Origin of the sequence: Amycolatopsis sp. lyj-346 (assembly GCF_046548975.1) — a bacterium.
Lineage (GTDB): Bacteria > Actinomycetota > Actinomycetes > Mycobacteriales > Pseudonocardiaceae > Amycolatopsis.
In genome coordinates this window covers 111,910-224,668 of sequence record NZ_JAJPWT010000018.1, presented here as the reverse complement: position 1 = coordinate 224,668, position 112,759 = coordinate 111,910, and the positions used below count along the sequence as shown (strand labels likewise).

Here is a 112,759-nt window from a genome sequence, read left to right as displayed (position 1 = left end):
CAGTCGCTGCCGGTGTTGTAGGTGTGGTTCTTGAAGTTGTAGCGGCTGGAAGCGTTGCCGCCCCAGCGCGCCACCGACTGGCCGATCTCGGCGTTGAACGCCGGATCACCGCCGTTCAGGCCGTAGACGTCGGGGCTGATCGCGTGCCGGGCGGCGGACACGTCCACCGACAGCGCGGGCCCGGTGTCCGCCGCCGCGGCAGCCGGGCCGGTGAGCACCATCGCCGTCAGGCACGCCGTCAGGCCGAACGCCGTGACCGGCCGCCGTTTCCGCCATCGCCGAAACGCCACCGACGCCTCCACCCGGTCCCGTGCACGGACGAGTTCCGTTGCCGTCACGATGCTGGCGGGGCGGGTGACGACCCGTCAAGTTTCGCCGCGTTCCGGGTCCGATTACCGCTCACGCTACGAAATCCCGGCAGGTCCGGGCGGGTGCGGACCGTGAAACTTTCACTGTTGGAACGACTGCTCGAATCGTGGCACTACGAACGCCGTGCCGTCGATGATGCCACCGTCGACGTGATGATCACCGACTACCAGCGAAGGTTTCGTCCACATTGGACTGTTACAGGGACGGTTACCCGCTCTGGCAGCCCGCATCCGACATCTCCAGCGCGCCACACTGCGGCCTGCCCGGAGTCGAAGACCGGATCGGCTTCAGTTACCCGTTCCACCCGGAATTGATGCAGCTGGTCCGCGCCGAGTCATCCGAGTACCAGGCCGGACGGTGTCGCCGTCGGCCGGCCTGCACCTGCGGTACGGATGGCGACCGCTCTGCGGTGTTACTGGCGCACTGTGCCACCTTCGGCCCCGCGGCCTCGGCTGAGCCGACATCGCCCGGAGTCCTCGAACGGGTCAGGCGCGCGAACGGATCTTGCGGCCGGTCACCTTGTTGTAGATGACCAGGACGATGACCGCACCGATGACCGATCCGATCCACCCGGCCGGCTGGAAGCCACGGATGCCCACGGTGAGCAGGCCGAACAGGAACCCGCCCACGACCGAGCCGACGACGCCCAGCACGATCGTCCGCAGCAGGCCGATGTCGTCCTTGCCCGGTACCAGGGCTCGCGCGATGAAACCGGCGATCAGGCCGAACAGAATCCAGCCCAGGATGGTCCAGAACATCGCTTCCCCTTGTGGTCGATCGGGCGAACAGGCTCACGATACGAAGAACGGCGCTCGGGCGCCAAACGGGAGCGTCAGTCACAGGGCGCCGGCGGGACCAGCTGTTTCCTCACTGCGAGAAATTTGGGTGTTTTGTCCGGAACCATGCGCCGGGCAGTTGCGTTGCCATGAACGTGGACGACACCCCTGCCCCAGCCCCCGCGCCGACCCTGCGGGCGCTGATCGACACCTGACTCCCGGCTTCTGCCGGCGACGCGCCGCAGCCAGCGGCTCGCGCCGGCCTTTCCACGTCCACACGTCGCCACTTTCGGTAGTCAGGTTGTCACAACGTACAGGAGAAGAACTTCGGATGGTGTTCAAGAAGATGCTGCAGAAGATCGGCGTCGGCGGCGTTTCGGTCGACACGGTGCTGACCGACCCGCGATGCCGGCCGGGTGCCCCGCTGCTCGGGGAGGTACGGCTGGCCGGCGGTGAGGCGGATGCCGAGATCGAGCACATCGCGCTGTCGCTGGCCACTCAGGTCCACAATGGCCGGGGCGGCCGGTCGCAGACGGAGTTCCACCGGGTTGTCGTCGCGGGCGCGACCCGGTTGACCGCGAAGGAACAGCGCACCATCCCCTTAACCGTCCCGCTCCCGTGGGAAGCACCGGTGACCGAGGTGTCCGGTCACCAGCTGCCCGGCATGGAACTGGGGTTGCGGACCGAGGTGTCGATCGCCAAAGCGGTGGACAAGGGTGACCTGGACCCGGTGATCGTGGAACCGCTGCCCTCGCAGGATGCCGTGCTGGAGGGCTTCGGACAGCTCGGTTTCACCTTCAAGTCCGCGACGGTCCAGCAGGGGCAGGCCTACGGGGTGCGGCAGGAACTGCCGTTCTTCCAGCAGCTCGACTTCTACCCCTCGGGCCAGTTCGCCGGCCGGGTCCAGGTGGTCACCCTGACGCTGGTCGCCAGTTCCGCCGAGGTCACGGTGCTGCTGGAGGCGGACCGGCACGCGGGTGCGTTCGGCGCGGGTGGCCAGGGGCGGTTCCAGGCCGGGCACGAGGAGGCGGCGGAGCAGGACTGGGCCGCCCGCATCCGCGACTGGCTCACCCAGGTCGTAGAAACCCGGCAAGTCCAGATGATGCACTCCGGCTACGGTCAACCGGGCTACGGCCGGCCCGGTTACGGGGAACACGGGTACGGGCACCGGGAACGGCGCGGGCCCGGTATGGGTGGCGTGGTGGCCGGGGTCGCCGGCGGTGTCGTGGGCGGCATGCTGCTGGGTGAGATGCTCGACGGCGACGACGAAGGCGGGGACGAAGGCTGACCAGCCGGAAACACCGGACGGGGTGGGGCCAGAACCTGGCCCCACCCCGGCTGTCGTGCGGCATCGGGTGGTGATCCCGTGCAGTCAGTGAGCCCGTCTTGACGCCTTCTCTGTGATCCCGATCGCCGAGTGGTGATCTTGACGCGCATCCGCCGTTCGGACTAATCTCGTCTCGAATATTTGATCATGGTACTCGACTATTCGAGAACCGTCGGTCGGCGGTGACACCCCTGCCGTCCGGAGCCGCTCGCTCCCCTCCCCGGACCGCGCGCACGACAACGAAAGGCGAGTGAACAGCAGATGGACGCGAACAAGGCGCAAGCAACTCATCGCGATCGAGGCTCTCAAAGCCCGCTACTTCAGAAGCTTCGACACGAAGGACTGGCCGACGTTGGGCACCGTGCTCGCGGACAACGTCGACGTCGACGAGACCGCCCTGGGCGGTGACCACGTCACCGGCGCGACGAACTACGTCAGCCTGCTGAAACACAGCTACGACAAGACCGTCACCGTCCACCACGGACACATGCCGGAGATCGAGCTCACCGCGCCGGGCACCGCTACCGGAACGTGGGCGGTGCAGGTACTGACGGTGCGGCCCGACGGGAAGCGCCAGCTCGCCTTCGGGCACGACCACGACACTTACACGCTGCGGAACGGCCAGTGGTTGATCACGTCGACCAAAGCGACGCGCCTGCACCTGGACAAGCCATGACCGCGCCGGGCAAGCACACCGGTCCGACGCGGCGGCGGTTCCTGATCGGAACCGGCGCGGCCGTCGCTCTCGGCGTGGCGCAGGCGACTCAGGCCGCGGCGGTTCCGTCGCCGGCACCGGAACCCGGCACCGTGGATCCCGCTCAGTCGGTGGCCGCCATCCAGGAGATCAAGCAGCTCAAAGCGCGTTATTTCCGCGCGATCGACACCAAGAACTGGACCTTGCTCAGGGAGCAGCTGACCGACGACGTCGACGTCGACACGACCGCTTCACTCGGTATCAGGACCCAAGGTGCCGACACGTTCATCGGCTTCCTCAAGCTGACGATCGGTTCGGCCGAAACCGTCCACCACGGACACCTGCCCGAAATCACCGTCACCTCACCGACGACGGCCACCGGGATCTGGGCTCTGCAGGACCTGCTGATCTGGCTGGGCATCGTCCGGGTCATCGGGTTCGGGCACTACCACGAAACCTACCGGCTCGAAGACGGCCGGTGGCGGATCAGCAGCACCAAACTGACCCGGCTGTACCTCGATCCCGTCGGGGAACAACAACTTTTCGGCGTGTGAAAACGATCAGGTGCGGGCACCGCGAGCGGAGGGTGTCCGCGCCTGGTTCCCCGCGGTCGCGCTGATCGACTCTGCCGCACGGACCACGCGCTGCCCGACCGTATCGATCTTCGGGAGAGGGACCTCCCCGAGCGGGTGCACGGCGAGCAGCAGGGAAAGCCGTCCTCGGTGGTCGAACACGGGCGCACTGATCGCGGCCACCGGTCGCGAGCCGGATCCGTCGCCGGGCAGCTCGATCCTGGTGAACTCGACACGCAGCTGGTCGAGCGTGTCCCGGATGTTCGGCGGCAGCGCGATCGCGCCACTGTCGAGCGTCCCGACCAGGCTCGCGGCGCGCGCCACCGCCGGCGAGGTGTAGTCCACGTCGAATCCGCGCTCTCCCGTGCTCTTCACCACGCCCTCGAGGTGCTCAGCGGCCGCCGGGTCGACCCCGGCCTGACGAATCCACGCCCTTCGCTCCTCGTCGGTACCCCAGGCCGCGAATCCCGCGCCGAACGGCGGCGCGAACGGAATGCGATCGCCGGGCCAAGGGCTCTCGCCGCCTTCGAATGCCGTGATGGCCAGCGAGTCCCCGACCTTCTCGCTCACCGAAGCCGCCCACCCGAATTCGGCGGCCAGCTCGGCCGCGGCGGCTCGTGCAGCGTGCGCGAAAGGACGCGCAAGCACCGCGTCGGCAACGAAGGCGAGCCCGGGACCGAGTGCGAAGGTCTTGCCGACCGGGTCCCGCGTCACCCAGCCGCAATCGCTGAGCGTCTTCAGGATCGCGTGCGCAGTGGCCTGCGTCAGGCCGAGTTCGCGCGCGATGTCGGTGTAGCGGAGCGGAACATCGCCTCGACTGGCCAGCAACTCCACGACCTCGACCACACGGGCCGTCGGCGCCGGCGTCGTCGGAATAGACGTTGAAATTGCAGTTGCCGTGCCCTCCCAGAGGTGGCCGGACAGGCCCGAGGCCGCGTTGATGTCGCATGTCCAGCACGTCGACGAGCTACGACGCAGATAGCCGGTGTCCGAAGCCGGCACGGTCCTCGCGGCGGCCGCGGTCCTGGCCGTCCCTGGCGTCATCCGTCCGGGTGTCGTTTCCGTCCTTGTCCACGGTTCACCGGGCAGGGCCGTCGCGCTCAACACCCACGCTGGAATACGAAAAGGGGATTGCAGTAGCTCGGCCGCGAACTGGAGGTCGCTGCCTGCGCAGGCGCGGCAGCCAACCCGAAACCGGCCGCAGCCATGGCCACAGCCGCGACTGCCACCGAAACGAAACGCTTTCTTGCGGGGCGGAGCCGTCGTGCGGAAGTCGGCAAGGTCGGAGAGGAGGCGGCCCGGAGGCGCCTCCGGGTGGCTACCGTCGATCACGTGCGCCTTCTCTTCACGTCGCTGGCCGCCTACGGTCACGTCTACCCGCTGCTGCCGCTCGCCGTCGCCGCGCGCGCGGCCGGGCACGACGTCGTCTTCGCCACCGCCGAAAGCTTCCTGCCGCACCTGCGCGCGGCCGGGGTCGAGCCGGTCGTCGCCGGGCTCGACGTGCGCGTCGCCTTCGACCGGCTCTTCGTCGAGGCCGGCGAGACGCCCGGTCCGGAAATGCCGCTGGAGCGGATGACCGAGGTGACGGGCCAGGTGTTCGGTGACGTGCTGCCCCGCAGCTACTTCGCCGACCTCAGCGAGCTGTTCGCTCGGCACCGGCCCGATCTGGTGGTCTACGAGGCGTCCAACATCGGCGGCTCGTTCGCCGCGCGCGCGGCCGGGATCCCGGCCGTGGGCCACACGTTCGGGCACGTGATGCGGGTGGAGGCCGGCGAGGAGCAGGTGGTGCCCCTGGCCCGGCTCGCGGCCGAGTTCGGCCTCGACTGGCGGGGGCTGGCCGAACTGGGGCACCCCTTCGTCGACATCTGCCCGCCTTCGGTGCAGCACCCGGGTTTCCGCGAGCTGGTGCCGCGGTTGCCGGTCCGCCCGGTCGGCTGGAGCGGGGACGGCGAGCTGCCGGACCTGCCGGACCGCGACCGGCCGCTGGTCTACCTGACGCTCGGCACGGTGATGGGCAGCGCGGACGTCCTGCGCACGGCGATCGCCGGCCTGGCGGTGCTCGACGTGGACGTGCTGGTGGCGTCGGGCCCGACGGTCGCCCCGGCCGCGCTCGGCGAGCTACCGCCGAACGTCCGGAGCGTGGCATGGGTCCCGCAGGCCCGCCTGCTGCCCCGCGTCGACTTCGTCGTCCACCACGGCGGCAACGGCACGATGCTGGGCGCGTTCGCCGCGGGGCTCCCCCAGCTGGTCCTGCCCCAGGGCGGCGACCAGTTCGCCAACAGCGAAGCGGTGGTGGAGTCGGGCGCAGGCGCCCAGTTGCCGGCCGCGGAGGTGACGGCAGAGGCGATCACCGAGCGGGTGGCGGCGTTGTTGAAGGACGCGCCGGCGCGCGAAGCGGCCCGTGCGGTGGCGGCGGAGATCGCGGAGATGCCCTCCCCGGCGAAGGCGGTGCCCGGCCTGCTCGCCTGCGCCTGACGCTCTCCGCGCGTCCCGGCCTGAGACGCACCGGCCACTCGCGGCGACATCCGGCCCGGGAACTGGCAGGCCTTGGCAGCACACGTGCCGAAGACCGAGCAGCGCGATCGGGGGCAGTTCGGCCAGTTGCTCAGCCGCGCAGACTCGTCCGCGCGGATGGCCCTGTTCTCTCGGCGGGGTCGAAGGCGGGGTCATCGACGACCTCATGAACACGCCGGCGCCGACGCTCCTGGCCGCCGATCCGCACTGAACGACGAAGGTGCCGCGATGCCCACCAGCAGCCGCCCGAGCGTCGACTTGCCCACGCCCGAACGGATGCTGGTCGACAGCGCTACCGGGATTGATCCGAGCCAGGCGCCGGGTGATCGTTCCGAGTCGCCCGATCACGCAGGAGTGCGGCGGCCTGCACAGACCAGTCGTGGTGTTCCTGCTCGAACCGCCGACCGCGCAAGCACGTCAGGTAGGGCCCGATCGGAGATCCGTGACGCAGGTAGGTCTCCTCGTCGAGATCCCCGCGGAAACGCCGCAGGATCTTGTCGAGGATCTCCACCTTGGCCGCGGCGGCCGCGGCTCGTTGCTCCAGTTGCGCGATCACCGGTGCCGCGTCGACGTGGTCGACGGCTTGGACCTTGACCAGCAGGTCGTCGCGGATGAACGACGGCTTGCCCACAGCGGCGGCGAAGTGCGCCAGTTCGGCGAGGCCGGCGTCGGTGACCATGAACAGCCGCTTGTTGGGACGGGTTTGCTGGACCACCTCTCGGCCGCTGATCAACCCGTCGTTCTCGAGCTTGGACAGCTCCAGGTAGAGCTGTTGCGGTTGGGCGTACCAGAAGTTGGCGACGCCCACGTCGAACGCCTTGGCCAACTGGTAGCCGCTGTACTCGCCGGACAGCAACGCCGCGAGCACAGCATGCCGCAGACTCACCGGCGCATCTCCTTGTCGTCCGATATCGGGGCAAGTCCATCATAAGCATGGTTATGATTAGTCAACATTATGACTAGGAGGATGGCGTGATCGACCGATGAGGCCCCAGGAGAACTGCACCCAGGAACCCGTTCGGAGCGGCAATTACCTGCGCTACGTCGCCTTGGGTGACAGCCAAACGGAAGGCGTCGGCGACGGTGACGACATCGTGGGCCTTCGGGGTTGGGCTGACCGGCTCGCCGAACACCTCACCATCGACAACCCCGATCTCCAGTACGCCAACCTCGCCGTCCGCGGCCGCCGCGCGGACGAAGTCCGGTCCGAGCAACTGGGGCCGGCTCTTGCACTGCGTCCCGACCTGGCCACCGTTGTCGCCGGAGTCAACGACCTGCTCCGGCTCCGAGTCGAGACCTCCACGGTGGCCGATCACCTGGAAGCGATGTTCGCCGCGCTCACCGACTCCGGAGCCCGCGTGGCGACCGTGACCTTTCCCGACCTCACCAGGATCATCCCCCTCGCCCGACCGGTTCGCTCCCGCATCCTCGACATCAACGATCGGATCCGTGCCGCAGCCGCCCGGCACGGCGTCGCCGTCGCGGAGATCGCTCGACACCCCTCCGTCGCCGACCGTCGGTTCTGGAGCGAGGATCGGTTGCACTGCAGCCCCCTGGGACATCAACTGATCGCCGAGGCGGTCGCGCACGCCCTGCAGGTGCCCGGCAGCAACGATTCGTGGAACGAACCTCCACCCCCGTTGCCCATCCCACCGTCAACGCACTGGCGCGCCACCGCTGAACTGCGTTGGGCAGCCACCTTTCTCGGCCCTTGGCTCGGCAGGCGCCTGCGCGGCCAGTCTTCCGGGGACCAGCGCACAGCCAAACACCCTCAACTCCACCGCATCGAGAGACCGCAGAGCTGAGTGTTGTTGACGTTGAGCGCCGTTGACAGCTCGGCATACCCTGGCTCGTGCGATCGAGATCGGTTCGCGAGCGCACTCACCTGCTCAGCAGGTATCCCGCGGCGAGCAGGACCGGGCCGGCGATGCTCCCGATCAGCAGGCAGCCCCGGCTGGTCCGCAAGCCCCGCTCGATGTCGGCGCTCAGCTGCTCATGGGTGCGGCCGGTGACGAGGTGCCGTCCGGCGCCGAGCACCGGGCGGCCGTCCCAGAACCCGGGCCGGCCCTGGACGTGCAGCGGCTCGCCGATCGGCAGGACGTACTCCCGCACGCTCCAGCCCCGCGAGTCGGACAACCACCCGCGCCGGAACGACTTCTCGCTCAGGACTCCCCGGGCGATCAAGCCTTGGAGGTGGACGCTCTTCTTCGCCGAGCTGACGTCCTCCTCCACGACACGCCGCAACGGCGGGCTGTGGCCGGTCCGGCTCGACCGGTGGTCCGGGTGCACGAGGCGCCCGTCGACGAGCACCGGACCACTTTCGTCCCGCACCTCGAACGCCATGGCGCCACCGGCTTCCCAGACCAGCCGCGTCGAAGGACCGTCGCCGCTGATGTTCTCCTCCACCTGGCTGAAGTACCACGCGCACGGCTGGCCGGACAGCGGTGCGACCAGCGGTCCCGCGGGGCCCGGACCGGCCCGGCCCTCCACCGCGCACAGCCGCTTCCCCGGCCCGGTCACGTCGGCGCACCGGGAGACCGGCAACCGCGCGATCCGCCTGCGCTCGCGGTGCGAACCCCAAGTCAGCAACGCCCACACAGGCATCAGGACGGTCAACGCGAAACCGATCGCGACGAGTACGACCGCCAGCGCCGTCATCCCCGACCTCCCTGCCGCGACCTGGGGAAAAGCGTACGGGGAGCGACGCCGCCGGCGGACCGGAACGACGGAAGTCGTCCTCAGGGCCGTCGCGTAACGCGGCGTCGGGCCGGCGAGGTCGGTAGTCGATCATGCTGTCGTGGTGCGGGTGGTCACAGCGTCGCAGCCGGAGTGGATTGCCCCGTTCACCGGCTTGGAGCGTGGGGCAGCAGGGTGCCGCTCCCGGGGAGGACTCAACCGAAAGCGCCTGCCGGGCGTGGAGGGAGCGGCCGGTCGCGTCGACCGGCCGAGGTAACCGCAGGAAAGGAACCTTCATGCGCATTCTCCGGTCACTCGCGGCCACCGCCGCGGTCGTCGGCGCCCTCTTGGGTGCGACCGCGACGGCCGAAGCGGCGAGCACCACCAACTGGCGGATCGAGTACGGCGCGAGCGTGACGGCGGGCACCATCTCGTGGACCGACGGGCGGTCGGCCTCCGTCAACGGCAACGTCCACGCGGTCAGCGGTTACCGCGAGACCTGCGTCTGGGGCGTCAACGGCAGCACCACCACCGAGATCGCCTGCTACGGCGCCAATCCCGGGAAGGACCACCCGTTCTACCACGGGCTGACCATCGACAAGGTCGGCGGCGTGCAGCTCATCCACATCAGCTTCTACGACGCGTACAACCACAAGCTGGGACAGCGTGGCTGCACCCGGAACGGCTGCGTCGTCGAGTGATCCGGCGGTCGGGCCCTCAACGATCTCGGGGGCCCGGTTCCGCCGGTGGGCGGCGGGGCGGGCGTAGGTCGTGAGCGCGGAACAAGCCGTGTAGGCCTCGTGTAGCGCCACTCGATACGGTGAGGCGGTTCGCCGATATCACCCGAAAAGGTGATGGCGAGGACCCCCTGCCGCGCTACCGAAGGAACGCATGAAGAGCCGCACGCAATGCGCTGGATTCGCCCTCGCCCTGATCCTCACCGGGATCGGCGGCACACCGGCCGGCGCGAGCCCGGCCGAGGGCCCCCAGGACTTCGGTCCGGTCGTCGTCACCGGGGTGCCCAAGTCAGCCACGCCGCCCGCGAGGCCCACGCAGAAGGTGGTGCAGCTGGCCACCATCGACACCGCGATCTCCGCCGGGGCGACCGCCTACGTCTACTCGGAGCTGCGGGCCTACAACGCCGACCAGCCGAACCTGATCGACAACGAGATCCGGTGCACCGGCGCGGGCAGGTCCAACGTGGTCATGGGTGAGAACGTGCTCCCCGCGACGCACCCGAACCCGGCGCTGCGGGACATCACGATCGTCAACCGGTTCCTCGTCACGGCGACGAGCAGCGGCAAGCTGACCTGCGTACTGTACCTGCGCACGAACTCGACCTCGGCGTTCGAGGCCCGCGAGACGGTGGCGGGGACGCTGAGGTTCGCCTCGACGGCGGTCGGCGGGGACGCGAACGGGACGGCCATGCAGCGCTCGCTCCCGGTCGGCAACCTCCCGGTCACGACCACCGTGGTCGCGCCGGTCGTCACCGCGACGCTGCCCGCCGGGTACCGGCAACTGGCCGTGATCGCGGACGTGGAGTTCCACCGCGGCCCCGAGCCGACCCCGGACAGCCCGATCCACTATTCGACGGCCCGCTTCACTCTCACCGCAACCACCTCGGGCGGCCCGGCCTGCGCGAGCGCGCCGGTCGCCCAGACGGAGGAGACGGTGGTGCGCACGGTCAACCACGCCGCCATCCCGCTGTACACCAAGGTCGCGGTCAACCCGGGCTGCACACAGGTGAGCGCCAAGGTGACGACGACGTACATCGCGGGCAACCCGGGGACAGTCGGCGGCGCGGCGCCCGGCCTCACCGACGAAACGGGCGAAATCGGAACGACCCCCAACCACACCTCGGCGATGACTCACCTGTTCGTGGTGCCGAGCTGACCACGTGGCCGGCGGCGGTTCCGGTGCGTCCGCTCGTCGTCCATTCCTTGAGCAGCACGCCGAGCGCTGCCTTCCCTCCGGTGGCCTCGACCACGCAGCGCAGGCCGAAGAGTGCCCGGCCGGTCGTGGCCGCGCTCTGGGTGTCCGGGCGACCGCGAACCTCGCCGGCGCAGCCCCGTAAGCGGTCACCGTGCCATTCCGGCTGTCTCCGACGCCTACGTTGCCCGACGGACGACCGTGATTGGATCCCACGTGGAAGCAGACCTGCTCGTCCAGCGCCTGCGCGGCGCCGGCCTAACCCCCGAGGCGGTCGTCCCGGCAACCGGTGGGGTCGTCGCGCTGGCAGCTCTCGTCACCGTCGAGGACGGCCGCCGGCTCTTCGCCAAAACCCTGACCACGCCCCGGCCGGACCTGTTCGCCGTCGAAGCCGCCGGCCTGCGCGCCCTCACCGAACTCGGCGCCGCACCGACTCCCCGAATCATCGTCAGCACACCCGAACTGCTGGTCCTCGAAGCAGTCGAACCCCGCCCGGACGACACCCGGTTCTGGGAACGAGCCGGACGCACCCTCGCCCACGTCCACACCACCGCCACCGGCACCCGATTCGGCTGGCGCCACGACGGCTGGCTCGGCCGGCTCCGCCAGGACAACACCTGGACCGACGACGGGCACCGCTTCTTCGCCGAGCGACGCATCCTGCGCTGGCTGTCCGAGCCACTGGTGGACGCCGCGTTCGACGCCGCGGACCGCGACGCCCTGGAGCGGCTGTGCGCGGCGCTTCCCGACATCGTGCCGCCGCAACCGCCGGTGCTCAACCACGGCGACCTGTGGACCGAGAACATCCTCGCCACACCGGCCGGTGACCCCGTGTTCATCGATCCCGCAGTGTCCTACACCTGGGCCGAATCCGACCTGTCGATGGTCTGGTCGGCGAACCGGCCACCCGAATCCGACCGGTTCTTCCCCGCCTACGCCGAAATCGCCCCCTTGGCCGACGGCTGGCGCGCCCGGATGCCGCTGCTGCACCTGCGGGAGTTGCTCAGCATCATCGCCCACGACGACGACGATTGGGGCGCCGCCACCGCGGTGCGCGAAATCATCGCGCCGTTCGCCCGCCGGCGACCAGGCAAAACCGGACCTACCTGACGATCGGCCCGCCCGCGCGGATCACCTCGCACACCATCGGCGCGACCGCCGGCCGATCCCCCGATCGAACAGGGCGATTTCGCCGGGGGACGTGCACCGGGCGGTCGGTGCAGGTTCTCAAGATGGACGGCCCGCTAGCCGCCGTAGCGCTTGGCCACCTCGTGGAAGGCCACCTTCGGGGTCCAGGTGGTCGGGTCGTCGGCCGGGACCTTCACGATGCCGAACCCGGCCTTGTCCAGGTCGCGGCGCGGGTCGTCGTGGTGCGGGTAGTCGGGCATGGCGAAGGTGAAGACGAAGCAGCCGTGCACGCCGGCCTCGTTGTAGAGATCGATCAGCTCGCCCAGATAGCGGGCCTGGGTTTGTTCGTCCCTCGGGTGATCGCCCTTGATCACGGGTTCCTCGGCGAACCAGTCGACGATCCGGAACGAGGCCGGTCCCCTGCGGTCGGCGCCCTCGTAGGCACCGCAGCCGAACTCGGTTATGATCACCGGCTTGTCGTTGTCCCGCACCAGATCTGTCACGCGGCGGGCGTATGCAGCATCGTCGGTTCCCGTCCGGTAAAGGCTGATGGCCACCGAGTCGAACCGAGACCAGTCGACCTCCTCCCAGCTCGCCGCCCCGTAGCCGACCGGGCCGCCGAACACCCGCCGGGCCGTCTCGGCGGCCCGGCCGAGCAGGACGTCGAGTCGCCGGTTGATTCGCCGTCGCACGAGCAGGCGTGCCTTGAAGATGACCCGCAGCCGCAGGAAGGACCACCGGCCGGGCACGATCCCGCGAATGGTGTGGGAGAACTCGCTGCCGACGAACAACGTCACCCGGCCCGGATGACGTGCGCGCAGTTCTTCGGCCGCTACGCCAATTCTCTCCAGGTGTGCCAGCACCTCAGGTTCGCGGCAGTCCTCCAGGTTCGGTCGGATCCACACGTCCAGCCCGGCTTCCAGTGCGTACTCGGCCGCCGCGACGAGCTGGTCACCGTCAGGACCGATCACCGACACGGTCGTGCAGTGCAGTTCGTCGTGGATGGCCTGGAGGTCCCGCCGAACGACGTGCTCTGGAGCGTCGTCCACCAGGTAGGTCATGCCCCGAAGGGTCAGCATGCGATCACACCCCCTTTCGGCCGCCGGCGATTGCCACGACGTGCCCCCCTTGATTCCGTATCGTGCCATGCTCGATGTCCCCCACGAAGTCGCCCACTCACCCAGGTGGACTGACCAGCGCACCGAAACGTCTTGTTGACATCCCCGTAACCGCCGGAGAGGCTGTTAGCGCTCACATCGCACCTGCTCGTGCGCCAGAACCCCCTGGCTCGCCAGCGCGGTCCCTCCTTCCCCCAAGGAGCCCCCTATGGCAACGTTCATCCGCCTCCGGCAGAGATTGGCGGTCGCGCTCGGCGTGATCATCGTGCTGCTGGCAGCGTTCGCCCCGCCGGCCGGCGCGCAGTTCATCACGGTCAACAACCCGGTCATCCAGCAGCGCGCCGACACCGCGATCTACAAGCACACCGACGGCTACTACTACATGACGGCCTCGGTCCCCGACTACAAGCGGGTCGAACTGCGACGCGCCACGACACTGCAGGGCCTCGGCAGCGCCGCGACGGTCAACGCGTTCACCGCGCCGTCGAGCGGCGCGCTGAGCGGTTGGATCTGGGCGCCGGACATCCAGTTCATCGACGGCGCCTGGTACATGTACTTCTCGGCCTCGCCCAGCACCGCGCAGTTCAACCAGCGGCTCTACTGGATCCGCAACACCTGCGCCAATCCGATGACCTGCGCGTGGAGCGCGCCCCAGCGCTTCAACACCGGCTGGGATTCCTTCCAGCTCGACGCGGCCTCGTTCGTCAATCGCGGGGTGCGCTACTTCACCTGGGCCCAGGACAGCCCGTCCACCAACTTCAACAGCCACATGTACATCGCCCGGATGAACGGGCCCACCGGCATCACCGGCACGGTCACCGAGATCGCGCGCCCGACGTACGCCTGGGAGATGGAAGGCGTCGCCGGCGTGGTGGAAGGGCCGTCGCCGCTGGTCAAGAACGGCCACGTGTTCATCGCCTACTCGGCCTCGGCGACCGACTCCCGGTACAAGCTGGGCCTGCTGTCGGCCGGCGACACCGCGGACCTGCTGGACCCCGCCTCCTGGCGCAAGAGCCCGAACCCGGTGTTCCAGACCGCGAACGGGGTCTACGGCCCGGGCCACGGCAGCTTCACCGTGGCCGAGGACAACCGCACGGACGTGCTGGTCTACCACGCCCGTGACTACGCCAACCCGACGCCGGACGCGCTCACCGACCCGAACCGGCACACCCGCTTCCAGCAGCTCTACTTCAGCGACAAGGGCGCCCCGTTCTTCGGCCAGCCGCTGCCGAACGGAATGACCGCGCCCGGCATCCGGGGCCAGCACAGCAACCGCTGCGTCGACAACTACGACTTCGACACCACGCCCGGCGCGCTCATTCGGTTGTACAGCTGCAACGGCAACGCCGCGCAGGAGTGGGAATTCAACTACAAGGGCGTCAGCTGGTACGAGATCCGCAACCGCAACACCGGTACCTGCCTGACCGACATCAACGCCAGCACGGCGCTGAACGCCGACGTCGGGCTGGTCGCCTGCAACAACTCGACGGCCCAGCAGTGGCAGATCATCGACCAGGGCAACGGCTGGTTCTCGCTGCGCAACGTCGCCGGCAACATGTGCCTGGACAACTACGATTGGAAGGCCGAGAACGGTGCCCGGCTCTCGCTCTACACCTGCAACGGCTTCGCCGTCCAGCTGTGGCGGCGTGGCTAGAGCAAGAACGGTGGCGTAAAGCAGGGCTGCGGCCCGGATCGATCCGCGCTTGCGTGAGATCGGTCCGGGCCGCTCCCTGCTACGGCGTTGACCTGTTGAGGTGCTCGGTCACCGGTCGCGGGAACCACGCCAGTAACGCAGGGCCTGGTCGGCAGCGACTGTGAGGGAGATGGTCGCCGCCAGCGCGCGCAGCCCCACGGTGACTGCGGGAAGCACGTCGACGACATGCCGGATGAAAAGGATCATGGTGGTTGCTCCTGTCCGTCGTGGTCGGTATCCACGGTCGGACCTGAACCGTCTATTCGGGTGCATCGGTGGAACTGGACGAAACTGGACGAGCGGGAACGGCGGGTCTCCCCGCAGCGGCTGCGGTCCTAGCCGAGTTGAGAGAGCTGGCGGGCGATCCGGGCCACGAGGACCTGATGGCGTTCGCAGCGAGGTCGGCGTCCCCGCACCGGTTCTCGAGGAGCACGTTCTACAACTGGTTGTCCGGGAAGGCGCAACCCGAGCGGCACAATCTGAACGGGTTCGTCTCGCTCTGCCTGGGCTACGCCGACGCCCACCCGGCGGTCTCCAGCCTCGGCGACGGGCAACGCAGCATCAGCCACTGGGTGAAGCGCTACCAGGAGGCACTCGCCCCCGCCGAGCTGGTCCCCGGCACGGCGGGGGTCGTCGGATCGGCACCGAACGACGAAATCGCCGCAGATCGCGCCGCCGCGGTGACGGCCATCCTCGATCAGGGGTTCACCGGCCGGCGCTGGGTGATCGACGAGATCGACCGGCTGCTGCGGAACCGGACGAGCGGGTACGTCTGGGTGGAAGCCCCAGCCGGGATGGGGAAGTCGGCCTTGGCGGCCTACCTCGTGCACTCCCGCGGCTGGATCGGGCACTTCTCCCGGATGCGGCGCGGAAGGACCGTGGCGGTGGCGTTGCGGAACCTCGCCACGCAGCTGGTCGACCGACATGGGCTGGGAGGGGAGGTCGCGCCGGCGGAGCAGGCGTGGACGCCGGAAGCGTTCGACCGCATCCTGGCCGGCGTAGGCCGGCAGCCGGGTGCGCCGGTTGTGCTGGTGGTCGACGGCGCCGACGAGGCGGGCACCGACGCCACTTTCGACGATGAGCCGCAACCGTGGGGGCTGCCCGCGCAGCTTCCCGACGGGGTGGTGCTCCTGGGGACGTACCGCACCGGGCACGCGCCGCCCAGCGTCGACCCCACCGCGGTGGTGCGCATCCGGCCTGACGCCGAGGAGAACCAGCGCGATCTCGTCGAGCACCTGCACGCCGTCACCCGGAGCGGTGCCCTGTCCCGCAGCGTGGCCGCGGCGGGCCTCGATGCCGGCGCGTTCGTCGAGGAGCTGGCCGACCGCAGCGGCGGAGTATGGATCTACCTGAAGTACGTGCTCACCGAGATCGAGAACGGGGACCGGGATCCCCGCGACCTGGCCTCGTTGCCCGTGGGACTGTCGGCCTACTACGCCACCGCAGTGCGACGATGGGCATCGAACCGCCAGTGGCACGATGTCTCGCTGCCCGTGCTGGGCACGCTCGCCGCCGCGGGCGAACCCCTCCCCAGCGCTCGTCTCGCCGCGCTGGCCGGCGTGGACGAACAGGACGTCCTCCGCTGCTGCCACGGATGGCTGCGACCGTTCCTGTCCGTGGCGCCGCCTCCCACCCGCCGGTCCGGGCCGGGGGAAGCTACGCGTCGCGAGTTCGCGATCTACCACGACAGCTTCCGCGAGCTTCTCACCGGCACCGGCGACCTCGCTGGTGGCACCGCGCCTGGGCTGTCGGATGCCCTCGCCACGGCTACGACGACGGCGCACAGCCGGATCGCCGCCCACTACCTGGGCCGGTTCGGCGGACTGGCTGCGCACCTGCCCGTGCCGGCCGCGGATCCCACGGCGGTGGCCGCGATGGACGACGGTTACCCGCTGCGGCACCTCGCTCGGCACCTCGCCGCCGCCGGCCGTGCGGCCGACCTGCATCAGCTCCTCCGCACGGAAGGCACCGGGGGTGCAGAACGAACGGGCAACGTCTGGTTCGCCGCGCACGACCACGCGGACACCATCGACGACTACCTCACCGACGTCGCCCTGGCCCGCGCGGAGGCCGAACACCGCACAGACCTCGCGCTCGACCGGCACCGCCCTGCCCCGAGCCTCGCCGAGGAAATCCGCTACCACCTCGTCGCGGCCTCCGTCGCGAGCCTCACCACCACCGTCCCGACACCTCTGCTCGTTGCCCTGCTCGATCACGGCCGGTGGACTCCGCAGCGCGTGCTCGCCCATGTCCGGCGCCTCGCTGACCCGCTCGACCGGGCACGCGCGCTGACCACGGTCGCGCCGCATCTCCCGGCACCGCAGCGGAGGGTCGCGTTGTCGGCAGCGCTGACCGCGGCCGGCGCCGTTTCGTTCGCACACACGCAGGCCCGGGCGTTCCTCGACCTGATCCCTCATCTGCCACCCGTGCAACGGCCGGTGGCCGTCGAGCGGGCCCTGGCCGCGGCCCTACTCGTCTCGAACAAGCACGACCGGGCACAACTGTTCGCGGAGCTCGCACAACACCTGGACCACGACCAGCTCGAGACGGTGTTGGAACTCGTCACCGGCCCCGAGATCGATCTTTCCGGTGCCGTGGTCTTGACCCAGCTGGCGCCGTACCTGTCCGCCGCGCAGCTCGAGACCGCGCTGGCCGCCGCCCAGACCATCGTCGACGAGTACGCGCAGGTCAGAGCACTGACCAGGCTGATGGGCCAGCTGCCGCCAGAAGGGCGGGCGGGGATTCTCGCAGCCACGCTTGACCGTGCCACGGCGCTGACCCGGCCGGACTACCGGGCCCGGCGGCTGGCTGAGCTCGCGCCTGTGGTGCCGCCGGAGCAGCGGCCCGCTGTTCTCGCCACCGCGCTCGCCGCGTGTCACGCCGTCGACGACCGGTACTTCCAGGCAGGTGCCTTGCTCGAACTGCTACCGCACCTCGAAGGGGACCAACGGGACGAGGCTCTCGCGACCGCACTGTCAACCGTTGTCGAGCTACTTCACGGCGAGTATCCGCACACGGGGGTGCCGCTGCTCAAGACGCTGATCTCCGACCTGTCCGCCGCACAGATGAGGACCGTCCAGACCTCGGTCCAGGACATCGCCGGCACGCCGCACCGGGTCGAGGTGCTGGTGGCGTTGGCGTCACGGTTGCCGCCCCCGCAGGCGTCCCAGGCCATCACAACCGCGCAAAACGTGCACTGGGGCCACTTCGACGACCAGGCCAGGGGCGCGGCGTTGCTCAGCCTGGCACCGCACCTGACGCCCGGCGACCTCGGGTCCGCGGTGGCGAACGCGACGACGATTCCCGATCGTGACGCCCGCATCACCGCGCTGGCGGGCCTGGTGCCGTTCCTGCCGCCACCTGAACGGTCTCCCACGCTCGCGCACGCGTTGGCCCTGGCCACGGAGATCGCCGACCACCAGGCACAGGTCACGGCACTCGCGGGTCTGGCGCCGTACCTGTCCGCCGCTGAGCGAGCCGCCACCACGGCCGCCGCATTCGACACCGCGGCTGCCATCACGGACAACCGCTCCCGGGTCAGCGCGCTGCGTGCGCTGATGCCCTACCTCACCCCGGAACAACTCGCGACCACACTGCGTGCGGTGACCAGCTTCGCGGAACCGTTCGAGCGCGTGTGGTTGCTCGCCGCCCTGGCACCGCACTTGGACCACGCGCAGCTCACGGATGCGCTCGCTGCAGGCACCAAGATCTACGATGACCACTACCGGGCCCGCGCGATCGAGGTGCTGGCACCGCACCTCACGCCGGAGCAACTCGACACCGCACTCGCGGCGACCAGCTCCATCGGCAACGAGTACACGCGGGTGAAGGCGTTCGCTGCGCTGGCTCCCCACCTGTCGCGTGCGCAGCTGACCACAGCTCTGACGAGGGTCACGGACTTGGAAGATCCCTCGGCGAGGGTGGAGGCGCTGGCCGGGATGGCACCGCATCTGGCGCCGGAAGAACGCGCCGCGGTGCTCGACACCGCATTGGCCGCCGCAGCGGTCTCCGAGGACGACCTGTTGCGGCTGACGACGCTGGAGCAGCTGGCCCTGCACCTGCTCCCCCGTCACGTGGAGACCGCCCGGGACATCGCGCTTGCCATCGTTCGCCGGGACATCCGGCCCACGGCGCTCGCGGAACTGGCGCCGCACACCGAGCCACCGCACCGAGCCGAGATCCTGGCGACCGCTCTCGCTGATGCCGAATCGGCAGCCGGGATCGGCGGCCGCGTCAAGTTACTGGCGCGGATCGGGCCAGGCCTCCCCCCTGATCAACGCGTGGAACTGTGCCAGTCGCTGCTGGACGAGATCCTCGGCGGGAACCGGGTCGTGTACTGGAATCTGGACGTGTGCCGGCTGGCGCCCTGTCTGACGTCCGGTCAGCTCGACATGGTCCTGCACGAGGTGCACACGCTGGCGAACGAGAACGGCCGCGCCGGATTGCTGGCCGGCCTCGCGCCACACCTGAACACGCGGCAGATCGCAGACGCGCTGGAAGTGGCGTTCCACATCACCGGCTCGCACCAACGCGCCAAGGCGCTGACCGCACTCGTACCACATCTGTCGGCTGATCAACTCGTGGCTGCCGCCGGCGCGGCACACGCCGGCGACACCGGAACCCGGACGGCTTTGTTAGCCCACGCCGCAGAGCTCGGACTCGATCGTGAAGCGCGGGTAACAGTGCTGCGTGCGGTGCTGCGGGGAACGAATCGCGCCACGTGTCTCGCGCTGGTGCCTGAGACTGCCTCGTTGCTCACCGACCTCGCGCCCGACGACCATGCCCGCGCCTTGGTAAAAGCGCTTCATGACGTGACCAGGTGGTGGGCATGACCACGCTCCAGCCGGTAGGCCGCACGGGACGTCGGCCCGGACCATCGACGGCACCTTCCTCGGCGCGTACCGGTAGTGCGTTGTCAACGGTCTGAGCCGACAGCGGTTGTCGAGACTCAGTTACCTGAGTATCAGGAATCCTGTCCTTGATCAGCCAATTACCCGTCAGTAGGTTCTGGGCATGCCCCCAGGTCAGCGCCATCCACGCGGACGAGCCGCAGTCGTTCTTGCCATGTCGGTGTTCCTGCTCATCGTCGTCCCGGCGTCCTCCGGCATGGCGTCACCGACGTTCGGAGACCAGGTCACCGTCACGCAAGGCCAGTTGCAGGGCAAGACCGATTTCGGCAATCGCCAGTTCCTCAACATTCCCTACGCGGCACCGCCGACGGGGGCGTTGCGGTTCCGGCCGCCGCAGCCACCCTCGCCGTGGCCAGGTGTTCGCGACGCCACCCGCCAAGGCAACATCTGCCCGCAGAGCCTGCCACTCGGCAACGTCAGCGAAGACTGCCTGGTGCTCAACGTGACCACACCGCCGGCAGCGAAGTCCACGAACCTCCCGGTGATGGTGTGGCTGCACGGCGGCGCGTACACCCTCGGCTCCGGCGCGGGGTACGACCCGAAACCGCTGGTCACCAAAGGCGACGTCATCGTCGTCACACTGAACTACCGCCTCGGTTCCTTCGGCTACCTCGCCCTGCCCGGCCTGGCCACGGAAGCCGGCACCACGGGCAACTACGGGATCCTCGACCAGCAAGCCGGCCTTCGCTGGATACGTGACAACATCGCCGCCTTCGGCGGGAACCCGCGCAACGTCACGATCTTCGGAGAGTCGGCGGGCGGGCACAGCGTCTGCATGCAGCTGATCTCCCCGACCGCGGCGGACCTGTTCCACAAGGCCATCTCCCAAAGCGGTGGCTGCGTCGGCACCGCCCTCGGCCCGGCGGCGTTGAACACCGCGTACTCCGTCGGCGATTCCTTCGCGAAGAAAGTCGGCTGCCCGGACACCGCCGCACAGGTCACTTGCCTACGCGGCAAGCCGACGGACGAGCTGATCAAAGCCCAAGGCGAGGCACTTCCGCTGCAGGCCGAGCTGAGCTGGACGCCGACGATCGACGGAAAAGTCGTCAAAGAGCCCACCCGGGACGCACTGGCCACCGGCCGGTACAACAAGGTCCCCATGATCAGCGGAACCAACAAGAACGAGGGAAACCTGTTCGTCGCGCTCGGCTGGCACCTCGGCAAGCTACGGCGGCCCACCGCGGCCGAACTCGAGACGGAGATCCGCGCCAGGGCAGGTACGGTCACTCCCGAACTGCTGGCAGCCTACCGGCCTGAAGCGCCGGACAACGCGGACGCGGCCATGTCCGGCGTGATCACCGATGGCGCCTTCGCCTGCCCGAACGAATCGCTGGTACGGACCATGACCTCGCAACCCGGACAAGCCGTCTACCAATACGAGTTCGCCGACCCACAGCCGCCCTACTCGTTCCTCGACCCGCTCATGCCCCTGGAAGACTTCCATTCCGCCGAACTGTTCTACCTGTTCGGCACCGTACAAGGACTCCCCTCCCTACTGGACCTCCGGCAGCACCGGCTGTCACAGCAAATGATCGGATACTGGACACATTTCGCCACCACCGGCAACCCGAACGGCCCCGGACACCCCGCCTGGCCGGCAGCCACCACGGCCACACCCTCCCCCGTCCAGAACCTGACCTCGGAAGGCACCAGTCCCCGCACGACGTTCCCCGCCGACCACCACTGCAATCTCTGGTAAAGGTCGACCGCTGCTCAGCTTCCGAGGATCTCCGCCGCGGGTTGTTGCGGATCGTATGCGGCCCAGCCCGGATTCCCGGTGCCGGCGAACGCGATCCAGGCGGTGTGCACCCGGGCCGCGAGGCCGTCCGGGGCGGGGTCGGGGCCGAGCAGGCCGGTGTCGCCGTGCAGCCAAGGCTTGTCGGCGATGTCGAAGACGAAGGGCAGTTCGACGGTGTGGGTAGCGCCGAGCCGTCCGTTCAGGGCCGTCGAGCGATACCCGAACGAGTAGACGTGTGTGCGGCCGCCCGAGATCTGTGCGTGGGCTTGGGCCATGCGGGCCGTGCCGGCGCCGAAGAGTGCCTCCCCCAGCACCGCGGAGCGCAGCTCGCCCGGTGTCGCGTTCGGCCGTGCCGCGCGGTGCGCGGCGACCTCGGTCTCCGGGTCCGCACCCACCCTGGCGGCGAGAGCGAGCACGTCTGCCGTCGTGGAGGACTCGAGATTGCCTTGCGGTACCAGGTAAAGGTGTCCCTCTTCGGTGTTGGTGCCGATCAGCAGGTCGACGTCGCGGGCCGGCCCGTCCGTGAGACTGCCGGCGGGCTGGACCGCGAGGACGAGGCTGAACGGGCTGAGGCCGGCCAGCGGGTCCGTGGCGGTGCCGGTGCGCAGGTCGAGTCCGGCCAGCGCGGGCAGGATCTCCAGGAAACGCTCGTCCGGGATCGCGGCGAAGGCTTCGGCGGTCGGTTCGGCGCCCAGCGCGGCGGCCGCCGTGGCGGTGACTCGGTGCGCCTGTTCCGGGGTGAAGGCGCCGGTGCCGCTGCCGCTCTGGACGATCGCCCGCCGGAACAGGCCCTTGGCCTCCGGTGTCGCGAGTAGCGCTCCGACGAGTGTGGCGCCCGCGGACTGGCCGAAGATCGTGACGTTGTCCGGGTCGCCGCCGAACGCGGCGATCGTGGCGCGCACCCAGTTGAGTGCGGCGAGCACGTCGAGCAGGCCGCGGTTGGGCGGCGCGCCCTCCAGGTCGAGGAAACCGGGGATGCCGAGGCGGTAGTTCACCGTGACGAGGACGATGCCGTCGCGGGCGAACGCGCTGCCGTCGTAGAGCGCGGCGCGGGTCGAGCCGGTGACGAAGCCGCCGCCGTGCACGAAGACCATGACGGGTCGCCTGCCGCCGTCGGCGGCGGGCGTGCGGACGTCGACGGTCAGGTACTCCTCGCCCCGGACCCAGCCCGGCCCGAAGTAGGGGGTCATGTCGAGCCTGCCGAAGTCGCGGACCGGCTGGGGAGCCGTGGGCGAAGGTTGCGTGCCGTCGCGGACGCCGGACCAGCCCGGGTGCGGCTCGGGCGGCGCGAAACGGCGGGCGCCGATCGGTGCTGCCGCGTACGGGATGGCACGGTAGAACTCGCCGGAGTCGTCGCGGGCGCCGCGAACGACGCCCACCGGGGTTTCGACGACCGGGTTTGCGCACTGGGTCATGGGAAGCGCTTCCTTTCGGGGAGTCTCAGGAGAGGCGGGAGAACGCCGCCCACTCCTTGATCGCGAACTTCGACCCGGTGCGCTCGACCTCGGCGGCGCCCTGTCCGCCGAAGTGCGCGGGGAAGACGAGCGCGTTGTTCTCGGCGGCGTGGCCGAGCAGCTTGTGCCGGGTGGCCCGGGACTCGGCCGGGTCCTCGCAGAAGCAGGAGTTGGTCTCCGGCTCCACGATCTGCAGCGCGGTGTGCACCAGGTCCCCGACAAACAGGGCCCGCTCCCCGCCGGACTCCAGGGCGAGCACGGACGAGCCGGGGGTGTGCCCGGGAGCGAGATCGAGCCGCAGGTTCTTGTCGATCCGGTACGACCCCTCCCACAGGTGGGTCAGGCCGGCCTGGTGGACCGGCGTGACGCTGTCCTCGAAGACGTTCTGGTTGCCGCGGCCCAGCACGGACTTGTGCTCGTTGGCGGGGTCCCAGAACTCGAAGTCCCGCTGCGTCATCAGGTACGTCGCATTCGGGAACGTCGGGACCCAGGTACGGCCGTCGAGCCGGGTGTTCCAGCCGACGTGGTCGACGTGCAGGTGCGTGTTGACCACGATGTCGACGTCCTCCGGCCGCACTCCGGCGGCGGCGAGGTTGCCGAGGTAGTCCGTGTCCAGACGGCTCCACACGGGCGAGTACGGCCGGTCCTTGTGGTTGCCGACGCCGGTGTCGACGAGGATCGTGCGCCCCTCGCTGCGCAGCAGCCAGGACTGGATCGCCGACTGGCACTCGTCCGTCCGAGGGTTCCAGAAGTCGGGCGCCAGCCGGGCGCGATGCTCGTCCCACGAGCCGTCCGGGCTCTCCGGGAAGAACTCGCCCGGGGTCATTTCGACCGAGCCGTAGAACTCCTTGATGCGGGTGACCGTGACATCGCCCAAGATGATCTGCTCCATGGCACCGAGCCTGGACACGCGGGCACGCACGAACCACTCCCGCGTTGTCCTACCCCTCGCGGGGTGTGGCTGGGGTCGGACCGGACCCGGATACTGGGAGCATGGACGGACCTGGCCCCCTCGGCGATTTCCTGCAGGCCAGACGGGCGCTGCTGCGACCGGAAGACGTCGGCCTGCGCGATTTCGGGCCCCGCAGGCGGGTGACCGGGCTCCGGCGTGAGGAGCTGGCCCAGCTGGCGGGCGTCAGCGTTTCGTACTACACGAGGTTGGAGCAGGGGCTGTCCCGCGGCGCCTCGGCCGAGGTGCTCGACGCGATCGCCCGCGCCCTGCTGCTCGACGACCACGAGCGCGAGCACCTCAACCGGCTCGCCGGGGCCGCCCGCCACACCCCCCGCGCGCGCCGTCCCCGGCCCGAGAAGCTCGCCGACGAGACGCGCGACCTCCTGCGCGCCGTGGACGGCGTCCCGGCGCTGGTGCTCGGCCGGCGCACCGACGTGCTGGCGTGGAACACGCTCGGGCACGCCCTGCTGGCCGGCCACCTGGACTTCGGCAGCCCGGACAACCCGGCGGGGCGGCCGAACACGAGCCGGATGCTGTTCCTGGACCCACACTGCCGGGAGCTGTACACGGACTGGAAGAGCAAGGCCCGCGCGGTAGTCGGCAACCTGCGGATCACCGTCGGCAAACACCCGCAGGACCCACTGCTCGCAGAGCTGATCGGCGAGCTGACGATGAAGAGCCCGGAGTTCGTCGCACTCTGGGGCGACCACCGCGTGGCACCCTGCGACGCCGCGTCCTACGAACTGCACCACCCCGTCGTCGGCACGGTGACCGTCACACAGCAGACACTGTCGATCGCCCGCTCACCGGAACAGGTGCTGATCGTGTGCACGACCCCCACCGGCTCCCCCTCCGAGGAGGCTCTCGCACTACTCCGGCAAACAAGCAGCGGCCAGGCGCCTCACGCGGGCAACGTCGGTGCTCCCATGCGGACAATCCGCTAGGTGACGAACGTCAGCTGAGCGCTCGGGGATCGGAGGGACCATGCCGATCCCCTACAGCCTCCCGATCCCGGGGATGATCAGCCGCGGAAGGCGGAGGCGTTGTCGCGGGCACAGTCGGCGAAGGTGAGCGCGGGCCGACCTGTCGTCCCACGACGCCGTTGGCTCCGGCGATCAGGATCATGATGGTTGTCCTCTGTTTTCTGTGTGTTGCCGGGTGCCGGTTACGGTTTGCGGTTACCAGCCAACGGGGCCGAGGCGATCGATGAAGATCCCGGTCGGTCCATCGGCGTCGAGCGTCGCGAGTTCGATGATCGGGTCGGTGCCCTCGGTGACCGTCAGCTGGCCGGTGTGGTTGTTCATGTCGGTGGCGGTGAACTTGCGGTTGACGACCTCGCCGGGGGTGATGGCGTTGAACTTGATGTTCGGGAGCGCCTGGGCGTACCGGACGGTGATCATGTTCAGCGCCGCTTTCGACGAGCTGTAGGCGAGCTCGTGCATTTTCGAGACGGGCTGCGTCGGATCGGCCATGACCGCAAAGGAACCGCCACCGCTCGACACCATCACCACCCGTGCGTGGTCCGCCGCAGCCAGCAGGGGAAGGAACGCGTGCGTGACCCTGACCGGCCCATACACGTTGGTGTCGTAGACGGAATGAATCTCCTCGGCCGTCGCGTCCGCGGGCGGGACAGCCTTTCCCGGCGCGCCGGCGTTGTTGATCAACACGTCCAGCCGGTCGGTGTGCTTTCGCACGAGCTGTACGGCGTCGGCCACCGACTCGTCCGAGGTCACATCCAGCGGGACCATGACCACGTTCGCGCCACCGGCAGCCAGCTTGTCGGCGGCCGCCTGACCCCGGCCTTCGTCCCGTGAGCCGAGGAAGATCGTCCAGCCCAGCTCACCGAGCCGCCGGGCCGCTTCAAAACCGAGTCCCTTGTTGCCTCCGGTGATCAGCACCGAGGTCTGCTCTTTGTTCGTCATGGCCACCAGACACCGCTTTCCGCTCGGCTGTGACCACCTGTGAACGACCTCACATGGCTCCCCTCTGTGTCAAGCAGACGGGGAAGCCGTTGTCCTATCCTTGTGGGCGGCAGGCTCGGGAAGTGACTGTTCCGAAGTGTTGACCACGGGGTTCAAGTCAGCCGCGCTGGAGTCAGGAGCCGCCCCCGAATGTCCTCCCGGGCCTGCCGCTGCGCGCTCGGCGTCGCGGGCCATCCGGCGGTAGACGACATCGGACAGGCGGCGTCTCAGACACCGCATCGCTTCCATACTCGTCTTGCCCTCAGCCAACCTCCGCCGGTAGTAGACACGACCGGGGGTGTCGTGACGGAGCTGGACAATGGCCATCACGTGCAGCACCCGGTTGATCCGGCGGTTTCCCGCCCGCGACAGCCGATGCCGGCGACGATCACCAGAGGACGCCTCCAACGGCGCCGTGCCGTTCCAGGACGCGAACCGACCCTTGTCGGCGAACCGGCCGATATCACCGATGTCGCCGAGCAGGCGAGCGGCGCCCGACGGGCCGATCCCGAACAGCTCCAGCAGCGTGCTGCCAGTGGCCGCGACCAGCTCACCCAGTTCGGTGTCTGCGGCCTTGATCCGCTTGTCGATGCGGTCCAGCTCGGCGACCAGGTCCGCGGCCAGCCGCCGACGGGTCCTGCCCACGACATCACGCGGCCGCACCGACACCAGCAGCGCGCGGGCCTGGGTGGCGGACAGGAACTTCTTCGCCCCGCCGGGCAGCAGCTCCAACAGCAGGCGATGCAACCGGTTGACGACCTGGGCGCGAGCATGGCCCAGTTCGTCCCGATGATCCACCAGCAAACGCAGCGCCACGGTCGCGTCATCGACCTGAACCTGCCGCAAACCCCTTGTGCGCAAGGCAACCACCGCGACCGAGTGCGCGTCGACCGGGTCGGTCTTACGGCCCTGGCCGGTGGCGAACACCCGCACCCGCGCCGAGAGTTTCGCCGGCACATCGACTACGGTCTCACCGTCGGCGACCAAGCGCTGCGCGAGGTGGCGGCCGATACCCTGACAGCCCTCGACCGCCCACACCCGCTGCGGATGCCGACGACCAGCGGCCAGCATGCGGCAATAGCCGTCCTGATCGGTGCCGAACCGCCCGGTGTACAGCACATGCTCACGCTCGTCGATGATCTCGATGGTGGCAGACCGCTTGTGCGGATCCACGCCGATGATCATTGGTGTCACGCTGTTCTCCTCGCCGTACCCGGGTTGGTATCAGGCGAGGTGGGCAGCGCTACTTCGAGCTGAGCAGACCCCTCTTGAGCCACACCCCGCCACGGTGCTCGACGAGGGCACGCCATGTGAGAGCCACACCCGAAAAGCGTGGTGGGCAGCCGATGAGAGAGCCACCCGTCGAACACCTCGACCAAGCCTGGCCCGGCTTCAGTCGTACCGCCATTCAACAAGTAGCCGATGAGCGGAGGCGGCAGCTTGACGCACGAGACGACTTCCAGGATCAGCCGACCTCGTCGCGGACGGCGTGTCGAGGTCGGTGGCGGTCAGGCGGAAGGCGTCGGCCGTCTCGGTCGCGTCCATGACGAACGGCGCGTACCACTGGTAGTCCATCTCGCGGCAGGCGGCCCCTGTGCCCGAAGGGGTTCTGGTCCGCAACGGCCAGTCGTTCGACGCTGTGGGTGGTGCTCGGTTTGGGATGGGTCTCGGCGGGCCGAGTGACTCGCCTCGCGGGCAGTGCCGGGCGGACGGAACGATCCTGGGAGGGCCGAAATGATCTCGGCCCTCCCAGGACAGTTCGGCACGAGGATCAGATCTTGCCCGCGGCCACGTCGGCGAGGGTCACGCGGGAGGACTTGTAGTTCACCACATAGCGCTTGGCCGAGTCCGCCGAGGTGATCTCCTCACGGATCGGCAGGCCGTTGTCGGCGTTGATGGTGAGGACGTCCGCACCGCCGCCCAGGATGGCGGGTGGCACCGTGAGGGTCAGCGCGGCCTGGCCGTCGACGTTGGTCTTGCCGACGATCATGTCCGGGATGGTTGCGTACAGCTTCAGCACTCCCGCGCGGACCTCCGAGTCGGCGGCGTTGGCGAACAGCGCATGTTCGGCGTTGCTCCACAAGTGGTTGTTGATCAGGTTTTCCAGGTCCTTGCCCGTCGGACGCGGTTTGGGGGCGGGAACCGGCTTGCCGTGCTTGCGGAACATCTCCGCGGTCTCCGCTTGGGCTGCCGCCCAGGCCTTGTCCGCCTCGGCGGGGCTCAGGCCGACTCCCAGAGCATTGTTGGACGCGGTGATCATCGCGATCCTGGCCTTGTCGACGTCGCCGTTCGCGGCGAGACGGGCCGCCGCCATCACCTTCCCGTCGTACGGCGTAGCAGGCTCGGCATGGCCCTTGGCGACTGCGTCCGCCAGGGTCTTCGCCGAGTCGCCCGTGAACTGCCGGCCCTTGTCGGTGTAGAGGGTGTAGTAGAGGTCCGGCTTGTTGTCCGGCCCGAACTTCGTGTTGATGATCAGCGACGCGTCCCCTGGCTGCGTGCCGGCCGCCTTGACCGCGGAGGCCAGCTTCACCAGCGGTGCCTCGACCGCCTGCGGGGCCGCGTCGGACGGGCCGGCCGGGACGCTGCCGCCCGACGTACCCATCACCACAGCCGCCGCGACGGCCGCCGCGCCCACGGCGGCGACGCTGACCTTGGGCCAGGAGAACCAGCGCTTCGGTGCCGCGACCGTGGCCACGGGTTCCTCCATCGCCGTCTGCAGTGCCGCGCGGGCACGGTCATAGGCCTCGGGACCGGGAGACGGCACGTCACGCAGATTCTTCATGAGGTCCATTTCATCCATGGGTCGTCTTTCAGGTTGTCGGGACTTGCAGCAGCGCGACCACTTCGGGGGCTTCACGCAATGCCTTGCGCGCCTGGTGCAACAGGCGGCGGGCCGTGCCGGCCGGGATGTCGAGCACCCGCCCGGCCTCGGCGACGGTCAGGTCCTCCCAGGCGACCAGGCCCAGCACTTCCCGCTCTTCCGGTTTGAGCCGAGCCAGTGCCCTGCCCAGCAGTGCCTGCGTGTCCACGCGGGTATCCACCGCCGGCCAGGGATCCCAGTCACTCGCCACGCCGGTCAGGTCCGACGCCGGCTCCTCGGCAGGTGCAGACCGCCAGTGCCGGCGCAGCCTGTTCAGCGCGACGCCGTACAACCAAGGCCTGGCTTCGGGATACGAACGGTCGTAGTTCGCACGGGACTCGTAAGCCGCCACCCACACATCGCCGAGCACGTCCTCGGCGGCCTGCCGCCCCACTCTGCGCGCCAGATAGTTCCCGAGCGCGGTCTCGTGCCGGCTGATCACTTCCACGAAGGCATCGGTGTCTCCGCGCAGCGACCTGCCGATTAGTTCCGCGTCTGACGACATGAAGCTCCCAGGGTTTCGCTTCGCCCTAACACCCCGTCTTTGCCAACGCGCGCCCAAAGCGTTCAGGTTACGTCACCCCATGACGAACATCGCTGGTCAGGCGACGTGTGCGAGGTCGAGGTCCCTTGCCTTCGTCACCTTGCTGTTGCGCCTCAGGAAGTGGACGGCGTCGCCGATCACGGGGGTGACGCTGGCCGGCGGCCTTCTGCTCATCGGCCCTGCGGGCACCGCATCAGCCGCCGGGCGGCCGCCGCTTCCGGCGCCGCAGCCGGTGGTCCTGGAAGGCTTCGACCTCACCGTCCCGCTGCGGCCGGCTGCCTGCCTGGACGACAGCAGGGACTTCGGAGCGCGTACCTTCCAATGCAACAGGCGCAACTACCAGAACTGGAACGTCCACGTCTGGGGCGACGGCACCCGCCAGCTGCGCAACATCGACACCGGCAGATGCCTGGGCGCCGAGAACTACGGCAGCGGCGCCCGGCACCGCCGAACAGCGGATTGGCCTTGACCGAATCCCTTGCTGGGATGGCACACGGAACCGAGGGACGGAGACGATGTGACGATTTCGCGGCGAGGCGTGTTGCGGTGGGCGGGCGCGGCGGTGGCCTCGGGTGCGGTGGGTGTGGGCGGGGCGGGGGTCGCGGACGCGCTCCCGTCGCGGTGGGAGCGGTTGCGCGCTCGCCTGGACGGTGAGCTCCTGTTGCCCGGTGATAACGGCTATGACACCGCACGGCTGCCGTTCAACTCGCTGTTCGACCATCATCGGCCTGCCGCGATCGCCCGGTGCGTGCGGCCACATGACGTGCAGCGCTGCCTGGAGGAAGCACGCCTATCCCGCGTCCGTGTGGCTGCGCGCGGCGGCGGGCACAGCTACGCCGCCTACTCCACCCCGCACAACGGCCTGGTGGTCGACCTCACGCGGATGTCCGCGGTAGAGGTGCGGTCCGACGGCACTGCCGTGGTCGGCGCGGGTGCACGCCTCGGCCAGGTCTACTCGGCGCTCACCGCCGCCGGCAGGTGCCTGCCGCTGGGCAACTGCCAGTCCGTCGGCATCGCCGGGTTCACCCTCGGCGGCGGACTCGGCTGGACGCAGCGCACGTACGGCCTCGTCTGCGACAGGCTGCGTGCCGCCAGGATGGTCACGGTGGACAGCCGGGTGGTCACCGCGTCGGAAGACTGCGAGTCCGAACTGTTCTGGGCGTTGCGCGGCGGTGGCGGCGGCAACTTCGGAGTGGTCACCTCGTTCGAGTTCGCCACCGCGCCGATGCCCGAGGTGCTGACCGTGTTCCGCGTCCGGTTCCCGGCCGGGTCGGCGGCAGACGTCCTCGGCGGCTGGCAGCCGTGGAGCGTGGCGCTGCCCGACGAGGTGTCCACCTCCTGCGTGGCCACGCCGAACGGCGCGGTGGACGTGTTCGGCTGCGGCGTCGGACGCGAGGGCGTGGTGCTCGCGGAACTCGCCCGCCTGCTCGACGCGACCGGCGTGGACGCACCGATCGAACACGCCGAGGTCGACTACCCGACCGCGACGGCGATCATGACCGGTGGTCAGCCGACCCGCAACGCATTCCGCGCGTCGTCACGGATCGTGGACAGGTGGCACGACCCACAGGCGGTGGCGGACACGGTGCGCGGCATGGACAGCGCGCTGTTGATCCTGGGCGCGCTCGGCGGAGCGATCGACCGGCAGACGCCGACGGACACGGCCTATCCGCACCGCGGCGCACCGACGTCCATCGAGCCCTTCGGCTCCGTCGGCACCCTGCCGCCCGACCAGGTCACACGGGAGGTGGACCAGGTGCAGAAGGCGTTGGCGCGCCTGGTCGGCACCGGCACGTACATCAACTACCTGGACCCTCTGCAGCAAGACTGGGCGCAGACGTCCTACCGGCAAAACCTGCGCCGGCTGCGTGCCGTGGCGCGCCGCTACGACCCGGACCTCGTGCTGCGGTTCCCCCAGTCGGTGCACTGAGCGGTGACGGCACCCTCATCTCGGCGACCGAGGGTGCCGTAACCGTCGATCACAGCTCACGGATGGCGATGTCCCGAACGCCGTTCCGGTACCACCCCGCCGTCTCGAAGGTTACGACGCGACGACCAACCGCCTCGATCCCAATGGCACGTGGATCCACATCGACCAGATCGAGTCCGAGCCTGGCCCTCGGCCCATGACGGCGGGCATCCCCGACAGCCTGAGCGTGGCGCTGGACGACTGGATCTCCTCGTGGGGCACACCCGACGAAGAGATCGCGGATTCCATCGGGTGGTCGGTGGAAAGGGCCGCGACCAAAGGTGAGCTAGACTCAATGACGTGCGGCTCCGCGCTATGACGCCGTCGGACGCTGCTTCGCCTCGCTCTCTCACGCGAGAATTCCGGGAACAGTTATGTCACGCCATCGGGAACGTCGAGCTGGCGAAGGCCCAATGCCTATCGCCGCCGATGCGGCCACCGCGGTTCCGTGCTCGACATCGGAGGGAGCGGGCAACAGGATCGTCGCGTCGCTGCTCCTACCGGCGCGGAGACACAGCGCCGAACCCGTGGTTCCCCTGCCGGTTGCCGAACTGGGCCCGCTGGTGGACGGTAGGTCGGTCACGTTCAGCCTGGTCCGGGTCGGCACGAACGGCGTGGTGGCGGCGCGGTCCCGTTGGAGCCGGAGAACCAGCCGCGCGATCCGCATCATGCCGAACTCACCCCTCCGCGCAATCCAGAGATGATCATCGGAGGGCCAGTCGGTGGCTCGCCTCGACGTCAGGCCCTACAGGTTGCAGCCAGAGACGAGACCGGCAAGCCATCGGGTGCTCCGCTGACCTCCTCGTCGAGGACGTGCAGTTCGAATCGGGCCGTGTCGTAACCGCCGGCTTCCCATGCGAGGTCGCTGTCGCCGAAGCGCCACTCCTCGCCGGTTTTCCGCTCCCTCAGCAACCACGCCACAGCGACCTCCGGCTCCGGCGATCCCGACTTCGGCGTGGCCGAACCTACCAGACGAATAGAACATGCGTTCGAGGCGTGGCGCAACGAGGTCGTCCTGCGATTGCTCGATCGGGGCCGACCTGCTGGTCACGGCAGGTGACCTGCTCGCCAACCTCACCCAGCTCGGACCGCTGGAGCTGGTCATGGCCGAGGGCTGACCATAGCCGCTCCGACGGGGTGACAGACTCGGGCGCGTCAACTACCCCGACGGGAAGGAAGCGCCATGCCGGTGCGGGCGGTTGTTCTCGACATCGGAGAGACCGTGCTCGACGACACGCGCGAGTGGAACGCCTGGGCCGACTGGATCGGCGTCAGCCGACACACGTTCTCCACTGTGCTCGGCGCCGTTACCGCGGCCGGCCGGGACAACGCCGAGACGTTCCGCTACTTCAAGCCGGACTTCGACGTGGCGACCGAGCGCACGCGCCGCGAAGAGACCGGGCACGGGGAGCACATCGACGAAACCGACCTCTACCCCGACGTCCGCACCTCGCTCGCCGAGCTGAAGCGGATGGGCCTGTGGGTCGGTCTCGCCGGCAACCAGACCGCGAAGGCCGGCGATCTCCTCCGCAAGCTCGACCTCCCCGTCGACCAGATCGCAACGTCGACGGACTGGGGTGTGGCGAAGCCTGACCCCGGCTTCTTCGAGCGCGTCGTCGAGATGGCCGGCGTCGCTCGAAACGAGTTGCTCTACGTCGGCGACCACCGTGACAACGACATCGTCGCCGGTCACGCTGCCGGGCTCTGGACTGCGCTGATCCGTCGCGGTCCGTGGGGACACCTCTGGGCGGCGGACCCCGCCGTGCTGGCGAACGCCGACTGGGTCATCGACTCGCTGGCCGAGCTGCCCGGCTTGGTTGCCCGAACCTGATCAAGACACGTCGGCCCACGCCGCGAAGGTCGACAGTTCGTCGCTCACCGTCCGCTGGCCGCGTAGGAGGGACTTCAGCGTCGCCTTGACCCGCGGGTGCTCACGGGTGTGCTGCGGCGCGACGCTCTTGGCCAGCTGGAGCGACGCGAAGGCCTCGTCGAGTCGGCCGACGTCGAGCTGCGCTGGGGCCAGGTCGATGTAGAAGTGAGAACGGCGCTCGGCCGGCAGTTCACGAGGTGGGTGCCAGCCGGTTCCGCGCTGGACCGCCGTCGGGCTGTCCCCCAGCTCCTGCGCGACGGCTACCTCGTGAATCCGGACGGACGCGGGCCCGAACGCCGTGCCGAGGTAGACGCCTTCGGGAACGGCCTCGGCGGCCCGGTATGCCGCCGCGATGTGGTCAGCAGCTTCTTCCGCTTTTCCGTCACGCGCGGAGACAACCGCGGCCCGCATGGCCAACGAGCCAAGGGCGACATCGCTGTCCAGCTTGGATTTCGACCCGGGAATGTGGTCAACGGCGTCGACCAGAGATCGGTGGGCCGCACCCAAGTCCTTGGTGGCGAGGAAGACCTCGGTACGCACATAAGCGACCGCGGCATCGAGAAACGGCCGATCGACCTCGGACGCGGCCAACCGCATGGCGGTGATGATCTGCGCGGAAAGGTCCATGTACCCGTACTTGAAGGCCAGGCCGTCTGCCGCGCGATAAGCCAGGACGAGTAGTTCGGTCGCCTCTCCGCGCTTCCGCTCGTCGGCTGCCGAGTGACGAGCGCGGCCCAGTTCCACCAGAAGATCGGGCAACTCGGCGACCAGCTGCGCGTAACGTGCCTGTAGGCGTTGCTCGGTCGCCTGTGCGACACCCAGCCGCAGGGCGTGCCCCGGCCGAACAGGACCGTCGTCCGGAACGTCACAGGCCGCCAGCGCCCGGCGCAGCGCCGGGACGCCTGCCCGGACAGCGTCGTCCCTGACCTGGCTGACGGGCTGCGGCCGGTTCCCGCGCCGCAACGCCATCTGTTCCTGCCGGGCAGTCTCCAGAAGGAGGCGCAACTGGCCGCCGGTCGCCAACCCGCGGTCCAAGGCGTCGACGAGTTCCCGCGACGGCAGGTTCCGCCCCGACCGCTCGGCCATCGAAACGTAGTTGCGCGTGTAGCCGATCCGCCGAGCCAGCTCGGACTGGCTCAGGCCCACGTCGAGGCGAAGGCGCCGGATCTCCCCCGCGAGGTGGACGGCGGCCGGCCGCCCCTCGCTCCGCTCGTCGTTCACGTCTTCTCCGGTCTGCCGGGACGGGGGTAAATCGTCGTGTTCGTCATTTACCCCCTTCCCGCATCGTAGCTGGTCAGGGTCCCATGGTGATCGATCCGACGCCACAATGCAGGAGGGAAACCGGTGACCACAACCGCCAAGCCGGTGTCCGGCGAAGCAATACCTGATCTGAGGACTGTCGAGGCACCGAGAATCGAACTGACCGTCGGCGCGGCCGAGGGAAGGCACCGATGATGGCGGCTGCGCAGGAGCAGCCGTTGACCATCGGGATCATGGGTCCGCACATGACCGGCAAGAGCACGTTCGTCTCTCGGCTGGCCCTCGAACTCCGGCGCAACGGATACCAGGTCGCCACGATCGCCGCGCTCGTCGAGCGGGCGCAGCGGCTCGGCATGCCAATCCTGCACAACCACACCTGGGCATCCACGATGTGGTTCATCACCCGGGGCATCAGCGATGAACTCGAAGCGTGGGCCCACGCTGACGTCGTGCTGGTGAACGGCGCCGTCCCGGATGCTTTGGCGTACTACCGCGCCGCACTGGAGCATCGTGGTGAGCAGGTTCCGCAGGCAGAGATCGAGCAACTCGAGTGCCTGGTGCGAAACCACAGCGCGAACTACAACCTGCTGTTCCGAACGACGCTCGCGGCCGACGCCTCCATCGACACGACGGAAACGGACGGCGAAGAGAGGCAATTCCGTCACCGCGCGGACCACTGGGTACAGCAGGTAGCGGAAAGCCTTGCAGTCACCATCGTTCCGCTGCCGCCGTCGGATCATGATGCCGCGTTGAATCTCGCGATCAGCTACGTGGGCGAACGCGTGTAGAACCCAGACCGGCGGCGGAGTTGCGTGCCCCGACCCGCAACTCCGCCGCCCTCCAGCCACAGGCAATGAGGACGTCGTGGGCCGCCTTCAGTCCCCGGAAACCAAGCAAGCTGACAAGCCACGATGGCCGACAGCGAATGACTTGGAGCTCGCCGAAGAGCCTCATTACGTCCTCCTCAGCCGCGTTCTTCGTGGCCTGCGCCACCTTCCGAACCTCCAGGAGCAGCCGACCATGAGTACGGCCAGCAACACTCATGCACTGGTCGCGGCGCTCGCCGACATCAGTCCGAACATCGCCGCCGTGAGCGCTCAACTCCGTGATGGCACCGCGCCGGCCGAAGCGTCACGCGCGCTCGCTCAGACGATGACCGATCTGGCGAACTGGCTTGCCTCGCACGCGGACGACGTCTCCGCAGGCATCGTCGCCGACCAGCCGCTCCCCCACAACGCACTCTTCGAGGACGAGATCATGGCACAACCACCCATCCGTCGACCTGCGGCCGTTGCGGTCAGCGCCAGCCTCCGCGATCTCCGCGAGCAGCGGAATATCGGTGTGCGCGCTTTCGCACGCCAGATCGGGGTGCACCCTGGCCAGCTGTCGGGATGGGAACTGGGCAATAACGTGCCACCGGCGACCACTGTGGCGCGGATTCTCGGTTTCCACCGGATCGCAGCGGCAGAGAGCGAGCGAATTCTCAAGCTTGTCGACCTTGCCGCTAACGCGAACATCGTCGACAAGTCGGACTCGCGGATCGTCAATCTCATGTGGGCATACGAGGAGCAGTCAAGCCAGGTTGTGGAGTGGGCACCGACCTACATCCCCGAGTTGCTCCGGACCGCCGACAGTGCGGCTCGGATGTGCGAGAACAGCTTGGCAACACTGGAACACAGGGACCTGGCCACCTTCCACCACAACGTCCGGCAGCAGGCGTTGAAGGAAGGTGCGCGCCGCTACGTCTTCCTTATCGGCGACCAGGTACTGGATCCGCTTCGCGGAGGAGAGCACGAGCAACAAGTCCAACATCTCCGGGCTATGGCACAGCTCCCCTTCGTCACCATCCAGTTCGTCCCCTCACCGATCAGCTCCCAGCTTCCAGCGCCGGGATTCACGGTCTTCGAAGACCTGTCCAAACCGATCGCCGTCGCCCTCAAGCACATCCACTGCGCCTCCTACCTGACCGAAGAGAAGTTGCGGAAGGAGTACCACGCGACGGCAAGAACTCTGCAACGAAGGGCTTTCAGCGCGTCGGAGACCTGCGACATGCTGAACAAATTGCCACAGGTCTGGGCGCGATCATGATCGCGGCCATCTACTTCGACCCGCTTGCGGTACACCCCGTGATCGAAGGCGAGTGGCACCGGATGCGTTCGTCCGAGATTCCCGATCCGGGCCGGACGATCACGATGCTGTGCGGCGCCTCCGGCACCACGAGCTTCAAGCCCATGAGCGAACGCCGCAGCCGCGAAATCCCTCGTCAATGCGTACCTTGCGACACGATTTTCCGCCGGGAGTGCGGAATACCACTACCGAAGGACCGCACCAGCCGCCGCTGAGTGGGCCGAGAGGAACGTTGACATGAGACGTACCGCGTCACCGTGGGCGAGCGGGTGCCACGTCGGCGAATGCCTGCCAGAGAAGGTTCAGCGGATGGTCGTCGGCGTAACGCTGCCGTTCCCCCGCTCGGGCAAAGATGCCCGTGACGATCTCGAGGGCCGGCACGAAGTCGTCGGCGAGATCGATCTTCCGCAGGTGGTCGCCGGAGAGCTTGCCGGCGACGGCAGCGTCGGCCACCCGCTCGCTCTGCGCAGCCGACCGCCATCACCAGCTGACCAGCTGACCAGCGAGATTCTTCCGGCACTGGCCGAGGGCAAGGTCGTGCTCTGCGACCGATACGTGGCATCGTCGCTGGTCCTGCAGGGTCTGGACGACATCCCGCTCGATGTCGTGTGGGCGCTCAACCACGGCGCCTACCGCCCCGACCTCGTGTGTGCGCTCAGCGCTCCTCCCGCGGACATCGAATACCGCCTGCGCGCTCGCGGCGGGCACAGCCGCTTCGAGCGCACGCCCGGGAGCAGCTTCCGGGAGACCTACGGCTATCTGGCGGCCACGACATTCCTCCACGACCAGGGCTGGCCCGTCCGGGTGGTCGACTGCGCCGACGCCCCTCGGACCACGGCTGGCACCATCGTCGACCTGATCCACCGCACACTCACGGAGAGCCTGGCATGCCCCTGACCGTCCTCACCCTCAACGTCGGCAACCCCGCCCTGGAGCGAGCCCGCCGCCAACGCGACTGGCTCGCCCGCCGCGTCGAGGACGTCATCGTCCTCACCGAAACCGGCTCCGGACCCGGCACCCACCTCATCGCCGAGTCCTACCGCGACGCCGGATGGTCGGTCACCTACCCCGAGCACCCCGACAAGGAACGCGGCGTCATGCTGCTGTCCAAGCTCGAGTGCACGATCGACCCCATCGGCGCGGCGATGTCCTATCTGCCCGCCCGAATGTCTGGCATCGCGGTGGACACCGACGAAGGACCCCTGCGCATCCTTGGCGCCTACGTCCCGTCCCGCGACGCCACCGAAGCGAAGACCACCCGCAAACGCGCGTGGATCGAGGCCTTCCACCAGGCCTACGACACCACCAGCGACAACGCCCCCGTCCTCTTCTTGGGTGACCTCAACGTCCTGGAGCCCGGGCACGTGCCGCCTCATCCGGTGCAGTTCGCGCCGTTCGAGACCGCCTTCTACACCGAGCTGACCCACCGGCACGGCCTCACCGACGTCTTCCGCGCGCTGCATCCGACCGCCGTCGAACACAGCTGGGCCCGCCGCACGGAACTCGGCTACCGCTACGACCACGCCCACGCCTCCGCTTCCCCTCCTCGCCCACCTCACCAGCTGCTCCTACGTCCACGACACCCGTTCGGGGAACCCCGCGCTCACAGACCATTCCGGACTCGCCGTCGCGCTGACGCTGACCGCGACCGCGCCGCTGATAGCCTCCGACCCGGCCGCGGACTGCGAGGCAACGCTCTTCTGAACCTGGGTGCTCGTGCCCGGCCGCCACCGAGCTGCCGAGCACGAGGACCTACCGGATGACCGTCGCCAGCGAACCGGCCCTACGGGTCGGCGCCCGCGTCCTGCTCCTCAACAACGCCGATGAGGTTCTGCTCATCCACGCCCGCGACCCCGACCAGCCCGGCCACCACTGGTGGGAGCTGCCCGGCGGCGGCCAGGACCCCGGCGAGAAGCTCGAGGACACCGCCCGCCGCGAGATCGCCGAGGAAACCGGGCTCGTCCTCGACGAGATCGGCCGCAAGCTCTGGACCCGCGAAAGCCGCTTCACCTACCGCGGCCGCGAACACCACCGCCTCGACCACGTCTATCTCGCCCGCACCGACCAAGACGCGCCGCAGGTCGCCCTCCGCCACACCGCCAACGAACGCGCCGGCCTCATCGAACGCCGCTGGTGGCCGACCGCCGCCCTGTCGCAGTGCACAGACAAACTGCTGCCCGCGGAGCTGCCCGACCTACTGCAGGCACTCCTCGACAACCGCTTCCCACTCGCTCCGCTGGCACTCACCGCCTGAGATCGACCGCGCCGGCACACCGGTCCGCCGCGCCAACTCCGAAATCCGATAGGTGTTCACGGCGTCGACGCTGAACCTTCAACACGACTCGAAGGTCAAGCCTCGATCCGCCCAGACGCCACCGGCTGAACCTGGTGCACGGTGCCGGCGGCGTCCGAGACGAACTCCACACCGCGCCCAACCAACCGCTCACGCAGCTCGTCGACGCTCTCGACCAGTAGGTCAGGCAGGGCGTAGTACTCCTCCAGGATGGCGCGGGCGAGGTCGTTGTCGGTCACCGCGGCGTCGTAGCGCACCTCGTCGCCCTCGGTGGTGACATCGAAGGCGAAGAACGCACAGCACGCCTTCTCCCGCGCGGCCAGGTCCCGCACCCACTCCTCGATACCGGGCTCGGCACGGAACCGGAACCGGATCTCCTCCGCAGTCCGTTCCCGGCCGAGGAACGCCGCGTGGGCGAACAGCCACCGGTACTCGGCCAGCCGTTCGACATCGGTGTCCGGGGCATCGGTCATGTCGCACACGATGGGGGTGGCAGCGTCCGGGATCTGCATGGTCGGGCTCGACACCAAGATCGCCGACCTCCAGCGCGCACGTCACCACACACAGCACATCCTCGAAGGCTGCCGAGCGGGCCAATGCCAACTCGCCCTCGGCAGTACCTTGGCTGCGAGCAATCGTTGAGGAACTCGTACAGCTTCCGCTCGACGGTGAGCGCCTCGGCGGCCGAGAGACGCCGTTGGCAACTGTCAAGTGTCGGGCGAGACCACCAGCACCGAGAACGAGGGACGTCATGAACGCCGATGGGTCGAATCCACCGGACTGCGAGCCCGCTCCGGCCGTGCGACCATCGGGTGATGTTCCACAGAGCAGGCAGACATAACGGAGACGTAGTATCGCTGTAACCAATCGTCATTACGGTCCCCGGGACATGTCGATCGGGCAGATGACGGATCCGGCGTCGGTGGCGTTTCCGCGGGGTGAACAGGTGCTTCTGGAAGCGAAGGCGGAGCAGGTCAACGCACGAGGACGATGGCTGCCCGTTTTCGGGGCGGTGCTGGCCGCCGCGCTTTTCTTGGTGGTGCGTGGCAGTCTCACCGACGACGGCTACATCACGCTCGCCTACGCGAAGAACCTCGCCGTGCACGGCGAATGGGGCATCATCCCCGGCTCGCCCGCGAACTCCGCGACGTCACCGCTGAACGTCCTGCTCCTCGCCGCGCTGACCCTGGTGACGCGGGTGGCGGGCAGCCCACACCCGGTCGTGGCGCTCGGGATCCTGACGGTCCTGTGCGGCGGTGCGCTCGGCTGGGCCTGGCAGCGCATCGGGCGGAAGCTGGTGCTGCCGCCCGCGGCCGGGGCGCTCGGCGTCGCGCTGGTGCTGCTCAACCCGTTCGTGCTGTCCGCGATCGGCCTCGAAGTCCTCTTGATCCCCGCTGTCCTGCTGGTCCTCACGGTCTTCGCGCTCGAAGGACGACCGATCCTGTTCGGCGTGACCGCCGGGTTCGCCGTCCTCACCCGGCTCGACCTCATCGTGTTCGTGGTGGTGATCGCGCTCAGCGCACCCGCGATCCGGCGGCGGCTGCTGCGGGCCGCCGGTTTCGCGGTGCTGACGGCCGCGCCGTGGTTCGTCTTCAGCTGGGTCGCCTTCGGCTCGTTCGTGCCGGACACGCTGGCGATCAAGCAGACGCAGGCGGGGCTGTTCGCGCCGTGGACCTACCGGACCGGGCCACTGATGTACTACAACGTTTACCCGGTGACCGTGCTGGTGGCGTTCATCCCGGCGCTGATCGGCGTGGTCGCGCTCGCCGTGTGGGTCGCGGCGCGGTTCTCTCGGCGCCGGCCGGAGTTCCCCGCGCTCGGCGCGGTGGCGGCGCTGGGTGCCGGCGGAATCCTCTACTTCGGCGCCTACTCGTTCATCGGCGTCGGCCCGTTCCATTGGTACTACGTGGCTCCGGCGACGACGCTGGCCAGTTTCGCCGTCGCGGCCTTCGGTGCGTGGTTCGGGCAGGCACGTGAACGGACGGCGCTGCGCACCGTTCCCCCGCTGCTCGCGCTCGGGCTGACCGGGCTGCTGGCCCTGAGCGCGGCGGCCGTCGACGCCGCCCAGGGCATCCCGTGGAAGTCGCCGGTCATCTTCGGGAACTGGGCCAGCGCGCAGGACTACGCGCGGGTCGGCACGGAACTGGGCGCGCGGCTGGCCGGCGCGAGCGTGGCCAGTCCCGGGGAGATCGGCACCCTCGCGTACTACTGCGAGTGCGCCATCATCGACGAGTTCTCCGACCGCGGCCACGCGAAGGAGCTGATCGAGCGGCGGATCGCGACGGCGAGCCCGCTGATGCGCCTTGCGCTGCGGGTGAACTACCACTGGCTGGACCGCTCGATCACCCCGCGCAAACCGGCTTACCGGCTGCACTACGGCTCGGGGCCGGCGACCGGACCGGACAGCTGGCAGGTGCACTCCGCGGCCAGGGGCGTCGGACACTTCACCCTCACCCGCGAACCGTGACCGTGGCACAGCGGCGGGACCAAACGGCACGAGCGATCGCGGCCCCGGAGTCCCGGCCGCGGCGCTCCCGTCGGTGACGCGCGGCAACCACAGCTGCACGAACATCGGGCACGGCGTCTCGCGACCGTGCTCGGATCCGGGGGTTACCGGCCGACCCACGTGCGGTCGACGTAGGCGATGCAGTCCGCGCGGTCGGCGGGGCCGTGCACCACGGTCCAGCCGGCCGGGACCTCGGCGAAGGAGGGCCACAGCGAATGTTGGCCTTCTTCGTTGACCAGCACCTGGTGCTGGATCGTGTCGTCGTCGAACGGGTTCTCGGTCAACGCGTACTCCTCTTCATCGCGCGGAACTTGGCGGCCAGCAGTGAACCGACCTCGGCGAGGGCGGGTGGGCCGGCCATCTCGACGTGACCGAACGGCAGCGTGTGGCACTCCACGCCCCCGTCGGCGCGGGACTTCCACGGCGTGGGGTCGCTCTCGGAGCCGCCGCAGAAGAGCAGCTCGCCGCGGTAGGGACCGGGCGAAAACTCGGCAGCCAGCCGGGCGTTCGTCGCGGCGACCTCGGTGACGGCGGCCAGGCCGGTCTCGCCGAGCTGCTCGAGGATGCCGGGGTAGTGCTGGGTGAGCAGCCCGCGCATTTCGTCGACGGCGAGCGCACGGGGCAGCCGCGCCGGCGGGTCCACCAGCACCAGCAGGGGCACCTCCTCCCCCACGTCCTGCAGCGCTGTCGCCACGGCGTGCGCGATCGGCGCGCCGAACGAGTAGCCGAAGAGGTGGTACGGCCCGTGCGGGCGCAGCCGCCGGATTTCGGTGGTGAACCCGGCCACCAGCTCGGCCAGCGATCCGGGCAGGGCGCCGTCGCCGCGCAGTCCGCGGCACTGCAGCCCGTACACGGGCCGTCCGCCGAGCGTGCGCAACAGGCCGGCGTACCGCCAGGTCAGCCCGGTCAGCGGCGGCAGGCAGAACAACGGATCCCCGCTGCCGTGGGCGCGCAGCGGGAGCACCACGGCGAACGGGTCGCCCGCGGGCGACCCGGCGTCGAGTACCGCCAGCAGGCGGGCCGGGGTGGGGGCTTCGAACAGCTGCCGGATCGACAGGTCTGCCCCCAGCACGGTCCGGATCCGCCCGGCCAGCCGGGTCGCCAGCAGCGAATGCCCGCCCAGGGCGAAGAAGTCGTCGTCCGGGCCGACCTCACCGGTGCCGAGAACCTCGCCGAACAGCTCCGCCAGCAGCCGCTCGCGCGGTCCGGTAGCGGTTCGGGCCGGCGCGGCCCGACCGAGGTCGACCGTGGGGAGCGCGCGGCGGTCGAGCTTGCCGTTGGCCGTCAGCGGCAGCGCCTCCACGGACACGATCGCCGCCGGGACCAGGTACTCGGGCAATCGCGCGGCCAGCAGCTCCTCGAGCCCCTCGGTGCGGCCGACGACGTAGGCGACCAGCCGGGTGCCTTCGTGCACGGTCACCGCCGCCTGCCCGACACCCGGGCAGGCGCGCAGTGCGGCTTCGACCTCGCCGAGTTCGATCCGGAAGCCCCGCACCTTCACCTGGTCGTCAGCGCGGCCGGCGAAGTGCAGGAGGCCGTCATCGGCGCGGCGCACCAGGTCGCCGGTGCGGTACATGCGCGCGCCCGGCGGGCCCGACGGGTCGGCCACGAACCGCTGCGCGGTCAGCCCCGGCCTGCCGCGGTAGCCGCGGGCCAGCCCGGGGCCGGCCAGGTACAGCTCCCCGAGCACGCCCGGCGGCACCGGCTTGAGCGTCCGGTCGAGCACCCGCACCGCGCCGCCGGCGATCGACCGCCCGATCGGTGGCGGCTCTTCCGCCGGGGTGTCCGTGAACCAGGCGGTGGCGTAGACGGTGGCCTCGGTCGGGCCGTACACATTGGCCACCCGGGCGCCGCGGGCGAGCACGTCGGCTGCCACGCTCGCGGGCAGCGCCTCGCCGCAGAACACCACGGTCCGGGTGCGCTCGGGCAGCCCGCGATCGGCGAGCAGGGCGGCCAGCACCGACGGCACTCCGCTGACCAGCTCGATCTCCGGGCTGTCCGGCAGCTCCAGCGGCCCGGGCACCACCTCCAGGCAGCCACCGGACAGCAGCGGGGCGAACAGCTCGAACACCGACACGTCGAAGTTCAGCGACGTCGAGAACCCGACCCGGCTCAGGTCGAACGAGGTCTCGGCCCAGCGGCACAGCGTCACGACGCTGCCGTGGGTGACCTCGACCCCCTTCGGGCGCCCGGTCGAGCCGGAGGTGTAGCTGACGTACGCGGGCTCCGCCGGGTGCGGGTCGCGACCGACGGGACCGTCGGGGTACACCCGGTCGTCCGGCAGGAGCACGGAGGCGTCCGGAGGCAACGCGGCGCGCGTGTCCGGCGTGGCCAGGATCGCCACCGGCTCGGCGTCGTCGACGAGGAACGCGAGCCGCTCAGCCGGATAACCGGGATCGAGCGGCAGGTACGCGGCGCCGGACTTGAGCACCGCGAGCAGGGCCACGACGAGGTCCGCGGTGCGGGGCAGGGCGATGCCGACGACCCGTTCCGGACCGGCGCCGGCCTCGATCAGCCGGTGGGCCAGCCGGTTGGCGGCCGCGTCGAGTGCGGCGTAGCTCAGCTCGGACCGGCCCGACACGACCGCGACGGCCGAAGGCGTCCGGGCCACTTGGTCCTCGAACGCCCGCACCAAGCTCATCGGGACGCCGTCACCGGGCGGCTCTTCGCGGACGCCGAACACGTCGAGCGCGCCGACGAGCACGGAGGGGGAATCGGCGATCGCGGTGAGCACGCGGACCAGCCCGTCGAGCAGCCGCCGGGCCCAGGCCGCGGCGAAGAGGTCGGGCCGGTAGGCGAGCCGGAACCGCATCCGCTCGGCGGGCACGACCACCAGCTGTGCCGGGTAGTTCGTCGCGTCGCGGCCGGTCACGCCGGTGAGCCGCACCTCCCCCGGTGTCTCCGCGCCAGGGGCCAGCGGCTGGTTTTCGAACACCACCAGGGTGTCGAACAGCTCGCCGCCACCCGCCGCGCGCCGGATCTCGGCCAGCCCGAGGTGCTGGTGGTCCAGCAGCGCGGCCCAATCCGCGCGGAGGCGGCGCAGCAGCTCGCCGAGTGGTTCGGCCGGCCCGGTGCGCACCCGCACCGGCACGGTGTTGATGAACAGCCCGATCATCGTCTCGGCACCGGGCAGGTCGGCGGGTCGCCCGGCCACCGTCTGTCCGAAGAGGACGTCGTCGCGGCCGGTCAGCCTGCCGAGCACGATCGCCCACGCGGCCTGCACGGCGGTGTTCACCGGGACACCGAGCTCGCGGGCCCGTGCCGCCAGCCGCTGCCCGACGTCGGACGGCAGTTCGGCCCGCGCCTGCTCCGGCAGGACCCGGCCGGGCGCGGTCTCCGGCGGGGCCAGCAGGGTCGGTCCATCCACATCGGACAGTGCGGCCCGCCACGCGGCGACGGCGGCCACGGTGTCCCGGCGGCCGAGCCAGGCCAGGAAGTCCCGGTACGGCCGTACCGACGGCAGCGGTGTGTTCTCGTACAGCGCAAGCAGTTCGCGCACCAGCAGCGGCATCGACCAGCCATCGAGCAGGATGTGGTGGTGGGTCAGCAGCAGCCGGTGCCGCTGCGGCCCGAGGCGGGCCAGCAGCAGCCGCAGCAGGGGCGGTTTCGCCGGGTCGAACCGGACGGCCCGGTCGGCGTCGAGCAGCCGCGCCCACTCCGCCTCGATGTCCCCCGCCAGGTCCGTTTCGATCCACGGGAGCTCGACGTCGTCAGCCACCACTTGGACCACTCCGCCGTCGCGGCGCTGGCGGAACCCGCAGCGCAGGTTGGCGTGCCGGGCCAGGAGCGCCCCGGCCGCCGCGCGCAGCCGTGCCGGGTCGAGGGGGCCGTCCAGGTCGAGCACGACCTGGACGAGGTAGACGTCCACGCCGTCGTGGTCGAACCGGCTGTGGAAGAACATCCCCTCCTGCAGGGGGGTCGGCGGCAGGATTTCGGTCACTCTTCTTCCCAATCGTCCAGGTCGGCCAGTGCGGCGTCGACCAGCCTGCCGAGTTCGTGGCACCAGGCGCGCGCCAGCTGCGCGACCTCCGCTTCGGCGAGCAGGGCCGACGGCCAGGTCCAGGTGGCGTCCAGCACCGGGCCGTCCGGGGTGTCCCGGACGACGGCGGTGAGGTCGAGGGCGTGCGCCGCGGGCAGACGCGGATCCAGCCCGCCACCGGTGGCCGCGGACTCCGGGGCGAACGTCCAGTCCCCCTCGCCGGGCACGGCGAACCGGCCGAGGTAGTTGACGCTGATCTGCGCGGCGGCCAGCGCCGCCAGCTCCGGACCGGTGTCCGGGTCGAGGTGGCGCAGCAGGCCGTAGCCGAAGCCGTTGGCGGGGCGGACGTGCCGCCCGTCATGGCGCAGGCGGACCGGGTGCACCGCGGTGAACCAGCCGACCGTGCGCGAAAGGTCGATCTCCGGCGCGAACTCCTCGCGCCCGTGGATCTCCAGGTCCACCAGCAGCTCAGCGGTGCCGCGGGCGCGGACCAGCGCGGTGAGCAGCACGTCGGTGACCGTCGTGGTGCCCACGACCGGAACCGTGGTGAGCAGCGGCCCGGTGCGCTCCGGCGGCAGCGTCACGACGAGCGAGGCCGACGCTCCCGCGGTGTCGGCCGCCGGATCCAGGGGCCTGCCACCCAGCGGCGGTTCGGTGAGCGCAGCGACCTCGTGCCACACCGCCGGATCGCCGGTGACCCCGCGATCGCCCGCGCATTCGGTGAGCCGGGTGGCCCAGTGCCGGAACGCCGTGCCGACCGGCGCGAGCGGGCGGCCGTCCCAGGCGCGAGCGAGGTCTTCGGCGAGGATGCGCCACGAGACGCCGTCGACGACCAGGTGGTGCGCGGTCAGCAGCAGCCGGCCCGCCCGGCCCGGGCCGGGGTCGAGCCACACCGCGCGCAGCATGATCCCGGCGGCCGGGTCCAGCGCCGCCCGCGCCTTCTCCGCTTCTTCGGACACTGCCGCCGCCAGGTCACCGGCCTCGCGCCGGGAGAAGATCTCCGCAGCGGGGACCGAACCGGGCGGCGGCACGCGCAGGACCGTGCCGTCGAACCTGGCGCGCAGCATGTCGTGGTGCGCCAGCACCGTGTCGACAGCGGACATCAGACGGCCGGCGTCCGCGTCGGCGGGAACGCGCAGCACCACCGACTGGCTGAACCCCTCGAAGGCGCCACCGCGCTCGATGAGCCAGCGCATGACCGGGGTGAGCGGCACCTCGCCGAGCGCCTCCCCGGTCACCGTCGTGCGCGGGCCCGGCGCCGCCGCCGCGAGCCGGGCGACGGTCTGGTGCTCGAACACCGCCCGCGGGGTGATGTCCAGTCCGGCCTCCCGGGCGAGGCCGACGAGCCGGATGGCGCTGATGCTGTCGCCGCCGCGGGCGAAGAACCCGTCATCGGCGCCGACGCGCGGCAGCCCGAGCACCTGGGCGTAGAGCGAACACAGGAGTTCTTCGGCCGGCGTGACCGCTTCCCGTCCGGCGGTTTCCGGCTCGGGAGCGGGCAACGCGGCCCGGTCGACCTTGCCACCGGGCGTGAGCGGCAACGCGGGCAGCCGCACCACCGTGGCGGGCACCATGTACCCCGGCAGTTCGGCACGCAGCCGGTCCAGGTCCGCCTCGCCCACGACGTAGGCGACCAGCCTGCGCGGCCCGTCTTCGCGCAGGACCACGACGGCCTGGCGCACCGCGGGCTGCCGGGTCAGCGCCGCTTCGACCTCGCCCAGCTCGATCCGGAAGCCGCGCAGCTTGACCTGGTGGTCGCGCCGGCCGCGGTACTCCAGCTGCCCGTCGGGACGCAGGCGGACCAGGTCGCCGGTGCGGTACATCCGGCTCCCCGGCGGGCCGGCCGGGTCGGCGACGAAGTGCGCCGCGGTGAGCCCCGGCCGGCTCGCGTACCCGCGGGCCAGCCCGGCGCCGGCGAGGTACAGCTCGCCCACCACGCCGGGCGGGACGGGCCGCAGGACCCCGTCGAGGATGCGGACCGCCGTGTTGGCGACCGGTCGCCCGATCGGCGGGATCCCGGGCGTCAGCGGGTCGCTGATCGTCGCGCACACCGTCGACTCGGTGGGGCCGTAGGCGTTGAGCATCCGCCGTCCGGGCGCCCAGCGCTCGACGAGCGCGGCCGGACACGCTTCGGCGCCGACGAGCAGCGTCTCCAGGTCCGGGAAGGCCCCCGGCGGCACGGTCGCGAGGGCGCTCGGCGGGATGAGCGTGTGGCTGATCCGGCTTTCGGTGAGCACCCCCGCGAGGTCGTCGCCCAGCAGCGTGCCCTCCGGCGGCACGACCAGCGTCGCCCCGGCGGCGAAGGCCATCAACATCTCCATCACCGAGGCGTCGAAGCCGGGCGCGGAGTACTGCAGGACCCGGGAGTCACCGGTCAGGCCGAAGCGTTCGACCATGGTCACGGCCAGGCTGTTCACCCCGGTGTGCGGCACGACCACGGCCTTGGGCACCCCGGTGGACCCCGAGGTGTGGATCAGGTACGCGGGCTGTCCGGCCCTGGTGCCCCTCGACGGCAGCTCACCATCCGAAAAGGACAGGTCGCGCAGCACGCACACCGGGGCGATGTCGGCCAGCACCCGCTCGACGCGGGCGGGCGGCAGCGCCGGGTCCACGGGGAGGAACGCGGCACCGGTCTTCGCCGCGGCCACCACCGCGACCAGCCGGTCGGCCGACCGCGGCAAGACGACGGCGACCACGGTGTCCGGGCCCGCCCCTTCGGCAGCCAGCCGGATCGCGAGCCGGCTCGCGCGGGTGTCGAGTTCGCGATAGCTCCACTCGCCGCCGGGGAACGCGACGGCGGCGGCGTGCGGACGCGCGGCGGCGTGCTCCTCGACCATGTCCGCGACGGTGCGCACGGGCAGGTTCCGAGCCGTGGACGCGGCGAGCACCCGGCGCTCGGACTCCGTCGTGACGTCCACAGAGGACAACCGGCGGTCCGGGTTCGCGGCCACCGCCTCCAGCAGCAGCCGCAGACGGGTGGCGAGCAGCTCGGCGGTCTCGTGGTCGAACAGGTCGCTGCGGTACTCCAGCACCGCATCCACGCGGGCGCCGTTCTCCCGGAACAGCACCGACAGGTCGAACTTCGCCCGCCCGGTCTCCACCGGCTCCCGGCGCACGGCCAGGCCGGGCAGCGCGGGGTCGGGATCGGGCGTGTTCTGCAGCGCGACCACCACCTGGAACAGCGGGTGGCGGGCCAGCGACCGCTCCGGGTTGAGCGTTTCGACGAGGTGCTCGAACGGGACGTCCGCGTGCTCGTAGGCGGCCAGGTCGAACTCGCGCACCCGCCCCAGCAGTTCCCGGAACGTGGGGTCGCCGCCGGTGTCGGTGCGCAGGACGAGGCTGTTGACGAAGAACCCGACGAGGTCGTCGAGCGCGGCGTCGGCGCGACCCGCGACCGGGGTGCCGAGCGGGATGTCGGTTCCGGCGCCGAGCCGGGTCAGCAGCGCCGCGACCGCCGCCTGCAGCACCATGAACAGCGTCGCGCGCGAATCGGCGGCGAGCTTGGCCAGCGCGCGGCGCAGCTGCGGTTCCAGAACCAGGGCAACGCGCCCGCCGCGGCCGCTGGGCTCGGCGGGCCGGGCGCGGTCGGCCGGCAGGGTCAGCTCCTCGGGCAGGCCGTCGAGTGCCTGGCGCCAGAACGCGGTCTGCGTGGCCAGGAGGCCGTCCGGGTCGAGCAGTTTCCGCTGCCACACCGCGAAGTCCCGGTACTGCACGGCCGACGGCGGCGGCTGCGGAGCGGTGCCGGACAGCCTGGCCGTGTAGGCGGTCCTGAGATCCGCGAGCAACGGGCGCAGCGACCAGCCGTCGGCCGCGATGTGGTGGACGACCAGCAGCAGCACGTGCTCGTCCACAGCCAGGCGGTACAGGACTGCCCGCAACGGCCGTTCCCGCGCCAGGTCGAAGGGTTCGGTGGTCGCCGCCGCCAGCCGCGCGGGCAATTCGTCCTCGGTGGGCTCTTCGAGGGCGAGCCGGACGTGCGGCTCGAGGACCCGCTGGACGGCGACGCCGGCCGTGTCCGGGTAGATCGTGCGCAGGACCTCGTGCCGCCGGGTGACGTCCCGGACGGCCTCCTCCAACGCGGCCGCGTCCACGGGCCCGGAGAGCCGGAGGGCCACCGGGACGGGGTAGTTCGCCGCCGCCCCGTCGAGCCGGTCGAGGAACCACAACCGTTGCTGCGCGGGCGAAAGCGGCACATCGCCGGTGTGCGCGGACGCGGTGAGCGGCGGCCGCGTCCGGCTCTCCCGGCGCAGCACCGCGGCCAGCCCGGCCGGGGTGGGGTGCGCGAAGACGTCCCGGACGCCCAGCTCGGCGTCGAACACCGCGCGCACCCGCGCGACCAGCCGCATGGCGAGCAGCGAATCCCCGCCGAGGGTGAAGAACCCGTCGTCGGCACCCACCGCCGGCACGCCGAGCACTTCGGCGAACAGTCCGCACAGGACCTCCTCCTGCGGAGTCGCGGGAGGACGGCTCTCCGCCCGGAACTCCGGCCGGGGCAACGCAGCGCGGTCGATCTTCCCGTTGGCGCTCAACGGAAGCGCCGGGATCCCCACGACCGCGGCGGGCACCAGGTGCCCGGGCAGCCGTTCCCGCGCGTGGGCGAGCAAGGCGTTCTCGGTGAAATCGCCGGCGACGTGGGCGATCAGCCGCCCGTCCACCAGCGACACCACGGCGGCGGTGACCCCGGCGTGCGCGAGCAGCACGGCTTCCACCTCACCGGGTTCGACGCGGTAGCCGCGCACCTTGACCTGGGCGTCGGCCCTCCCGGCGAACTCGAACGCCCCGTCGGGCCGGCGCACGGCGAGGTCGCCGGTGCGGTACATCCGGTCGCCGGGTCGCCCGAACGGGTCGGCCACGAACCGTTCCGCGGTCGGCCCGGGCCGGCCCAGGTAGCCGCGGGCGAGCCCGGCCCCGGCCAGGTACAGCTCGCCGGTCACCCCCGGCGGCACCGGCCGCAGCCCGGGGTCGAGCAGGTACGCGGTCATCCCGGCGAGGGGTCGTCCGATGGGCACCGTGCCGCCGAGGTCCGCGGCATCGCGCACCGGTCCGGACAAGGCGAACGTGGTGGTCTCGGTGGGGCCGTAGCCGTTGACGACGACCAACCCGGGGCAGGCGGCCAGGACGCTGCGCACCGCGTCCGGCGGCACGACGTCACCGCCCGCCCAGACCTCGCGCAGACCGCGCAGGCAGGCCGGATCCTGCTCGGCGACCAGCCGGAACAGGCCGGCGGTGAGCCAGAGCGCCGTGAGGCCGTGGTGCGCCACCAGCTCGGCCAGCCCGGACGGCTCGATCCGCCCCGGCGGGGCGAGGACGACCCGGCCGCCGGTCAGCAACGGCACCCACAGCTCGTAGGTGGACGCGTCGAAGGTGTGCGGGGAGTGCAGCAGCACGCGGTCGTGCCCGGTGAACGCCGGGTCGGCGGCCAGCGCGGTGACGTCCCGGTGCCGGGTCACCACGCCCTTGGGCCGTCCCGTGGAACCGGAGGTGTACATGACGTACGCCGGGTGATCCGGCGACAACGGTTCGTCCGTTGTGGACACTGTGGACGCTGTGGGCACTTCGGCGAGCGGGTGCACGCCGTCGGGGTCGATCAGCACCACGGGCCGCGCGTCGGCGAAGACGGCTTCACGACGGGCGGGCGGGTCGCCCGCGTCGAGCGGCAGTGCGGCCGCACCGGACCGGGCCACGGCCAGCAGCGTGACGACCAGTTCGGCCGAGCGGGGCAGCTGCACCGCAACGATCCGCTCCGGCCCGGCGCCGTGGGCGCGCAGCTGCTTCGCCAGTGCGGCGGACCGCGCGTCCAGCTCGGCGTAGGTCAGCTCGGTGTCCCCGGCGACCACGGCGACGTCCGAAGGCACGCGCGCGGCTTGGACGGCGAACCGCCGGGGCACGGTTGCGGCCTCGACCGGTTCCGGCGCGGTCACCAGCCGGTCCTGTTCCCCCGGCAGCAGCACGCCGATCCGGGCCAGGGGCTCGTCCTGTGCGAAGGCCGCGAGCACCACCTTCAGCCGGTCCAGCACGTCCCGGGCGGGGAGACCGGGACGGGCCGACAACCTCAGGGCAAGGGTGCGGCCCGGCAGCACGGCGAGGGTGTACGGGTAGTGGGTGGCGTCGTGCCCGCCGGCGACCGTGAGGCCGAGGCCGCTACCGGTGCGGCCGGAGTGCGCGGGGTGGTTCTCGAAGGCCAGCACGGTGTCGAACAGCTCGGTGACCCCGGCGGCGCGGTGGACATCGGCCAGCCCGAGGTACCGGTGGTCCCACAGCTCCGCCTGCTGCAGGCGGATCCGGTCCAGCAGCGCGGCCGGGGTGTCCGTCTCGGTCCAGCGCACGCGTACCGGCACCGTGTTGAGCCAGAAGCCGATGGCTTCCTCCGCGCCCGGCAGCTCCAGGGGACGGATCGACGCGGCCTGCCCGAACACGACGTCCCGGCGGCCGGTGAGCCGCCCGAGCAGCAGTCCCCAGGCCGCCTGCACGAGCGTGCCCAGGGTGACGCCGTGCCGCTGCGCCACGGACTTCAGGGCCTCGGTGACGTCCTCGGCCAGCTCGTCGAACCTCTCCCGCGGCCGGCCGGTCCCGCGGCCGGCCGGGGCGAGCAGCGTCGGCCCGGTCACGCCGGCCAACGCCGACTGCCACACCCGCAGCGTGGCCTCGCGGTCCTGCTTCGCCAGCCAAGCCTGCTGGTCGCGTGGCGAAGCCAGGCGCCCGGGGGCCCGGCCTTCGTAGCGTTCCCGCAGGTGCGCGACCAGCAGCTGCTTGGACCAGCCGTCGAGCAGGATGTGGTGGTTGGTGACGACGAGCCGGTACCGCTGCTCGCCGAGGGTGACCAGCAGCATCCGCAGCAGCGGCGGTTTCGCCGGGTCGAACGGACGCAGCCGGTCTTCGGCGAGCACGGCGGCCAGCCGCTCCGGCTCGGTGCGCAGGTCGAGTTCGGTCCAGGGCAGGGTGAGCCGGTCCGGCACCAGCTGCACCGGACGCCCCGCGGCGCGCACCCGGTAGGCGGCGCGCAGCCCGGGATGGTCGTCGACCAGGGACTGGGCGGCGGCCCGCAGCCGGGCGAGGTCCCACGGCCCGGTGAGGTCGAGCACCAGCTGCGCCGTGTAGACGTCCTCCCCCGGCCCGCCGGACACGGCGTGGAACAGCAGGCCCTCTTGGAGGGGTGAAAGCGGTAGTACGTCCACGGTCAGTGCACCTCCCCGAACTCTTCGGCCCACTCGGCGAGTTCCGCCGAGGACACTTCGATGCCGGGCAGGTCCGGCTCGCCCAGGTGCCCGGCCCAGGCCGCGGCCAGCGCGCGCACCTCGGCGTCGTCGAGCACCTCGGGCAGCCACGACCAGGTGGCGGTCAGCTCGCCGCCGACGATCGCGGCGGTGATTTCCAGAGCGTGGGCGACCGGCATGTCCGGGTCCCCGCCGAGCGCGGGCACCGCGGCGAGCTTGCCCAGGTAGTTGAACCCGATCGTGGCCGTGGCGAGCCCGGCGGGCCACCCTTGCGGCCGCAGGTGGCGCAGCAGGCCGTAGCCGATGCCGTCGTCGGGCAGCGACCGCAGGCGCTCGTGCACGTCCGCGACCGAGCCGGTGTCCAGCCGCAGCGGGTGGACGGCGGTGAACCAGCCGACCGTCCGGGTCAGGTCGGTGCCGCCCAGCTCGACCCGGCCGTGCCGTTCGACGTCGACGAGCACACCGTGCCCGAAGGCGCGTACCAGTGCCGCCAGCAACGCCTCGGTGACGTCCGTGCCCGGCGCCGCCGCGCGGACCGTGTGGTGCCGCATCGCGCCGAGGACATCCCGCGCGGGGTCCGGCGCGCGCCGGCCCAGCGGTGGCGGGGGGTCGCTCAGCATCTCGCGCCACAGGTCTGCTTCGGGCTCCCGGCGGGCGGCCTCGGCCGAGACGGCTTCCGCCCACGCGCGGAACGGGCTGCTCGCCGGGCGCAGCGGGCGGCCGGCGAGGGCGTCGGCCAGGTCCTCGGCGAGGATGCCCCAGGACACGGCGTCGACCGCGAAGTGGTGCACCACCAGCTGCAACCGTCCTCCGGGCAGCAGAGCCGCGCGGACCACCTCGCCACGCTCGGGGCGCAACGAGGATGCCGGCTCGGCGAGCAGGGCCGAGGTGTCCACGGCTCCCCGGGGCAGGATCTCGACCTCGTTCCCGGTGACGCGCATGCGCAGTGCGTCGTGGTGGTCCAGCAGCCGGCGCAGGACGGCGGCGACCTCCTCCGGTCCGGCGGTGACCGGCACCGGCAGCTCCATCGACTGGCTGAACGAGCCGACCGGCACGCCGCGGTCGAGTACGCGGCGCATGGCCGGGGTGAGGGGCACCGGCCCGGTTCCCGGCCGCGAGTCGGCGACCGCGGCGGCCGGGACGGCGATCGCGGCCAGCGCGGCCACGGTCTGGTGCGCGAAGACGTCGCGCGGGGTGATCCGCAGTCCTGCCGCACGGGCCCGGCTCGCCAGCCGCATCGACTGGATGCTGTCTCCGCCGAGGGCGAAGAACCCGTCGTCCGCGCGCACCTCCGGCCGTTCGAGGACCTCGGCGAACAGCCGGGCCAGTAGCCGCTCGGCCTCGGTGCCCGGCGGCCGGCCACCGGATCCGGTGGCCGGCGCCGGGAGTGCCGCGTGGTCCAGCTTTCCGTGCGCGGTCAGGGGAAGCTCGTCGAGCACGACCACCGCGTCGGGAACCAGGTGTGCCGGCAGCGCCTCGGCGAGCCGGGCGCGCAAAGCGGCCGGATCGAGCGGGGACCCCACCGCGTAACCCACCAGCTGCCGGTCGTGCACCACCACCGCGGCCGCGGCGACACCGGGTTCGCGGGCCAGCGCGGCCCGGATTTCGCCGGGCTCGATCCGGAACCCGCGGAGCTTGATCTGGTCGTCGGCCCGGCCGCGGAACTCCAGCAGGCCATCGGCGGTCCAGCGGGCCCGGTCGCCGGTGCGGTACAGCCGTTCCCCGGGGGTGAACGGGTCGGCGACGAACCGGGTGGCGGTCAGGCCGGGGCGGCGCCAGTAGCCCCGGGCAACCTGGGCACCCCCGATGTAGAGCTCCCCGGTCACCCCGGGCGGCACCGGGTTGAGCGCCGCGTCGAGCACGTACGCGCGGGTGTTCCGCATCGGCCGCCCGATCGGGACCGGACCGTCGGGCATCGGCTCCCCCGGAGCGAACCGCAGGTCGGTGCAGCCGACGGTCGTTTCGGTCGGTCCGTAGTGGTGCACGAGCACCGCCTGCGGGAACCGCTCACGCCATTCCCGCACCGTGCTGCCCAGCAGCAGCTCGCCGCCGACCATCAGTTCCTCGGCAGGCCACGTGCCGGGCGACTCCGCCAGCAGCGGCAGATGGCTGGGCGTCACCTTGAGGAACGTGTACCCCTCGCCCTCCAGCTCGCTGTGACAACCGGGGCTTCGCCCCGAGCCGGGGGCTCCGCCACCCGGACCCCCGAAAAGCTCGCTGTGACAACCGGGGCTTCGCCCCGAGCCGGGGGCTCCGCCACCCGGACCCCCGAAAAGCTCGCTGTGACAACCGGGGCTTCGCCCCGAGCCGGGGGCTCCGCCACCCGGACCCCCGAAAAGCTCGCCGATGTGCACGTGACCGCCCGCGGCGAGCGCGCCGTGCAGCGTGGTCACGGTGGCGTCGAAGGACATCGACGCGTGCAGCAGCGTGCGGCCGCGCAGGCCCGGGTAGGCGGCCACGGCGTGGGCGACGTAGCCGGCGAGGTTGCCGTGCCCGACGACCACGCCCTTGGGACGCCCCGTGGTGCCGGAGGTGTAGATGAGGTAGGCGGCATCGGCGGGCGACAGGGGCACGCGAACCGGCGGGGCGGTCGTCCCGTCGAGGGTGAGCACGGTGCCGGGCAGCCGGTGCGCCAGTTCGGGCGTCGTCACCACGCACACCGGCTCGGCGTCGGCCAGGAGGTAGGCAATCCGTTCGGCGGGGTAGTCCGGGTCCACCGGCAGGTAGGCCGCCCCGGCGTGGAGGACGCCCAGCACGGCCACGGCGATGTCGACGGACTTCGGCAGCGCGAACGCGACCACCCGGCCGCGGCCCGCCCCGGCGGCCACGAGCCGGGCCGCAAGCCCGTCCGCCCTGGCCAGGAGTTCCCGGTAAGTCAGCTCGGTGTCCGCGTCGCCGACCGCCGGGGCGTCCGGGTCCTGGCGCGCCACCAGGTCCGTCCACAGTGCTCCGTCCACTGGATGCGCGGTGGCGTTCCAGGTGTGCAGCACCTGCTCGCGCTCGGCCTCGGTGAGCAGGTCGATCGTGCTCAGCGGCCGGTCCGGGTCCGCGACCGCGGCCGCGAGCAGCCGCTCCAGCCGCCGGGCGAACCGTTCGGCCGTGCCGTGGTCGAACAGGCCCGCATCGAAGTCGAGGTCGCCGTCGGCGCCGTCGGGGCGTTCGAAGAGGTTCAGCGACAGCGCGAACCGGGCGTGCCCGGTGACCGCGCGTTCCTGCCGGACCCGCAGCCCCGGCAGGTCCGGCACCTGCAGCGGATCGCTGCTGAAGGCGAGCAGGACCTGGAACAACGGCGTGCGCGTCAGCGACCGGCCGGGGTTGACCGCGTCGACCACGGCGTCGAACGGCACGTCCTGGTGCGCGAACGCGGCCAGGTCGGCTTCCCGGATCCGGGCCAGCAGCGTGCGGAAGCTCGGGTCACCGGAGGTGTCGGCGCGCAGGACGACGGTGTTGACGAACAAGCCGACGAGGTCGTCGCAGGCCTCGTCGGCGCGACCGGCGACCGGCGTGCCGAGGGGGATGTCGGTGCCCGCGCCGAGCCGGGTGAGCAGCGCGGCAAGTGCCGCGTGCACCACCATGAACGGAGTGACCCCGCATTCGGCGGCGACCGCGCGCAGCCCGGCGCGCAGCCGCACCGGCACCGTCCCGCCGTGGCCGGTCTGCGGCCCGGTCCGGTCGGCGGGCAGGTCCAGCTGCTCGGGGGCGCCGGCAAGGGTGTCACGCCAGAACGCCAGCGCCCGCTCGTCCGGTTCGAGCTGGGACAGCGCGTAGTCCGCGTACTGGACCTGCAGGGGTGCCCAGTCCGGCTCGCGCCCGGCGAGGCGGGCACGGTAGGCGGTACCCAGGTCCTTCCACAGTGGACTTATCGACCAGCCGTCGGCGGCGATGTGGTGGAGCACGACGAGCAGTTCGTGTTCCTCGGGGCCGCACTGGTGCAGGAACACGCGCAGCGGCGGTTCAGCGGTCAGGTCGAAGGCGTGGCGGGCGTCGAGTTCGTCCCTTGTGGACACCTGGGTCACCCCGGCCCAGGTGTCGTGGATCCGCTGGCTCGGTTCGCCGTCGTGGTCCGGGTAGCTCGTGCGCAGGATTTCGTGCCGGGCCACGACGTCGTCGAACGCGGTGGCCAGCGCGGCGCGGCCCAGCGGGCCGGACAGCGTGAGCGCGAGGGGGATGTTGTAGGCGGGGTTCGGTCCGTCCAGCCGGTGCAGGAACCACAGCCTGCGCTGGGCGGGCGACAGCGGCAGCCGCGCGGGCCGGTCCCGGGGCACCGAGGGCCGCCGCGGAGCCCGCGAATCGCCGATCAGGGTCGCCAGCGAGGCCGGCGTGCGGCGCTCGAAGACCTCCCGCACCGGCAGCTCGGTACCGGCGACCGCGCGAACCCGGTTGAGCAGCCGCAGTGCGAGCAGGGAATGCCCGCCGAGGGCGAAGAAGTCGTCGCCGGCACCGACCGGCCCGGTGCCGAGCAGTTCCGCGAACAGCTCGCACAGCAGCGTTTCGGCTCCCGTACGCGGGGTCCGGCTCACCGGGCCGCGGGTGACCGGTGCGGGCAGTGCGGCGCGGTCGAGCTTGCCGTTGACGGTCAGCGGAAGGGCCGCGAGCGGGACGAACGCCGCGGGGACCAGGTAGTCCGGGAGCGTCGCGGCGAGCGCCGCCCGGACCGCGCCGAAGTCCACTTCCCCGGCCACGACGTAGGCGACGAGCTGCTGCTCTTCCCGTCGTGCCACCACGGCGGCACCGGTGATCCCCGGCAGCGCCAGCAACGCGGCCTCGACCTCGCCGGGCTCGATCCGGTAGCCGCGGATCTTCACCTGCTGGTCGGCCCGGCCGTGGTGGACCAGCTCGCCGTCTTCGGTCCACCGGGCGAGGTCACCGCTGCGGTAGAGCCGTCCCGGGCCGAACGGGTCGGCCACGAACCGGGTCGCGGTGAGGCCGGGCCGGCCGGCGTAGCCGCGGGCGAGCTGGGCGCCGGAGACGTACAGCTCCCCCACCGATCCCGGCGGCACCGGCCGCAGGTGGTGGTCCAGGACGTGCACGCCGAGTCCGGGCAGCGGCTGCCCGATCACGCTTTCGGTGTCCGGCGGCGACAGGACGCGGAAGGTCACGTGCACGGTCGTCTCGGTGATGCCGTACATGTTGACCAGCCGGGGCCGGTCTTCGCCGTAGCGGGCGAACCACGGCGCCAGCCGGGCGGGATCCAGGGCTTCCCCGCCGAAGACGACGTACCGCAGCGCCGTCAGCCGAGGTGCGGTGCGGTCGGCTTCGAGCAGCGGCTGGAACGCCGACGGGGTCTGGCTGAGCACCGTGACGCCCTCGTCGCGCAAGAGCCGGTGGAACCGCGCGGGGTCCCGGGCCGGCTCTTGTTCGACGACGACGAGCCGGCCGCCGTGCAGCAGGGCGCCCCACAGTTCCCACACCGAGAAGTCGAACGCGAAGGAGTGGAACAGGGTCCACACGTCGTCCGGGCCGATCGTGAAGTGCCGCCCCGCCGCGGCGAACAGAGCCAGCACGTTCCGGTGGGTGACCGTGACGCCCTTGGGCTTGCCGGTGGAGCCCGAGGTGTAGATCACGTAGGCCGCGTGGTCGCCGGTCAGCCCGGCCGGGCTGACCGGTGCCGCGGACCCCGCGGCGAGGTCGAGGACGTCCATCCGCAGTACGGGAATCCCCGGGCCGGCTTCACCGTCGGTGATCAGGCACACCGGTGCGGAGTCGCCGAGGACGTACGCCAGCCGTGCGGCGGGCGCGTCCGGGTCGACGGGCACGTAGCAGCCGCCGGCCTTGAGCACGGCGAGCACCGCGACGACCAGGTCGGGTGTGCGGCGCAGCGAAATCGCCACCCGCGATTCCACGCCGACACCGCGCGCGGTCAGCTCGCGGGCGAGCCGGTTCGCCCGCGCGTCGAGTTCGCCGTAGGTCAGCGTGCGCCCGCCGCAGGACACGGCGACCGCGGCCGGGTCGGCCGGGGTGAACGCCTCGACCAGCGTGTCCGCACCGGTCGTGACCCGCGGCGTGGGTTCCGGGACGAACGTGGTGCGGTCCAGTCGCCCGACCGGCGTGCCGGGCGCCGCTTCCAGGAAGTTTCCCAGCAGGGTACGGAAATCCCGGTAGCAGGAGGCCAGCTCCCCGGCGGAGTAGCGCGCCGCGTTCCCGTCGAATTCCAGGTGGATCGCCTGGCCGTCGGCGCGGTCGTAAGCGTTGAGCGCGAAGTCCTCGACCGGTCCGGTGGACAGGTTCCGGGTGGTCGTCGGGATGCCCGCGAAGTTCAGCCCCGCGCGGAAGCCCATCAGGTTGGCGACCGGCCCGAAGTGGCGGCGCCCCTCCCGGCCGAGTTCCCTGGCCAGCTCCTCCCCGCGGTGACGCTGGTAGGCCAGCAGCTCGGCGGTCACGGCGGCGGTCTGCGCGACCAGCTCGCCGACGCGGGTGTCCGGACGCACCTCGAGCCGCAACGGCAGCACCGTCGAGGCCATGCCCGGGGTCTGCTTCGCGACCGGGGTCGTGCGGGTCGTCACGGCGAGGCCGAGCACGACGTCGCGGGTTCCGGCGGCCCGGCACAGCTGCAGCGCCAGCGCGGCGAGCGCGACGCGGGACCAGCGGGTCCCCGCGGCCGCGGCCATCGCGTGCAGCTGCGTCACCTGGGCCGTGGGCAGCGGGTCACCGACGCGGTGGAACTCCCCCGGCGGAGCGGGCGCCCGCCGCGACAACGTGGGCGGTTCGGGCAGCCCGGCCGCGCGCTCCAGCCAGTGGGCACGATCGGCCTTGTGCTCGTCCAAGGCGATGAGCGCGGCCAAGTCGCCCGATGACGCGGGAACGTCCACGCCGGACGCGAGCGCGGTGTAGGCCCCGGCGACCCTGGCGGCCACCAGCGAGCAGCTGTAACCGTCGATGAGGATGTGGTGGTAGCGCTGGCACCAGACGTAGTGGTCGTCGGCGAGGCGCAGGAGGGCGTAACCGAACAGCGGGCCAGCGTCGACGTCGACGGGACGTGCGAAGTCCGCGTGCATCCAGGCCAGCGCGGCCGCGTGCGGATCCGCCTCGGCGGCCAGGTCGAGCCTGGTCAGCGTCCATTCGGGCGCGGCCCCGAGCAGCTGCACCACCTCGCCGCCGGTCCGCACCAGCCGGACGCCGAGCACCTCGGTGGCCGCGACCACCCGGCGCAGGGCCGTCTCGAACGCGGCGACGTCGAGCGGGCCGTGGATCTCGGTGTACTCGCCGACGGTGTGCACGGCACCGGTCGGGTCGAGCTGGTGGCCGAACCACATCGACCGCTGGGCCGCCGACAGCGGCAGCTCAACCGGTGACGACACGCTCGTCCCCCCGCTCCGTCATGGCGATCGCCCGCAGGACGTCTTCGGTGCTCGGGAAGGCCCGGTTGCGGGGCACGACCAGCCGGACGGCGGGATTGGCAGGCGTCACAACGTGCTCGCGCGCGAAGCGAGCCCGGCCGCCCCCGGTGATGTTGAGCAGGATCCGGGCGCCGGCGGGCACCCGGCCCGCCTCGGCTGCCTGCTGCAACGCGGCCAGCGCGACCCCCGCGGACGGCTCGATGTCGATGCCGAAGACCTCCTCGAAGAGCCGCACGGCACGCGCGGCGTCGTCGTTGCCGACAGCCAGCACGTCCCCGCCGGTCGCGGCGAGACAGTCGGCGACCCCACCCGCGGTCGCGTACGGCGGGTTGGCGTTGGCGAGCTCGGGCGCGATCAGGTCACCGTCCGAACCGGACGCCGGGTGCCCGGTCCAGCGCTGGTGGATCGGCGCGTAGGGCAGGTTCTGGCACATGACGATCTTCGGCGGTGGACCCGCGTCCTCGTGTTCGGCCAGCCGCAGCGCGGCCTCGTGCACGCCGAGCGCCCCGGCACCGCTGCCGACCGCCTGGAAGTACCAGCCGGGCATGCCGCCCATCGCCTCGTACGCCGCCAGCAGGACGGTGCCCAGGCCGTCGCGCCGGGCCACGTTCCGGACCCCGCCCTCCGCCTGGTAGCCAGGCAGCGAACCCAGCGCACCGGCCAGGGCGATCGCATCGCGGTACCGTCCGCCGTCGAGCGCGATCAACCGCACGCAGTCGTCGAGTGGCCCGGCGAACCGCAACCGCGGCAGCGCCGCGGCGGGCACGACCAGCACGCACCGCACCCGGTACCGGCTGCACGCGGCGGCGAAGGCGGCAGCGGTGTTGCCCGCCGACGCCACGACCAGCACCGGCGGCTCGTCCGGCAGCCGGCCGAGCACGGTGTGAGCCTCGAGTTCCTTGAAAGTCCCGGTGGCCAGGCCGGCTCCGGCCTCGGGCCAGTACCCGCTGAAGGAAATCCACAGGCCGGCGAGCCCGAGCCGCCGTCCCAGCTCCCCGGCGGGCAGGACCGCGGGCGCACCGGCGTCCGGCAGCACCCGCCGGACCGGCAGCCAGTCGCGGTACCGGAAAAGACCGCCGGCCCCGGCGGTCTCTCGGCGGGCGGGGTAGGCGGTCTTCAGCAGAGCGTCGGCGTGCGGTTCCGAACAGGCCAGCAGCAGGCCGTCGTCTTCGTACCATTCCTCGCAGAGTGGACAGACCAGCCGGTAAGCGGGTCGGGTCATGAGCTCGAGCTCCCTCTGCCGCGGAGACGGGGACGCCGCAACTCAAGCGGCCACAGACGAGGAGCCGACAACATCCAGATTAATTCCCGAAGAAGGGAGCGCTACCGCAGTCTTTTTCATAAATAGAAGGAAAAGTGTGCGCAAACCGCGGAAACCGCGTTATCGGGTAGCGCTTTCTCACGCGGATCGCCAGCCGCGACGGCTTCTCGGCGTGACCGACGCCGGTGGCGAGTGCCCATCGCCGAGATCAGCTCCCCGCGATGGGGTCGAGATCAGGCCGGTCGGCGTCCGGCGTCTACCTGGAGGGTGAGCCCGGCCCGCCCGTCTTCGCCGTCCGGTGGCACCTGGACAAGGACCTAACGTTGCTATAGATTTTAGTCGTGACTGAAATGTATAGCAACGACTATCGACCAGAGTGGTGGTCGTGACCGTGGAGCCGGAACCCGTGACGTTCACCAGCCTGGGCACCCGCTGCGCAGGCGACCTCTACCTGCCGGACGAGGTGTCCGCGAACTCGCCCGGGCCCGCGCTGGTACTCGGACACAGTGGCGTGATGGTGAAGGAGGCGCTGGCCTACTTCACCCCCTACTTCGTGCAGGCGGGCTTCGTCGTACTGGCCATCGACTACCGCACCGTCGGGTCGAGCGAGGGCGAGCCGCGTGGGCTGGACTACCCGGAACGGCAGGTGGAGGACTTCCGCAGCGCGATCTCCTACCTCCAGACCCGCCCGGAGGTCCAGCCAGAGCGCATCGGCCTGTGGGGCGTCAGCATCGGCGGCTCCGTCGCCGTCCAGGCCGCCGTGCTCGACCGTCGCGCCAAGTGCGTCGTCGTGCAGAGCCCGAGCGTGTGGAACGGGTGGCGCTACCTGGAGCGGCTGCTCGGCCGGAACGGGCTGCACGCACTGCGCGACCGGCTGGACGAGGACTGGCAACGCCGCTACGAGACCGGCGAGAGCGCCCGCGTGCCGCACCTGAACCTGGACCACGAGAACGCCAAGGGCGCCCAGGACCTGTCGAGCGAGCTGTACCCCACCTACCGCAACGAGAAATCCCTCGACTCCGCCGAGCACCTGCTCACCTTTGCGCCGGAGAACCTCATCGGCCGGCTCGCGCCGACGCCGCTGCTGATGATCGCCAACGGCGGCCACGACCCGTACCACATGCTCGACGAAGCACAGACCGCCTTCGCCAAGGCCGGCGAGCCGAAGCGGCTGGAGGTCCTGCCCTACGACGTCCTCGGCCTCTACACCGGCCCCGGCCTGGAGGAGGCGATGGACCTGGCCGTCGAGTGGTTCGATCGCTACCTGCGCCGGACCAGGCCGGCCACCACCACCCCGACACCCACCCACGAGTCCGTCGCCGCTATGAAACGGTGAGCAGCGGACAGAGGGAGTGAGGCGCCATGGGCGACGAACGGCAGGACCAGCTCATGCGGTGGGTGGAACGGGTGGCCACCTTCTGCGTGGAGGAATGGGGGCTGCCACCGATCACCGGGCGCGTCCTCGGCTGGCTGATGATCTGCGACCCACCCGAGCAGTCGGCCGGCGGAATCGCCGACGCCATCCAGGCCAGCCGCGCGTCGCTGACCTCCAACATGCGTCTGCTCACCACCATCGGGCTGGTGCGCAAGGTCCGCCGCCCCGGCGACCGCACCGCCTACTACCGCATCGAGGACGACGCCTGGCACAAGGTCGTCCAACGCAAACTCGACAGCCTCAGCGCGTTCGGGGACATCGCCGAGGAGGGCTTCGCCCTCACCGAAGGCGTAGGTGCCGAACGCATCAAGGCGGCCCAGGAATCCCTGACCTGGCTGCGGGACATCGCCGCCCGCAACCCCCCGAAGCACTAGGAAACCCATGCCATCCCGACAAGTCAGCCTCAGCCCGGTCCAGGAGACGCTGCTGCTCACCCTCTACGCACGAGCACTGGACAGCACGGCACCGAACCCGATCCTCGGCGACACCCTCGCCGCAGCGGTCGCAGACCGGATCGCCGAGGACACCGGCTACGACTTCGCCAAGCTCAACCTCAAACCGAGCCTCGTCGCCGGCACCGCGCTCCGCGCCAGAAAGCTCGACGACATCATCCACCAGTTCATCACCACGCACCCCGACGCGGTCGTCGTCGACCTGGGCTGCGGCCTCGACACCCGATTGGCCCGCTGCACCCCACCCACCGGCGTCGACTGGTACGACGTCGACTTTCCCGAGGTCACCGACCTGCGCCGGCGATACCTCCCGGACGACCGGTCACACCTGGTCGCCACGGACGTCACCGAGCCCCACTGGTCACAAGCCCTGCCGCACGACCGACCCGCCATGATCGTGGCCGATGGCTTACTGCCCTTCCTGCCCGGCGACTCGTTCCAGACCATGATCCGCCAGCTGACCACCCGGCTCCCGGCCGGCGAACTCGCGCTCAACGGCTACACCCGCTTCGCCGCCTGGGCGATGAAGTACCACCCCTCGATCAAGGCCCTCGGCATCGACGCCGCCCAAGGCTTCGACGACCCCCGCAAGCCGGAACACTGGAACGCCGGCCTCACCCTCGTCGCAGAGCAACTGCTCACCCGCGCCCCGGAAGTGGCCGCGTTCCCACAACCCGTGCGGGCACTCACCCGCCTCATGGCCCGCAGCACCGCGATGTCCCGGCAGGGCACACGCGTACTCCACTACCGATTCTGAACCCCGAGGACGGTTCCAGGATCGGTGTTTCCGGTCCGAGAGGCCGGGCTGAGGCCCGGCGGGATGGGCACTGTGAGTGATTGACATCGGACCCGTAGCGGCTTGTGTGCGGCTCCCGAACGTCACCGACTCATGATGTCTGCTATGCCGCCGAGCGGTCGTTCAGGAACTTGGGGTGGCCGTTGACGGGGGTTTCAGTAGTCGAAATCGGCCTTGGCGATGAGGTAGTCGGCGTTGGGAAAGGTCGGCACCCAGTCGCCGTCGGTGGATGGCCTACGACGTCGAGGAGCACGACGCCGCCCGCCGCCTGATCCCGGGCCCCTCCCGGTCGTGCGGGACTACGCCGGGTTCTCCGCGACGGCGAGGTAGTCCGTGTAGATCTGCGGCGAGCCCGAGAACGAGGCCAGCTGCTTCCACTCCTCGTACATCTGCTTGGTGTCGCGGTGGGCGGCCGCGAACTCCGCAGCCTCGCCGGTGGCGATGTCGGGCTCGGGGTAGAAGACGTCCAGCGCGTCCAGGCTCGCGATCTCCATCATCATCACGTACTGGTCGAGGCGGTTGCCCCGCTCGCCCTTGAGCACGTGGAACCGCCAGTCCGGGTAGTCGTCGATCCGGTGGTGGTTCTCGGCGATGAAGCGGTCGAACACCTCCTCGGTCACACCGGCGCGCAACGCCAGGTTGTGGATCCCGACGACCCGGGCGACGGGCTCCTCCCCCGGGCGGTCGCGGTAGCGGGGGCCGGGCGTGACCGTGCTCCGCGGATTGTCGGCCAGCAGCCGGTAGTCGGTGAACAACGTCGGCAGCTCACCGAACGTGCCCAGCCGCCGCCACCGCGCCAGCACCGCCTCCGCCTCCGGGTGCCGCGCCCAGAACAGCCGGGCCAGCTCGGTCTGCTCACCCCGGGCCGTGACGTAGCGGTCGCGCTGCTCGGCGCTCTCGATCTCGTACAACATCAGGTACTGTCCGGCCCGCTCTCCGCGCAACCCGCGCAGCAGAGTCCACCGCCACCCCGGGTACAAGGGCAGGTGAACGCCCTCACCACGCACGAAAGTCTCGAACTCCTCCGGCGTAACACCAGCCTCCGTGTCGATGGCGATGTACTGGAAGGTGAACACCGACGAGCGTCCCATTGCGCGTCCCATCCTCGGGCCGGAAAGGGATCGCGCGTCCGACAAGCACGACTCCCCACCCCACATCCTGCCCGCTCCAGCGCAACAGCGCCCGCGAGCCCTCCCGCCGGACACGATCCGACGGGTCCCACCGTCTGTGAAGATCAACCAGCGTCAGCGCTACCAGGAACAACGTGGTGCGGTTCACCGTCACGCGCCGCTGCGTTCAGGCCGATGAGGAGCGTCCTTTGGCGGCGCGGCTCCACCCGTACCTCTTGCCCACCAGAGCACACCAGTGGCTTCCGCATCGCCTTCTACGGCCGCACCTCAACCACCCGCCACCAAGACCGCATTTCCTCACACGGCGAGCAACGCGACATGGCCGAACATCTCATCACCGGTCACGGCCACATCATCGCCACCTACTTCGACGCGGGCACCTCACGCCGGACCCCGTGGTCGCAGCGCCCCCAAGCCGCGCAACTGCTGGCTTCGACCTGGCGGGCGTAGGACTTGCCCTGCTCGGCCCGCGCCGCGGCGCGCAGCGTCACCAGCCGCAGGCCCTCCAGCTCGATCGCGATGTCGGCGACGGAGAACGCCACCGCCTGCCGGTGGCTGATCGGCTCGCCGAACGCGGTCCGCTCGTTGACGTAGGGGACGACGTAGTCGAGGACGGCCTTCGCGGTGCCACGCAGGCCCATCGCCGGCTCACCCTCGATGGACATCCCGGGCTGTAGGAGATCCCGGGTTCGCGGTCTGACAGCGAACCGGCTCAGTGTGATCAGCGCAGGCTTTCGCAGTGGAAGATGAGAGTGTATGGCCACTGCGAACTGTTGTCCGGACCAGTTACTTTGTGACTTTTCATAATTCCGCCGAGCCCCCTGCAGGTGTTGTCGGCCTTGATCCAGACGTCGGCTTGGCTGGTTCCGCTGACCGACTGGACACCAGGCCCGATAATGGAAGCCTGGGCGGGGATGACGGCGATGCCGCTGATCCCGACGACCGCTGCCGCGGTGACCATCGCCCGTACCACGCGCCTGGGCGGACGTGTCGATGTCCTCATGTTCACGACTCCTTCTTCGAGCGGATTCCCCTGGCGAGGGTATCGCCGTCAGCGGCATCGATTGCGGGATTCAACGAGGTTGATGAGCGAGTTCCGAGATGTGCGAAATATGCCTGACGGTTCGTGAGGGATTCCCTTCGCGGTTGCGTCAGCACATCCACGGCTACCTGATCCTCTACCTCGGCGGGAAAACCTCGTCCTCATCGCCAAGCTCCGGCGCCTCCAGCACCCCGGCAAGATCGCCGACGACCTGCTGGCACGCTTCTCCCTGACCGACGCGGCCACACGGAAGGTGTCGACGTACTCCGGAGGCATGCGCCGCCGCCTCGACATCGCCATGAGCCTCATCGGCGATCCCCCGGTGATCTTCCTGGACGAGGCCGAACAGCTCGCCGACCGGATCGCGATCCTGCACGGGGGCCGCATCATCGTCAACGGCACCCTCGCCGAACTCAAGCTCCCGCCCGCCAAGATCGAATACGTCGAGAAGCAGCCGACCCTCGAAGACGTCTTCTTCGCCGTCGTCGGCGCCCGCACGGAAAAGTGAGAAACGATGACCACGCACGTCCTCGGTGACACCACCGTTCTCTTGGGACGTTCCCTGCGGCACGTCACCCGCAGCCTGGACACCATCATCACGACCGTCATCACGCCGGTCGCCATGATGCTGATGTTCGTCTACGTCTTCGGCGGCGCGATCGACACCGGATCGGCCTCGTACGTGAACTACATGCTGCCGGGCATCCTGCTCCTGTTCACCCTGGCCCTGACCTGGGTCGCCCTGATCGCCGGCCTCACCGCAAAAAAGGCGGAAGGCGGCGGCGCGTTCTCCTACCCGCTCATCTTCCTGCCGTTCCTCAGCTCGGCGTTCGTGCCCACGGGGACGATGCCGGGCCCGGTGCGCTGGTTCGCCGATCAGCCGGTCGGCACCGACATCTGGATCGCACTGGCCTGGTGCGCGGGAATCCTCGTCGTCGCTTACGTCTTCGCCACCGCGGCCTACCGCCGCAAGGTCTCCTGAGCCGTGTCAGCACGGTGGCTGCCCCGTGTCAGGACCGCCGGAGATCGTCATCGCAGCATCGCATCCCGGAAAGGATCACAACATGACCATCGAACACGGCGGCCACGTCGAGCAGGGCTGGGGCAAGGTCGCCGACGCGTTCCGCGCCAACTTCGACGCTCCCGGTGAGATCGGCGCGGCCTGCAGCGTCTACGCCGGTGGCCGCCCCGTCGTCAACCTCTGGGGCGGCCAAGCCGACCGCGAAGCGAACAAGCCGTGGCGTAAAGACACCATCGCCCAGGTCGCCTCCACCACGAAGGGCGCCACCGCGATCTGCGCCCACCTGCTGGCCCAGCGCGGCGAACTGGACCTCGACGCCCCCGTCGTCCGGTACTGGCCGGAGTTCGGCGCGGCGGGCAAAGAAGAAATCCCGGTGCGCTGGCTGCTGTCGCACCAAGCCGGCCTGCCGATCGTCGACGGCCCGCTGACCTTCGAGCAGGCCTGCGCCTGGGACCCCGTCATCCACGCGCTCGAAGCGCAGAAACCGCTGTGGAAGCCCGGCACCCAGCACGTCTACCACGCCGTCACCTACGGATTCCTGGTCGGCGAAGTCGTGCGCCGGATCACCGGCAAGTCACTCGGCACGTTCTTCGCCGAAGAGGTCGCCGCCCCGCTCGGGCTCAGCGCCTGGATCGGGCTGCCGGAGGAACACGAGCCCCGCGTAGCACAGTTCGAAGACGCCGCCCCGTTCACCGTGGAGGAACTGCTCGCCGGGCTGATCGCGACGACCGGCCTCGACGCGGACACCGTCACCGCCTGGGTCCAATCCATGTGGACCCCGGACGCCGTCCAGATGCACGCGGGCGTCCTCGGCGGCGCCATGGACCCCGCCACCGGCTACTTCCGCACCCGAGCCTGGCGCGCCGCCGAGTTCCCGGCCGCCAACATGGTCGCCGACGCCCACTCACTGGCCCGCATGTACGCCGCCACCGTCAGCAACGTCGACGGCCTCCGGCTGCTCGACCCGTCGACCGTCACCACCATGACGGAGACCCAGACCGACAAGACGACGATGTACGGAGTACCGGCCGGCCTCGACATCCCGGCCGACCGCTCCTTCAACATGTCACTCGGCTTCTGGCGAGCCTGCCCACCGCTGCCGATGCTCGGACCCGGCTCCTTCGGCCACCCCGGCTCCGGCGGCTCGACCGCCTTCGCCGACCCCGACACCGGCGTCGGCTTCAGCTACGTCACCAACCTCTGGAACTACCGCCCCGACGACCCCCGCGCGACCAACCTCGCCAACGCCGTCCGCACCTGCCTCAGCTGACACGAACCCGACCAGCCCACCACGGCATTCGACGCCGTGGTGGGCAGACGTCACCGAGCCGGCACCGTCCGTCCGACTGCCGGGTCGGTGGGCACGGTTCCAGCTCGAGCTCCCTGCGATACCTGACCGTGGGTGTTACCGTCTGTGCCCGCGGCCACTGTCGGGTCGCTTCGTCGCTGTACGGTCGTGGAGTCGTCGTGGGCAGGGAACCGCAAGACCGCAGGCCATCCGCGGAGTCGGGCTTGCGGGATGTCCTCGACGGTTTGCCGGTAACCGTCTGGGAAGCCGATGCCCGTAGCGGGGCCTACTTGTTCGTGTCCGCCGGTATCCGGTCGTTGCTGGGCCGATCGCCCGACGGCTGGGTGGGTGATCCGGCGATTGCGCTGTCGGTCGTGCATGCCGAAGACCGTGACCACTTCCTGGGCGGGCGCGGCAAGGCGTGGCGGCAGGAGGGCGACTACGAGGTCACCTATCGCGCGCTGACCGCGGACGGGCGCGCGGTCTGGCTGCTGGAGCAGGGGCGCGTGCGCTCCGACGGCGTCGTCCTCGGCGTGTGGCTGGATGCCTCCGAACGACGGTCGGAGGCGGAACGGCAGCGGTTCCTCGCCGGGTTCGAGCGTGGGCTGCAGGAGCTGGACGACGCCGAGCAGGTCATGGAATACGCCGCCCGCAGCCTGGGAGAGCACCTCGGCGCTGATCGCTGCGCCTACGCCGAAGCCGAAGAGGACCAGGACCACTTCCTGATGAGCGGCGATCACCACACCGGTTTGCCGCCGTTGCCCGGGCGCTTCGCGATGTCGGCGTTCGGGGACGGCTGCGTGCGGGCGATGCGGTCCGGTGAGTCGTGGGTCGTCGGTGACTGCTTCCACGACGAGCGTCTCGAACCCGCGGATCTGCGCGCCTACCGGGTGACCGGGATCCGGGCCGTCATCTGCGTACCGCTGCTGCGCGGCGGCCGGTTCGTCGCCGCCATGGCGGTGCACCAGGCCACGGTCCGGCACTGGACGGACGCGGAAGTCGACCTCGTCGAACTCATCGTCGCCCGGTGCTGGGAGTCCATCCAGCGCACGCACGCCGGCCGGGCGCTGCGCGACAGCGAGCAGCTTCACCGGTCGCTGGTGGAACGCGCGACGGATGCCATCTGGGTCCTCGACCGCGGCCTGCGGTTCGCCGAGATCAACCCCGCGGCCTGTGCCCTGCTGGGCTACCGCCGTGACGAGCTGATCGGCACGCCGATCGCCGGCCTGCTCGACGACGACGGGAGCCGCCGGTGGCGGCAGCTGCTCGCCGAACCGGGTACGGCGCAGGAAAGCGGCGAAGTGCACCACGTCCGCCGGGCCGACGGCGCCCAGGTGGCCCTGGAGCTGAGCATCCAGGTCACCCCGTCCGGGATGCAGGCGATCGGCCGGGACGTCACCGAGCGGCGCCGTCGTGAGGCGGAGCGGGACCTGCTGCTGCAGCGGGAACACGAGATCTCCGAGACGCTGCAGCGGAGCCTGCTGCCGCGCGAGCTGCCGGCGCTGCCGCGGGTGGCCGCCGCGGCGCGCTACCTGCCCGCCGCGGTCCACGCGCAGACGGGCGGAGACTGGTACGAGCTGGTCGTGGTGGGGGAAACCACCGTCGCCCTCTCGGTCGGCGACGTCGTGGGCAAGGGGCCGCAGGCGGCAGCGGTGATGGGACAGCTGCGCAGCGCACTGGCCGGCAGCCTGCTCGACGGGCACGGCCCGGCCGCGGCCCTGGAACGGCTCGACGCGTTCGCCACACGCACCGACGGAGCCTCCGGCACGACCTGCGCGTGTCTCACGCTCGACTGGGAGACCGGCGAACTGCGCTGGGCCGTGGCCGGGCACCCGCCGCCGGTCGTCGTCGAGGCCGCCGCCGCCCGGCTGCTGGCCGGTGGCGGCCGCGTTCTCGGCGGCCCGGACCGGTCGCGGTACGCGGAGCAGTCGGCGAGGCTGGGTCCCGGCGCGTCGGTGCTGCTCTACACCGACGGCCTGGTCGAACGGCGGAACGAGCGGATCGACGAGGGGCTGCAGCGCCTGTGCGCGACAGCAGCGGGGCTCGCCGCCGGGGCGCCGGACCAGCTGGTCGCGGCGATCACCGGGACCCTCCTCGACGACGGGCAGGAAGACGACGTCGCTTTGCTCGCCATCCGGCTGCTGCCACCACCGCTGCACCGGCACGCGACCGCCGAGCCGACGGCGCTGCGGCAGTTGCGCGCCGATGCCGCGGCGTGGGCGTCCCAGGCGGGGCTGCCCGGCGAGCTGCGCCAGGACTTGAGCCTCGCGCTAGGTGAGGCCGTGGCGAACTCCGTCGAGCACGCTTCGGCGAACGCGGTCACGTACTCGGTCACGCGGACAGCGGACGGCGGTCTCGACGTCGTGGTGCACGACGACGGGACGTGGCGGCCCGAGCCGGCCGACAACAGTCACCGTGGTCGCGGCATCGCCATCATCACGGCGCTGGCCGAAGAGATCGCCATCGGCCACGACGATCTCGGCACCACGGTCCGGTTCAGGATGGCCACGGAAGCGGGCTCCGCACCCGAGGCCGTCGTGACGGTGCCCGAGGGCGCGAACCCGGCGAACGTGTCCGTCGACGACACCGGCCCGGAGGTGCTGATCGTGAAGGTGACCGGCGACCTCGACCTGGCGACGATCGACGAGGTGCGCCCGGCGGTGCTGCACCGCGTCGAAGCCACGGCGTCCCGGGAGGCGATCGTGGACCTCACCGGGCTGCGGTACCTGAGCAGTTGCGGTGTCGCCCTGCTCCTGGACGCCGCGGCGCTGACCAAACGACGTGGCGCGACGCTCACGGTTCGGGCGGCCGCCGGTTCCGCACCGTTGCGGATCCTGGAGCTGGCCGGATTGGCCGGTACAGCGACGGGAGCTTTGACCGTCGAAACTGCCTCGTGAACGTCGCCGGCGAAGCGCCGGGGCCGCGGGAGCCTTACGGACTCTGGAGGCACGCTCATCGCCTGGTCCTCCGGTCGCCGCTACCCAGCAAAGCATTCCCCAGACCGCGCCATCACCTCCACCCGGTCGCCGTCCACGACGGCTGGTCCGGATCAAGTCGTCCCGATCCCGTCCCACCGACCCCGGGTCCCCCATTCGGGGGATACATTCTGGCAGATGACGTAAACCGACTAAGCTGTCCGGACCGCCCCAGACCTCGGCACGCCTGCAGGTCCATGCCCTGCATGGAACGCAACAGCGTACGAGGAGCGGACCATGACGGCCGGGAAACCGAACCGTATTGAGGCGGCAGGCCTTGGCGCCGCCCACCCGCCACGACGGCAGATCGCGTTCAGCGTCGGAAACTGGCGGGTCACCTTCACCGGAACGGATCCACGCTCGCCACGGACCGGTATCCTCGCCGGCCGGCCCGAGTTCGGACCCGGCGGCGTCCGGGTCCCCGTCATCGCCGACGACAGCCCCTCGGCCTCGGTGTCCTGGGTCGACGACCAGGACGTCATCGGCATTACCGCACCGCCGGCTGATGAAAAGCATTTCAAGGAAAAGAAGGCGTCATGCGACGCATCCACACCATTGCCCGGGCCCTGCTCGGGGCCACCATCGCGACCGGAAGCCTGATCGCCCGCGGCGCAAGCCATCACCATCCGTTGAGCTGCAGAGAAAACGCTCTGCGGCGCCGCGAACGCGCTCCCGGGATCATCACCCCGATCGAGATGATCGGCCCCGCGATTGTCACCAACGTGCCACTGCTGGGTAGGGGTTTTTCCGGATCGCCGAGGTCGGCCTGACCGGCAATCTCACCTTCCCCACCGGGTCGGGTTCACCCGCGGCAACGTACTCGGCAATGGGAGCGGCATCCTCAACCGCGGCCGCCGCGGGGCGGCGCGCGCCGGTGACAGGCGAGCAGCACCTCGAACCCCGTCAAATTCAGGAAACAGACCTGCGAAAGGCCATCACGAGCCGCGGCGGCCGCTGTCGCTGCTGGGCCGGCCGATCATCGAACGGGACTTCGCGACCATGACCATCGCCGCACGCGCCTCGAACGGTGACAGCACACCGGGAGCCACCCGTTCGCCGACGCCCCGGGCGGATCGGGCCAGCTATCCTCGGTGAGATCCACCCCGGACCCCGGCGGCGCCACCCGACGTGGCCAAACCGGGCGGAGGACCGTGATGATCACTGCGACACCGGGAAAACCGGGTCACCGGCGAGCACGCTGCACCGCGGAACCGGGCCCGCCTCTCCTGTCTCCACGCCGATGAGACAGCCGAAGGCAGCCCCGCGGAAGGACCCGGACCCGTTCCCCCTCAGCCCCGAGCAACGCCGACGTGGTGCCCGCCTGGTCGCCTCGGCAGCGGACAACGCAGCCGACTGCGCCACGCTGCTCGCCACCCTCGGGCTGAACCCCGCCGACGGCCTCACAACGCCGGACGACGAACCCCGTCCCTCCGGCCATCTCCCGAACTGAGTCCGATTACCGGTCAGCCGGCCCAGACCCAGCCCCGCAGTTCCGGCACGTCCTCGACGTGTTCGCGGCAGTAGCCGTGGTGGCTGGGCCAGGGCCGCCCCGTCTTCGGGCGCCCGGGCGGATCTGCGCAGTGCTTCGAAGCTCCCACGACGACCAAACCGTTGTGCTCAGCGAGGGCGGCCCGCCGGCGACGGGGCCAGCACGACCGTCGGATTGAGGTCGCGCTCGGCCAGGGCGCGGGCCACATCGCTGAGCCGGAGGTTGTTCCGCCGGGCGAAACCACGCAAAGCCGTGAAGGCCGCGTCCATGCTCAGCTGTCCGGTGACGGCGAGCACGCCCTTGGCCTGCTCGATGATCACCCGGCTGTTCAACGCGCTCTGCAGCTGCTCGGACAGGATCTCTCCCCGGCGGAAGGCCCGTTCGTGGAGGATGCCGATCGTCGCGGTGTCGGCCAGCCCCTGCGCCAGCGCCACGTCGTCGGCCGACAGCTCTCCCGCGTTGAGCCCGAACAGGTTCAACGCCCCGATCGTCTGCCCGCGCAGCCGCATCGGCACCGCGTGCACCGACGCGAACCCGTCCTTGGCCGCCTCGGCCGCGAACCGCGGCCACCGCGCCGCCTGCGCGGCAACGTCGGCCACCAACACCGGCGCGCTCGTGGTAAAACACTCCACACACGGGCCCTCGTCGAGGTCGAACTGGAACAGCTCGATCAGCCGCGCCTGTTCGGTGGAGGAGGCCAGCACCTGCAGCCCGCCCCGCTCGTCGACCAGCGTCAACCCCGCCGCCGCCACATCCAGCAACTCCACGCACCGCACCACCAACGTGTGCAGCAAATCCGCGACGTCGTAGTCATCGACCAACGTGTCCGCCAACGCAACGAACGCACGGGTCACCTGTCGCTCACGGTCGGCCATGCCCACCATCTCCTGATTCCTCAGCTGCCTTCATGGTGACCCTCACCGGAACTCCTCGTCCAACTTCAGCCGCCCGGCCACGATGTCGCCGGCGACTTCGAGCAGGGAACGGCCGTGCCCGAACGCGTAGGCCCGCAGCCGGGCCAGTGCGGCCGACGCGGACAGGTCCAGATGCGCGATCAGCATCCCGGTGGCCTGGTGCACCTCCCGGTACCGCATCCCCGCGCTCTCCATCCACTGCCCGTCCCCGTCCAGCCACCGACCACCTCCGCCGCGCAGCCCCGACAGGGCGAGTGCCGCAATGTCCGCCACCTGCAGCGCCGTCGACAGCTCGCCGGGGCTCAGCGAACCCGGCGTCGGACGATAGGTGTCGAGGGTCGCCACCCGCACCGCCCCGATCTGCACCGGGAAGGTGAACAACGCCGCCACCGGGTGCACCGCGGCCTCGGCGGCGAACACCGGCCACGCCGGCGGCGGGCCCACCGCCAGATCCGGCACCAGGACCGGTCCACGGAGGGTGTACGCCTCGAAACACGGCCCTTCACCGAGGGAAAACTGCAGCTCCGCCAGCGCCGTACTCACCGCGTCGCTGGCGTAGACGATTTCGCGATGCCCGGCCTCGACCATGATCGACACCGCCGCGCCGTCCACCGGCAACAGGCGCACGCACGCCCGGCACACCCGGCCGACGACGTCGACCCCGCTCCCGGCGTCACTCTGGCCCAGTGCGGCCAGCACACTCGCACGCAGAACCTCAACCTCAGCCACCGCGAACCCACCACCGGCACGCTCCGCGTTCCGATATCCGGTTCCTCCGAGTCGGCGTTCATGATCGCCACACCAACTCGGACATGACCAGGCCCGGATCAGCACCGCTCCCGCGGCTGCGTGTACCGACAGTACTCCTATCCCCACACACCGCACCCGCCATCACGGCACCGACGCGGCGACGTACCGGCGCAGCGCGACCGGCACCCGATACTGGCTCACCTTCACCGCGCCGACCCGGCTTACGGCCTCCGCCCCCGAAAGACCGGATGCGGGCCCGACAACGAGTCCTGCCCCCACCGGTCCATCGGCAGCCGTGGTCACCGACGCCGTCGGTTCCGCGACGTGATGAGGACGATTCGCGCGGCGCGCACAAACGCGGCTTCATCGTCGACTACCAGCACCGACGTCATCCTGAGCGAGGCGATGGGCGGGACCATCCGCGCCGAGGACACGATGCCGAGGATGGACAACGCCGAGATCGGGCCCGAGAGCATCATGGCGAGGATCCCGGTCGTGCAGGCGCCGGCCTGCGCGTCGACGTCGGCACCGAACGCCCGGCGAACCACAGGACCAGCACCCTCCTGATGTCGTGGACCGTGCCGAAGGCCTCGCCGACCCGCCGCGGTGACCTTCGGCGGTCCGGCGAGGTCGTCGGCCTCTGCTGCCGGAGCCGCGGGCGGGTGAGGCTGGACCCATGAGAATCCTCGTCGCGGTGGCCACCCGGCACGGCGCCACCCGGGAAATCGCCGAGCACCTCGCCACGTCGCTCGGCTCCGCGCTGACCGGCGCCGGAGTGGCGCCCGAGGTCGAGGTGCGCGACGTCGGGCTCGTCGCGTCGCTCGACGGCTTCGACGCGGTGGTCCTCGGCAGCGCCCGCTACCTCGGGCGGTGGCTCGAACCGGCGCGGAAGTTCGCGGAGTCCTTCTCGGACGATCTGCGAGGTCTCCCCCTCTGGTTGTTCTCCAGCGGCCCGGTGGGCGAGAGGCCCGAGCCCGAAGACCGGGCCGCGATCGACGACCTCGTCCGGCGGCTGGGTGCACGGCAGCACCGGGTTTTCGGCGGCCGGATCGACCGCCAGGCCCTGCGTCTCCCGGAACGCCTCGCGGTGACGGCGTTGCCCGTCACGGACGGCGACTTCCGTGACTGGCCATCGATCCGGGCCTGGGGTTGCGAAATCGGTGCAACGCTGGCCGCCGCGGCGGTCGCCGGGAGCACGTCGTGACCACGCCGCACGGGCATCCGGAGGCGGCTCGGACGACGCCCGGCGCCGTCGTCGTCGGCATCGACGGCTCGGCCTCCGCGGAGCGCGCCGCGGTCTGGGCCGGTACCGAGGCCCTCCGGCGAGGTCGTCCGCTGCGTCTGGTGCAGGTCTACGCGTTGCCGCAGGTGCACACCCCGATCGCGGTCGGCACCCACGAACAGGTGCGCGCCGGGCTGGCCGAGCGTGCCGAAGGCTGGCTGGCCGAGGCTCGGACAGCCGTGCTCGCGGAGTCTCCCGGCGTCGAAATCGGGACCGCTGCCCGGGAATGGAGCCCGGTCGCGGCCCTTGTCCAGGAGTCACAGCACGCGGAGCTGGTGGTACTCGGGTCCCGCGGGCTCGGCGGCTTCACCGGGATGCTCGTCGGCTCCACGGCCGTTTCCGTGGTCGCTCACGCGCACTGCCCGGTCGTGGTGGTGCGTGGCCGGCGGCCGCAGGATCCGCCGCCGGCCGCGGGCCCCGTGCTCGTCGGCGCGGACGGATCGTCCGACAGTGACGGCGCCCTGGCGTTCGCGTGTGACGAGGCGCGGCTGCGTGGCGTGGCGCTGACCGTGGTGCACACCTGGAGCGAGCTCGTCGCCGACGGAGTGCTCCGGCCCCATCCGTTCCAGGACGACGCCGCCGAGATCGAACGGGCCGAACGCGCCAGGCTCGCCGACCAGGTGAGCCCCTGGCGGGACAAGTTCCCGGACCTGACGATCGATCTCGACGTGACCCGTGGGCGCCCGGTCCGGACGTTGCTGGAGCGTGCGGAGCACGCCCAGCTGATCGTGGTCGGCTGCCGGGGCCGCGGTGGCTTCACCGGGATGCTGCTCGGTTCGACCAGCCAGGCACTGATCGTGCATTCGCCGTGCCCGGTCGCGGTGGTCCGGTCGCAGGACGCGGGAAGCGAGGAGACGCGATGAAGGGCAGGAACGGGACGATCGTGGTGGGGGTCGACGGCTCGGGCGCGTCGATGGCGGCGGTGTCGTGGGCCGCCCAGCTGGCTTCCGCCCGCCACCTCGAACTCGAGATCGTGCACGGGCTGCAGATCGCCGCACTCGGCTACGGCGGGAGCATCGCGGGCATCGACGTGCTGATCGACGCGATCCGCCAGGACGGCGAACGGGTCGTCGCGGAATCCCGGAGGGTGGCCGCCTCGATCGACGACGACCTGGTGATCACGGCGGAGACGCCGCCCGGAACTCCGGCCTCGCTGCTCGTCGAGCTTTCCCGCCGGGCCCGGATGGTCGTCGTCGGCGCGACCGGCTCGGGCGGCTTCGCCGGCATGCTCCTCGGCACCGCCACGGCCACCCTCGTGAGCCACGCCCACTCGCCGGTGGCGGTGATCCGGGGCCGGCCCGGCTCCCTGCGCCTCCCGGAGTCGGGCCCGGTGGTGGCCGGGGTCGACGGGAGCGCGACGAGTGAACAGGCGATCGCCGCGGCGTTCGAGGAGGCGTCGTCACGCCGTGCGCCTCTGGTCGCGGTGCACGCCTGGGCCGACGGCACCTACGAGGACTTCCACGGCACCCAGCGGATCATGCCGCAGCGGGAGTCGGCGGAGAAGGACGAGGAGCGGCTGCTCGCACAGCGCTTGGCGGGCTGGCAGGAGAAATACCCGGCCGTCGAAGTCCGCCGGGTCCTGCGCCGTGACCGTCCCCGGCACGCCCTGCTCGACGCCGCGGAGACGGCCCAGCTGGTCGTCGTGGGCAGCTGCGGACGCGGCGGGTTCACCGGGATGCTGCTCGGTTCGACCAGCCAAGCACTCGTGCAGCACGCCGCCTGCCCGGTGCTCGTGGTCCGTCCGGAGACCCCGGTCGCGGACTGAGCCCTGCCGCCCGGAGGGCACTAACGCTTTCCCTTACCGCACAACAACACCCGTGGTCTCGCGGCGAGTCAGCAGGTGCTGCACGGCCATCCCGGCCCGCCTTTGCCGCCGGAACACGGCCTCGGCCAGACCGCGTCGGCCTGCGTGACCGTCAAGGTGACGTAGGCCTTCTCGCCGGGCAGCAGCGTGCCGACCTGCGCACCGGTCACGGTGGCGGGGGTCATCGCCTCGGCGGAGCCGGACACCCCGCCTGTGGTGCTGTCCTGAACGAACGCGGCGACCGCGAAACCACCGACTCCCACCAATGCGCCGACGGCGGCGACGGTGGCGACGTTCCCTGTTATCAATATCGGCGCGCGAACGTCGAATCGTGATAAATGTCCTCAAAAGTCGCGCGGAAAACGGACTGCGCATGAATTACGTTCGTGAACGCGTCGAACCGAGAGCCGTGGACGCCGGCCGAGTGCCACCGCATCCTGGCTCACCTGACCCCCCGCCCCTGCCCGGCGCGCCGGAGAGTGTTCGTCCGTTCGAGGGACCGCGGTATTGATCCGGGCGGACGCAGGGGGTAGGTTCGCGGGTTGTTGCCCCGGACCTCGGTGACGTGACAGGTCCGCGATTGATCGCGGATGCGGATCACGAGCCGAGGTTCTCTTGTACCGAGGAGCGGACGCCGGCCGTACGGCGGATGCGGATGGCTCGTGACCGGCACAACTCAGTCACGTTGGCGCGCCGCGTCCATGTGAGTCATCGCCGAATCGCGATCCAGGAAATGAAGACATGAAAATTCAACAGACTCAATTCCGCCGGGGACTCGTCGTCACGCTGGCCGGAGTCCTTGCGACCCCGGTCATGTGGGTGATCGCCCCGCTGACCGCACACGCCGCCGTCAACTGCGTCGTGAGCGCCGGTGTGACCCAGACCGACACGACCGTGACCGGCAGTCCCGGCAACGACACGATCGACTGCGGTGGCACGAACCCCGGCAAGACCATCAACGGCAACGCCGGGAACGACACGATCACCGGCTCGGACTTCGACGACACGATCAACGGCGGGGACGGGAACGACACGATCACCGGCGGCACCGGCAACGACACCCTCACCGGCGGCCTGGGTATCGACACGATCTCCGGCAGCGCCGGGAACGACACCCTCATCGGCGCATCCAACGACGGCAGCCAGGACAGTCTCGACGGCGGCCTCGGTACCGACACCTGCCAGGGCCCCGCACCCGACCCCGACATCCACGCAAGCTGCGAAAACACCAGCACCCCGCCGACGACGGGCCCGGGCTCGGGCACGGCGAACGCCACCCTGCTGTGCACCACGACCGGCGGGGTGTTGTCCCTCACCGTCAACCCGGTCGGATACGTCTGCGTGTTCAACCCCCTCAACCCCGCCAACCGCCGCGTCGCAGAGGCAAGCAGGATCTGCACCGGAGCCGGCGGAACGTTCGTCAACCTGCTCCCGCTGAGCTACGCCTGCGTCCTCCCGACCACGCCGTAAAACCCCTCTCCACCAGCTGATCCAGCCCCCCTGCCTCGGACAGAACCGGGGCGACGAGAACGGCCGCGCCTCGAATGGGGCGCGGCCGTTCGGGCGTTGCGGGCGAGGGCCGTCTCGGAATTCCGCGTCTTTTGTGAATACCTCGAGTGCTGTTTTCCGTAGAGGCCGGTTCTGCCATTGGTGGCGGTTTGGTCGCGTTCGGATGATTGACCGCGGTGCTCCTTGCCAACTCGGCTGCGGGCGCGAACGCTGAGGCGTCGAAGAGTGTTGGCCGGATCCGGTGCCCTCACGTGTGCGGCACCGGGTAGCGACCCCAGACCCTGGTCATCGAACCGCCCTCTCCAGTCCGTGGCTTCAGCCCCGGGCTCAATTCTCACGGGTGGAAGGTTGACCATGAGATCGACAGCGACTATCAGTACGGCAGGCCGGGCGGGCCGGGCCTTGATCGCCCTGGGCACCGCGGCCGGATTTGTTCTCTTCGCCCCCGCTCAGGCGTGGGCGCTCCCGCCGGGATGCACCCAAAGCGGCGCCAACTTCACTTGCACCGCCGGGATTCCCGCCGGTCAAGTGCTCAACGGGACCAGCGGGAACAACATCATCACCATCACCGGCGGCGCCGTGAACGGTACGGTGAACGGCCTCGCCGGCAACGACACGATCAGAGTCACCGGCGTCGCCGGCACCGCGGGAGCCAACGGTCCCGCGGGGGCCCCCGGCACCGCGGGCACCCCCGCGGGAAGCGCCGGCGGCAACGGCGGAGCCGGGAACGTCGGCGGCGCCGGCGTGGGGAGCACCGGCATCATCGACGCCGGTCCCGGCACCGACAGCATCACCGTCACCGGAGGCGCCGGAGGCAACGGCGGCAACGGCGGACCGGGCGGAGTCGGCTTCGCCAGCGGCGCCGGGGGCGCCGGGGGCAACGGCGGCGTCGGCGGGATCGGTGGCGCCGGGAACGCCGGGACCGTCACCGGCGGCGCCGGCAACGACACCGTCACCTTCACCGCCGGCAAGGGCGGCAACGGCGGGCTCGGCGGCAAGGGCGGCAACAGCGGCCTCATGGCCGGAGGTGCGGGTGCCGGCGGCATCGGTGGCGCCGGCGCGGCCGGTGGCGTCGGGAACTCCGGGACCTTCAACGGCGATCTCACTGATCCCGGTTCCGACAACGTGACCGTCAACGGTGGTGCGGGCGGGACCGGTGCGGCCGGTGGCGTGGGTGGCTGCGGTCACGGCGGCGGCTCCGGCGGCGTCGGCGGCGTCGGCGGCGCCGGGGGTGTCGGGAACTCCGGAACCGTCGGCGGCGGCGCCGGAGTCGACACCCTCAAAACCAACGGCGGGCTCGGCGGCAACGGCGGCGTCGGCGGCAAGGGCGGCAACGGCTTGGCCGCCGTCCAACCCGGCGGTGCCGGTGGCGTAGGCGGTGCCGGAGGCGCCGGTGGCATCGGGAACTCCGGCGCCCTCAACGGCGGAACCGGCATCGACACCATCACCGCCACCGGCGGCAACGGCGGCAACGGCGCCGGCGGCGGCGCCGGCGGCGCCGGCTGCAGCGGCCCCGGCGGCCCTGGTGGCCTCGGTGGCGCCGCGGGCGCCGGTGGTCTCGGGAACTCCGGAACCATCACCGACGCGGCCGACACCATCACCATCATCAACGGTGCCGGCGGCCTCGCCGGCGGCAACGGCGTCGCCGGCATCAACAACGGCGGCATCTGCACCTGCTGACCAGCAGCGGCACCAAACGGCAGCGGCGCCATCACCGGAGATGGCGCCGCTGCTCTCAACAAGTCCGGAAACCCCCGTGATTCGCCTGCCACCGAGACGCCCGCGGCCCGGATTGCCACCGCGTCCAGCAGCTCGGCCCTGCTGTCGAAACGATTCTCGCCCGGCCGGCCGACGAAGTGATCGCCCTCAGGGTCACCGCGGCCGCACACTGTCCGGTGGTCTTCTTCCGCGGCCACGCCGGACCATGGGTCGGCAGCGGCCCGGAATCATGGCCCGCAGGCCGAGCATCGCCGCTGACGATCCCTGCACTGCCCCTGGCCGACGCCGGTTCCGGAACGCGGCCACGGCCGTTGCACCGAACGTCGGCGGCACTCAAGCCGTTCCGGTGGGCGGGCAAGGAATTCCGCAGGTGGTCAGGATCAGCACGGCGGAGCCGGCTGCGTCCGGCGCGGCGGCCGCTTCCAGCGCTCGCTCCGCCGCCGCCGGATCGGCCTCGGGCGGGACCACCAGCAGGGTCAACCGGCGGATGCGCGGTCCGATCACGACGATCGTGTGCCGATCCAGGCCGAAGAACCCCGCCAGCCGTACCAAACCGGTGTCGAGCGCGAGCTTCCGGGGAACCAGATCCCACATCGCCGGGTTGAAGCCGATCCGGTCAACCGGGCCCGAGTCCGCGACGAGCGCGGTGACCAGGGCGCTGAATTCGGCGACCGGCTCTCGCGAGCGTGGCCACCAGGCGCCGTCGAAACAGCCCTTGACCGCACCGGGTGGTTTCAACCGCAGCCGTCTGCCGACGGCCGGGGAGCCGACCACGGGACCCGCGGCGCCGACCGGCAAGAACGTCATGGCCGGTGTTCCTCCCGCACCCGGAGTCCACTGGCGGGGTTCATCACGCAGGCGTTCATTTTGAGACACGCATTGCCGCAGTCACCGCTTTCTCCGGACCACCGGCGCACACGCAGCCGCGGTTGAACGTGCCCGCCTGCGTCGCCGTGCAGAACCGGCGCGCGATCACGTCGTGCGATTCCGCCGGATGGGAACACGCCGGGCAGGAGGACACCACCGAATCGCCGATTTCCGCGACGGCGATGGCGGCGCCTGATTCGACATCGATTTTCGACATACCGGGTTCTCCTTCTGCAGATGGCTGACCGCGGGGCGCGGGGCGCGTCCGACGGGAAAGTCAGGACTCGCTCGAAATTCCGGCTCCGGTCCCGTCTTCACCGACAGCGCCGAGGTCCGGGGCGATACCTCCACCTTACGCCCGTGCCGGTCACGCCCACGTTCCGGTCCGGCTGCATCCCGGCGAGTTCCGGGCACCACCGTGCACCGGCAATGGGTCGAGCCCGGTAGGGACGGCCGGAGCCGCCCCTACCGGGCTGGGTTCAGCGAGGGTTGTGTCAGATGCACACGACCGTGATGCCGGCCGTGCCGCCGGTGCCGTTGACCCCGGCGATGCCGTTCACCGTCACGATGGTGTCGGTGCCGCCGCCACCGGACACGGTGCCGGAGCTGCCGACACCACCGGCACCCAGAGTCCCTCCGGCGCCACCAGCGCCACCGGCGCCCGGGTTGCAGCCGTTGCCGCCGCCGCCACCGGTGCCGCCGTTGGCACCCTTGCCACCGGTCACCGTGACGCTGTCATCGTTGAGACCGCCGTTGACGGTCCCGCTGTTGCCCACACCGCCCGCACCACCGGCGCCGCCACCGCCACCAGCGCCACCGATCTGGCCACCGCCGACGCCGTTGCCGCCCTTGCCCGCGGTCCCGCCGAGGCCGCCGGCACCGCCGGTGACCTTCAAGACGTCATTGCCCGCATCGCCGGTGACGACACCGGAACTGCCGATCCCGCCCGCCCCGCCGACGCCACCGAAACCACCCGCGCCGCCGCCGTGACCCGCACCGGCGTTCCCGCCCGCGCTGCCGTTGGCTCCGGCGCCACCGGCCACCGTGATGCCGTCGAGGCCGTCGTCGCCGCTGACGATCCCCGAGCTGCCGAGACCGATACCGCCCACGCCGCCTGCACCCCCGACGCCGCCGACACCACCGGTGCCCGCGCTGGGGCCGCTCGGGCCGCCGAGCGCACCGGCACCGCTGGCACCACCCGCGCCACCGGTGACCTTCACCGTGTCGTTGCCGAGGCCGCCGTGGATGACGCCGACGCCGGCCTGACCGCCCGCGCCACCCGCGCCGCCGACGCCACCGGCACCGCCGGCCCCGCCGAGGACTCCGGCCCCGCCGGTCCCGCCGAGGCCGCCGGTCCCACCGGCGCCACCGGTGGCGGTGACGCTGTCGGCGCCGTCACCACCGTTGACCGTCCCGGTGCTGGCCAGCGCGAGGCCACCTACACCGCCTGCGGCGCCGGCACCGCCGGCGAATCCGGCCGGGCTGGTACTCGTGCCGGTCCCGCCGGCACCGCCGGGAGCACCCGTGGTGCCCGCCGTGCCGGTCATGGTGATGGTGTCGTTGCCGGCCAGTGCGTCGATGGTGCCGCTCATGGGCCCACCGGTGACGGTGACGAAGTCGTTGCCGGCGGTGCCGGTGAGGAACTGCGCGGCCGGAATACCCGCGGTGCAGGTGATGGTGTCACCGGAACCGTTGAAGACACGGGTGCAGCCGACCGGGTCGGCGTGGGCCGCGCCAGGGACGATCAAGGCGAACCCTGCGGCGGTACCCAGTCCAATGAGGCCGGTACGGGTTCGACGAGCCGTAGTGGTACGTGCACTTGATCTCATGATAAACCTTCATTGCATTGAGTGGATCCGGGCTGAAGCCACGGAACCGGGAGTGCAGCTGCTAACCACTTTGCCGATGGCATTTCCGTACCGAATATCCGGGACGAGGTCCACCAGCACTCTCAAGGCCCACACTCGCCCCGTCGCGGACACTTGGCAACAAAAAGAGGATAGTTCACTCCACTGCGAGGATATCCGCCGATGCGAGGACCGAATCCGGGAATAACCATCGAATTCCGCTGAATCCGATTAATCGCGCAGCAACACTGGACCGCAAACTATCACATCGGTGCAGATGTGGCAGTTGAACCATTTTTCGTACCGCCATTTGGGCGACCCGGGTGTCGGTCACCCGGCGGACGGGGATAGGCTAACTCCTGTTACCCCGGACCTCGGTAGCCGGTCTGCTCGCCACGATTGCGGCGCAGATCGCGAACCGAGGTCTTTTTTGTGGACAAATCCCGCCCGGCCCGCTCGGCGAATCAGGCCTGCTCCTGCGGAATTCTCCTGCCGGCGCGCCGCGCCGCAGCCCGCCACTATTGGATCCAGGAAAGAAATCGTCATGCGACGCATCCACGCCACAGCCAGGGTCATGTTCGGCGCCACCGTCGCGGCCGGAGGCCTGATCGCGCTGGCCCCGGTGGCGCAGGCCATCACCATTCCGGTGGCCTGCAGCGAAACCGCCCTCGTCGCGGCGGTCAACCTGGCCAACTCCACCCCCACCTCCGACACCCTCTCCCTGGCCGGAGGCTGCACCTACGGCATGACCACCGCCCACGGCGGTACCGCCAACGCGCTCCCGGTCATCACCACCCCGATCCAGCTGACCGGCCCCGCCACCATCACCAACGCCTCCCCGGCCGGTCTCGGCATGTTCCGCATCGCCGAAGTCGGCCCGACCGGCAACCTCACCCTCATCACCGGGGTCGCCTTCACCCGCGGCAACGTCGTCGGCGACGGCGGCGCCATCCTCAACCGCGGCGCGGTCACCCTCACCGGAAGCACCCTCACCGGCAACACCGCCACCGGCAACGGCGGCGGCCTCGCCAACGCCGACACCCCCACCGGCACCGCACCCGCCGCCACGTTCACCAACAGCCCGCTGTCGGGCAACACCACACTCCTCGGCGACGGCGGCGCCATCTACAACGGCCTCCGCGGCAGCCTCGCCGTCACGGGCGTCTCCGGCAGCCCGCTGTTCATCACCGGCAACAACGCCGGCCGCGGCGGCGGCATCTCCACGATCAACTCCACCGCCACCACCCTCACCCAGACCGCCGTCACCGACAACCACGCCCTGCTGCTCCTGGGCAACTCCGGCGGTGTCTACCGCCAAGGCGGCACCATGACCACCAACAACACCCCCATCACCGCCAACACCCCCAACAACTGCGTCGGCAGCGTCCCCGCCGTCCCCAACTGCACCGGGTGACCACCGCGCCGAACCCCACAGCCCGCAAACAGATCCAACCCAACAAAAAGGAGAACCCATCATGGGCATCGTCATCATCGGCGGCTTGCTCGACTCCGTCGTCGGCATTGTCAACGGCGCCGTAGTCGCCATCACCAGCGCCGCAGGCGCCGTCCTCCTCCCCCTCCTGCCGCTGTAGCACCACCGCTCGACCACCACGACCCCCGCAGGCCACCCCGGCCGGCGGGGGCCGTCTGGGCAGACCCTGGTCGGCCGAAGGTGTCTACCCCTTTGGCCGCGTCATTTCCGTCGCTGCGCCAGGTACCGTCGACCGGCTGTCCCGTTGCCCGCGGTCGAATGTTCGGCGGTTCAGGCCGAACCGCGGTTCGTGGCAGCTCGAGGACTCTACGAGCGGAGGCCCGTTGAAGATCCTGCTGCTGTGCTCTGCGTTCAACGGCCTCAGCCAGCGCACTTGGGCCGGTCTACGCGCTCGCGGTCACCGCGTTACGGTCCAGACGGTGCACCATCCGCAGGAGATGGCCGCCGCGGCGGCGGCCACCGACCCCGAGTTGATCATCTGCCCGTTCCTGCGCCGTCGAGTTCCGGAATCGGTCTGGCGGAGTTACCGCACGATCATCATCCATCCCGGTCCGCAGGGGGACCGCGGCCCGTCCGCGCTCGACTGGGCGATCATGGACGCCGAGTACACCTGGGGCGTGACCGCCCTGCAGGCGACCGGTGACCTCGACGACGGGCCGGTCTGGGGCACGCGGGTGTTCCGGATGCCGTCCGATCCGCCGCGCAAGAGCACCCTCTACAACACCGAGGTGTCCGACGCCGCGATGAGCCTGATCGGCGAGGTGGTGACCAAAGCCGAGGACGCCGGGTTCACGCCGCGAAGCCAGGATCGCCGGCGGCCCGCCGCGGTGGGCAGGCTCCGCCCCCAGGTCCGGCAGGCCGATCGGTCCTTCTCCTGGGATGACCCGGCCGACCACGTCCTGCGCCGTATCCGCGCCGCGGACGGCCGTCCCGGAGTGCACACGGAGCTGGCCGGTGTGCCGGTCGCTGTGTTCGACGCCCATCCGGGCGAGTCCTCCCCCGGCGAGCCCGGCACCATCGCGGCACGCTGTCAGGGTGCAGTACTGGTCCGCACCGGCGACGGCGCACTGTGGATCGGGCACGCGCGGCGGCTGGCACCCGAAGCCCCGGGCACGACGGTCAAACTCCCCGCCGCCCTGGCCCTCGGTGGCGTTCCCGAAGCACCGCAGACCGCAGGCCCGCCGAGCCTTCGGGAGGTCAGCTACCGGCGGTTCGACAAGGTGGGGCTGGTGCGCTTCGAGTTCTACAACGGCGCGATGTGCACCGCACAGTGCCGTCGGCTCACCGCGGCCGTGCGCTACGCGGCCACGCAAGACACCGCCGCCGTGGTCCTGGCCGGCGGTGAGGTGTTCTCCAACGGCTTGCACCTGGGTGTCATCGACGCCCACCCGGATCCCGCGGCGGAAGCCTGGCGGAACATCACCGCGATCGACGACCTCTGCCGGGAGATCATCGCCTGCACCGGCCAGCTCGTGGTGTCCGCGCTCGCCGGCGACGCGGGCGCGGGCGGGGTGATGCTGGCCCTCGGCGCGGACAAGGTGATCGCCCGGGACGGCGCCCTGTTCAACCCGCACTACCGGAAGATGGGCCTGTACGGCTCGGAGTACTGGACCTACGTGCTGCCACACCGGGTCGGCGAAGCTCAGGCAGACCGGCTGACCAGGCAGTGCGAGCCGATCACCGCCGCCGAAGCGGCCCGGATCGGGATGGTCGACGAACTCGCCGCGAGCGACCGCGCGGAATTCCTCGCGACCGCGCTGGACTACGCCACCGAACTGGTCGCCGGCGGGCGCGCGAAAGCTCTGCTCGACCGCAAAAGAGCCACCCGCACAGCCGACGAGCAACGCCGGCCGCTGGAAACCTACCGGGTCCGGGAACTCGCCGAGATGAGCCGCGACATCTTCGACGACCGCCACGGTTTCGCCCACGCCAGGCGCACTTTCCTCGCCGTCCGGCCCGCCGGCCCGACCGGGCCGGAACCGTCCCGGCTGCCCGGCCCACGGCTCCCCCGGCTGAGGCCCGTTCGCTGATCGTGGTCGCGACCGAACCGCCTCGGCCCGGCAAGCTCACGGCTACCGGACGGGTGCGCTCTTCGCGCGGAGTGGTGCGCTCGCGTCGTGCAGGTGTTGCAGGACGTAGTGGTAGGTCTTCAGCAGGCCGCACTGGGCGTAGTCGATCCCGTGGCCGGCGCAGAACGCGCGCACGAGGGGCTGCGCGCGGCGCAGGTTGGCGCGCGGCATGCTCGGGAACAGGTGGTGCTCGATCTGGTAGTTCAACCCGCCAAGCGCGAAGTCGACCCACGGACCGCCGCGGACGTTGCGGCTGGTGAGCACCTGCTTGCGCAGGAAGTCCAGCTGCGTCTTGTCGGTGAAGGTGGGCATGCCCTTGTGGCCCGGCGCGAACGAGCAGCCCAGGTAGACGCCCCACAGCCCCTGGTGCACCGCGATGAACGCGACCGCCACGGGCGGGGACAACACCACGAACACCGCACCGCAGTAGACGCCGAAGTGCGCGAACAGCAGCGCCGCTTCCAGCCACCGCGCTTTGACCTCGCCGCGCCACACCGCTTGGATGCCCGCCCAGTGCAGGCTCAGCCCTTCCAGCAACAGCAACGGGAAGAACAGTGCCGCCTGGTGCTTCGAAGTCCAGCGCACGAACCCGCTCTTCTCGGCCGACTGCCCGCGGGTGAAGGCGAGCAGCGGGATGTCGATGTCGGGATCGTCGCCTTCGTGGTTGGGATTGGCGTGATGGCGGCGGTGCTTGCCCATCCACCAGCCGTAGCTCATCCCGATGAGACCGCCGAAGGCGTGGCCGGCGCGGTCGTTGGCGCGCCCGGTCCGGAAGATCTGGTTGTGCCCGGCGTCGTGGCCGAGGAACGCGATCTGGGCGAACACCACCGCGAAGAACACCGCGGTGGCCAGCTGCCACCACGAATCGCCCAGCAGCGCGAACACCACGCACCCGCCGGCCAGCGCGAGCAGCGTGAGACTGATTTTCACCGCGTAATAACCGCGACGACGGTCAAGCAGGCCTTCACCCCGCACAAGGCGAACAAGTTCGCTGAAGTCGTCACGCGACTTCGCGCGAACGCCGACGCTCTCCGGAGACACCACCATGGAAGCCCTTCCCAGTCATGGCGCCGGGGACCGGGGCGACCACTCGTTCACTGCTCCGACCGGATTCCCCCGCAGGTTCCCCGCTAAACGAGGCAGGGCCGACACACGGGAATCGTCAGGTGTTCACCGGAACGACCGCGGGAAGGACCGGCTTCCGGCGGGCACCGGGAAGCAGCTGCGGAGGACGGCGGGCCGCCAGGTCCTCGACCCAGCCGAAGGCGAGCACGGCCACGGCCGTGAGGACCGCCGAGGTCGCCAGCTGCACCGGCTGGGACGACCAGCCGAGCCAGGCGTCGACGGGATAGGACAGGTCGATGGCGACGTTGTGCCACAGGTAGATCGTCACCGCACGCGCGTTGAGCAGGGTCACCAGCCGGCCGAGCACCGGCGTCCGGTCCAGCCAGGCGAGCTCGGGCGACACCCGCAGGAACACGAGGATCGCGGCGGCGGAGATCAACGCCTGCCCGAGCGGGATCTCGTTGAGGTCGAACGTCCCGTCCGGCAGCGGGTGCCCCGCCGTCCACCAGGCGCCCAGCCCCACCGCGGCGGCGCACAGTCCCGCCAGCACGGCCGGACGGATCCGGCTGAGCATGCCTTCACGGTGGGCGAACCCCAGCACCCAGCACGCCCTCGCCGACCGGCCCCGAATCGGCCAGCGGGGAGCCCAGTACGGCGTCCACCGCGACGAAGGCCAGCGGGGCGAGCACGGTGACGACCGGCCGGCGGCGGAACGCGAGCAACAGCACCGGGCTGAGCAGCACGAACCACAGGTAGGCGCGCAGGTACCACAGCACCACCGTGAAATCCGCACCCCAGAGACTGCCCGGCGGCTCCAGGATCGGGAACACCCAGAACACCAGCTGCGGCCGGCTCAGGGCGAGGTCGCCGGTGTCGCGGGCCCAGCCGTGCGCGAGCATCAGCCCGACCGCGACCAGGCCGAAGAGCCACAGCGGGGGCAACAGCCGGCGGATGCGGTGGCCGACGACGTCCACCGCGGGTGTGCGGCGCAGTGAGCTCGCCATGAAGGAACCGCCGAGCGCGAACATCACACCCATGGAAGGGAAGGCGAGGCTCAGCCACCCCCAGCCCGTGGCGTGGTAGAGCACGATCCGCACCAGTGCGACCGCGCGAAGGCTGTCGAGCCAGCGGTCACGGCGCCCCGGCGGCGGGGGTTCGGCAGCCGGCGCGACCCGAGGCTTGACCGGCTCGGCGGGCGCCGCCCCGGCCCGCACGGTCGCCCGCAGCGCACCGATGCGGTGCATCCGTTGCCAGTGCACGAGAATTCCGGACACCGCCGCGCCCAGCGACTGGATGAGGACCACGTACATCAGCTGGCGGTAAACCAGCTGCTGCATCGGTATCAGCCACAGCGCGCTCTTCGGCTCGCCGTCGAGGTGGAAGGCGTACGCGGCGCCCGCGCTCTGCAACAGCATCACCGACAGCCAAAGCACGAGCGTCGTCCCGGGGTCGAAGAAGAACAGCCCGTAGACGAAGAAGACGTCGCTTCGGAAGAGCAACACGTCACGGCAACCCCGGACCCCGGTGGCCGAACACGCGTCACCCGCCCACCGGGAGCAGCCGATGACCAGCGTCCAACCCGCGATCGAACCCCTCATCACGCGCGAATTCACCCGGCGAGCAGCCGATGCCTGGGTCCGCGCCGCGGACGCCGGGATCATCGACGCCGCGGAACTCGTCTGGCTGCTGAACCACCTGTCGGCGGACTCGGCGCGGCCGGAGGCGAACGGATGACGGCCGAGAGCCGCTCCCGGCCCTAGGCGGCCGGGCCGGAGCGGGAATCCGCGGAGGTCGAGCTGCCCGGCCGGATGCTGACGCTGGTCTACCGCGTCGCGAGCCAGACCGGCCATTCCCGGCGGACGAGTGCCGCGCTGTGCAGCCGAATCCGTTGTGCACAACCGGATGTCACCCGGCCACGCGTGGGTTCCATAAGTCTGTCACCCTTACCGTCTCGATGCCCACGTCAGCCAGGACGGCATCGAAGGAGGCCGGGAACTGGCCAGCCCGGTCGCGGACGGGAAATCTGAACTCATCGGCTCGATCGCGAGCTCCATCACGAGGTTGCGGATCTGCTGTGTGGTCCACCTGCCGTCCGGGTTCGTGGTCGTGCCGAGCACGTGGACATAGCGGCTGCCGACCTCCAGCACGAAGAACACGTAGATTCTTCTGAGGGTGAGCGCGCAGTCGACGTGGAAGAAGTCGCACGCCGGCTGTTCCGGCGGGTCGGCCGTGGGCATCTCCGCGCGCCATCGCCTCCGCCACCAGGACACGGACCCCGTACGGTGCGGCGACCACCGTGCCGGGTGAAATCCTGGTACGTGCTCGGCGGTGACGTGGACGTGGTCGAGGATCGCCGTCCGGCAGGACACGCAGATCGAGGCGGTCGCGTGGCGACCTCGCGGCCGTCGAGACGAGCTTCGATCCTGCCGCTTTGCGTCCCGGCCAGCGGCTAGTGGAGAACCAGCACCAACCCGTCGTCAGGAGCGGCTTCCGGGGCGTACTTGGGTCGCGACGTCGAGATGGGCCCATTCGGCGAGGCGGCGTTCAGCGGGATCGAGGCCTTCTTGCGCGCGGCAGACCTCGCACAGTATGCGTGCAGTTTGTAGCGGTGGCTGTAGGGCTCGAGCCTGTTGCAAAGGTCGAGGTCGAGCCAGTGGCCACGCAGACAGGCGGACCGCTTGCCGGCACCCGGTCGGATCGGGACGAGATCGCCGAACTCGCCGATCCAGATCGATCACGCTGGCTGGCGGGTGAGATGCCCGGAAAGGTCCACTACCCGAGAACAGCGGTCGGCCACAGCGTCATCGTGCGTCGCGACGAGGATGGTCTTGCCGGACTCGTTGAGTTTCCACAGGAGGTCGAGAACGACCTCGCGGTTCTCTGCGTCGAGGGAGCCTGTCGGCTCGTCGGCCAGGACGATGTCACACGGCTTCAGCAACAGCCGGGCCACGGCGACGCGCTGCTGCTCACCGCCGGACAACGAGAAGATTTTCCGATCTTCCGCTCCCGGCATCCCCACCTGCGCGAGCGCTTGGGCGATACGTTCCCGCTTCGGGGTTCCGCGCTCCGCATAGGTGAGTGCGACACGGAGGTTGTGTGCCACCGACTCGTTTTCGATGAGGGCGAAGTTCTGGAACAGGTACCCCAGCCGATTCCGGCGCTGGAGATTCGCCGCCCGGGTCCGCGGCCTCGGGGCTTTTTCGCCGAGGATGCGGACCTCGCCGGTATCCGGAGCGTCCAGCAGTCCGATGAGGTTGAGGACGGTGGACTTTCCCGTTCCGCTCGCGCCGGCGAGGACGACGAATTCCCCCTTCCCGATCCGGAGATCGAGATCTTCCAAGACCGGGCGGTCGCCGTAGCTTTTCCGGACTCCCAGGAGTTCACAAGCAAATTCCACTGTCACAGCTCCTTCAATCGCCTGCTTGCGTTTCGGCGCTCCACGGTGAGTACGGTCACGACGACGACAAGAGCCTCGACCACCAAAGTCACGGCGGCCACGGCCGCCAGTGCCGGTGCCTGGTCGAACGAGCTCGCTTGATCGCCGGGCATCGAGTAAGTGTTCGTCGCCAGTACGACGAGTGCGAGACCGGCGAGGAAGGTTTGCCCGAGCCAGGTCCCGCCCAGAGTCAGGAGCAGTTCCCGGTAGGTTCGAGCGAAACCGACGCCGTGGAATCTTCGCACGACCAGTCTTCTGCGCAGCCGGTCGGAGCCGATGATCGTGATCGTCGCGGTCAACGTCACCATGACGAACGAGGCCGCGCCCCCGAACACCGTGACCTGGGTGATGCCACTGTGAACGTCGTTGGCCTGCGTGGTCAGGGCCTCGTGCACGCTCACGAGATATTGGAGATTGTCGGCGAGCTTGAGTTCCTTCAACTTCGGGGCGAGCCCGTTCAGCACGACCGCGGGGTCTTCGTCGACGCGGACCTTCAACCCGGTGTTCAACCCGCCGGTGATCGAGTTGAGCCGGTCCACGGTCAGGCTGTTCGACGGCGTCATGATCTGGATGACGGGATCCGTGATCAGGTTCCCGTCCCCGGGATTGACTCGGGGATCGAAGCTGAACACCTTTTGCCCGGAGGCCGTCCAGATGATCCGGACCTGCTGGTCGGTGAACCATTCCGGCGGTCGTTCCCCGGTTATCCGCTCTTCCGCCTGAACCGCGCCGGTGATCCCCACTGCCCCGGTGCGCGTTTCCTGCAGCAGTTTCCTGATCTGTGCTTCGTGCGCCTTGAACTGCTCGGGCACGGCGACCACCCAGGCCCGTTCGTCGTCTTTGATGTCGACGACTTTCCGGGATTCGTCCAGGATCGGGTACTGCTTGAGGTAATTGGTGTTCACCTGGATCGGCGGTACCGGCCAGCGTGACGTGGGGTCCGGAGGCGCGCTGGGCTCGTAGTTCGCGGCGTCGATGAAGATCGCTCCCGCGCGGTCGAGTACGGGATAGAGGTCACGCGCCTCCGCGACCGACGAGGCGTTGCCCCCGGTTTCGAACTCCTGCTGATCGTCCCCGATGAGCCGGGGGTAGAAGATGCCATAACCTTGGACCTTCTCCCACGGCGCGATCTGTTCCCGCTCATTCTCCAGATCGGCGAATTGCTGCCACACCAAGACGGCCAGGACAGCCACCACCGCCCCGCACACGGCTTTCACGGCCGCGAGCGCCGCGGTGGCCAAGCCGGAGGATGAACGACTCCGGGGAGTGCTGTGCCGCGTTCGATCGTTCACTGCAGGCTTCCTTTGACAAGGTCCGAGATGTGCACACGATTGATGACGATCAGCCCGATACCCAGCGTGGCGGCGCATCCGACCACCGTCACCGGGATCAACGTGCCGGCGAGGGAACGCAGGAACAACGGGTCGACGCCGGGAACGGCGAGGACGATGGCCGAACAGGCAACCAGCCCGACGAGGATCGATGCGGCCTGTACTCGCCCCACGACTTCGTACCAGATACGCGTCGCGGGGTGGCCGAGCAACCGCAGCACGCCGATTCGCCTCCCCTCACGCAGGAGGACGAAGAGGATGATCAAGGTCGCCGCGACGGCGAGGAGGGCCGTCAGGGTTTCCAGGCTCGCCCGGTTTTCGGCCGGTGATCGGCCCGGATCCGGCATCAGGTCCGCGGTCGTCAGGCCGGCGACCCCCGCCTCGGCCAGCCGCTGGTGGACGATGGTGAGGAAGCGGTCCGTGGCGGCGCGGTCGGGGGCCTCGACCACGTACCGGCCGGCGGCCGGCAAGGCGTCGAAGGCCCGGAGCAGTGGTGCGAACGTGAGGTCGTACCGGTCGCCGAGGACCGACGGCACACCCACGTTGCCCGCTTCCTCGGCGCGCGCCGAGGAAACGGTCACCGGACCGCCGCGCGATTCGGCCGCAGTCAGCCAGCGCCCCTCACTCAACGTGAATTCGTCGGTCAGGGCCGTCCGGTCCTGACCGAGAAGAACGTAATGCGTGATGCGTTTCCGGTCCGAGGAGGACGTGTTCACGACGGTGCGCAGGACGGCGGAGTGGGTCACCGTGGCCGCCTCGGTGAGAATGCGCAACGCCACGCCGGGATCCCCGGCCCGTGGACTCTCGGGCCAGACGAACGCAACTCCGATGCGATCCGCGGCGGTTTCGCCTTCCGATTCCCGCTCGAGGACCTTGTCCAGGAGAACCACCACCGGGATGGCGAGCATGACTCCCGCGAAGAGGAGGCACAAAGTCAGTCTCATCTGTGATCACTCTCGTCGAGCGGACCGACGCGCACTGCCGAACAAATTGGATCGGGTTTCCCTCCGTCGACGGAAACGCGGGTGCCGGATCCGGCGATCGCCGAACCCGGCACCCGCTTCACGCGATCATTCCCTGTGCGTCAGGACAGAATCACGCGCTCGAGTCGTACCAGGTGTTGCAGGTCCATTTGAAGCCGTTCGTGACATAGGCCTTGGACCAGGAACCGGCGTTGGCGTACCTCTTGTCGTTCGCAGCTCCAAGGGCCGCGGTCGAGCTGTGGTAGTTGTTCGGGTGATTGTAGTTGGAATGGCACGACTTCTTGAGGCCGCTGATCCCGGAGCCGTGGCACCAGTCGCCGCCACCGGCTCGTTCGCAATCGGCTGACACGGACGCCGGCCGGCTCGGAGCGGCCTGCGCGGTCGAGACGACTCCCATGGACATGAGCAGTGCGAACGATGCGACCGACGCCACCTTCGCAGCTTTCCCAGACGTGAAAACAATTGACACTTTCAACCCCATTCTCCTTGTTTGCACACTCCCTGCACGGGGCGCACGTAATCTGATCCCACCCAGCGGATCAGCCGATATTCCTCGCCTTTCGTATCCGAAGGTTGCCGGCAACGACACCGTCGTCCGTCATGCCCGCTGGGCGGGGACGACGGCAGCCAAGCGCCGGCTGACATGATTCGAGAATCACGGACGGACTTTCATGGGACTTTCATGCCAGTGAAAGCGCCGGCAGACCTGGCCATGTGGCACCCACACCCGGAGCACCACGCCCTGAACCGACGCCACAAGCCCGGGACCCCGGCCGAGCATCCGGGCCACGGCGAGTCAGCAGGCCAGGCCTGTGGCGAGGTGAGCCGCCGCGGCCGCGGTGCCCGGAAAGCCCAGCGCCCCCAGCACGCCGGCGATCCCCGCCGCCATTCGCATCTTGGTACCCATGCTGTTTCCTCCCTCGTTTCACTCGCCGCGTTCCCTTCGCGACGTCCCCCAAGGTTCCGGAAGCACCGCGGACCGGACCATCCCTTTTCCGCCGGGGGAAAACATCGGCCGCGCCCGAAGAACCGACGATGCTCCCGGCTGTCCCAGGCACCCGCGTTCCTGCTGGTCAGCGCCGTGATCTCGTCTCAGCGTCCCGGATCCGGCGGGACTGCTTGCCCCGGATCGGCCGGGCACGTTTGGGTTGCGCCGGGGAGCTGTACGCCGGGAACGCACCGCCGCCGAGACCGACCGGATCGACTGGCGCCGGCCTGCGGCCGAGATCGGCAGGTGCTGCCGGAGCCGATCACACGGGCCGAGGCCGAGCCGCTGGACGAGCGCGCGGCCGGGCAGGTGATGCTCGCGCTGTACGTGCCGGCCGCCAGGCCGACGCCCTGGCCCACTACCAGCACACTCGACAGCGCCTGGCGGGACCTGGGCAACGACCCCGGCGGTCAAAGCCTGTTCCCGGCGAACCTCGCCCTCCCCACGATTCAACCTCGCAATAGCCACCGTCGAGGGCGGAGACGCCCCGACCCCGACCTGGAGCCTGTCCTTCGCCCAGCCCGGCGAACCCCTGCCGACCGGCATCGGCCGGTTCGCCCGCCGGGTTGTGCCGCTGATGGCACGGCGCGGGGACGAGGCCAACCGGATCGTCGCCCACGCCACCATCCAGGCCGGCCGCGGCGAATTCATCGACGACGTGACGGCGTTCGCCGTCACGACCGCGCTGGCCGCCAACGCCGTCTACGGGCCAGTGTTCCTTCCACCAACGATGTTGACCCGCAACGGGTCGAGCAGTTGTGGATGGCTCTCTACCCTCGTGGATCACGGGGTAGTTGTCCACAGGGCGGGTGGTTGCCCACAGGCGACCACCCGCCCTGTTGTCAACCGCCAGGGCCTCACGCGCCAGTCCTCATGTCACGGGGCTCCTCAGCGTGCCGAAGTAGGCCTCGGGCGTGCCGTCAAGGTGCTTGGGCAGCTCGTCCATGAACGCGCGCAGTAGCGCGGTCGCGTTGTGCCGGTCGAGGTCCTCCTGGGAACGCCAGATCTCGTACAGGAAGAAGCGGCCGTCCTCCTGCTCGTGGAGGTGGTACTGGAGGCTGCCCTCGTGTCCGCGCGACGGCTCTACGAGGTCCACGAGGAGCTTCCTGAGCTCATCGGTGTGGCCGGACTGAGGGGTCAGGAATCCGTAGAGGGCAACGGGTGTTTGTGCTGTCGGCATGTGATCGACGCTAGGACGTGCCATCAGTGTCAGATTCAAGTCGCATCGCTGTGGGGTGAGTCACATGAAGATCGGGGAGCTGTCCCGCGCGACAGGCGTGGCAGCACGCTTGCTTCGCTACTACGAGGCGCAAGGGTTGCTCACCTCCCGTCGCAGCAACGGCGGCCACCGCCACTACGGTCCCGAGGCTCCCGGCACCGTCGCCCGCATCCGCATCCTGCTCGCCACCGGACTGCCCACCCGGGTCATCCAGGAGCTCATGCCCTGTTTCGTCGGCGACGGCACCGAGCTTCAGGCGTGCGTCTTCGACCACCTCAGAAACCAGTTGGCAGGGCTGGACTCCCGCATCGCTGATCTCACCCAGGCCCGCCTTGCACTGGGTGAGATCCTCGACGCTTCCATCGGGGCTGGTCAGCGCTAGTACTGCAACGGCAGTTGGTTGAGTGGGTAGCCGCGGTGTTTGTAGTGGCTGAGGCGGGCTTGGTGTTGTCGTCGGCGACGCCAACGGGACCATGACCAGACGTGGTCGGCAGCGTCGGCGACACGCAGGACGAGTTTGGTGAGCAGGCGCCGGATCTCCGGTAGCGTGAACCCGGCGATCCAGGCCAGATCCAGCAGGCTCGAACGGCGAGGTCCATAGCCAGCACGTGCGCGGCGTCGTGGGCTTCCAGCCAAAACCGCAGGTACTTGACCTGCCCATAGGCCTCATCAGCAGTAACCCAGGCGAACGGCACCTTCGCCGCGAACGCCCGCGCCAGCATCGCCATGGCTTGGCGCGGCTTGGTCTCGTACTCGGTGCCCTCCGGGATCCCCGCCCGCCGGCACCGGTCCTGGTCGGCGATCCACGGCTCCGGCAGATACAGCTCCCGGTCGATCAGCGCATGCCCGCGACTGCCGGCATAGGCGAGGAAGGTCCCGATCTGGCAGTTCTCGATCCGCCCGGCAGTTCCGGAGTACTGCCGCTACACCCCGCTCGCCGAGATGCTCGATACGTAGTCCCGCAGGTCGTCACGGACGCCGTCGATGTCCCAGTCCGCCCGGCGCAGCAGCCGCCGCATCCCGTCCGCCGAGGCCAAGCTTCGGCCAGTCCAGGCAGCGCTGCCCGTAGAGGGAGGCCGGCGGCGAAGCCGAACCTCCCTCTACGGCGCACTCGGCTCTAAGCTGCGTCCTTCCGCATCAGCTTCGCCGTCTTCTTGTCCACGAACGGGATTTCAGCGAACTCCAGCATCAAAGATATGCTTGTAGATCACGACGCGGAACCGGCGCGCGCCTACCTGGGAGGAAGCCGAGGCGTGCCAAGACGCCGCCCGGCTGGGCGCTGGTCGGTTTTCCGGCGAGCGGTCCCTCAGCGAGGAAACCTGCTACCAGATCACCACCACCCGCCCCAATGGCGTCGAGTGCTGTTCGACGAAACTCGGAGTACGGCCGTCTTACCGCTGTCACCAGGCGGCCCTATCAGGGCGACTTCGGACGAGGTTGTCCGTGCTCACTCTGCATCACTGCGCCGCATCACCGGTCACTCGACGTCGTGAACCACACGGATTTTCACAAGCAGGTCGCGTACTCAGGCAAGAACAGTGCGCGGCCATTCGACTGAACGACCACGCCGCGCCGCAACCTGCACGAGTGGGATTCCGATCGAGATTGGTTCTCCCGAATATGGGCTGTTAGTTTCACGGATGACGAGGCGGACTTCCCTCATGGAGGAAAGATGAAGCGGTTCATGGCAGTCCTTTTGAGCACGTTAACGGCCACTGCCCTGCTGATGTCGGCCAGCCCCGCGGCCGGTGCCGCGACGGGCGAAGTCGTGGTCTTCACCGCCGAAGTCGTCCCGCTGGACGTCCACGAGAACCCCCGGGGCTGCTACGCGCTGCCCGAGGGAGCGCACGTGCTCGCCAACCGCACCGACCGGCCGGTAGTGGTTTACGGAACTCCCGAGTGTTTCGGTGTGCCCATCCTCACCGTCAAGGCGAGTTGGGGATCGCACGTCCCCCCGGCCGCAGCGAGCTTCCGGGTCTGATCGGCAACCGTGCTCACACATTCCGTTCGCACTGAAAGGATGCATGTGTCGGTCGATCTCGTCGTCGTTGGAGTCGGATACGTTGGCCTGCCGCTCGCGGTCGCCGCCGCCACTGCCGGCCTGTCGGTGGTGGGCTACGACACGTCTCCGGCGGTGCGGAAGCAGGTGGCACGGGGACGGCCCCATGTGCCCGACGTGCGCAGCGCGGAACTGCGGGCGTTGCGCGCCAACGGGTTCACGGTGACCGGCGATCCGTCCGTGATCGCGGGGGCGGAGACGGTGGTGATCTGCGTGCCCACCGGTCTCGGGCCGGACGGCGATCCGGACCTGTCGGCAGTGCGCGATGCGGCGACCGCAGTGTCCGACCACCTGCGTCCGGGTACGCTGGTGGTGCTGGAGTCCACCAGCTTCCCCGGCACCACCGACGAGGTGGTGCGGCCCATCCTGGAGCGCCGCGGTCTTGTGGCAGGGGAAGACTTCTCCCTCGCGTACTCGCCGGAACGGGTCGACCCCGGCAACCAGCGGTATGGCATCCGCAACACCCCCAAGATCGTCGGCGGGCACACGCCGCTGTGCGCCAAGCAGGGCGTCGCGTTCTACAGCCGCTTCGTGGACACCGTGGTCGTGGCACGCGGCACGCGCGAAGCCGAGATGGCGAAGCTGCTGGAGAACACCTACCGGTACGTGAACATCGCACTGGTCAACGAGATCGCGGTGTTCTGCGACCAGCTCGGCCTGGACGTTTGGGACGTGCTGCACTGCGCGGGCACCAAGCCGTTCGGGTTCGCCTCGTTCACGCCCGGCCCGGGTGTGGGCGGGCACTGCATCCCGGTCGATCCGCACTACCTGCTGGACAAGGCGCGTCGCGCCGGAGGTCGATTGGGCGTCGTCGAGGCGGCGCACGAGGTGAACTCGTCCATGCCGTCCTATCTGGTGCAGCGGACGGCCCGGTTGCTCGCCGGGGCGGGCCTCGAACTCGCCGGATCCACGGTGCTGCTCCTCGGCGTGGCGTACAAGGCCGGGGTGCCGGACACGCGCGAGTCGGCGACGCTGCGGGTCGCGGCCGAACTGACCACGCTCGGCGCACACGTCCGCTACCACGATCCGGTGACCGGCTCCGTGCCCGAACTCGGGCCACCGGTGTCCGATCTGGACTCCGCCCTGCGCGACGCGGACGTGACCGTCCTGCTCGTCGGGCACGGCGGCTACGACCTGAGCCGTCTGGCCAAGAACGCCCGGCTCCTGCTCGACGTCACGGGTCGCGTACCTGGGGAGGAGGTCCACCGCTTGTAGTACCCGCGACCGGCGTGGAACCCGGCCGCGGTCATGACACCGTCCGCATGCTGAAGGAGTACGCAGAAAATGACCACTGCTGTCAAGAACGAGCGCCTGGAACTCCGCTTCGACAAGTGGGACCGCAACGGCAACGGCCGCATCGAGCGGTCGGACCTCGAGGCGGAAGCCCGCCGGATCCTCGAGGCGTTCGGCGAGTCGCCGTCCACCCCGCAGGGCCGTGCGCTGCTGGAGTCGTTCACCAGCACCTTCGAGTACTTGGCCGAGCGGGCCGGGGTCGGCCGCAACGGCGCGCTGGACCGCCGACAGTTCATCGAGGTCATCGAGGCGGAGGTGTTCAAGGGTGGTGACGCCGGGTTCGGGCGCGTGGTACGGCCGATGATCCAGGCGATCCTCAACGTGTGCGACACCGACGGCGACGGCGAGGTCAACCCGGACGAGTTCGCCAAGTGGCTGGGCGCGGCCGGGGTGAGCCGGGCGAAGGCCGAGGAGTCGTTCCGCCTCATCGACACCAACGGCAGCGGCTCGCTGACCGTGGACGAACTGGTCGCGGCGGTGAAGGCCTACCACTTCGGCACGCTGGACGTGCCGCTGCTCGGCTGACGGTTCACCCACGACGGCCGGGCCCCGGAGAGATGCTCCGGGGCCCGGCCGTCGTGGGTGCGGTCAGTGCGCGACGCCCGCGGGCCGGCTGAACCGGACCGTGCGTTCGGGATGCATCCCGACCTCGGGCCCGGTGTGCGGCCGCGGCGTGGAGATGAGGATGTTGTAGTGGTTGGGGTGGTGGCACGCGTCGAACCCCAGCACGGTGCCGATCAGCTCGCCTTCCACCCACACCTCGTCGCCGCGGTCGATCACCCCGGCGTCGGCGATCTCCACGAAGCCCAGGAACCCCACCCGGTCGATCCGCTCCGCGGTCACCGGGTGGTCGGTGGTGACGAGTTCGTGCACCTCGCCCTGCCGGACGCAGCGGCTGGCGAACGGCTCCAGGTGCATGCCGCGGTCGTCGCGGCGATGCACGAGCACCTTGACCACCCGGCTGTGCACGGAGCGCTTCGGCCCGTCCTCGATCACGTGTTCTCCCTTCGGTACGCCTCGTCCACCAAGGCCAAGGCGGCCAAGCCACCGTCGGCCCACGCGCCGCCGGCGGCCACGGCACGCGCGAAATCCCGGAGCACGCCCTCGTACTCGTGCCACAGCGAGCCCTTGAACCCGTCGTGTCCGGCGAGCATGTCGGCGTGCAGCTCACGGCCGTCGGTGAGCCGCGCGGTCACGTCCTTCACCTCGCCCGGGTAGGACCAGTCCAGCTCCACCCGCACCGGTGCCGTCCCCCGCGCCGTGAGCACGGCGTGCCGGTCGACTCCGGCCGCGTCCCGGCCGACGAGCGCTTCGCACAGCCGCAGTGGACCGGCGAGCAGTCGCGCCACGTCGAGCGCGTTGGGGCCGTTGTCGGCCACGCAACCACCGCCGGACCGGGCGGCGTCGAGGTACCAGCGGTCGGTGCCGACGTGCTCCTCGATGCGTTCGAAGTACCGCACGGTCACCGACTCCAGCGGCCTTCCGTCCACTTCGGCCAGCAAGGCGAGGACGTTGTCGTTGTACCGCCGGTGGAAAGCGGTGAACAGCGCGACATCACGCGCGCGGGCCGCCGCCGCCAACTCGCGGCCGCGCGGCAGATCGATGTCCAGCGGCTTCTCCACGCACACCGGCAGCCCCGCGTCGACCGCGTCGCGGCAGATCGCCGCGTGCGCGTCGTTCGGCGCGGTCACCACCACGGCGTCCACCAGGCCGGCGGCCAGCATCGCCCGGTGTCCGGAAAACGCCGGGACCACATGTCCTGCGCGGGCCTCGGGGCGCGGATCGCACACGGCGGCCAGTGCGAATCCGGCCAGCCGGTCGATCGCGGCCAGGTAGAAGCGGGAGATGACGCCGAGTCCGACTACTCCCAGCCGGATCACCCCGCGACCCGCAGGGTCGACGCGCGCAGCTCCTCGTACAGGTCGGCGGGCAGCGGCACGCCGTGCTCCCGCCGCCACGCCGCGCGTTCACCTTCATGCCAGCCCGGATAGACGACTGGACGGCGTGGGTCGGCCGGCGGGCAGCCCAGGAGCGCAGAGAACAACCCGTCGGCGTCGTCGGCGAAACCCGTCCGCAGCCGCGCGGGCGCGATGGCCAGCGCCATGACGCCGATGTCGTCGTCGGTGTCCCCGGCCCGTACCGGGCCCAGGGCGGCACCGGACACCAGTGCCGACAGCGCCTCCACCAGCAGTCCCAGCCCGAAACCCTTGTAGGCACCGGTTTGCGGGGCGCTGCCCAGCCACAGCAGGTGGCCCTCGCCCCGGTCGTAGGCGGCCGGGTCGGTGACCGGCGTGCCGTCGTCGGCGGCCAGCCACCCGGCGGGGATCGGCTCGGCCGCCCGCGCCGCGGCCCGGACCCGGCCGGTGGGCACCACGGTCGTGGACATGTCCAGCACGAACGGGTGCCGGTCGCCCGCGGGGCAGGCCAGCGCCAAGGGGTTGGTGCCCAGCGCCTTCGCCAGGCCGTCCGGTGGCCGGGCGATGGCCTGGCCGCCGCAGTTGGACGTGACCAGGCCGATCACGCCCAGTTCGGCGGCGCGGGCGGCGTGGAACCCCGCGCACCCGATGTGCGTGGCGCCGCGCAAGGACACCACGCCGACGCCGTACCGCCCGGCGCGCGACACGGCGAGGTCCATCGCCTGGGACGCCGACCACAGGCCGAGGGTGCGGTGGGCGTCGGCCAGCACGCACGCTCCCAGATCGGTGAGCACCTCCATGTCAGCCGCCGGATCGGCGCGACCGGACGCCAGCAGCGGCAAGTACAGCCGGGTGAGGTTGACCAAGCCGTGCGAGGTGACGCCGGTGAGGTCCCCGTGCACGAGCGCCCGGGCCGCGGTACCGGCGCGGTCGGGCGGGACGCCGCGGCCGCTGAACACCCCCGCCACGGTCGACACCAGCGTGGGGTAGGGCACGACGACGTTCATCATCCTCCGTTGCGGGCGAAGCGCGTGACCAGTTCGCACACCACCGCCGAGAACCGGTCCAGTTCCTCGACGTGGGCGTGTTCGCCGCGCGCGTGGGCGTTGTTGGTTTCCAGCGATCCCGGTCCCAGCACGGCGGTGCGGGTCCCGGGCACGTCGGCCAGCCAGATCGCGTCACAGGTGAACCCGGGCTCGCCGGCCGGCCAGGGCGCCGCGATCCCGTCCAGGTCCGGGACGTCGTGGTCGCGCAGCGCGGGCAGGCCGCGTTTGCGCCACTCCAGCGCCGTGATTGCGGGCGCGTCGACGGCGGTGCGGCGGAACGGCTGGGTGTCGCGGAAGCGCCGGGTGAACTCCGCCAGGCCGTCCCGTAGCCCTTCCTCCAGCGCCGCGGTCAGGACCGCGGCCGACTCGGCGCTTCCGTAGGACAGGTTCAGCAGCAGCTCCCCCGAGCCGTACACGCGGTTGTGCAGCCGCCCCGTGTGCAGACCCGCCACGCAGACCCGGCCGTCCGCGACGCGTCCCGCGAGCGCGGTCGCGAGGTGCTGGGCGAGGAACCCGAGCAGCACCGTCGCGTTGTGCCCGGCGTGCGGCTCGTCGTCGATCGCGTCCTCGCCGCGCACGACGACGGCCGCGGTCATGGCAGCGGTGCAGCGCGGCAGGCAGCGCAGGCCGGTGGGCTCGCAGAACACGTTGAGCGCACCGTGGAACCCGGCCTCCACCAGCGGCCGGGTGCCGAAGACACCCATCGCGCCGCCCTCCTCGCCGGAGACGGCCTGCACGAGCACGCTGACGTCGCGGCCGACCGCCGGATCGCGCGCCGCCTCCCGCAGGCCCGCCAGCAACGCCACGGCGGGCCCCTTGGCGTCGATCGCGCCCCGGCCGTGGAACCGGCGGCCGTCGAACCCCACCGGCTCGACCGGCGCGACCGTGTCCAGGTGCACGTTGAACATCACGGCCGGCTCGGCGTGGCCCAGCCGCAGCACCAGGCTCGGCTGGCACTCCAGGAAGCCGGGATCGCGCCGCACCGCCTCGCGCACGACGGCGGGGACATCCGCGCGCCGGACCGCTTCCGGCGACGCGGGCCCGAGGTGCGCGGTGTGCATGCCGAACACGTGCGCGGCCTCGGCGTAGGCGTGCACGGCGTCCCACAGCCGCACCTCGCCATCGGTTTCCAACGGACCCGCGGTGGGTGTGCGCAGCAGCTCCAGCAGCAGATCGCGGTCCGGGGCGATCACCGCAGCAGCCCGGCCAGCGCCCGTCCCGCCCGCACGAACGCCTCCGCCGCGCCCTCGGCCCGCCGGCCCGAGCGGTGCGGCTGGAGCGCCACGTGCGGCTCCAGCGACCACGCCCCGGCGTAGCCGGCCGAGCGCAGCAATCGCACGCAGTCGCGCACGCGCGCCTCCCCCGTGCCGGGATCGACGAACGTGGCGCCCCGGGCGTCTTTGACGTGCACGTGCGCCACGTGCGGCGCGATGCGCCGCAACACCGCGTAGCCGTCGTAGCCGTGGGCGACAGGATTTCCCGTGTCGAACAGCAGCCGCAGCGAGGAGCCGTTCACCGCGTCCAGCAGCTCCAGCATCCGGTCGGCGTCCGAGGCCGCCCACCCCGAGCAGTTCTCGTGCAGCAGCACGACACCGGCAGCCTCTGCGGCCCGGGCGAGCGCCACGACGCGGTCGAGCACCCGCGCGCGCCAGCGGGACTCGTCCAGGTCGTCGTTGGGGTAGGACATGATCCGCACGTACCGGGTGCCCAGGACGGCGCACCGCCGGGCCAGCACGGCCAGTTCCGTCAGGTCGTCCTCGAACGGCGCGGTGACCGGCCGGGCCCAGCCGCCGATCCGCGACGCCACGCACACCACTCGCACACCGCGGTCGGCCAGCGTCGAGGCCACCCGGGCGAAGTGCCGATCCTCCAGGTCGGCGACGGCCAGCCCGTCGACGGTGCGCAGTTCGACGGCCGACCAGCCCAGCTCGGCGAGAACGGCCAGCTGGCCGGCCAAGTCCGGGGCCGCCTCGTCGGTGATCCCGGCCAGGACGGCGTCGCCGGCGTGCCGCGGAGGCGCGGTCGCCGCGGCCTCAGACCGCACTGACGGCCTCCGGCGCGCGGGCTGCCGGGACCACCGGCTCGGCACTGATGTTCTTGGCCACCGACAGCAGCCTCGCCACGTCGCAGGCGACAGAGAAGCTCTTCGCGTGCTGGTCGCGGCCGCCCTGGAACAACCGGTAGGCATAGGCCATCCACTCGGTGAGCGAGTCGTCGCGCAGCACCTGGTGCTCGTGCCGCCCATCCGTCGTCACGGTCAGCTGGGAGTAGGGGTCGTCGGAACTGACCGCGTAGTGCCCGACCGCCGTACCGCGTTCGAACCGCAGCACGACGCGCCGTTCCCGGACCGGGGACGTCAAATCCGACTCGATCTCCGTGCGCGTGCCGTTGGTGTGCCGCAGCCCCACCCGGGCACCGCCCATGCGGGGCACCCGGGTCCGGCCCACCACCAGGTCGGTGCCGGAGGCGTGGGTGACCCGGGCGTTGCCGGCCAGGCGCAGCGCCAGGCCCACGCCGTGCGGCAGCTCCACGTCGAACGCCGTCCGGTGCGACGTCGTGGTCAGCGAGCGGCGGAACCGCGGCTTGTTCTGCACGAGCGTGATCGAGCGCGGCTCGCCCAGACGCCCGTCCCGGCCCAGCGCCGTCAGCCGCGCGGTCAGCGAACTGGTCAGCCACGGCTCGACGACGGCGATCCGCAGTCCGTGTTGCCGGCGCAGCTCGATCACCCGGGACAGCTCGTCGGTGTCGATGGCCAGCGGCTTCTCGACCACCAACCGCCGGAACCCCCGTCGTGCGAGCGCGGCGATCACCTCGGAACGGCTTTCCGGCGGCGTGCACACGTGCGCCACGGTCCGCGCCGGGTCCACCTCCGCCGCGGCGGCTTCCAGGCTCTCCCGCACGATCAGCCCCGGTCGCTCGGACGGCGTCCGCCACGGGTCGCAGCCCACGACCGGCTCGTCGTCGAAAAACTGCGGCGCGGCGACACGAGCGCCCGCGAGCACCGGGAGGTGCAGTTGCGCGCCGGCTCGTCCGAGCCCGACCAGGAGTGTTCGCACCACTTATCTCCGTCCATTGTGGATGAAATAGGCCACCGCCCCCGAAAGGCGATTCGATTCGAACAAGCGCGAGATTTCACGATTCGAGCGACACTTGTCAACACTCCATCCTCACAGTTGACCAAGAAGAGTGAAGATAACTCGCATTGACGGTCAACACTTGGCCCCGACTTAGGATTCATTGGGAGTTACGGCAGCGGAGGTGAACGCTTGATCGTTCCATCATTCACCCAATCAGAGACGTTTAAGAAATTGTGGCCCACCACGAGCAGGCACATTATCGACGTGCTGGACCGCGGAAAGTACTCACATGGCCACAAGGTCGTCGAATTGGAAGAAGCGCTGATCGCGTACACCGGCGCCGAGTACGTGGTGGGGGTGAACAGCGGCACCGACGCACTGGTGCTCCTGCTGCGCGCGTGCGGACTGCGCCCCGGTGACGAAGTGGTGGTGCCCGCCTTCTCGTTCATCGCCTCCGCGTCCTCCGTGGTGCTCGCCGGCGGTCGTCCGGTGTTCGCCGACATCGAGCCCGACGGTTACGGCATGGACCCCTCCTCGCTCGCGGCCGTAACCACCGAACGCACCCGGTTCGTGATGCCGGTGCACTTGTTCTGCCAACCCGCGGACATGACGGGATTGGGCGAGACAGCCCGGCGACTGGAGCTGACCGTGGTGGAGGACAGCGCCGAGGCGATCGGGATGCGGTACGGCGGCACGCACGCGGGGCTGCTCGGCAAAGGTGGAGTGCTGTCGTTCTTCCCGACCAAGACCCTGGGCGCGCTCGGCGACGCGGGCGCGGTCCTCACCGACGACCCGGTCGTCGCCGAAACCGTCGCCGCCCTGCGTCACCACGGCCGGTTCGGCCCCACCGCCGGCCACTTCCCGGCCATCAACACCACCACCGGCGCGGTCGGGGTCAACAGCAAGATGGACGACCTGCAGGCCGCGGTGCTGCTGGCCAAGCTCGGCCGCCTGGAAGCGGACATCGAGCGCCGCGCCGCCCTCGCCCAGCGCTACACCGACCTGCTCGCCGACGTGCCGGGGGTGCGGAAGCTGCCCTCGGTGCTGCCGCGCCGGGCCGACGTGCGCGGGGTGTTCTACGTGTACGCGATCGAGGTCGAGCGGCGGGACGAGCTGGCCGCGCACCTGGCCGCGCGCGGCGTGGGAACCGAGACGTACTACCCGACACCACTGCACCTGCAACCCTGCTTCGCCGACCTGGGCCACCGGCCCGGGGACTTCCCCCACGCCGAAGCCGCCTGCCGGCACGCCCTCGCCCTGCCGCTCTACCCGGACCTGCAGGAGGACGACGTCGCCCGGGTGTGCCGCGAGATCCGCGACTTCTTCCGGTCCGCGGAGGCGGCGTGAAAATCCCGTTCTTCCCGCCGGATCTCTTCGAAGACGACCGCCAGGTACTGCTGGACGTGGTCCGGGAAGTGGCGCTCGACCCTGAGCAGCGGTTCATCCTCGGACGCCGCACGGAGCACTTCGAGACCGTCATCCGCGACGCCGTCGGAGCGACCGACGCCGTCGCCTGCTCCAGCGGTACTTCGGCGTTGACGCTCGTGCTGAGCGCCATGGGGGTGGGGCCCGGCGACGAGGTCGTGGTCCCCGCCTACGGCTGTGCGCCGCTCGCGGCCGCCCCCGCACTGCTCGGCGCCACACCGGTGTTCGCCGACGTCGACCCGGCCACGATGGTCGTCGACCCGGTCGAGGTCGAGAAGGCGGTCACCGGGCGCACCAAGGTCGTCATGCCCGCGCACGTGTTCTCGGTGATGGCCGACATGCCGGCGCTGCGCGTCATCGCCGACGGCGCCGGTGCGCGGCTGCTGGAGGACTCAGCCGTCGCCCAGGGCGGCGTGCTCGGCGGCCGGGCCGCGGGCACCTGGGGCGATGCGGGCGTCTACTCGTTCGTCCAGGTCAAGACGTTCGGGATGCCCGGCGAGGGCGGCATGGTCGTGACCGGCGACCCGGAACTGGGCCGCGCCGTGCGCATGCTGCGCAACCACGGCCAGGACGGCCGCACCCGGTTCCTCCACCACCGGATCGGCGTGAACAGCCGCTTCGACGAGATCATGGCGGCGTTCCAGCTGCGCCGCCTGCCGGGGTTGCCCGCGCGCCTGGAACGCCGGGCCCGCATCGGCGAGTACTACACCGAGCGGTTCACCGGCCTGCCGGGCGTCGTGCCACCGCCGCCCGGCCGCGACGGACGCTGCTTCTACGTGTACTCCCTGCTCGCCGAGCACCGCGACGCGCTGCACGACCACCTCGCCACCCGCGGCATCGGCTCGCACGTGTACTACCGCTCCCCCTTGCCGCACCAAGCGGCGTTCCGCACCACCGGCCGCGACTGGCCGGCGGCCGAACACGCCTGCTCGCGCCAGCTCGCCATCCCGATCCACCCCCACCTGACCGACACCCAAGTCGAGCACATCGCCGACGAAGTGTGCCGGTTCGCCCGCAGTTGAAACGGAGACGCCATGCCGCAGACCACCCCCGCTCCCACCACCGACGCCGTGGCCCTGGAGTGGCACCGCCGGGCCGCGCGCCCCGGCCTGGCGCGCGTCATGCGCGCGTCCCAGCCCGCCGGCCTCGCCGAGGCCACCACCGAGCGCACCCGCGCGATCGTCACCGAGTACCTCCGGGCGATCGCGCCCCGCACCGCGCTGGAGATCGGCTGCGGCATGGGCAGGCTCACCCCCACCATCGCCGCGCACGCCCGCGACGTGCTGGCCGTGGACCTGACGCCCCGGATGCTCGACCTCGCCCGCGCCGAGTGCGCCGGCCTGCCGCACGTGCGGTTCGCGCACTCCGCCGTCCAGCAGCTGCCGGTACCCGGAGACCCGTTCGACGTCGCCGTGTGCGTGTGGGTGCTCATGCACGTGCTCGGCGAAGACGACCTGGCCGAAGCGTGCCGCCGCATCGCCGCCTCCGCCCGGCACCTGGTGCTGGTGGAGTACGAACACGCCGACATCCCGGTGGGCGAGTACTCGCGGCTGCGCGACCTGGACGCCTACCTCGAGCTGCTGCCGGGTGCCCGGCTGGTCGAGCGGCGCGACGTGTTCTACGGCGGCGACCGGTCCTTCGCCGCCCTGATCGCCCTGGAGGGCCACCGGTGACCACCTCCATCGCCCCCGCCACCACCGCCCGCGCCTACGTCCGGCTGGCCAAGCTCGACATCGTCGACTACTACCTCGGTGTCCTGGTCGTCGGAACACTGCTGCCCACCGCGCTGCGCTTCGACGGCGGTGTGCTCGCCGCCGGCGGGCTGTTCCTGCTCGGCGAGGTGTTCGTCATCGCCGCGATGGTCGCCCTGGACGATCTGACCGGCTTCCGCGACGGCAGCGACGTCGCCAACTACGCCCCCGACGACCCGAAACGACGCCGGTACCGCAAGCCGCTCGTCGCCGGGACGCTGACCGAGGACCAGGTGCTGCGGTTCGCGTGGGTCACCGGGGTCATCGGGGCGCTGCTGTGGATCGCAGCCATCGCCGCCGCACCGCACGCTCCCTGGTGGACCGTCGCGCTGATCGCTGTCACCTACTTCTTTTCCGTGCAGTACTCGTGGGGCGTCAAGCTCAGCTACCACGGGTTCCAGGAGTTCTTCATCGCCGCTCTGGGCTGGGCACTCGTGCTGGCGCCCTACGGACTGGCCGTGGGCTCGCTCGACGGCAACGTCGTCGTGCAGGCGCTGCTGTTCGGCCTAGGGCCGCTGCTGTTCGGCGTCTACTCCAACACCAACGACATCAAGGGCGACCGCAAGGTGGGCCGGCCCACTGTCGCCGCGCTCACCTCGCCGCGCGGGAACATGCGCTTCATCTTCGCCGTCACGGCCGTGGAGGCCGCGCTGATCGTCTGCGGGCCGTGGCTGGGCACCGCGTGGTGGTTCCCAGTGGCGCTGCTGCCGACGCTCCTGCTGCGGGCCCTCCAGCTGCGCATCGCCTTCGCGCAGGGCGACATCCTGCGCGCCCGTCTCCTGGGCATCCGCATCCACCGCGTCACCGTGGTGGCGCTGGTCACGGTGAACCTGCTGTGACCGCCGAAGAGGACGTCATCGTCATCGGGGCCGGCGTCGCCGGACTCGCCGCCGCGCACACGCTGCGCCTCGCCGGGCGCTCGGTACGTGTGCTGGAGGCCGCCGACGCCGTGGGCGGCCGGATGCGGACCCTGCGCACCCGCGGCTTCCTCGTCGACACCGGCGCCGAGCAGGTGCCCGAACGCGGCTACCCCGCCACGTGGGAGCTGCTCGGGCAGCTGGGTGTGGACCGGGCCGCCGTTCCCCGCATCGGCCGCCACCTCGCCGTGTGGCGCGGCGGCCGCGCGCGGCCGGGGCTCGCTCACCCCCGCGGACTGCTCACCGGGGCCGGCCTCGGCCCGCGTGCCCGGCTGGACCTGCTGCGGGTGCTGCGCGTGCGCCCGGACTTCGACCACCCGGAACGCGCCGATCTCGGCACGGTCGCCGAGTTCGCCGGGGCCTTCCACCCCGACGTGCTGGACTACCTCTGCCAGCCGGTCGTGTCCGGGTTCTTCGGCTGGCGGCCCGAGCGTTCGGCCGCGGCGCCGCTGCTCGCGCTGCTGGCCGCCGCCGGACCGGCGAACACCTGGCGCACCTACCGCGACGGCATGGACACCTTCGCACGGGCGCTGGCCGCGTCCCTGGACGTCACCTCCGGAGTCCGGGTCGACGGCGTGGTGCCGGAGTCCGGATCGGTCCGGGTGCTCTGCGGCACCGAGCAGATCCGCGCGCGGCAGGTGGTGCTCGCCGTGCCCGCCCCGGTGGCCCGCGTCCTGCACCTCGACGCTCCCGCCCAGGACGCGGAGTTCCTCGCCGCCGCCACGTTCACCCCCGTGGTCAAGGCCCACTTCATGCTGCCGACCCGCCCGGCATCGCGTTCTTACGCGATCGTCGTCCCCGCCGTGGAGGACCGGGTGGTGTCCACGCTCATCCTCGACCACGTCAAGCACCCGGGGCGGGCACCCGCCGGGCACGGCCTGGTCACCGTGATGGCGAGCCCCGCCAGCGCGCCCGGCCTGCTCGACGCCGGCGACGACGAGGTGGCCGACGTCCTGTCCGGCGCGGCCCAGCGGTTCCTCCCCACGCTGGGCATGGCCACCGGCGCCCTGGTCACCCGCTTCCGCGATGGCCTGCCCGAAGCCACCCCGCGCGCGTTGGCCCTGCGCGCCGCCTTCGCCACCCGGCCCGTCTCCGCGGTCGAGTACGCCGGCGACTGGACCGGGCTCGTGCCGTGCAGCGAGGCGGCCGTGCGCTCCGGGCAGCGCGCCGCCGCCCGGCTGCTCTCCACCCACCCCGCCAGGAGGGAACCCGTATGAGGCCCCACGACATGGGCACCCTGTTCGACGAAGTCGCCACGCGCCGCACGCACACCACTGTCCTGCTCGACCGGCCCTTCGACATCGCGCCCGGCCGGGGCACCGAATTCACCGTGCCCCAGCTGGCCGACCTCGTGGAAGAGGCCGCGGGCTGGCTGCACGCCGCCGGGGCCCGCCCGGGAGAGCGGGTCGCGGTGGTCAAACGCAACCACTACGACTACGACCTGCTCGCCTGCGCGGCGATCCGGCTCGGCGCCGTACCCGCCCTGCTTTCGGGCGAGCTGTCCGATGACGTACTGGAAACGCTGCTCAAGCGCCTGGAACCGGCGGTCCTCGTCACCGACCGGCCCGTTCCGGCGCACCACGCCCGCCGCGTGCTGTCCCTGGATGTTCCCAGCCAGGGTGAATTGGCGCTCGACGACGTGCGAGGCGCCCGTGCCCCGGCACCCCGGCGTCGGCACGACGACGACCCGCTGGTGGTCAACCACACCTCCGGCACCACGGGCACACCCAAGCTGGTCGTGCACACCACGAGGACCATCGTCGACCGGCTCGCCCGGTTCGAGGCGCTGCGCGTCCCGGTCGTGGGCACCCGCCGCGACGACGTCGTCGCCAACGCCTCCTCCTACGCCCACGGCCGCACCTTCTGCTGGACCGGCAGCGTGTTCTGCCTCGCTCCCCGCAAGATCGTGCTGCTGTCGGACCCAGCCTCGGCGGGAGAGGTGCTCGGCGCCCATCCGCCGACCACCGTCGAAGCACTACCCGCGGCCTACGTGCGGTGGCGCCCCCTGACGCGCGGCCCGGATAACCCCTTTCGCGACGTACGCCTGTTCGTCAGCACCTACGACGCCGTGCACCCGCCCGTGGTCCGCACCATGCTCCACGCCTCGCGCCGCCACCGTCCACTGTGGATGCAGGGCTGGGGGCAGACCGAAACCGGGCCATTGACCTTCCGCTTCCTCACCCGCGCCGCCGTCGACCGCGCCACCCACGCCCGGCACCTCGGCCGCCCCCTGCCGGGCCGGGCGAAGCTCGCGGTCGTGGACCCCGAGACGTTCCGGCCCGTGCGTCGCGGGCGGCCAGGACTCGTGCTGGCCCGGACCAAGGCCCTCTGCGCCGGGTACCTGGGCGAGCAGGACCGCTGGCAAGACAAGAACAGCGACGGCTGGTGGAACACCGGAGACCTCGGCGTCCTCACGCGCACGGGGGGCGTGCTGCTGCTCGACCGCGAGGTCGACACCGTGCCCGGCCTGAGCTGCCTGCAGACCGAGGACGTACTCGAGAACCGGCTGCCCGAGGTGGTCGAGTGCGTCGTCCTGGGTACCCCCGGCGGCCCACCCGTCCCGGTCGTCGTCACCGCCGACGAGCACCTCGACCCGCAGCGCTGGCAGGCCGCCGTCGCCGACCTGCCGCCGCTGGCGCCCCCGCGCGTGGTCACTTGGGACGACCTCCCGCGCACCGGCACCGGCAAGGTGCGCCGCCTCGAACTGCTCACCCGGCTCGTCGGGCACACCGGCACCCACGGCACCGGAAGGTGGACATGACCACGATCCAAGAGGGCTACGCCTTCGACAACCACAGCGTGCACGCCACCGAGCAGCACCGCTGCCTGGCCGCCGCCTACGACCCGACGACGCTCGCCCGGCTGGAGCGCACCGGCGTCGGACCGGGGTGGCGGTGCCTGGAGGTCGGCGCCGGCGGCGGCAGCGTCGCGCACTGGCTCGCCGGTCGCGGCGCGTCGGTCCTGGCCACCGACGTCAAGCCCGAGCACGTCCCGCCCGCCGCGGGGCTGACCGTACTGCGGCACGACGTCGTCCACGACCCGCTGCCCGAAGCCGAATTCGACCTCGTCCACGCCCGCCTCGTGCTGCTGCACCTGCCCGAGCGCGAACAGGTGCTGCGCAAGCTCGTCCGCTCCCTCAAGCCCGGCGGTCTGCTGCAGCTGGACGAGTTCGACGTCGACTACGGACCGGTACTGCTCGCCGCCAACGCCGGCCACGCCGCCGCCTACGAAGAGTTCCTGGCCGCCAAGGAGCGCATGTTCGACGCGGCGGGCGCGGACTGCCGCTGGGGCCGCCGTGCCGCCGCCTCGATGGTCGCCGCCGGTCTGGCGGAGGTCGACCC

At 70.6% G+C, this 112,759-nt stretch carries 93 protein-coding genes and 4 pseudogenes (1 of these 97 cut by a window edge); 50 read left to right on the top strand and 47 right to left on the bottom strand.

What is annotated here, in order from left to right; genetic code table 11:
- Together ACLJQE_RS37795 and ACLJQE_RS37790 are read right to left on the bottom strand one after the other, a co-directional pair.
- A pseudogene (locus ACLJQE_RS37795) lies at nt 1-290 on the bottom strand (endoglucanase); the annotation flags it as partial.
- A gap of 564 nt (nt 291-854) precedes the next feature.
- The gene (locus ACLJQE_RS37790) at nt 855-1,127 is read right to left on the bottom strand and encodes a GlsB/YeaQ/YmgE family stress response membrane protein (RefSeq protein ID WP_410644384.1); all 273 of its coding nucleotides are present in this window, start codon (nt 1,125-1,127) and stop codon (nt 855-857) included.
- Nucleotides 1,128-1,476: 349 nt separating this feature from the next.
- Between ACLJQE_RS37790 and ACLJQE_RS37785 the strand changes: the two genes are divergently transcribed.
- The 3 genes from ACLJQE_RS37785 to ACLJQE_RS37775 all read left to right on the top strand — a co-directional run bounded on the left by ACLJQE_RS37785 (nt 1,477) and on the right by ACLJQE_RS37775 (nt 3,720).
- A complete protein-coding gene (locus tag ACLJQE_RS37785) occupies nt 1,477-2,433 on the top strand; it encodes a sporulation protein (protein WP_410644383.1) in 957 nt (318 codons plus the stop codon).
- 289 nt (nt 2,434-2,722) lie between these two features.
- A complete protein-coding gene (locus ACLJQE_RS37780; protein ID WP_410644382.1) occupies nt 2,723-3,148 on the top strand; it encodes a nuclear transport factor 2 family protein in 426 nt (141 codons plus the stop codon).
- Nucleotides 3,145-3,720 carry a nuclear transport factor 2 family protein gene (locus ACLJQE_RS37775; protein WP_410644381.1) on the top strand — a complete coding sequence of 192 codons (576 nt, stop codon included), beginning with the start codon at nt 3,145-3,147 and terminating at the stop codon, nt 3,718-3,720. Before ACLJQE_RS37780 ends, ACLJQE_RS37775 begins: the two co-directional genes overlap by 4 nt.
- 6 nt (nt 3,721-3,726) lie before the next feature.
- Here the strand turns inward: ACLJQE_RS37775 and ACLJQE_RS37770 are convergent, their stop codons facing one another.
- On the bottom strand, nt 3,727-5,070 hold the full coding sequence (locus ACLJQE_RS37770) for a helix-turn-helix domain-containing protein (RefSeq protein ID WP_410644380.1): 1,344 nt from the start codon (nt 5,068-5,070) through the stop codon (nt 3,727-3,729).
- Between ACLJQE_RS37770 and ACLJQE_RS37765 the strand changes: the two genes are divergently transcribed.
- Complete coding sequence (locus ACLJQE_RS37765) at nt 5,071-6,213, top strand: glycosyltransferase (protein ID WP_410644379.1); 1,143 nt, start codon at nt 5,071-5,073, stop codon at nt 6,211-6,213.
- Between the two features lie 331 nt (nt 6,214-6,544).
- Here the strand turns inward: ACLJQE_RS37765 and ACLJQE_RS37760 are convergent, their stop codons facing one another.
- Nucleotides 6,545-7,138 (bottom strand): PadR family transcriptional regulator, encoded by a 594-nt coding sequence (locus ACLJQE_RS37760; RefSeq protein ID WP_410644378.1) that lies wholly within the window; start codon nt 7,136-7,138, stop codon nt 6,545-6,547.
- A 97-nt stretch (nt 7,139-7,235) separates the two neighbouring features.
- Here ACLJQE_RS37760 and ACLJQE_RS37755 point away from each other — a divergent pair, with 97 nt between their 5' ends.
- A complete protein-coding gene (locus ACLJQE_RS37755) occupies nt 7,236-8,057 on the top strand; it encodes an SGNH/GDSL hydrolase family protein (protein ID WP_410644377.1) in 822 nt (273 codons plus the stop codon).
- Nucleotides 8,058-8,133: 76 nt separating this feature from the next.
- Here the strand turns inward: ACLJQE_RS37755 and ACLJQE_RS37750 are convergent, their stop codons facing one another.
- A complete protein-coding gene (locus ACLJQE_RS37750) occupies nt 8,134-8,910 on the bottom strand; it encodes a hypothetical protein (protein ID WP_410644376.1) in 777 nt (258 codons plus the stop codon).
- Nucleotides 8,911-9,224: 314 nt separating this feature from the next.
- On the opposite strand from ACLJQE_RS37750, the gene ACLJQE_RS37745 reads away from it, so the two are divergent.
- The 3 genes from ACLJQE_RS37745 (at nt 9,225) to ACLJQE_RS37735 (ending at nt 11,967) form a co-directional block, all read left to right on the top strand.
- Complete coding sequence (locus ACLJQE_RS37745; RefSeq protein ID WP_410644375.1) at nt 9,225-9,629, top strand: hypothetical protein; 405 nt, start codon at nt 9,225-9,227, stop codon at nt 9,627-9,629.
- 190 nt (nt 9,630-9,819) lie between these two features.
- Nucleotides 9,820-10,821, top strand: coding sequence for a hypothetical protein (locus ACLJQE_RS37740; protein WP_410644374.1), 1,002 nt, complete (start codon nt 9,820-9,822; stop codon nt 10,819-10,821).
- Nucleotides 10,822-11,073: 252 nt separating this feature from the next.
- Nucleotides 11,074-11,967 (top strand): fructosamine kinase family protein, encoded by an 894-nt coding sequence (locus ACLJQE_RS37735; protein WP_410644373.1) that lies wholly within the window; start codon nt 11,074-11,076, stop codon nt 11,965-11,967.
- Between the two features lie 134 nt (nt 11,968-12,101).
- On the opposite strand, the gene ACLJQE_RS37730 is transcribed toward ACLJQE_RS37735, so the two are convergent.
- A complete protein-coding gene (locus ACLJQE_RS37730) occupies nt 12,102-13,187 on the bottom strand; it encodes a hypothetical protein (RefSeq protein ID WP_410644372.1) in 1,086 nt (361 codons plus the stop codon).
- 124 nt (nt 13,188-13,311) lie between these two features.
- Between ACLJQE_RS37730 and ACLJQE_RS37725 the strand changes: the two genes are divergently transcribed.
- Nucleotides 13,312-14,757, top strand: a complete 1,446-nt coding sequence (locus ACLJQE_RS37725; RefSeq protein ID WP_410644371.1) for a family 43 glycosylhydrolase — start codon at nt 13,312-13,314, stop codon at nt 14,755-14,757.
- A gap of 108 nt (nt 14,758-14,865) precedes the next feature.
- Here the strand turns inward: ACLJQE_RS37725 and ACLJQE_RS37720 are convergent, their stop codons facing one another.
- The gene (locus ACLJQE_RS37720; protein WP_410644370.1) at nt 14,866-15,003 is read right to left on the bottom strand and encodes a hypothetical protein; all 138 of its coding nucleotides are present in this window, start codon (nt 15,001-15,003) and stop codon (nt 14,866-14,868) included.
- Between the two features lie 68 nt (nt 15,004-15,071).
- Between ACLJQE_RS37720 and ACLJQE_RS37715 the strand changes: the two genes are divergently transcribed.
- Both ACLJQE_RS37715 and ACLJQE_RS37710 read left to right on the top strand, forming a co-directional pair.
- A complete protein-coding gene (locus tag ACLJQE_RS37715; protein ID WP_410644369.1) occupies nt 15,072-19,628 on the top strand; it encodes a hypothetical protein in 4,557 nt (1,518 codons plus the stop codon).
- 232 nt (nt 19,629-19,860) lie between these two features.
- Complete coding sequence (locus ACLJQE_RS37710) at nt 19,861-21,405, top strand: carboxylesterase/lipase family protein (protein ID WP_410644368.1); 1,545 nt, start codon at nt 19,861-19,863, stop codon at nt 21,403-21,405.
- 14 nt (nt 21,406-21,419) lie between these two features.
- Here ACLJQE_RS37710 and ACLJQE_RS37705 read toward each other — a convergent pair whose 3' ends face one another.
- On the bottom strand, nt 21,420-22,859 hold the full coding sequence (locus tag ACLJQE_RS37705) for a carboxylesterase/lipase family protein (RefSeq protein ID WP_410644367.1): 1,440 nt from the start codon (nt 22,857-22,859) through the stop codon (nt 21,420-21,422).
- Nucleotides 22,860-22,884: 25 nt separating this feature from the next.
- Nucleotides 22,885-23,790 carry an MBL fold metallo-hydrolase gene (locus ACLJQE_RS37700; RefSeq protein WP_410644366.1) on the bottom strand — a complete coding sequence of 302 codons (906 nt, stop codon included), beginning with the start codon at nt 23,788-23,790 and terminating at the stop codon, nt 22,885-22,887.
- Nucleotides 23,791-23,891: 101 nt separating this feature from the next.
- On the opposite strand from ACLJQE_RS37700, the gene ACLJQE_RS37695 reads away from it, so the two are divergent.
- The gene (locus ACLJQE_RS37695; protein WP_410644365.1) at nt 23,892-24,794 is read left to right on the top strand and encodes a helix-turn-helix transcriptional regulator; all 903 of its coding nucleotides are present in this window, start codon (nt 23,892-23,894) and stop codon (nt 24,792-24,794) included.
- Nucleotides 24,795-25,028: 234 nt separating this feature from the next.
- On the opposite strand, the gene ACLJQE_RS37690 is transcribed toward ACLJQE_RS37695, so the two are convergent.
- From ACLJQE_RS37690 to ACLJQE_RS37675, 4 genes are all read right to left on the bottom strand, one after another.
- A complete protein-coding gene (locus tag ACLJQE_RS37690; protein WP_410644364.1) occupies nt 25,029-25,772 on the bottom strand; it encodes an SDR family oxidoreductase in 744 nt (247 codons plus the stop codon).
- Between the two features lie 69 nt (nt 25,773-25,841).
- Nucleotides 25,842-26,996, bottom strand: a complete 1,155-nt coding sequence (locus tag ACLJQE_RS37685; protein ID WP_410644363.1) for an IS110 family transposase — start codon at nt 26,994-26,996, stop codon at nt 25,842-25,844.
- 586 nt (nt 26,997-27,582) lie between these two features.
- On the bottom strand, nt 27,583-28,593 hold the full coding sequence (locus tag ACLJQE_RS37680) for a hypothetical protein (protein WP_410644362.1): 1,011 nt from the start codon (nt 28,591-28,593) through the stop codon (nt 27,583-27,585).
- Between the two features lie 28 nt (nt 28,594-28,621).
- Nucleotides 28,622-29,176 (bottom strand): RNA polymerase sigma factor, encoded by a 555-nt coding sequence (locus ACLJQE_RS37675; protein ID WP_410644361.1) that lies wholly within the window; start codon nt 29,174-29,176, stop codon nt 28,622-28,624.
- A 79-nt stretch (nt 29,177-29,255) separates the two neighbouring features.
- Here ACLJQE_RS37675 and ACLJQE_RS37670 point away from each other — a divergent pair, with 79 nt between their 5' ends.
- Together ACLJQE_RS37670 and ACLJQE_RS37665 are read left to right on the top strand one after the other, a co-directional pair.
- Nucleotides 29,256-29,684, top strand: a complete 429-nt coding sequence (locus ACLJQE_RS37670) for an RICIN domain-containing protein (protein ID WP_410644360.1) — start codon at nt 29,256-29,258, stop codon at nt 29,682-29,684.
- 48 nt (nt 29,685-29,732) lie between these two features.
- Nucleotides 29,733-31,145, top strand: a complete 1,413-nt coding sequence (locus tag ACLJQE_RS37665) for an FAD-binding protein (RefSeq protein WP_410644359.1) — start codon at nt 29,733-29,735, stop codon at nt 31,143-31,145.
- Between the two features lie 777 nt (nt 31,146-31,922).
- Here ACLJQE_RS37665 and ACLJQE_RS37660 read toward each other — a convergent pair.
- Entirely contained in the window at nt 31,923-32,105 is a 183-nt protein-coding gene (locus ACLJQE_RS37660; RefSeq protein WP_410644358.1) for a hypothetical protein, read from the bottom strand.
- Between the two features lie 62 nt (nt 32,106-32,167).
- On the opposite strand from ACLJQE_RS37660, the gene ACLJQE_RS37655 reads away from it, so the two are divergent.
- Nucleotides 32,168-32,302, top strand: coding sequence for a hypothetical protein (locus ACLJQE_RS37655; protein WP_410644357.1), 135 nt, complete (start codon nt 32,168-32,170; stop codon nt 32,300-32,302).
- 65 nt (nt 32,303-32,367) lie between these two features.
- On the top strand, nt 32,368-33,015 hold the full coding sequence (locus tag ACLJQE_RS37650; RefSeq protein WP_410644356.1) for an HAD family hydrolase: 648 nt from the start codon (nt 32,368-32,370) through the stop codon (nt 33,013-33,015).
- On the opposite strand, the gene ACLJQE_RS37645 is transcribed toward ACLJQE_RS37650, so the two are convergent.
- Nucleotides 33,016-34,275 (bottom strand): helix-turn-helix transcriptional regulator, encoded by a 1,260-nt coding sequence (locus tag ACLJQE_RS37645; RefSeq protein WP_410644355.1) that lies wholly within the window; start codon nt 34,273-34,275, stop codon nt 33,016-33,018.
- Between the two features lie 257 nt (nt 34,276-34,532).
- Here ACLJQE_RS37645 and ACLJQE_RS37640 point away from each other — a divergent pair, with 257 nt between their 5' ends.
- The 6 genes from ACLJQE_RS37640 to ACLJQE_RS37615 all read left to right on the top strand — a co-directional run bounded on the left by ACLJQE_RS37640 (nt 34,533) and on the right by ACLJQE_RS37615 (nt 38,695).
- Nucleotides 34,533-35,102: an AAA family ATPase gene (locus tag ACLJQE_RS37640; RefSeq protein WP_410644354.1), complete on the top strand. Its 570-nt coding sequence runs from the start codon at nt 34,533-34,535 to the stop codon at nt 35,100-35,102.
- A gap of 232 nt (nt 35,103-35,334) precedes the next feature.
- Nucleotides 35,335-36,402: a Scr1 family TA system antitoxin-like transcriptional regulator gene (locus ACLJQE_RS37635; RefSeq protein WP_410644353.1), complete on the top strand. Its 1,068-nt coding sequence runs from the start codon at nt 35,335-35,337 to the stop codon at nt 36,400-36,402.
- A complete protein-coding gene (locus ACLJQE_RS37630; RefSeq protein ID WP_410644352.1) occupies nt 36,399-36,656 on the top strand; it encodes a hypothetical protein in 258 nt (85 codons plus the stop codon). Before ACLJQE_RS37635 ends, ACLJQE_RS37630 begins: the two co-directional genes overlap by 4 nt.
- A 94-nt stretch (nt 36,657-36,750) precedes the next feature.
- Nucleotides 36,751-37,338: a dTMP kinase gene (locus ACLJQE_RS37625; RefSeq protein WP_410644351.1), complete on the top strand. Its 588-nt coding sequence runs from the start codon at nt 36,751-36,753 to the stop codon at nt 37,336-37,338.
- The gene (locus ACLJQE_RS37620; RefSeq protein ID WP_410644350.1) at nt 37,329-38,204 is read left to right on the top strand and encodes an endonuclease/exonuclease/phosphatase family protein; all 876 of its coding nucleotides are present in this window, start codon (nt 37,329-37,331) and stop codon (nt 38,202-38,204) included. Before ACLJQE_RS37625 ends, ACLJQE_RS37620 begins: the two co-directional genes overlap by 10 nt.
- On the top strand, nt 38,201-38,695 hold the full coding sequence (locus ACLJQE_RS37615; protein WP_410644349.1) for an NUDIX hydrolase: 495 nt from the start codon (nt 38,201-38,203) through the stop codon (nt 38,693-38,695). Before ACLJQE_RS37620 ends, ACLJQE_RS37615 begins: the two co-directional genes overlap by 4 nt.
- A gap of 95 nt (nt 38,696-38,790) precedes the next feature.
- On the opposite strand, the gene ACLJQE_RS37610 is transcribed toward ACLJQE_RS37615, so the two are convergent.
- A complete protein-coding gene (locus ACLJQE_RS37610) occupies nt 38,791-39,207 on the bottom strand; it encodes a hypothetical protein (RefSeq protein WP_410644348.1) in 417 nt (138 codons plus the stop codon).
- Nucleotides 39,208-39,680: 473 nt separating this feature from the next.
- Here ACLJQE_RS37610 and ACLJQE_RS37605 point away from each other — a divergent pair, with 473 nt between their 5' ends.
- Nucleotides 39,681-41,201, top strand: coding sequence for a hypothetical protein (locus ACLJQE_RS37605; RefSeq protein ID WP_410644347.1), 1,521 nt, complete (start codon nt 39,681-39,683; stop codon nt 41,199-41,201).
- A gap of 143 nt (nt 41,202-41,344) precedes the next feature.
- Here the strand turns inward: ACLJQE_RS37605 and ACLJQE_RS37600 are convergent, their stop codons facing one another.
- Genes ACLJQE_RS37600 through ACLJQE_RS37580 form a run of 5 tightly spaced genes read right to left on the bottom strand, consistent with a single transcriptional unit; the run spans nt 41,345 to nt 60,992 of the window.
- A complete protein-coding gene (locus ACLJQE_RS37600; RefSeq protein WP_410644346.1) occupies nt 41,345-41,524 on the bottom strand; it encodes an MbtH family protein in 180 nt (59 codons plus the stop codon).
- A complete protein-coding gene (locus ACLJQE_RS37595) occupies nt 41,521-45,180 on the bottom strand; it encodes an amino acid adenylation domain-containing protein (protein ID WP_410644345.1) in 3,660 nt (1,219 codons plus the stop codon). Before ACLJQE_RS37595 ends, ACLJQE_RS37600 begins: the two co-directional genes overlap by 4 nt.
- Complete coding sequence (locus ACLJQE_RS37590) at nt 45,177-52,394, bottom strand: amino acid adenylation domain-containing protein (protein WP_410644344.1); 7,218 nt, start codon at nt 52,392-52,394, stop codon at nt 45,177-45,179. The genes ACLJQE_RS37595 and ACLJQE_RS37590 overlap by 4 nt, the downstream gene beginning before the upstream one ends.
- Nucleotides 52,395-52,396: 2 nt before the next feature.
- Nucleotides 52,397-59,731 carry an amino acid adenylation domain-containing protein gene (locus ACLJQE_RS37585; protein ID WP_410644343.1) on the bottom strand — a complete coding sequence of 2,445 codons (7,335 nt, stop codon included), beginning with the start codon at nt 59,729-59,731 and terminating at the stop codon, nt 52,397-52,399.
- Nucleotides 59,715-60,992, bottom strand: coding sequence for a cysteate synthase (locus ACLJQE_RS37580; RefSeq protein ID WP_410644342.1), 1,278 nt, complete (start codon nt 60,990-60,992; stop codon nt 59,715-59,717). The genes ACLJQE_RS37585 and ACLJQE_RS37580 overlap by 17 nt, the downstream gene beginning before the upstream one ends.
- 424 nt (nt 60,993-61,416) lie before the next feature.
- Here ACLJQE_RS37580 and ACLJQE_RS37575 point away from each other — a divergent pair, with 424 nt between their 5' ends.
- From ACLJQE_RS37575 to ACLJQE_RS37565, 3 genes are read left to right on the top strand one after another with little or no spacing between them, the layout of a single operon-like run.
- Complete coding sequence (locus ACLJQE_RS37575) at nt 61,417-62,367, top strand: alpha/beta hydrolase (protein WP_410644341.1); 951 nt, start codon at nt 61,417-61,419, stop codon at nt 62,365-62,367.
- 26 nt (nt 62,368-62,393) lie between these two features.
- Nucleotides 62,394-62,840, top strand: a complete 447-nt coding sequence (locus ACLJQE_RS37570; RefSeq protein ID WP_387050238.1) for a GbsR/MarR family transcriptional regulator — start codon at nt 62,394-62,396, stop codon at nt 62,838-62,840.
- Nucleotides 62,841-62,847: 7 nt separating this feature from the next.
- Nucleotides 62,848-63,675 carry a class I SAM-dependent methyltransferase gene (locus ACLJQE_RS37565; protein WP_410644340.1) on the top strand — a complete coding sequence of 276 codons (828 nt, stop codon included), beginning with the start codon at nt 62,848-62,850 and terminating at the stop codon, nt 63,673-63,675.
- A 338-nt stretch (nt 63,676-64,013) separates the two neighbouring features.
- Here ACLJQE_RS37565 and ACLJQE_RS37560 read toward each other — a convergent pair whose 3' ends face one another.
- The 3 genes and pseudogenes from ACLJQE_RS37560 to ACLJQE_RS37550 all read right to left on the bottom strand — a co-directional run bounded on the left by ACLJQE_RS37560 (nt 64,014) and on the right by ACLJQE_RS37550 (nt 65,805).
- Nucleotides 64,014-64,805 carry a hypothetical protein gene (locus ACLJQE_RS37560; protein WP_410644339.1) on the bottom strand — a complete coding sequence of 264 codons (792 nt, stop codon included), beginning with the start codon at nt 64,803-64,805 and terminating at the stop codon, nt 64,014-64,016.
- Between the two features lie 473 nt (nt 64,806-65,278).
- Nucleotides 65,279-65,512 (bottom strand): annotated as a pseudogene (locus ACLJQE_RS37555) (acyl-CoA dehydrogenase family protein); the annotation flags it as partial.
- Nucleotides 65,513-65,565: 53 nt separating this feature from the next.
- Nucleotides 65,566-65,805, bottom strand: a complete 240-nt coding sequence (locus ACLJQE_RS37550) for a hypothetical protein (RefSeq protein ID WP_410644338.1) — start codon at nt 65,803-65,805, stop codon at nt 65,566-65,568.
- 217 nt (nt 65,806-66,022) lie between these two features.
- On the opposite strand from ACLJQE_RS37550, the pseudogene ACLJQE_RS37545 reads away from it, so the two are divergent.
- The 5 genes and pseudogenes from ACLJQE_RS37545 to ACLJQE_RS37525 form a co-directional block, all read left to right on the top strand.
- Nucleotides 66,023-66,394, top strand: a pseudogene (locus ACLJQE_RS37545) (ATP-binding cassette domain-containing protein); the annotation flags it as partial.
- Between the two features lie 6 nt (nt 66,395-66,400).
- Nucleotides 66,401-66,868 (top strand): hypothetical protein, encoded by a 468-nt coding sequence (locus tag ACLJQE_RS37540; RefSeq protein ID WP_410644337.1) that lies wholly within the window; start codon nt 66,401-66,403, stop codon nt 66,866-66,868.
- A gap of 82 nt (nt 66,869-66,950) precedes the next feature.
- A complete protein-coding gene (locus tag ACLJQE_RS37535; protein WP_410644336.1) occupies nt 66,951-68,177 on the top strand; it encodes a serine hydrolase domain-containing protein in 1,227 nt (408 codons plus the stop codon).
- Nucleotides 68,178-68,374: 197 nt separating this feature from the next.
- The gene (locus ACLJQE_RS37530; protein WP_410644335.1) at nt 68,375-71,092 is read left to right on the top strand and encodes a SpoIIE family protein phosphatase; all 2,718 of its coding nucleotides are present in this window, start codon (nt 68,375-68,377) and stop codon (nt 71,090-71,092) included.
- A gap of 315 nt (nt 71,093-71,407) precedes the next feature.
- Nucleotides 71,408-71,770 carry a hypothetical protein gene (locus ACLJQE_RS37525; RefSeq protein WP_410644334.1) on the top strand — a complete coding sequence of 121 codons (363 nt, stop codon included), beginning with the start codon at nt 71,408-71,410 and terminating at the stop codon, nt 71,768-71,770.
- A 1,017-nt stretch (nt 71,771-72,787) separates the two neighbouring features.
- Here the strand turns inward: ACLJQE_RS37525 and ACLJQE_RS37520 are convergent.
- The 3 genes from ACLJQE_RS37520 to ACLJQE_RS37510 all read right to left on the bottom strand — a co-directional run bounded on the left by ACLJQE_RS37520 (nt 72,788) and on the right by ACLJQE_RS37510 (nt 74,871).
- The gene (locus ACLJQE_RS37520; RefSeq protein WP_410644333.1) at nt 72,788-73,534 is read right to left on the bottom strand and encodes a GAF and ANTAR domain-containing protein; all 747 of its coding nucleotides are present in this window, start codon (nt 73,532-73,534) and stop codon (nt 72,788-72,790) included.
- Nucleotides 73,535-73,576: 42 nt separating this feature from the next.
- Nucleotides 73,577-74,302 (bottom strand): GAF domain-containing protein, encoded by a 726-nt coding sequence (locus ACLJQE_RS37515; RefSeq protein ID WP_410644332.1) that lies wholly within the window; start codon nt 74,300-74,302, stop codon nt 73,577-73,579.
- A gap of 320 nt (nt 74,303-74,622) precedes the next feature.
- A complete protein-coding gene (locus ACLJQE_RS37510; protein WP_410644331.1) occupies nt 74,623-74,871 on the bottom strand; it encodes a hypothetical protein in 249 nt (82 codons plus the stop codon).
- 128 nt (nt 74,872-74,999) lie between these two features.
- On the opposite strand from ACLJQE_RS37510, the gene ACLJQE_RS37505 reads away from it, so the two are divergent.
- The 3 genes from ACLJQE_RS37505 to ACLJQE_RS37495 are packed head-to-tail and all read left to right on the top strand — an operon-like array spanning nt 75,000 to nt 77,370.
- Nucleotides 75,000-75,527 (top strand): flavodoxin domain-containing protein, encoded by a 528-nt coding sequence (locus ACLJQE_RS37505; RefSeq protein WP_410644330.1) that lies wholly within the window; start codon nt 75,000-75,002, stop codon nt 75,525-75,527.
- Nucleotides 75,524-76,468, top strand: coding sequence for a universal stress protein (locus ACLJQE_RS37500; RefSeq protein ID WP_410644329.1), 945 nt, complete (start codon nt 75,524-75,526; stop codon nt 76,466-76,468). The genes ACLJQE_RS37505 and ACLJQE_RS37500 overlap by 4 nt, the downstream gene beginning before the upstream one ends.
- On the top strand, nt 76,465-77,370 hold the full coding sequence (locus ACLJQE_RS37495) for a universal stress protein (RefSeq protein WP_410644328.1): 906 nt from the start codon (nt 76,465-76,467) through the stop codon (nt 77,368-77,370). Before ACLJQE_RS37500 ends, ACLJQE_RS37495 begins: the two co-directional genes overlap by 4 nt.
- Before the next feature lie 68 nt (nt 77,371-77,438).
- Here ACLJQE_RS37495 and ACLJQE_RS37490 read toward each other — a convergent pair whose 3' ends face one another.
- A complete protein-coding gene (locus tag ACLJQE_RS37490; RefSeq protein WP_410644327.1) occupies nt 77,439-77,615 on the bottom strand; it encodes a hypothetical protein in 177 nt (58 codons plus the stop codon).
- Nucleotides 77,616-78,150: 535 nt separating this feature from the next.
- Between ACLJQE_RS37490 and ACLJQE_RS37485 the strand changes: the two genes are divergently transcribed.
- Both ACLJQE_RS37485 and ACLJQE_RS37480 read left to right on the top strand, forming a co-directional pair.
- Nucleotides 78,151-78,879: a calcium-binding protein gene (locus ACLJQE_RS37485; RefSeq protein WP_410644326.1), complete on the top strand. Its 729-nt coding sequence runs from the start codon at nt 78,151-78,153 to the stop codon at nt 78,877-78,879.
- Nucleotides 78,880-79,497: 618 nt separating this feature from the next.
- Complete coding sequence (locus ACLJQE_RS37480; RefSeq protein ID WP_410644325.1) at nt 79,498-80,598, top strand: hypothetical protein; 1,101 nt, start codon at nt 79,498-79,500, stop codon at nt 80,596-80,598.
- Between the two features lie 372 nt (nt 80,599-80,970).
- On the opposite strand, the gene ACLJQE_RS37475 is transcribed toward ACLJQE_RS37480, so the two are convergent.
- The 3 genes from ACLJQE_RS37475 to ACLJQE_RS37465 form a co-directional block, all read right to left on the bottom strand.
- Complete coding sequence (locus ACLJQE_RS37475; protein ID WP_410644324.1) at nt 80,971-81,444, bottom strand: DUF5994 family protein; 474 nt, start codon at nt 81,442-81,444, stop codon at nt 80,971-80,973.
- 55 nt (nt 81,445-81,499) lie between these two features.
- Nucleotides 81,500-81,721: an RGCVC family protein gene (locus ACLJQE_RS37470; protein ID WP_410644323.1), complete on the bottom strand. Its 222-nt coding sequence runs from the start codon at nt 81,719-81,721 to the stop codon at nt 81,500-81,502.
- 277 nt (nt 81,722-81,998) lie between these two features.
- Complete coding sequence (locus ACLJQE_RS37465) at nt 81,999-83,252, bottom strand: hypothetical protein (RefSeq protein WP_410644322.1); 1,254 nt, start codon at nt 83,250-83,252, stop codon at nt 81,999-82,001.
- A 643-nt stretch (nt 83,253-83,895) separates the two neighbouring features.
- Here ACLJQE_RS37465 and ACLJQE_RS37460 point away from each other — a divergent pair.
- Both ACLJQE_RS37460 and ACLJQE_RS37455 read left to right on the top strand, forming a co-directional pair.
- Entirely contained in the window at nt 83,896-84,765 is an 870-nt protein-coding gene (locus ACLJQE_RS37460; RefSeq protein ID WP_410644321.1) for a hypothetical protein, read from the top strand.
- 497 nt (nt 84,766-85,262) lie between these two features.
- On the top strand, nt 85,263-86,873 hold the full coding sequence (locus ACLJQE_RS37455; protein ID WP_410644320.1) for an enoyl-CoA hydratase-related protein: 1,611 nt from the start codon (nt 85,263-85,265) through the stop codon (nt 86,871-86,873).
- A gap of 42 nt (nt 86,874-86,915) precedes the next feature.
- On the opposite strand, the gene ACLJQE_RS37450 is transcribed toward ACLJQE_RS37455, so the two are convergent.
- The 3 genes from ACLJQE_RS37450 to ACLJQE_RS37440 all read right to left on the bottom strand — a co-directional run bounded on the left by ACLJQE_RS37450 (nt 86,916) and on the right by ACLJQE_RS37440 (nt 89,479).
- Complete coding sequence (locus ACLJQE_RS37450; RefSeq protein WP_410644319.1) at nt 86,916-87,959, bottom strand: fatty acid desaturase family protein; 1,044 nt, start codon at nt 87,957-87,959, stop codon at nt 86,916-86,918.
- A gap of 115 nt (nt 87,960-88,074) precedes the next feature.
- The gene (locus ACLJQE_RS37445; protein WP_410644318.1) at nt 88,075-88,551 is read right to left on the bottom strand and encodes a hypothetical protein; all 477 of its coding nucleotides are present in this window, start codon (nt 88,549-88,551) and stop codon (nt 88,075-88,077) included.
- 4 nt (nt 88,552-88,555) lie between these two features.
- A complete protein-coding gene (locus tag ACLJQE_RS37440) occupies nt 88,556-89,479 on the bottom strand; it encodes an acyltransferase family protein (RefSeq protein ID WP_410644317.1) in 924 nt (307 codons plus the stop codon).
- Nucleotides 89,480-89,540: 61 nt separating this feature from the next.
- On the opposite strand from ACLJQE_RS37440, the gene ACLJQE_RS37435 reads away from it, so the two are divergent.
- Nucleotides 89,541-89,711: a hypothetical protein gene (locus tag ACLJQE_RS37435; protein WP_410644316.1), complete on the top strand. Its 171-nt coding sequence runs from the start codon at nt 89,541-89,543 to the stop codon at nt 89,709-89,711.
- A gap of 209 nt (nt 89,712-89,920) precedes the next feature.
- Here the strand turns inward: ACLJQE_RS37435 and ACLJQE_RS37430 are convergent, their stop codons facing one another.
- The 6 genes from ACLJQE_RS37430 to ACLJQE_RS37405 all read right to left on the bottom strand — a co-directional run bounded on the left by ACLJQE_RS37430 (nt 89,921) and on the right by ACLJQE_RS37405 (nt 95,895).
- Nucleotides 89,921-90,214: a hypothetical protein gene (locus ACLJQE_RS37430; RefSeq protein ID WP_410644315.1), complete on the bottom strand. Its 294-nt coding sequence runs from the start codon at nt 90,212-90,214 to the stop codon at nt 89,921-89,923.
- 497 nt (nt 90,215-90,711) lie between these two features.
- Complete coding sequence (locus ACLJQE_RS37425; RefSeq protein WP_410644314.1) at nt 90,712-91,380, bottom strand: ABC transporter ATP-binding protein; 669 nt, start codon at nt 91,378-91,380, stop codon at nt 90,712-90,714.
- Nucleotides 91,377-92,654: a hypothetical protein gene (locus ACLJQE_RS37420; RefSeq protein WP_410644313.1), complete on the bottom strand. Its 1,278-nt coding sequence runs from the start codon at nt 92,652-92,654 to the stop codon at nt 91,377-91,379. Before ACLJQE_RS37420 ends, ACLJQE_RS37425 begins: the two co-directional genes overlap by 4 nt.
- A gap of 47 nt (nt 92,655-92,701) precedes the next feature.
- Nucleotides 92,702-93,652, bottom strand: coding sequence for a hypothetical protein (locus ACLJQE_RS37415; protein WP_410644312.1), 951 nt, complete (start codon nt 93,650-93,652; stop codon nt 92,702-92,704).
- Nucleotides 93,653-93,839: 187 nt separating this feature from the next.
- The gene (locus ACLJQE_RS37410; protein ID WP_410644311.1) at nt 93,840-94,160 is read right to left on the bottom strand and encodes a lactococcin 972 family bacteriocin; all 321 of its coding nucleotides are present in this window, start codon (nt 94,158-94,160) and stop codon (nt 93,840-93,842) included.
- A gap of 1,426 nt (nt 94,161-95,586) precedes the next feature.
- On the bottom strand, nt 95,587-95,895 hold the full coding sequence (locus tag ACLJQE_RS37405) for a putative quinol monooxygenase (protein WP_410644310.1): 309 nt from the start codon (nt 95,893-95,895) through the stop codon (nt 95,587-95,589).
- Between the two features lie 64 nt (nt 95,896-95,959).
- Between ACLJQE_RS37405 and ACLJQE_RS37400 the strand changes: the two genes are divergently transcribed.
- The gene (locus tag ACLJQE_RS37400) at nt 95,960-96,316 is read left to right on the top strand and encodes a MerR family transcriptional regulator (protein WP_410644309.1); all 357 of its coding nucleotides are present in this window, start codon (nt 95,960-95,962) and stop codon (nt 96,314-96,316) included.
- 217 nt (nt 96,317-96,533) lie between these two features.
- Here ACLJQE_RS37400 and ACLJQE_RS37395 read toward each other — a convergent pair.
- A pseudogene (locus ACLJQE_RS37395) lies at nt 96,534-97,031 on the bottom strand (transposase); the annotation flags it as partial.
- A gap of 575 nt (nt 97,032-97,606) precedes the next feature.
- Here ACLJQE_RS37395 and ACLJQE_RS37390 point away from each other — a divergent pair.
- The 3 genes from ACLJQE_RS37390 (at nt 97,607) to ACLJQE_RS37380 (ending at nt 99,811) form a co-directional block, all read left to right on the top strand.
- Complete coding sequence (locus tag ACLJQE_RS37390; RefSeq protein WP_410644307.1) at nt 97,607-97,915, top strand: hypothetical protein; 309 nt, start codon at nt 97,607-97,609, stop codon at nt 97,913-97,915.
- A 45-nt stretch (nt 97,916-97,960) separates the two neighbouring features.
- Complete coding sequence (locus ACLJQE_RS37385; RefSeq protein ID WP_410644306.1) at nt 97,961-99,208, top strand: nucleotide sugar dehydrogenase; 1,248 nt, start codon at nt 97,961-97,963, stop codon at nt 99,206-99,208.
- A 69-nt stretch (nt 99,209-99,277) separates the two neighbouring features.
- Nucleotides 99,278-99,811 carry an EF-hand domain-containing protein gene (locus ACLJQE_RS37380; protein ID WP_410644305.1) on the top strand — a complete coding sequence of 178 codons (534 nt, stop codon included), beginning with the start codon at nt 99,278-99,280 and terminating at the stop codon, nt 99,809-99,811.
- Between the two features lie 63 nt (nt 99,812-99,874).
- Here ACLJQE_RS37380 and ACLJQE_RS37375 read toward each other — a convergent pair whose 3' ends face one another.
- From ACLJQE_RS37375 to ACLJQE_RS37350, 6 genes are read right to left on the bottom strand one after another with little or no spacing between them, the layout of a single operon-like run.
- Nucleotides 99,875-100,282 (bottom strand): DUF6917 domain-containing protein, encoded by a 408-nt coding sequence (locus tag ACLJQE_RS37375; protein WP_410644304.1) that lies wholly within the window; start codon nt 100,280-100,282, stop codon nt 99,875-99,877.
- On the bottom strand, nt 100,279-101,166 hold the full coding sequence (locus tag ACLJQE_RS37370; protein WP_410644303.1) for a Gfo/Idh/MocA family protein: 888 nt from the start codon (nt 101,164-101,166) through the stop codon (nt 100,279-100,281). Before ACLJQE_RS37370 ends, ACLJQE_RS37375 begins: the two co-directional genes overlap by 4 nt.
- Complete coding sequence (locus ACLJQE_RS37365) at nt 101,163-102,209, bottom strand: Ldh family oxidoreductase (protein ID WP_410644302.1); 1,047 nt, start codon at nt 102,207-102,209, stop codon at nt 101,163-101,165. Before ACLJQE_RS37365 ends, ACLJQE_RS37370 begins: the two co-directional genes overlap by 4 nt.
- Nucleotides 102,209-103,441, bottom strand: coding sequence for a M20/M25/M40 family metallo-hydrolase (locus ACLJQE_RS37360; protein ID WP_410644301.1), 1,233 nt, complete (start codon nt 103,439-103,441; stop codon nt 102,209-102,211). The genes ACLJQE_RS37365 and ACLJQE_RS37360 overlap by 1 nt, the downstream gene beginning before the upstream one ends.
- Complete coding sequence (locus tag ACLJQE_RS37355; RefSeq protein WP_410644300.1) at nt 103,438-104,292, bottom strand: sugar phosphate isomerase/epimerase family protein; 855 nt, start codon at nt 104,290-104,292, stop codon at nt 103,438-103,440. Before ACLJQE_RS37355 ends, ACLJQE_RS37360 begins: the two co-directional genes overlap by 4 nt.
- On the bottom strand, nt 104,282-105,304 hold the full coding sequence (locus ACLJQE_RS37350) for a Gfo/Idh/MocA family protein (protein WP_410644299.1): 1,023 nt from the start codon (nt 105,302-105,304) through the stop codon (nt 104,282-104,284). The genes ACLJQE_RS37355 and ACLJQE_RS37350 overlap by 11 nt, the downstream gene beginning before the upstream one ends.
- A gap of 285 nt (nt 105,305-105,589) precedes the next feature.
- Between ACLJQE_RS37350 and ACLJQE_RS37345 the strand changes: the two genes are divergently transcribed.
- The 7 genes in view from ACLJQE_RS37345 to ACLJQE_RS37315 are tightly spaced (at most 12 nt apart) and all read left to right on the top strand, a layout consistent with a single transcriptional unit that may run on beyond the window.
- Nucleotides 105,590-106,672 (top strand): DegT/DnrJ/EryC1/StrS family aminotransferase, encoded by a 1,083-nt coding sequence (locus ACLJQE_RS37345; protein ID WP_410644298.1) that lies wholly within the window; start codon nt 105,590-105,592, stop codon nt 106,670-106,672.
- Complete coding sequence (locus ACLJQE_RS37340) at nt 106,669-107,772, top strand: DegT/DnrJ/EryC1/StrS family aminotransferase (protein WP_410644297.1); 1,104 nt, start codon at nt 106,669-106,671, stop codon at nt 107,770-107,772. The genes ACLJQE_RS37345 and ACLJQE_RS37340 overlap by 4 nt, the downstream gene beginning before the upstream one ends.
- 12 nt (nt 107,773-107,784) lie before the next feature.
- On the top strand, nt 107,785-108,423 hold the full coding sequence (locus tag ACLJQE_RS37335) for a class I SAM-dependent methyltransferase (protein ID WP_410644296.1): 639 nt from the start codon (nt 107,785-107,787) through the stop codon (nt 108,421-108,423).
- The gene (locus ACLJQE_RS37330; RefSeq protein ID WP_410644295.1) at nt 108,420-109,340 is read left to right on the top strand and encodes a UbiA family prenyltransferase; all 921 of its coding nucleotides are present in this window, start codon (nt 108,420-108,422) and stop codon (nt 109,338-109,340) included. Before ACLJQE_RS37335 ends, ACLJQE_RS37330 begins: the two co-directional genes overlap by 4 nt.
- Nucleotides 109,337-110,635, top strand: a complete 1,299-nt coding sequence (locus tag ACLJQE_RS37325; protein WP_410644294.1) for a protoporphyrinogen/coproporphyrinogen oxidase — start codon at nt 109,337-109,339, stop codon at nt 110,633-110,635. The genes ACLJQE_RS37330 and ACLJQE_RS37325 overlap by 4 nt, the downstream gene beginning before the upstream one ends.
- Entirely contained in the window at nt 110,632-112,179 is a 1,548-nt protein-coding gene (locus ACLJQE_RS37320) for a class I adenylate-forming enzyme family protein (protein WP_410644293.1), read from the top strand. Before ACLJQE_RS37325 ends, ACLJQE_RS37320 begins: the two co-directional genes overlap by 4 nt.
- On the top strand, nt 112,176-112,759 hold the 5' portion of the coding sequence (locus ACLJQE_RS37315; protein WP_410644292.1) for a class I SAM-dependent methyltransferase. It continues 202 nt past the right edge of the window; the window shows 584 of its 786 coding nt (coding positions 1-584); it begins with the start codon at nt 112,176-112,178; its stop codon lies off the right edge, out of view. The genes ACLJQE_RS37320 and ACLJQE_RS37315 overlap by 4 nt, the downstream gene beginning before the upstream one ends.

Bases quoted from the DNA above. Each gene is read 5' to 3' on its own strand.
- ACLJQE_RS37495 (WP_410644328.1), top strand. From the start codon at position 76,465: ATGAAGGGCAGGAACGGGACGATCGTGGTGGGGGTCGACGGCTCGGGC.
- ACLJQE_RS37775 (WP_410644381.1), top strand. From the start codon at position 3,145: ATGACCGCGCCGGGCAAGCACACCGGTCCGACGCGGCGGCGGTTCCTG.
- ACLJQE_RS37610 (WP_410644348.1), bottom strand. From the start codon at position 39,207: ATGACCGATGCCCCGGACACCGATGTCGAACGGCTGGCCGAGTACCGG.
- ACLJQE_RS37630 (WP_410644352.1), top strand. From the start codon at position 36,399: ATGATCGCGGCCATCTACTTCGACCCGCTTGCGGTACACCCCGTGATC.
- ACLJQE_RS37525 (WP_410644334.1), top strand. From the start codon at position 71,408: ATGACGGCCGGGAAACCGAACCGTATTGAGGCGGCAGGCCTTGGCGCC.
- ACLJQE_RS37690 (WP_410644364.1), bottom strand. From the start codon at position 25,772: ATGACGAACAAAGAGCAGACCTCGGTGCTGATCACCGGAGGCAACAAG.
- ACLJQE_RS37475 (WP_410644324.1), bottom strand. From the start codon at position 81,444: ATGACGTTCTTGCCGGTCGGCGCCGCGGGTCCCGTGGTCGGCTCCCCG.
- ACLJQE_RS37680 (WP_410644362.1), bottom strand. From the start codon at position 28,593: ATGAAGAATCTGCGTGACGTGCCGTCTCCCGGTCCCGAGGCCTATGAC.
- ACLJQE_RS37670 (WP_410644360.1), top strand. From the start codon at position 29,256: ATGACGAACATCGCTGGTCAGGCGACGTGTGCGAGGTCGAGGTCCCTT.
- ACLJQE_RS37540 (WP_410644337.1), top strand. From the start codon at position 66,401: ATGACCACGCACGTCCTCGGTGACACCACCGTTCTCTTGGGACGTTCC.
- ACLJQE_RS37430 (WP_410644315.1), bottom strand. From the start codon at position 90,214: ATGCCCACGGCCGACCCGCCGGAACAGCCGGCGTGCGACTTCTTCCAC.
- ACLJQE_RS37405 (WP_410644310.1), bottom strand. From the start codon at position 95,895: ATGCCGACAGCACAAACACCCGTTGCCCTCTACGGATTCCTGACCCCT.
- ACLJQE_RS37390 (WP_410644307.1), top strand. From the start codon at position 97,607: ATGAAGCGGTTCATGGCAGTCCTTTTGAGCACGTTAACGGCCACTGCC.
- ACLJQE_RS37570 (WP_387050238.1), top strand. From the start codon at position 62,394: ATGGGCGACGAACGGCAGGACCAGCTCATGCGGTGGGTGGAACGGGTG.
- ACLJQE_RS37755 (WP_410644377.1), top strand. From the start codon at position 7,236: ATGAGGCCCCAGGAGAACTGCACCCAGGAACCCGTTCGGAGCGGCAAT.
- ACLJQE_RS37485 (WP_410644326.1), top strand. From the start codon at position 78,151: ATGAAAATTCAACAGACTCAATTCCGCCGGGGACTCGTCGTCACGCTG.
- ACLJQE_RS37695 (WP_410644365.1), top strand. From the start codon at position 23,892: ATGGACGGACCTGGCCCCCTCGGCGATTTCCTGCAGGCCAGACGGGCG.
- ACLJQE_RS37750 (WP_410644376.1), bottom strand. From the start codon at position 8,910: ATGACGGCGCTGGCGGTCGTACTCGTCGCGATCGGTTTCGCGTTGACC.
- ACLJQE_RS37505 (WP_410644330.1), top strand. From the start codon at position 75,000: ATGAGAATCCTCGTCGCGGTGGCCACCCGGCACGGCGCCACCCGGGAA.
- ACLJQE_RS37740 (WP_410644374.1), top strand. From the start codon at position 9,820: ATGAAGAGCCGCACGCAATGCGCTGGATTCGCCCTCGCCCTGATCCTC.
- ACLJQE_RS37785 (WP_410644383.1), top strand. From the start codon at position 1,477: ATGGTGTTCAAGAAGATGCTGCAGAAGATCGGCGTCGGCGGCGTTTCG.
- ACLJQE_RS37650 (WP_410644356.1), top strand. From the start codon at position 32,368: ATGCCGGTGCGGGCGGTTGTTCTCGACATCGGAGAGACCGTGCTCGAC.
- ACLJQE_RS37560 (WP_410644339.1), bottom strand. From the start codon at position 64,805: ATGGGACGCTCGTCGGTGTTCACCTTCCAGTACATCGCCATCGACACG.
- ACLJQE_RS37635 (WP_410644353.1), top strand. From the start codon at position 35,335: ATGAGTACGGCCAGCAACACTCATGCACTGGTCGCGGCGCTCGCCGAC.
- ACLJQE_RS37450 (WP_410644319.1), bottom strand. From the start codon at position 87,959: ATGGTGGTGTCTCCGGAGAGCGTCGGCGTTCGCGCGAAGTCGCGTGAC.
- ACLJQE_RS37580 (WP_410644342.1), bottom strand. From the start codon at position 60,992: ATGACCCGACCCGCTTACCGGCTGGTCTGTCCACTCTGCGAGGAATGG.
- ACLJQE_RS37400 (WP_410644309.1), top strand. From the start codon at position 95,960: ATGAAGATCGGGGAGCTGTCCCGCGCGACAGGCGTGGCAGCACGCTTG.
- ACLJQE_RS37615 (WP_410644349.1), top strand. From the start codon at position 38,201: ATGACCGTCGCCAGCGAACCGGCCCTACGGGTCGGCGCCCGCGTCCTG.
- ACLJQE_RS37675 (WP_410644361.1), bottom strand. From the start codon at position 29,176: ATGTCGTCAGACGCGGAACTAATCGGCAGGTCGCTGCGCGGAGACACC.
- ACLJQE_RS37445 (WP_410644318.1), bottom strand. From the start codon at position 88,551: ATGCTCAGCCGGATCCGTCCGGCCGTGCTGGCGGGACTGTGCGCCGCC.
- ACLJQE_RS37535 (WP_410644336.1), top strand. From the start codon at position 66,951: ATGACCATCGAACACGGCGGCCACGTCGAGCAGGGCTGGGGCAAGGTC.
- ACLJQE_RS37710 (WP_410644368.1), top strand. From the start codon at position 19,861: ATGTCGGTGTTCCTGCTCATCGTCGTCCCGGCGTCCTCCGGCATGGCG.
- ACLJQE_RS37655 (WP_410644357.1), top strand. From the start codon at position 32,168: ATGCGTTCGAGGCGTGGCGCAACGAGGTCGTCCTGCGATTGCTCGATC.
- ACLJQE_RS37745 (WP_410644375.1), top strand. From the start codon at position 9,225: ATGCGCATTCTCCGGTCACTCGCGGCCACCGCCGCGGTCGTCGGCGCC.
- ACLJQE_RS37520 (WP_410644333.1), bottom strand. From the start codon at position 73,534: ATGGCCGACCGTGAGCGACAGGTGACCCGTGCGTTCGTTGCGTTGGCG.
- ACLJQE_RS37550 (WP_410644338.1), bottom strand. From the start codon at position 65,805: ATGGTCACCGCGGCAGCGGTCGTCGGGATCAGCGGCATCGCCGTCATC.
- ACLJQE_RS37565 (WP_410644340.1), top strand. From the start codon at position 62,848: ATGCCATCCCGACAAGTCAGCCTCAGCCCGGTCCAGGAGACGCTGCTG.
- ACLJQE_RS37625 (WP_410644351.1), top strand. From the start codon at position 36,751: ATGGTCGTCGGCGTAACGCTGCCGTTCCCCCGCTCGGGCAAAGATGCC.
- ACLJQE_RS37725 (WP_410644371.1), top strand. From the start codon at position 13,312: ATGGCAACGTTCATCCGCCTCCGGCAGAGATTGGCGGTCGCGCTCGGC.
- ACLJQE_RS37620 (WP_410644350.1), top strand. From the start codon at position 37,329: ATGCCCCTGACCGTCCTCACCCTCAACGTCGGCAACCCCGCCCTGGAG.
- ACLJQE_RS37320 (WP_410644293.1), top strand. From the start codon at position 110,632: ATGAGGCCCCACGACATGGGCACCCTGTTCGACGAAGTCGCCACGCGC.
- ACLJQE_RS37335 (WP_410644296.1), top strand. From the start codon at position 107,785: ATGCCGCAGACCACCCCCGCTCCCACCACCGACGCCGTGGCCCTGGAG.
- ACLJQE_RS37435 (WP_410644316.1), top strand. From the start codon at position 89,541: ATGACCAGCGTCCAACCCGCGATCGAACCCCTCATCACGCGCGAATTC.
- ACLJQE_RS37380 (WP_410644305.1), top strand. From the start codon at position 99,278: ATGACCACTGCTGTCAAGAACGAGCGCCTGGAACTCCGCTTCGACAAG.
- ACLJQE_RS37415 (WP_410644312.1), bottom strand. From the start codon at position 93,652: ATGCTCGCCATCCCGGTGGTGGTTCTCCTGGACAAGGTCCTCGAGCGG.
- ACLJQE_RS37460 (WP_410644321.1), top strand. From the start codon at position 83,896: ATGCGACGCATCCACGCCACAGCCAGGGTCATGTTCGGCGCCACCGTC.
- ACLJQE_RS37790 (WP_410644384.1), bottom strand. From the start codon at position 1,127: ATGTTCTGGACCATCCTGGGCTGGATTCTGTTCGGCCTGATCGCCGGT.
- ACLJQE_RS37720 (WP_410644370.1), bottom strand. From the start codon at position 15,003: ATGATCCTTTTCATCCGGCATGTCGTCGACGTGCTTCCCGCAGTCACC.
- ACLJQE_RS37685 (WP_410644363.1), bottom strand. From the start codon at position 26,996: ATGATCATCGGCGTGGATCCGCACAAGCGGTCTGCCACCATCGAGATC.
- ACLJQE_RS37365 (WP_410644302.1), bottom strand. From the start codon at position 102,209: ATGAACGTCGTCGTGCCCTACCCCACGCTGGTGTCGACCGTGGCGGGG.
- ACLJQE_RS37470 (WP_410644323.1), bottom strand. From the start codon at position 81,721: ATGTCGAAAATCGATGTCGAATCAGGCGCCGCCATCGCCGTCGCGGAA.
- ACLJQE_RS37705 (WP_410644367.1), bottom strand. From the start codon at position 22,859: ATGACCCAGTGCGCAAACCCGGTCGTCGAAACCCCGGTGGGCGTCGTT.
- ACLJQE_RS37700 (WP_410644366.1), bottom strand. From the start codon at position 23,790: ATGGAGCAGATCATCTTGGGCGATGTCACGGTCACCCGCATCAAGGAG.